99 protein-coding genes and 4 pseudogenes (1 of these 103 running past the window's edge) are annotated in these 115,343 nt (G+C 57.3%); 65 read left to right on the top strand and 38 right to left on the bottom strand.

Going from position 1 to position 115,343, the window contains the following annotated elements:
- Both ACCC96_RS16745 and ACCC96_RS16740 read right to left on the bottom strand, forming a co-directional pair.
- A protein-coding gene (locus ACCC96_RS16745; protein WP_413696365.1) for a hypothetical protein crosses the window boundary here: on the bottom strand, nt 1-478 show its 5' end (the start). It extends 1,013 nt beyond the left edge of the window; 478 of the gene's 1,491 nt are visible here — the first part of the coding sequence; it begins with the start codon at nt 476-478; its stop codon lies beyond the left edge, outside the window.
- 588 nt (nt 479-1,066) lie between these two features.
- Nucleotides 1,067-2,089 (bottom strand): zinc-dependent alcohol dehydrogenase family protein, encoded by a 1,023-nt coding sequence (locus ACCC96_RS16740; protein ID WP_413696364.1) that lies wholly within the window; start codon nt 2,087-2,089, stop codon nt 1,067-1,069.
- 268 nt (nt 2,090-2,357) lie between these two features.
- Between ACCC96_RS16740 and ACCC96_RS16735 the strand changes: the two genes are divergently transcribed.
- The 4 genes from ACCC96_RS16735 (at nt 2,358) to ACCC96_RS16720 (ending at nt 6,684) form a co-directional block, all read left to right on the top strand.
- Nucleotides 2,358-3,272, top strand: coding sequence for a LysR family transcriptional regulator (locus ACCC96_RS16735; RefSeq protein WP_007936649.1), 915 nt, complete (start codon nt 2,358-2,360; stop codon nt 3,270-3,272).
- 192 nt (nt 3,273-3,464) lie between these two features.
- A complete protein-coding gene (locus ACCC96_RS16730) occupies nt 3,465-3,848 on the top strand; it encodes a putative quinol monooxygenase (RefSeq protein WP_413696363.1) in 384 nt (127 codons plus the stop codon).
- A 109-nt stretch (nt 3,849-3,957) separates the two neighbouring features.
- The gene (locus tag ACCC96_RS16725) at nt 3,958-4,431 is read left to right on the top strand and encodes a (2Fe-2S)-binding protein (protein ID WP_064677641.1); all 474 of its coding nucleotides are present in this window, start codon (nt 3,958-3,960) and stop codon (nt 4,429-4,431) included.
- Between the two features lie 12 nt (nt 4,432-4,443).
- Nucleotides 4,444-6,684 carry a molybdopterin cofactor-binding domain-containing protein gene (locus ACCC96_RS16720; RefSeq protein WP_413696362.1) on the top strand — a complete coding sequence of 747 codons (2,241 nt, stop codon included), beginning with the start codon at nt 4,444-4,446 and terminating at the stop codon, nt 6,682-6,684.
- Nucleotides 6,685-6,856: 172 nt separating this feature from the next.
- Here ACCC96_RS16720 and ACCC96_RS16715 read toward each other — a convergent pair whose 3' ends face one another.
- The 7 genes and pseudogenes from ACCC96_RS16715 to ACCC96_RS16685 form a co-directional block, all read right to left on the bottom strand.
- Nucleotides 6,857-7,735 (bottom strand): AraC family transcriptional regulator N-terminal domain-containing protein, encoded by an 879-nt coding sequence (locus ACCC96_RS16715; protein ID WP_413696361.1) that lies wholly within the window; start codon nt 7,733-7,735, stop codon nt 6,857-6,859.
- A gap of 55 nt (nt 7,736-7,790) precedes the next feature.
- A complete protein-coding gene (locus ACCC96_RS16710) occupies nt 7,791-8,759 on the bottom strand; it encodes an XdhC family protein (protein WP_222586898.1) in 969 nt (322 codons plus the stop codon).
- Nucleotides 8,760-9,116: 357 nt separating this feature from the next.
- Nucleotides 9,117-9,461 carry an antibiotic biosynthesis monooxygenase gene (locus tag ACCC96_RS16705; protein ID WP_413696360.1) on the bottom strand — a complete coding sequence of 115 codons (345 nt, stop codon included), beginning with the start codon at nt 9,459-9,461 and terminating at the stop codon, nt 9,117-9,119.
- A 484-nt stretch (nt 9,462-9,945) separates the two neighbouring features.
- Nucleotides 9,946-10,692 (bottom strand): YkgJ family cysteine cluster protein, encoded by a 747-nt coding sequence (locus ACCC96_RS16700; protein WP_413696359.1) that lies wholly within the window; start codon nt 10,690-10,692, stop codon nt 9,946-9,948.
- A 222-nt stretch (nt 10,693-10,914) separates the two neighbouring features.
- A pseudogene (locus ACCC96_RS16695) lies at nt 10,915-11,398 on the bottom strand (heme-degrading domain-containing protein).
- A 44-nt stretch (nt 11,399-11,442) separates the two neighbouring features.
- Nucleotides 11,443-12,576: an NADH-dependent flavin oxidoreductase gene (locus tag ACCC96_RS16690; protein ID WP_413696358.1), complete on the bottom strand. Its 1,134-nt coding sequence runs from the start codon at nt 12,574-12,576 to the stop codon at nt 11,443-11,445.
- Nucleotides 12,577-12,693: 117 nt separating this feature from the next.
- Nucleotides 12,694-13,863 carry an aldo/keto reductase gene (locus tag ACCC96_RS16685; RefSeq protein WP_413696357.1) on the bottom strand — a complete coding sequence of 390 codons (1,170 nt, stop codon included), beginning with the start codon at nt 13,861-13,863 and terminating at the stop codon, nt 12,694-12,696.
- Nucleotides 13,864-14,401: 538 nt separating this feature from the next.
- Between ACCC96_RS16685 and ACCC96_RS16680 the strand changes: the two genes are divergently transcribed.
- Nucleotides 14,402-15,232 carry an SDR family NAD(P)-dependent oxidoreductase gene (locus tag ACCC96_RS16680; RefSeq protein WP_413696356.1) on the top strand — a complete coding sequence of 277 codons (831 nt, stop codon included), beginning with the start codon at nt 14,402-14,404 and terminating at the stop codon, nt 15,230-15,232.
- Between the two features lie 109 nt (nt 15,233-15,341).
- On the opposite strand, the gene ACCC96_RS16675 is transcribed toward ACCC96_RS16680, so the two are convergent.
- Nucleotides 15,342-15,512, bottom strand: a complete 171-nt coding sequence (locus tag ACCC96_RS16675; RefSeq protein ID WP_261398195.1) for a hypothetical protein — start codon at nt 15,510-15,512, stop codon at nt 15,342-15,344.
- Nucleotides 15,513-16,033: 521 nt separating this feature from the next.
- Entirely contained in the window at nt 16,034-17,152 is a 1,119-nt protein-coding gene (locus ACCC96_RS16670; protein WP_019579029.1) for an NADH:flavin oxidoreductase, read from the bottom strand.
- A gap of 102 nt (nt 17,153-17,254) precedes the next feature.
- Between ACCC96_RS16670 and ACCC96_RS16665 the strand changes: the two genes are divergently transcribed.
- Nucleotides 17,255-17,644: a winged helix-turn-helix transcriptional regulator gene (locus tag ACCC96_RS16665; RefSeq protein ID WP_413696355.1), complete on the top strand. Its 390-nt coding sequence runs from the start codon at nt 17,255-17,257 to the stop codon at nt 17,642-17,644.
- Nucleotides 17,645-17,749: 105 nt separating this feature from the next.
- On the opposite strand, the gene ACCC96_RS16660 is transcribed toward ACCC96_RS16665, so the two are convergent.
- The 6 genes from ACCC96_RS16660 to ACCC96_RS16635 all read right to left on the bottom strand — a co-directional run bounded on the left by ACCC96_RS16660 (nt 17,750) and on the right by ACCC96_RS16635 (nt 24,018).
- Complete coding sequence (locus ACCC96_RS16660) at nt 17,750-19,045, bottom strand: OprD family porin (protein WP_413696354.1); 1,296 nt, start codon at nt 19,043-19,045, stop codon at nt 17,750-17,752.
- 286 nt (nt 19,046-19,331) lie between these two features.
- Entirely contained in the window at nt 19,332-20,027 is a 696-nt protein-coding gene (locus ACCC96_RS16655) for a hypothetical protein (RefSeq protein WP_413696353.1), read from the bottom strand.
- A gap of 21 nt (nt 20,028-20,048) precedes the next feature.
- Nucleotides 20,049-20,942, bottom strand: coding sequence for a fumarylacetoacetate hydrolase family protein (locus tag ACCC96_RS16650; RefSeq protein ID WP_111455237.1), 894 nt, complete (start codon nt 20,940-20,942; stop codon nt 20,049-20,051).
- A 3-nt stretch (nt 20,943-20,945) separates the two neighbouring features.
- Nucleotides 20,946-21,746 (bottom strand): 2-keto-4-pentenoate hydratase, encoded by an 801-nt coding sequence (locus ACCC96_RS16645; protein ID WP_413696352.1) that lies wholly within the window; start codon nt 21,744-21,746, stop codon nt 20,946-20,948.
- The gene (locus tag ACCC96_RS16640) at nt 21,743-22,549 is read right to left on the bottom strand and encodes an IclR family transcriptional regulator (protein WP_413696351.1); all 807 of its coding nucleotides are present in this window, start codon (nt 22,547-22,549) and stop codon (nt 21,743-21,745) included. Before ACCC96_RS16640 ends, ACCC96_RS16645 begins: the two co-directional genes overlap by 4 nt.
- Before the next feature lie 290 nt (nt 22,550-22,839).
- Nucleotides 22,840-24,018 (bottom strand): fumarylacetoacetate hydrolase family protein, encoded by a 1,179-nt coding sequence (locus tag ACCC96_RS16635; RefSeq protein ID WP_413696350.1) that lies wholly within the window; start codon nt 24,016-24,018, stop codon nt 22,840-22,842.
- Nucleotides 24,019-24,138: 120 nt separating this feature from the next.
- Here ACCC96_RS16635 and ACCC96_RS16630 point away from each other — a divergent pair, with 120 nt between their 5' ends.
- The 6 genes from ACCC96_RS16630 to ACCC96_RS16605 all read left to right on the top strand — a co-directional run bounded on the left by ACCC96_RS16630 (nt 24,139) and on the right by ACCC96_RS16605 (nt 32,186).
- On the top strand, nt 24,139-25,125 hold the full coding sequence (locus tag ACCC96_RS16630; RefSeq protein ID WP_413696349.1) for a LysR family transcriptional regulator: 987 nt from the start codon (nt 24,139-24,141) through the stop codon (nt 25,123-25,125).
- A gap of 123 nt (nt 25,126-25,248) precedes the next feature.
- Nucleotides 25,249-26,796 (top strand): UxaA family hydrolase, encoded by a 1,548-nt coding sequence (locus ACCC96_RS16625; RefSeq protein WP_413696348.1) that lies wholly within the window; start codon nt 25,249-25,251, stop codon nt 26,794-26,796.
- Between the two features lie 60 nt (nt 26,797-26,856).
- Nucleotides 26,857-28,437 carry an aldehyde dehydrogenase (NADP(+)) gene (locus ACCC96_RS16620; protein ID WP_413696347.1) on the top strand — a complete coding sequence of 527 codons (1,581 nt, stop codon included), beginning with the start codon at nt 26,857-26,859 and terminating at the stop codon, nt 28,435-28,437.
- Between the two features lie 284 nt (nt 28,438-28,721).
- The gene (locus tag ACCC96_RS16615; protein WP_413696346.1) at nt 28,722-30,158 is read left to right on the top strand and encodes an MFS transporter; all 1,437 of its coding nucleotides are present in this window, start codon (nt 28,722-28,724) and stop codon (nt 30,156-30,158) included.
- Nucleotides 30,159-30,329: 171 nt separating this feature from the next.
- On the top strand, nt 30,330-31,160 hold the full coding sequence (locus ACCC96_RS16610; protein ID WP_413696345.1) for a shikimate dehydrogenase family protein: 831 nt from the start codon (nt 30,330-30,332) through the stop codon (nt 31,158-31,160).
- 6 nt (nt 31,161-31,166) lie between these two features.
- The gene (locus tag ACCC96_RS16605) at nt 31,167-32,186 is read left to right on the top strand and encodes a Gfo/Idh/MocA family protein (protein ID WP_413696344.1); all 1,020 of its coding nucleotides are present in this window, start codon (nt 31,167-31,169) and stop codon (nt 32,184-32,186) included.
- 92 nt (nt 32,187-32,278) lie between these two features.
- Here ACCC96_RS16605 and ACCC96_RS16600 read toward each other — a convergent pair whose 3' ends face one another.
- Nucleotides 32,279-33,259: an AraC family transcriptional regulator N-terminal domain-containing protein gene (locus tag ACCC96_RS16600; RefSeq protein ID WP_413696343.1), complete on the bottom strand. Its 981-nt coding sequence runs from the start codon at nt 33,257-33,259 to the stop codon at nt 32,279-32,281.
- 188 nt (nt 33,260-33,447) lie between these two features.
- Between ACCC96_RS16600 and ACCC96_RS16595 the strand changes: the two genes are divergently transcribed.
- From ACCC96_RS16595 to ACCC96_RS16550, 10 genes are all read left to right on the top strand, one after another.
- Nucleotides 33,448-34,632 carry an aldo/keto reductase gene (locus tag ACCC96_RS16595; protein WP_413696342.1) on the top strand — a complete coding sequence of 395 codons (1,185 nt, stop codon included), beginning with the start codon at nt 33,448-33,450 and terminating at the stop codon, nt 34,630-34,632.
- A 244-nt stretch (nt 34,633-34,876) separates the two neighbouring features.
- The gene (locus ACCC96_RS16590; protein WP_413696341.1) at nt 34,877-35,401 is read left to right on the top strand and encodes a hypothetical protein; all 525 of its coding nucleotides are present in this window, start codon (nt 34,877-34,879) and stop codon (nt 35,399-35,401) included.
- Nucleotides 35,402-35,494: 93 nt separating this feature from the next.
- Nucleotides 35,495-36,511 (top strand): AraC family transcriptional regulator, encoded by a 1,017-nt coding sequence (locus ACCC96_RS16585; RefSeq protein WP_413696340.1) that lies wholly within the window; start codon nt 35,495-35,497, stop codon nt 36,509-36,511.
- 170 nt (nt 36,512-36,681) lie between these two features.
- Nucleotides 36,682-38,028: an MFS transporter gene (locus tag ACCC96_RS16580; RefSeq protein ID WP_413696339.1), complete on the top strand. Its 1,347-nt coding sequence runs from the start codon at nt 36,682-36,684 to the stop codon at nt 38,026-38,028.
- A gap of 40 nt (nt 38,029-38,068) precedes the next feature.
- The gene (locus ACCC96_RS16575; RefSeq protein WP_413696338.1) at nt 38,069-38,809 is read left to right on the top strand and encodes a nitroreductase; all 741 of its coding nucleotides are present in this window, start codon (nt 38,069-38,071) and stop codon (nt 38,807-38,809) included.
- Entirely contained in the window at nt 38,806-40,458 is a 1,653-nt protein-coding gene (locus ACCC96_RS16570; RefSeq protein ID WP_413696337.1) for an AMP-binding protein, read from the top strand. The genes ACCC96_RS16575 and ACCC96_RS16570 overlap by 4 nt, the downstream gene beginning before the upstream one ends.
- Before the next feature lie 119 nt (nt 40,459-40,577).
- A complete protein-coding gene (locus tag ACCC96_RS16565) occupies nt 40,578-41,840 on the top strand; it encodes an OprD family porin (RefSeq protein WP_413696336.1) in 1,263 nt (420 codons plus the stop codon).
- 652 nt (nt 41,841-42,492) lie between these two features.
- The gene (gene mexE / locus ACCC96_RS16560) at nt 42,493-43,746 is read left to right on the top strand and encodes a multidrug efflux RND transporter periplasmic adaptor subunit MexE (RefSeq protein ID WP_258668490.1); all 1,254 of its coding nucleotides are present in this window, start codon (nt 42,493-42,495) and stop codon (nt 43,744-43,746) included.
- 15 nt (nt 43,747-43,761) lie between these two features.
- Nucleotides 43,762-46,941, top strand: coding sequence for an efflux RND transporter permease subunit (locus ACCC96_RS16555; protein ID WP_019649903.1), 3,180 nt, complete (start codon nt 43,762-43,764; stop codon nt 46,939-46,941).
- On the top strand, nt 46,938-48,359 hold the full coding sequence (locus ACCC96_RS16550) for an efflux transporter outer membrane subunit (protein ID WP_413696335.1): 1,422 nt from the start codon (nt 46,938-46,940) through the stop codon (nt 48,357-48,359). Before ACCC96_RS16555 ends, ACCC96_RS16550 begins: the two co-directional genes overlap by 4 nt.
- 235 nt (nt 48,360-48,594) lie before the next feature.
- On the opposite strand, the gene ACCC96_RS16545 is transcribed toward ACCC96_RS16550, so the two are convergent.
- From ACCC96_RS16545 to ACCC96_RS16535, 3 genes are read right to left on the bottom strand one after another with little or no spacing between them, the layout of a single operon-like run.
- Nucleotides 48,595-49,560: an HlyD family secretion protein gene (locus tag ACCC96_RS16545; RefSeq protein ID WP_258668492.1), complete on the bottom strand. Its 966-nt coding sequence runs from the start codon at nt 49,558-49,560 to the stop codon at nt 48,595-48,597.
- 4 nt (nt 49,561-49,564) lie between these two features.
- Nucleotides 49,565-49,765 carry a DUF1656 domain-containing protein gene (locus ACCC96_RS16540; protein ID WP_413696334.1) on the bottom strand — a complete coding sequence of 67 codons (201 nt, stop codon included), beginning with the start codon at nt 49,763-49,765 and terminating at the stop codon, nt 49,565-49,567.
- Nucleotides 49,755-51,902, bottom strand: a complete 2,148-nt coding sequence (locus ACCC96_RS16535) for an FUSC family protein (RefSeq protein WP_413696333.1) — start codon at nt 51,900-51,902, stop codon at nt 49,755-49,757. The genes ACCC96_RS16540 and ACCC96_RS16535 overlap by 11 nt, the downstream gene beginning before the upstream one ends.
- Before the next feature lie 199 nt (nt 51,903-52,101).
- On the opposite strand from ACCC96_RS16535, the gene ACCC96_RS16530 reads away from it, so the two are divergent.
- Both ACCC96_RS16530 and ACCC96_RS16525 read left to right on the top strand, forming a co-directional pair.
- On the top strand, nt 52,102-53,001 hold the full coding sequence (locus tag ACCC96_RS16530; RefSeq protein ID WP_413696332.1) for a bestrophin family protein: 900 nt from the start codon (nt 52,102-52,104) through the stop codon (nt 52,999-53,001).
- A 76-nt stretch (nt 53,002-53,077) separates the two neighbouring features.
- Nucleotides 53,078-54,133: a tetratricopeptide repeat protein gene (locus tag ACCC96_RS16525; RefSeq protein ID WP_258668495.1), complete on the top strand. Its 1,056-nt coding sequence runs from the start codon at nt 53,078-53,080 to the stop codon at nt 54,131-54,133.
- A gap of 84 nt (nt 54,134-54,217) precedes the next feature.
- On the opposite strand, the gene ACCC96_RS16520 is transcribed toward ACCC96_RS16525, so the two are convergent.
- The 4 genes from ACCC96_RS16520 to ACCC96_RS16505 form a co-directional block, all read right to left on the bottom strand.
- Complete coding sequence (locus tag ACCC96_RS16520) at nt 54,218-54,595, bottom strand: response regulator (protein WP_018926027.1); 378 nt, start codon at nt 54,593-54,595, stop codon at nt 54,218-54,220.
- Between the two features lie 44 nt (nt 54,596-54,639).
- Entirely contained in the window at nt 54,640-55,854 is a 1,215-nt protein-coding gene (locus ACCC96_RS16515; protein ID WP_413696331.1) for an ATP-binding protein, read from the bottom strand.
- Nucleotides 55,855-55,932: 78 nt separating this feature from the next.
- On the bottom strand, nt 55,933-56,745 hold the full coding sequence (locus tag ACCC96_RS16510; RefSeq protein ID WP_204123700.1) for a CheR family methyltransferase: 813 nt from the start codon (nt 56,743-56,745) through the stop codon (nt 55,933-55,935).
- Complete coding sequence (locus tag ACCC96_RS16505; RefSeq protein ID WP_413696330.1) at nt 56,745-60,236, bottom strand: response regulator; 3,492 nt, start codon at nt 60,234-60,236, stop codon at nt 56,745-56,747. The genes ACCC96_RS16510 and ACCC96_RS16505 overlap by 1 nt, the downstream gene beginning before the upstream one ends.
- Before the next feature lie 258 nt (nt 60,237-60,494).
- Between ACCC96_RS16505 and ACCC96_RS16500 the strand changes: the two genes are divergently transcribed.
- From ACCC96_RS16500 to ACCC96_RS16410, 19 genes are all read left to right on the top strand, one after another.
- Entirely contained in the window at nt 60,495-60,860 is a 366-nt protein-coding gene (locus tag ACCC96_RS16500; protein ID WP_413696329.1) for a response regulator, read from the top strand.
- Nucleotides 60,861-61,147: 287 nt separating this feature from the next.
- Entirely contained in the window at nt 61,148-64,945 is a 3,798-nt protein-coding gene (locus ACCC96_RS16495; RefSeq protein WP_413696328.1) for a hypothetical protein, read from the top strand.
- Between the two features lie 146 nt (nt 64,946-65,091).
- Nucleotides 65,092-66,387 carry a glycosyltransferase gene (locus ACCC96_RS16490; protein WP_413696327.1) on the top strand — a complete coding sequence of 432 codons (1,296 nt, stop codon included), beginning with the start codon at nt 65,092-65,094 and terminating at the stop codon, nt 66,385-66,387.
- 149 nt (nt 66,388-66,536) lie between these two features.
- A complete protein-coding gene (locus tag ACCC96_RS16485; protein WP_258668503.1) occupies nt 66,537-67,403 on the top strand; it encodes a phosphatidylinositol-specific phospholipase C domain-containing protein in 867 nt (288 codons plus the stop codon).
- Between the two features lie 171 nt (nt 67,404-67,574).
- Nucleotides 67,575-68,456, top strand: coding sequence for a phospholipase (locus ACCC96_RS16480; protein ID WP_413696326.1), 882 nt, complete (start codon nt 67,575-67,577; stop codon nt 68,454-68,456).
- A gap of 80 nt (nt 68,457-68,536) precedes the next feature.
- On the top strand, nt 68,537-69,442 hold the full coding sequence (locus tag ACCC96_RS16475; RefSeq protein WP_413696325.1) for an AraC family transcriptional regulator: 906 nt from the start codon (nt 68,537-68,539) through the stop codon (nt 69,440-69,442).
- Nucleotides 69,443-69,670: 228 nt separating this feature from the next.
- Nucleotides 69,671-70,981 (top strand): ABC transporter substrate-binding protein, encoded by a 1,311-nt coding sequence (locus tag ACCC96_RS16470; RefSeq protein WP_413696324.1) that lies wholly within the window; start codon nt 69,671-69,673, stop codon nt 70,979-70,981.
- A 181-nt stretch (nt 70,982-71,162) separates the two neighbouring features.
- Nucleotides 71,163-72,092, top strand: coding sequence for a carbohydrate ABC transporter permease (locus ACCC96_RS16465; RefSeq protein ID WP_019579063.1), 930 nt, complete (start codon nt 71,163-71,165; stop codon nt 72,090-72,092).
- A gap of 10 nt (nt 72,093-72,102) precedes the next feature.
- Nucleotides 72,103-72,933, top strand: a complete 831-nt coding sequence (locus ACCC96_RS16460; RefSeq protein WP_019579064.1) for a carbohydrate ABC transporter permease — start codon at nt 72,103-72,105, stop codon at nt 72,931-72,933.
- A 148-nt stretch (nt 72,934-73,081) separates the two neighbouring features.
- Nucleotides 73,082-74,185 (top strand): ABC transporter ATP-binding protein, encoded by a 1,104-nt coding sequence (locus ACCC96_RS16455; protein WP_258668507.1) that lies wholly within the window; start codon nt 73,082-73,084, stop codon nt 74,183-74,185.
- Nucleotides 74,186-74,201: 16 nt separating this feature from the next.
- Nucleotides 74,202-75,677 (top strand): mannitol dehydrogenase family protein, encoded by a 1,476-nt coding sequence (locus ACCC96_RS16450; protein WP_413696323.1) that lies wholly within the window; start codon nt 74,202-74,204, stop codon nt 75,675-75,677.
- Nucleotides 75,678-75,803: 126 nt separating this feature from the next.
- Nucleotides 75,804-77,300 (top strand): xylulokinase, encoded by a 1,497-nt coding sequence (gene xylB, locus ACCC96_RS16445; protein ID WP_413696322.1) that lies wholly within the window; start codon nt 75,804-75,806, stop codon nt 77,298-77,300.
- Between the two features lie 13 nt (nt 77,301-77,313).
- Entirely contained in the window at nt 77,314-78,252 is a 939-nt protein-coding gene (locus ACCC96_RS16440; protein ID WP_413696321.1) for a carbohydrate kinase family protein, read from the top strand.
- 385 nt (nt 78,253-78,637) lie between these two features.
- Nucleotides 78,638-79,369, top strand: coding sequence for a hypothetical protein (locus ACCC96_RS16435; RefSeq protein WP_018926045.1), 732 nt, complete (start codon nt 78,638-78,640; stop codon nt 79,367-79,369).
- 228 nt (nt 79,370-79,597) lie between these two features.
- Complete coding sequence (locus ACCC96_RS16430) at nt 79,598-81,670, top strand: type VI secretion system tip protein VgrG (protein WP_413696320.1); 2,073 nt, start codon at nt 79,598-79,600, stop codon at nt 81,668-81,670.
- Entirely contained in the window at nt 81,667-82,518 is an 852-nt protein-coding gene (locus tag ACCC96_RS16425; RefSeq protein WP_413696319.1) for a DUF4123 domain-containing protein, read from the top strand. The genes ACCC96_RS16430 and ACCC96_RS16425 overlap by 4 nt, the downstream gene beginning before the upstream one ends.
- Nucleotides 82,487-83,326 carry a hypothetical protein gene (locus tag ACCC96_RS16420; RefSeq protein ID WP_413696318.1) on the top strand — a complete coding sequence of 280 codons (840 nt, stop codon included), beginning with the start codon at nt 82,487-82,489 and terminating at the stop codon, nt 83,324-83,326. The genes ACCC96_RS16425 and ACCC96_RS16420 overlap by 32 nt, the downstream gene beginning before the upstream one ends.
- Before the next feature lies 1 nt (nt 83,327).
- A complete protein-coding gene (locus tag ACCC96_RS16415) occupies nt 83,328-84,122 on the top strand; it encodes a hypothetical protein (RefSeq protein ID WP_258668514.1) in 795 nt (264 codons plus the stop codon).
- Nucleotides 84,123-84,134: 12 nt separating this feature from the next.
- Entirely contained in the window at nt 84,135-86,264 is a 2,130-nt protein-coding gene (locus ACCC96_RS16410; protein ID WP_413696317.1) for a lipase family protein, read from the top strand.
- An 82-nt stretch (nt 86,265-86,346) separates the two neighbouring features.
- Here the strand turns inward: ACCC96_RS16410 and ACCC96_RS16405 are convergent, their stop codons facing one another.
- Nucleotides 86,347-86,643 (bottom strand): hypothetical protein, encoded by a 297-nt coding sequence (locus tag ACCC96_RS16405; protein ID WP_258668517.1) that lies wholly within the window; start codon nt 86,641-86,643, stop codon nt 86,347-86,349.
- A gap of 507 nt (nt 86,644-87,150) precedes the next feature.
- Between ACCC96_RS16405 and ACCC96_RS16400 the strand changes: the two genes are divergently transcribed.
- Together ACCC96_RS16400 and ACCC96_RS16395 are read left to right on the top strand one after the other, a co-directional pair.
- The gene (locus tag ACCC96_RS16400) at nt 87,151-87,420 is read left to right on the top strand and encodes a DUF2790 domain-containing protein (protein WP_413696316.1); all 270 of its coding nucleotides are present in this window, start codon (nt 87,151-87,153) and stop codon (nt 87,418-87,420) included.
- 90 nt (nt 87,421-87,510) lie between these two features.
- Nucleotides 87,511-87,909, top strand: coding sequence for a hypothetical protein (locus tag ACCC96_RS16395; RefSeq protein ID WP_413696315.1), 399 nt, complete (start codon nt 87,511-87,513; stop codon nt 87,907-87,909).
- Here the strand turns inward: ACCC96_RS16395 and ACCC96_RS16390 are convergent.
- Entirely contained in the window at nt 87,906-88,175 is a 270-nt protein-coding gene (locus tag ACCC96_RS16390) for a DUF1652 domain-containing protein (RefSeq protein WP_026286409.1), read from the bottom strand. The genes ACCC96_RS16395 and ACCC96_RS16390 overlap by 4 nt on opposite strands.
- Nucleotides 88,176-88,565: 390 nt before the next feature.
- On the opposite strand from ACCC96_RS16390, the gene eco reads away from it, so the two are divergent.
- The gene (gene eco / locus ACCC96_RS16385) at nt 88,566-89,048 is read left to right on the top strand and encodes a serine protease inhibitor ecotin (RefSeq protein ID WP_413696314.1); all 483 of its coding nucleotides are present in this window, start codon (nt 88,566-88,568) and stop codon (nt 89,046-89,048) included.
- 30 nt (nt 89,049-89,078) lie between these two features.
- Here eco and ilvA read toward each other — a convergent pair.
- Nucleotides 89,079-90,074 (bottom strand): annotated as a pseudogene (gene ilvA / locus ACCC96_RS16380) (threonine ammonia-lyase, biosynthetic); the annotation flags it as partial.
- A 249-nt stretch (nt 90,075-90,323) separates the two neighbouring features.
- Here ilvA and ACCC96_RS16375 point away from each other — a divergent pair.
- Nucleotides 90,324-90,641, top strand: a complete 318-nt coding sequence (locus ACCC96_RS16375) for a DUF2834 domain-containing protein (RefSeq protein WP_086944227.1) — start codon at nt 90,324-90,326, stop codon at nt 90,639-90,641.
- On the opposite strand, the gene ACCC96_RS16370 is transcribed toward ACCC96_RS16375, so the two are convergent.
- On the bottom strand, nt 90,616-92,094 hold the full coding sequence (locus ACCC96_RS16370) for a RimK family protein (RefSeq protein ID WP_413696313.1): 1,479 nt from the start codon (nt 92,092-92,094) through the stop codon (nt 90,616-90,618). The two genes, ACCC96_RS16375 and ACCC96_RS16370, sit on opposite strands and share 26 nt — an antisense overlap.
- Before the next feature lie 200 nt (nt 92,095-92,294).
- Between ACCC96_RS16370 and rimI the strand changes: the two are divergent.
- Nucleotides 92,295-92,741, top strand: a pseudogene (gene rimI, locus ACCC96_RS16365) (ribosomal protein S18-alanine N-acetyltransferase); the annotation flags it as partial.
- Nucleotides 92,742-92,795: 54 nt separating this feature from the next.
- Here the strand turns inward: rimI and ACCC96_RS16360 are convergent.
- Entirely contained in the window at nt 92,796-93,944 is a 1,149-nt protein-coding gene (locus ACCC96_RS16360) for a PQQ-dependent sugar dehydrogenase (protein ID WP_413696312.1), read from the bottom strand.
- A 51-nt stretch (nt 93,945-93,995) separates the two neighbouring features.
- Nucleotides 93,996-94,355 carry a hypothetical protein gene (locus ACCC96_RS16355; RefSeq protein ID WP_413696311.1) on the bottom strand — a complete coding sequence of 120 codons (360 nt, stop codon included), beginning with the start codon at nt 94,353-94,355 and terminating at the stop codon, nt 93,996-93,998.
- Nucleotides 94,356-94,568: 213 nt separating this feature from the next.
- Between ACCC96_RS16355 and ACCC96_RS16350 the strand changes: the two genes are divergently transcribed.
- Complete coding sequence (locus ACCC96_RS16350; protein WP_413696310.1) at nt 94,569-95,429, top strand: Ku protein; 861 nt, start codon at nt 94,569-94,571, stop codon at nt 95,427-95,429.
- Nucleotides 95,430-95,521: 92 nt separating this feature from the next.
- Here ACCC96_RS16350 and lpxO read toward each other — a convergent pair whose 3' ends face one another.
- Complete coding sequence (lpxO, locus tag ACCC96_RS16345) at nt 95,522-96,421, bottom strand: lipid A hydroxylase LpxO (RefSeq protein ID WP_413696379.1); 900 nt, start codon at nt 96,419-96,421, stop codon at nt 95,522-95,524.
- A gap of 233 nt (nt 96,422-96,654) precedes the next feature.
- On the opposite strand from lpxO, the gene ACCC96_RS16340 reads away from it, so the two are divergent.
- On the top strand, nt 96,655-97,332 hold the full coding sequence (locus ACCC96_RS16340) for an SOS response-associated peptidase family protein (RefSeq protein WP_413696309.1): 678 nt from the start codon (nt 96,655-96,657) through the stop codon (nt 97,330-97,332).
- Nucleotides 97,333-97,514: 182 nt separating this feature from the next.
- Complete coding sequence (locus tag ACCC96_RS16335; RefSeq protein WP_019649940.1) at nt 97,515-97,721, top strand: hypothetical protein; 207 nt, start codon at nt 97,515-97,517, stop codon at nt 97,719-97,721.
- A 207-nt stretch (nt 97,722-97,928) separates the two neighbouring features.
- Here the strand turns inward: ACCC96_RS16335 and ACCC96_RS16330 are convergent, their stop codons facing one another.
- Both ACCC96_RS16330 and ACCC96_RS16325 read right to left on the bottom strand, forming a co-directional pair.
- Complete coding sequence (locus tag ACCC96_RS16330; RefSeq protein WP_155943474.1) at nt 97,929-98,141, bottom strand: hypothetical protein; 213 nt, start codon at nt 98,139-98,141, stop codon at nt 97,929-97,931.
- Nucleotides 98,138-98,419 (bottom strand): excalibur calcium-binding domain-containing protein, encoded by a 282-nt coding sequence (locus ACCC96_RS16325; protein WP_019649943.1) that lies wholly within the window; start codon nt 98,417-98,419, stop codon nt 98,138-98,140. The genes ACCC96_RS16330 and ACCC96_RS16325 overlap by 4 nt, the downstream gene beginning before the upstream one ends.
- 348 nt (nt 98,420-98,767) lie before the next feature.
- Here ACCC96_RS16325 and ACCC96_RS16320 point away from each other — a divergent pair.
- The 3 genes and pseudogenes from ACCC96_RS16320 to ACCC96_RS16310 form a co-directional block, all read left to right on the top strand.
- A pseudogene (locus tag ACCC96_RS16320) lies at nt 98,768-99,039 on the top strand (hypothetical protein); the annotation flags it as partial.
- Complete coding sequence (locus ACCC96_RS16315; protein ID WP_026286413.1) at nt 99,023-100,612, top strand: ABC-F family ATPase; 1,590 nt, start codon at nt 99,023-99,025, stop codon at nt 100,610-100,612. The pseudogene ACCC96_RS16320 and the gene ACCC96_RS16315, both read left to right, overlap by 17 nt.
- A 258-nt stretch (nt 100,613-100,870) precedes the next feature.
- Complete coding sequence (locus ACCC96_RS16310) at nt 100,871-102,064, top strand: MFS transporter (protein WP_413696308.1); 1,194 nt, start codon at nt 100,871-100,873, stop codon at nt 102,062-102,064.
- Nucleotide 102,065: 1 nt separating this feature from the next.
- Here the strand turns inward: ACCC96_RS16310 and ACCC96_RS16305 are convergent, their stop codons facing one another.
- Together ACCC96_RS16305 and ACCC96_RS16300 are read right to left on the bottom strand one after the other, a co-directional pair.
- Complete coding sequence (locus ACCC96_RS16305) at nt 102,066-103,103, bottom strand: alpha/beta hydrolase family protein (RefSeq protein ID WP_413696307.1); 1,038 nt, start codon at nt 103,101-103,103, stop codon at nt 102,066-102,068.
- A 172-nt stretch (nt 103,104-103,275) separates the two neighbouring features.
- Nucleotides 103,276-103,887 (bottom strand): FMN-dependent NADH-azoreductase, encoded by a 612-nt coding sequence (locus ACCC96_RS16300; protein ID WP_019649946.1) that lies wholly within the window; start codon nt 103,885-103,887, stop codon nt 103,276-103,278.
- A gap of 130 nt (nt 103,888-104,017) precedes the next feature.
- Here ACCC96_RS16300 and ACCC96_RS16295 point away from each other — a divergent pair, with 130 nt between their 5' ends.
- Together ACCC96_RS16295 and ACCC96_RS16290 are read left to right on the top strand one after the other, a co-directional pair.
- Nucleotides 104,018-104,926 carry a LysR substrate-binding domain-containing protein gene (locus tag ACCC96_RS16295; protein WP_019649947.1) on the top strand — a complete coding sequence of 303 codons (909 nt, stop codon included), beginning with the start codon at nt 104,018-104,020 and terminating at the stop codon, nt 104,924-104,926.
- On the top strand, nt 104,923-105,282 hold the full coding sequence (locus ACCC96_RS16290; RefSeq protein ID WP_028940519.1) for an MmcQ/YjbR family DNA-binding protein: 360 nt from the start codon (nt 104,923-104,925) through the stop codon (nt 105,280-105,282). Before ACCC96_RS16295 ends, ACCC96_RS16290 begins: the two co-directional genes overlap by 4 nt.
- Nucleotides 105,283-105,344: 62 nt before the next feature.
- On the opposite strand, the gene ACCC96_RS16285 is transcribed toward ACCC96_RS16290, so the two are convergent.
- Together ACCC96_RS16285 and ACCC96_RS16280 are read right to left on the bottom strand one after the other, a co-directional pair.
- Complete coding sequence (locus ACCC96_RS16285) at nt 105,345-105,773, bottom strand: DUF1294 domain-containing protein (RefSeq protein ID WP_413696306.1); 429 nt, start codon at nt 105,771-105,773, stop codon at nt 105,345-105,347.
- Nucleotides 105,770-106,600: an undecaprenyl-diphosphate phosphatase gene (locus ACCC96_RS16280; RefSeq protein ID WP_026345916.1), complete on the bottom strand. Its 831-nt coding sequence runs from the start codon at nt 106,598-106,600 to the stop codon at nt 105,770-105,772. The genes ACCC96_RS16285 and ACCC96_RS16280 overlap by 4 nt, the downstream gene beginning before the upstream one ends.
- 295 nt (nt 106,601-106,895) lie before the next feature.
- On the opposite strand from ACCC96_RS16280, the gene ACCC96_RS16275 reads away from it, so the two are divergent.
- The 9 genes from ACCC96_RS16275 to ACCC96_RS16235 all read left to right on the top strand — a co-directional run bounded on the left by ACCC96_RS16275 (nt 106,896) and on the right by ACCC96_RS16235 (nt 115,188).
- Nucleotides 106,896-108,530, top strand: coding sequence for a methyl-accepting chemotaxis protein (locus tag ACCC96_RS16275; protein ID WP_413696305.1), 1,635 nt, complete (start codon nt 106,896-106,898; stop codon nt 108,528-108,530).
- A gap of 225 nt (nt 108,531-108,755) precedes the next feature.
- Nucleotides 108,756-109,319 carry a nicotinamide riboside transporter PnuC gene (pnuC, locus tag ACCC96_RS16270; protein WP_413696304.1) on the top strand — a complete coding sequence of 188 codons (564 nt, stop codon included), beginning with the start codon at nt 108,756-108,758 and terminating at the stop codon, nt 109,317-109,319.
- A complete protein-coding gene (locus tag ACCC96_RS16265; RefSeq protein ID WP_413696378.1) occupies nt 109,316-109,840 on the top strand; it encodes an AAA family ATPase in 525 nt (174 codons plus the stop codon). Before pnuC ends, ACCC96_RS16265 begins: the two co-directional genes overlap by 4 nt.
- A 400-nt stretch (nt 109,841-110,240) precedes the next feature.
- Nucleotides 110,241-110,693 carry a hypothetical protein gene (locus tag ACCC96_RS16260; protein ID WP_019579211.1) on the top strand — a complete coding sequence of 151 codons (453 nt, stop codon included), beginning with the start codon at nt 110,241-110,243 and terminating at the stop codon, nt 110,691-110,693.
- Between the two features lies 1 nt (nt 110,694).
- Nucleotides 110,695-111,285 carry an adhesin gene (locus ACCC96_RS16255; protein WP_413696303.1) on the top strand — a complete coding sequence of 197 codons (591 nt, stop codon included), beginning with the start codon at nt 110,695-110,697 and terminating at the stop codon, nt 111,283-111,285.
- Nucleotides 111,286-111,349: 64 nt separating this feature from the next.
- Nucleotides 111,350-112,297 (top strand): hypothetical protein, encoded by a 948-nt coding sequence (locus tag ACCC96_RS16250; RefSeq protein ID WP_026345917.1) that lies wholly within the window; start codon nt 111,350-111,352, stop codon nt 112,295-112,297.
- 67 nt (nt 112,298-112,364) lie between these two features.
- Nucleotides 112,365-113,045, top strand: a complete 681-nt coding sequence (locus ACCC96_RS16245; protein WP_019649956.1) for a C39 family peptidase — start codon at nt 112,365-112,367, stop codon at nt 113,043-113,045.
- Between the two features lie 45 nt (nt 113,046-113,090).
- Nucleotides 113,091-113,837, top strand: a complete 747-nt coding sequence (locus ACCC96_RS16240; protein ID WP_019579215.1) for a hypothetical protein — start codon at nt 113,091-113,093, stop codon at nt 113,835-113,837.
- Between the two features lie 46 nt (nt 113,838-113,883).
- A complete protein-coding gene (locus tag ACCC96_RS16235; protein WP_019649957.1) occupies nt 113,884-115,188 on the top strand; it encodes a transporter in 1,305 nt (434 codons plus the stop codon).
- Nucleotides 115,189-115,343 lie beyond the last annotated feature (155 nt).

Raw genomic sequence — 115,343 nt, 5'->3', positions numbered from 1 at the left:
CCCGACGGTGCCCGACCATCAGCAGATTGAGCCGATTCGACTCGCGGCCGGCTTCGGAGATTGGCGCCAAGTGATTGAACGGCAGGACCTCACGATTATCGACCATCAACATTTCGACCCGGGGATCGTCGAAGAGAAACAATGCACTGCTGCTGCGATGGATGTTTTCCAGTGCTGTCGAAGCCGTACCATTCAAGCGCAAAGTGGCCACTCGCAGCTGAAACGTCGCCGGTGCCCGTCCGGCGATACTCAGTTGTGCGGCGCGCAGCAGCGCCAGTGTGTAGCAGCTATCGCGGGACCCGGACTGGATCGCCAACACCTTGTAATCGCCGATACGCTCCATACCTCCAGCCGACACCACCAGGCGCTGAATCATCAGTTGCAATGCCGTGCGCTCGGCGCGAGAGAAAAAGCTCAGCAAGCGCTGCAGTACTTGTTGATAAACATAATTCATTGCCTGTTCATGGGTATGGGTCATCATTGTTTACCTGTTACTCATAAGTTCGACGCCACGCAAACAATTACATGCACTGCGCGACGGATTGCCTGTCATGAATGGGGTGGCGGGGTTGTTATCAAATGCTAGCACTTAAGCATTTTGTAATTATTTGAAATGGTTGCATGTCTCGAGAACCCCAAACAGGGAAAGACCGCCGCAACGCCCGGCAGGACGGGCGCTTTTCGGCCCCGAGCGATTTCCTAGGAAATTTCCGACAACATCCCACAGACGTGTAATACAAGAAATAAAGAAAGAAGTTGCCAATAAATGTATGACCGCCGAGCGGCGTCGAATTATTTGTTGAGCATGTATTGCCGATGCGCGTTGAAAAGTTTCAACCTGATACCCAGCCATGACTCTTTCCTTGAGATGAAATAATCATTCAATTATCAGGGCTTACATAATGATTAGAAGATACAGATTGAGAGCAAAAACCAGTTCAGTTGCTGAACCGCCCCACCGTGGGATCGATGGAATGTCTCATTTTGGAGGTTTTGACAGCGGAAAAGTCCGTGCTTGCACGGACCTTTCCAGAGGGGCTTATACAAAGAGGCTCGTACGAAGAGCTCAGGCAGGTTCGACCTCAAGGGCGACCCGTTCGCGGCATGGGCATTCGTCCATGTAGCGGTGCGCTTCGACAAACTGGGAAAACGGGAACACCCGAGTCTTGAGTGGCAGCAGCACACGGTCCGCGGTCAACTGGTTGATGTCGCGCAGGGCACGTTGCAGTGCGGCCTGATCCTGGAGGATGCCCAGCTCCGGCTTGCCGGTGAAGTTGCCGATGCAGTGCACGAAGAACTGAATGTTCTTCTGGAACGCCGCACAGGCCGGGAATGGCGTCTGGTTACCGCCTTGCAGGCCATAGAGCACCAAGCTGCCGCGAGGCGCGAGCACATCGCCGAGCAGCGACATCTGCGGGCCACCCAGGCCATCGAAAACCACATCGACGCCACGGTTGTCGGTAATTTTGTTGATCCGCATCAGCAGATCTTCTTCTTCGGTGACGATGACTTTTTCGGCACCCAGCGACAGCAGGTATTCACGCTCATCCGCGGTTTTGGTCGCAGCGATTACTCGCACACCAAGGGCTTTGCCCAATTGCACGAACGACGGCCCGGCGCAGTGACTGGCGTCGGTCACCAGAGCGAATTGCCCGGGTTTGACGCGCGCCAGATCGGTGTAGCCAAAATAGGCGACCAATAGCGGCGTGTAATGCACGCTGGCTTCGACCGGACTGAGCACGTCCGGGTAGCGGGTCAGCGCCGTGCGCGGCAGAACGATCTGTTCGCCGTAGACCGGATAGTCGTTGGGGCTTTCGGCCGGGAAGCTGGCGACCTTGTCACCGATAGCGAGGTCATCGACTCCCTCGCCGAGCGCCGTGACCACGCCGGCCATTTCATGACCCAGGCCTGAAGGCAGGCGAGCATGGGACGAGGCCAGGTTCTGGCGCCAGAGAATGTCGTACCAGCTGATGCCTATCGCCTCGACACGCACCTGCACTTCGCCCGGCGCAGGCAGAGCGGCCGCATGCTCTTCGCATTTGAGCACCTCGGCTGGACCAAACTTGTGAAAACGGATCGTGCGGGACATCGCAAACCTCGTCAAAGTAACCTCTAATGCCCTGAACTCTATCTGGGCTTTCTACCCAAGACCATCAGTGGCTATTAATAGTCGACATGCCTGTCATTGATTCCGCAGCGACGGCGACATCATCCAATGCCGTAAAAACCGAAGCAGCCTTTCAGGGAAAACTGAATTACCCTGTGCAGAGTACCAGCCTTTCCCCGTAAGATTCACGCCGGCCATTGTTCTCATATGGTCGCTCACGTCAAGTTTGCTGAATCTGCCAGGACCCCAGATGAATCGTAATGACCTGCGTCGTGTCGACCTGAACCTGTTGATCGTTTTCGAAACACTGATGCACGAGCGCAGTGTGACCCGCGCTGCGGAGAAATTGTTCCTCGGCCAGCCAGCCATCAGCGCGGCGCTCTCGCGCCTGCGCGGGCTGTTCGATGACCCGTTGTTCGTGCGCACCGGCCGCAGCATGGAACCTTCCGCCCGAGCGGTGGAAATCTTCGCCCTGCTCTCGCCGGCCCTGGATTCAATTTCCACTGCGGTCAGTCGCGCGGCGGAATTCGATCCGGCCACCAGCACCGCGGTGTTCCGCATCGGCCTGTCGGACGATGTCGAGTTCGCCTTGCTGCCGATGCTGCTCAAGCGGCTGCGCGCCGAGGCACCAGGCATCGTGCTGGTGGTGCGTCGGGCCAACTACATATTGATGCCGAACCTGTTGGCCTCGGGCGAAATTTCCATTGGCGTCAGCTACACCGCCGACCTTCCCGCCAACGCCAAACGCAAAGTACTGCGCCGCAGCATGCCGAAACTGTTGCGTGCCGACACAGTGCCGGGGCCGTTGAGCCTGGATGACTTCTGCGCCCGCCCCCACGCGCTGGTGTCGTTCGCGGGCGACCTGAGCGGCTTTATAGATGAAGAGCTGGAGAAACTGGGGCGCAAACGGCACGTGGTGTTGGCGGTGCCGCAGTTCAACGGGCTGAGCACACTGATCAGCGGCACCGACATCGTGGCCACCGTCCCGGACTACACCGCCGAAGCGTTGACCGCCGCCGGTGGTGTTCGGGCGGAAGATCCACCGTTGCCGGTGCGCAGCTTTGAATTGCACATGGCCTGGCGCGGGTCGCAGGATAATGATCCGGGTGAGCGGTGGTTGAGGTCGCGGATTCAGATGTTCTTCGGCGACCCTGAGAGTCTTTAGGCGTCGCCGGATAGGCTGTTTATCTGATCATTTCTGCCTTTCCACAAACCATGGAGCTCCATTCACTTCCAGTTGATTGCTACATTGGGGGCACATCTGAGGGCATGCTTTGGATGGTTTGAAAAGGATGCCCCCAGGGCTTGCTCAACGTCCCGAGAATGCCACATTAGTAGCTATCTGGAATAAATGCACATGTCGGTCCTGCGTATAGCTGTTGTAGTTGGATGCATTTGGGTAGATTCGGTGTTGGCAGCGGAGCCGACCGAAAAAGTCGTGCGGATTGCACAACTCGTGATAGACCCTGCTCAATTGGCGGCTTACCAAACGGCGGTCAAGGAGGAAATAGCTGACTCTGTTCGCCTTGAGCCAGGCGTGCTCGCGATTTATTCGGTGGCGGAAAAGGACCACCCGAACCGCCTTCACTTCTTCGAAATCTATGCAAACGAAGCGGCCTACAAAAGCCACATCGCATCTGCCCATTTTCAGAAATACGTGAATACGACAAAGTCGATGATCGTGTCCAGAACGCTTATCGAAACCGACCCGGTGCAACTCAGCGCACAGCAAGGTCAATGATTGGGCAATTATTTGCTCGGATTGTGCAATCAGGCCCGCAGGCACAGCTCTATAGTTAGCCGTTATTAAGAGCAAGCTGCTGCTCAACATTCCGGAGAGCTGTCCTATCATGAGCGTCCTCACCATCAATGGCCGTGAATACACGGTTGACGTAGATCCCAGCACCCCCATTCTCTGGACCCTGCGTGACACCTTGGGGATGACCGGCACTAAGTTCGGCTGCGGCGCGGCGCTGTGCGGCGCCTGCACTGTTCACCTGGATGGTCAGGCCATTCGATCCTGTGTGACGCCAATAGCAGCGGCCGAGGGTCGCAAGATCACCACCATCGAAGCGGCGACAAATGGCAGCGACCCGGTCGGTGCTGCCGTGCATGAGGCTTGGGTCAAGCACGACGTGGCGCAATGTGGCTACTGCCAGAGCGGTCAAATCATGAGCGCGACGGCTTTTCTAAAAGTCCAACCCAAAGGCAAGCAACCCACCGCTGCCGAGATCGATTCAGCCATGGCGGGCAATATTTGCCGCTGCGGTACCTACGCCCGTATTCGCGCGGCGGTGGCGGATGCCGCTAAAGTCCTTGCCTGACCGGAGCTCACCATGCTGAACGACATCTTTTCCCAAGAGCTTCCGCGTTCCCTGCAACACCTACTCGAACGCGACCAAGCCGACGGTGCCTTCACACTTCCACGCCGCAGTTTCCTCAAAATCGTCGGGATTGGCGGCCTGGCTCTGGGTGCCTTTCCGCACTTGGCGCTGGCGCAGGAAGCCACTGGCGGTGACGCTGCGCTGCTCAAACCGAGTCAGCAACCCTCTGCATTCGTGCAGATCGACTCCAGCGGACAGGTCACTGTAACGATCAACCGGCTGGAGTTCGGTCAGGGCGTTCAGACCGGACTGCCGATGATTCTCGCTGAGGAACTCGATGCCGACTGGAGTCTCGTGCGTAGCCGCAACGGCAATAACAACACGGCCTACCAGGACCCGGTCTTCGGCATGCACCTCACCGGCGGCTCCAATTCGATCAAAAACAGCTACACCCAGTACCGCGAACTGGGTGCGCGCGCTCGGGCCATGCTGCTCGCGGCAGCGGCCGCACGCTGGAACGTGGAGGTCACGCGCCTTAGCACTCAAGCGGGCATGGTGCTTGGCCCGGCAGGCCTTAAAGCGAGTTACGGGGAACTGGCAGAGGCTGCGATGGCGTTGCCCGTGCCCGACAAGGTCACGCTCAAGGATCCCAGGGATTTCCGCATCATTGGCCAGGCCACTACGCGCATCGATGCCAAGGCCAAGAGCAGTGGCCAGCAGGATTTCGGCATCGACATGCACTTGCCCGGACAGCTCACTGCCGTTGTTGCGCGCCCACCGGTGTTCGGTGCAAAAATCGCCTCCCTGGATGACAGCGCCGCACGCGCAATTAAGGGGGTAAAAGCCGCGTTGCGAGTGCCTCTGGACGGCGGCGCCGAAGGTGTCGCGGTGATTGCCGATGGCTACTGGCAGGCGAAGCTTGGACGCGACGCATTGAAGCTGCAATGGGACCTGGCCACCGTCGAGAAGGTAGACAGCGAACAGCAACTGATCCAGTACCGGGCGTTAGCGGGTCAACCGGGCTTGGTCCACTTTGACGCCGACATGGCACCGCTTGCTACAGCCAAGCATCAATTGGAGGCAGAGTTCGTATTTCCCTACCTGGCTCATGCGCCCATGGAACCGCTGAACTGCACCGTGCAGATTTCCGATAAGGGCGCACAACTGTGGGTTGGCACTCAGTTTCCGGGGGGTGACAGTGCCGCCGCGGCCAAGGTACTGAATCTGAAACCCGAGCACATTCAAATCAACGTGCAAACGGCCGGCGGTGGTTTTGGCCGGCGTGGCGTGCCCACCAGTGATTTCATCGTGCAGGCGTGTGAAGTCGCTAAAGCCGCACGGTCAGTTGGGCTGAATGTTCCCATACGGACTCTCTGGAGCCGCGAAGACGATATCAAGGGCGGCTATTACCGCCCCATGCACCTGCATCGCGCGCGTATAGGCTTTGACGACAGCGGCACGGTGGTGGCGTGGGACCATGTCTTGATCGGGCAATCGATCCTTACCGACACGATGTTTGGAGGCCAGATTAAGAACGGCATTGACCCGACGGCGACAGAAGGCATGCGTGCCCCTTATCCCCTACCGATGCGGCTGACAGTCCACCATCCCAAGCTCAACGTACCCGTGCTGTGGTGGCGCAGCGTGGGCTCTACCCACACGGCCTTTGTGATGGAGACATTGCTCGACGAGATTGCGCGAACGACGAAGCAAGACCCGGTGGCATACCGAATGAAGCTGTTTGGCGAGCAAAGCCCGCGCCATCGCGAAGCGCTGCAATTAGCGGTGGACAAGAGCGGGTATGGCAAACGTCAACTGTCTGCCGGACACGCGTGGGGCGTTGCGGTCCATGAGTGTTTCAGTTCGGTAGTGGCTTATGTGGTGGAAGCCTCAGTGCAGAACGGTCGCCCGGTGCTGCACCACGTGACCGCCGGTGTCCATTGCAACCTGGTCGTCAACCCACGCAGCGTTGAGGCCCAAGTGCAAGGCGCCGCGCTGATGGGCTTGTCGATGTGTTTGCCAGGCAATGCCATCACCCTGAAAGACGGCGTCGTGCAGCAAAGCAACTTTGCAGACTTCAGCGTTCCGCGCATCACCGACATGCCCGAGTTCGCGGTCCATATAGTGCCAAGCGCCGAACCGCCCACCGGCATGGGCGAGCCTGGCTTGCCGGCACTGGCCCCCGCTTTTGCAAACGCCATAGCCAGTCTGACGGGTAAGCCAATACGCGAGCTGCCTTTCAAGCTGGGATAAATCGAGGATGCCAGCCCCCCGTCAACGCCATACAGCGGTTCGAGGTGGGGGCGTTGGCCGGGAGAAATGAGGGAGATTATGCGCCTGCCGGTGGATGCGTGCGTGCGGGCGGGCCGAACGGGACGATGCGAACGTCCTGGTAACCGGCTCGTCTCACACGTCACCGATTCCGTCACATACGAATCCGCTTGATATCGCGCTGAGGTGGCTCTCCGAACAGACGACTGTATTCGCGGCTGAATTGCGATGAGCTTTCATACCCCACCAGCCCGCCCGCACTGCTTGCATCGATATTCTGGCTGAGCATCAACTGTCGAGCTGCTTGTAGCCGTAACTGCTTCTGATACTGCAGCGGGCTCATCCCGGTCACGGCCCGAAAGTGTTGGCGAAACGTGGAAGGACTCATATGCGCTTGTGCCGCCAGATCATCCATGCGCAACGTCTGACGGAAATTAACTTTGAGCCAGGCTAATGTCTTGGCAATTTGCTGACTGGGTGAACCGGCGGCTATGACATGCAGCAACTGCGGGCCATGGGTTCCGTTTAACAGCCGGGCAATGATCTCTTCCTTGATCAGCGGAGCGAGGGTCTCAATCCAGTGGGGCTCTTTGAGCAGGTCCACCAAGCGCCTCAGCGCATCCAGCACCCCCACATCCAAAGGCTGTACGGTCACGGGACGAAACGCGTCATCTCGCATACGCTGCGATAACCGCATGCGCTCGGCGACCTGCGTCACGGTGGTGCTGTCGAGTGCCAGCATCATGCCGAGGAATGGCTTGAGCACGCTGGCTTGAGTGACATGGGAAGTGACCGGGAGATCGACACTGGTCACCATCGACTCGCCGGGCGTATAGGGGAGTACTTCACTGCCGACGATCACCTGCTTGCCGCCTTGCAAGGTCACGCCAATTCCCAGGCCGTAGATACAGTGCATGGGCGCCGTAACGGCTTTACGCCGATGCAGGCTCAGACCGGGAATGTCGGTAATGCGGTCGCCGTCGCCAGGAACCAACTGGCTGACCGATTTAGCGAGACGCGTGATATCAGTCATGACTTGGTCGTGTGACAAATCGGTATTCACATTCAACTCCCCAAAAAAACCAGACTTAGAGATAGTCACGGCTGACGCCGTTACTCACCCGAACAATGTCGGCCATGACCGCAAGTGCGATCTCCGCCGGGGTCTTGCTTCCCAGTTTGAGTCCGATCGGCGCATGGATGCGATCAAGCGCATCGTCGTCCAGCCCGCCGATTCGTCTGACCCTTTCCAAGCGCTTTTCACTGGTGCGCCGGGAGCCCATGGCGCCGATATAAAATGCGGGTGTCCTGACGGCTTCGAGCAAGGTCAGGTCGTCAAGTCGAGGATCATGAGTCAAGGCGACAATAGCCGTCGCTGCATGGCATCCGCCTTGGGAAATATAGCTGGCGGGCATCACCTTCATTAACTTTACTTGTGGCATGGCAAACGTTGAAGTCAGTTCTTCGCGCGGGTCACACACGATCACTTCATAGCCCAGGGAGCATGCAAAACTGGCACAGAACTCGGCCACCGGTGAGAGGCCTGCGACCAGCAGGCGCCGGGCTGCCCCCACGAGAATGCGCACTTGATCAATGTCTACAGCGACAGTGGCGTCGACACTCACACCGACCTCAATGTGTCGACGGCAAGTTCCAAGGGCGATATGGCGAACCAACAGATGCTGCCCCTGCAGCGCGCGCAGCAACACCGCGAAGTGCTCCTGCGCAGCGCAATCGGGTTCGAATTTTTCTACCAGGACATCCAGAACCCCGCCGCAAGGCAACGCCCGCGACGGTGGCAGTCCACTCTCGCCATAACGAACAATCTGGTTGAAGTCGTCAAACTCATGTCGACCAAGCCGTTGCAGAAAGTCGTCTTCCACGCATCCACCCGACAGCGAGCCACAGAACGCACCGGACGATAACGCGACCAACATAGACCCAGGGCCACGCGGCGCAGAGCCAAAGGTTGCCAGGACCGTACACAACCACACTTGATGGCCTTGCTCGATCCACTTGAGGGCTTGCTGAATGACCTGCACGTCAAGATTTTGCATGGTGGGTCTCAAACCGATACTTCAACCGAGGACCAACGCCTTTTAGGCGGACGGAAGATCGACCTCAGTATGGGTCTTCGAATCTGGCGATAATTGCCTGATCAAACGACAATATTGCCTATTTTGATTAAAGACTTGGAGGTAGCGCGCTTGTAACCCTATGTTTCAGCGATATCAACTGCTCAAACTGATGAAGGGCATTGCCACATTCGGCGATGTGCACGAACGACTACCCGCAAATGCCATGCCCGTCAGTATCAGGCACCGCCAGCCAAAGGCGTGATCCTCACGGTTGCGGCACGTGCTCGCTCACCGATCATGGGATCCAGGGACACCCCTGAAAATCATTCGTGTTGCTTACGTCGACAAGCGCCGCGCTTGCACCTGCGCGACGACATTGAAGGAGCTGAAGAGCAGCGCTTTGGCCGACGGTTGGCACGCCATGTGAAACAGATCGAGCTCCAGGCGTTGCGCCCTCTCCAGCGCTTGCTCCCCGTGTTCCCTAGAGGACCAGAGAAGCTGCATGAGCGCGCGATCGCCTTCGTCACTCACCTGCACGCACGCTCTGATGAACCCTGGACATGAGCAGGTAAAGCGTTCGACACGGGTCATCAACGACGCCACCAGATCCGGCATGTGGATGGGGTCAACGGTAAATTCAACGAAGTGACTGTACCCGCAGTTTCGGCTTGACCAGGTCATGAAAGCTCTCCTAAAAAGTTATCGTACGGTCGACGTCCACTTTCAGTGCTTACCGAGGGTGGTCGACTGAGCGCGCATCGGCAAACAACGCAAAGCGCTACGCGGGCGTACACAGCACATCGATGCGTCCAGTTTTCAAGCCAATGTGAATAGGCGGTTGAATACGCAGCGCGGGGGCCCGCAATGCGCGGATCGAGCGCTGCCTGGAATAACCAGCGGGGATTTGCCGGCAAGGTTCGAGCGAAACCAACCAGGTCCAGGTGTCCTTCAATGTGCAGGGAGCTAGAAGAGAGGCCATGTCAGGTCCTTCATCGTTGATCAGCATGGCCTCAGTATGCTGCGCCAACGAGCCGCGCTTCTTGCCCGATCGACGCGATTGATTGCTTGATTCAACGCTTATCAAGCGGCATCAACCCATCAGCCCTAGATATTTCGATATGTTTCAAAACTAAAAGCTGCCCAAATCAATCGGAACGCCAGAAGCCTATAGCGCATGAAAAATGTAGTCAGTTGGCAAATGGTCATCAAACGCCAAGCCCAACTGGTGAAGCCGCTGGCGCAACGTTGGAGCATCGACGCGGACCTTCCAGTTGGAACGAGCAGGCCCCACTTTTCCAGCATCGTAGCGAGCAATCGCCTCGGCGAGCTGCAGGCGATCTGGCAAGTACACCGCCAGCGCATTTCCTTTCCATGCAGCCACGTTCAGCCCCAAGGTTTCACACAGCGCAATTTTTGCCTGCGCATCCTCTCTGTCAGCCTGGCGGGAGCGTTCAATCTGATCAGCAAGAACCGGATCAACGATCCGATCTGTAAACAACACCTCACCCTCCTCCCAGACTTCGGGCGGGCAAATCTTGTTTTCCGGATCAAGCGCAATGAACGGATTGATCTCCGCCGGGTATATACGGCACACCAGCGGTCGCTCTTCGTAGATACCGCAACGACCGTCATCGCCGAGGCTTTGGCATTGCACCAGCGCATTGCCCGCAAACACTGCAACGACCCGCACATGGGAATTACCGCAAGGCACCTCGATTGCGCGTCCTGCGGCGTGGGCAAACTGTTGCAGCCCAGCAGTCCAGATGGATTGCTCAAACGCCTCCAGTATGATCGCGACCTCATGCCCTCTTTCCAGCCACTGCCTTGTCTCGTTCAACGTCAGTGGAACCAACCGCCCCTTGCAGCAGATCCCGCAGCCGTTGCACGCAAACCGGATGCTGTTGTTTTGCATATCGCTACTCGCCTGTATGTTCGACTTTCCACAGAAACACCCGCCACCTGCCTACAGCGCAGGCAGGTCTTGAGGCACCTTGGGAGTATGTGAAATGCAGAGCAGTTGTGTTTGCTCGATCGAGTGGCATCTTTGCTCGATTCAAGCGATCTCAAATACGGGAGATTGAGGAGCGGCGGGAGCTACTCGTCGAGTGGTCTGGGCCTCCACACTGACGTCGATTCAGAACGCTACTTCAGACGGGGCAATTCCACACATTTCAGCGAGCACTTGCACCACTAAAATGTGGTCGTCGCGTTGTGGCAAGCCGGACACCGTCACAACGCCGACACAGCCGCCCCATAGGAAAGCTGCCCCCGTGGCAGGCGTAGTCGCGTGACGGCAAGCCCATCAGCGCCTCCAGAGGCTGCCCCTCCTCTTCACACGACAAGCCCACGCCATAGGAACTTTTACCCATCATCTCGACAACGTTTCTTTTACGCCGCGCCCAATCAGCATTGCTTGCAGCAGTACCCGGCATGGCGTAAAAAAATACGGTTTCACGGGCAAGCCTGATCTCGATGGCCGTGGCCACCGCGGCTTTCTCACAGGTTATCTTGAGACGCTCGCTCAATGCCCAGGCCGAGTTTTTATCGAACGTCTCAAATTGAAGAACGTGTTCCTGCAGCGCAATGCGCAGAATATCTCGCTGCCTATCCGTAGCCATATGCTGATTGCCTTTCTCAGGGCGGGGCTGCGGCCAAATCTACGTTACGGTGCGCCCTGGAGCTTGAACCAACCCGTGGCGGCCTCGATTACATCCCACAGTTTTGGCGGGATCGCGATCTGCGAAACGCGCGCCGGGGTCAGCGCCGTTTGAATCTGATCGTCGTGGCCTTTTTCTGCCAGTTCCACCCAGTCAGGATTTATGACAAGGCCCTGTCCAACCGCGACGAGCAACAGGCCGAGTTCAAGCGCTTCCTCGGCTTGGCGGGGCGTCTTGATCTGCCCGGCGGCAATCACTGGAATGCGTCCGTCGACATGATCCAGAATCACCTTCGCCGTGGTCTGGTCGCCCTGTCCGTCGACAGGCACCGTTTCCAGCACGCTTCCCAGGGAGACGTGGAGATAGTCGATACCGCTTTCGATCAGTCCATCGACAAGCACGCAGGTGTCGTCGATGCGCAATCCATTTTCGTCAGATTCATCTGGCGAAATGCGATAGCCGAACAGGAACGGTCGATCAGCGTGTGCCTTGATGACTCGATGAACCTCCTGAACAACCGCCAATGGAAAACGCAGACGGTTCTCGAGTGAGCCGCCCCACTCGTCATCGCGCTGATTGAACTTTGGAGAAAAGAAGTTCTGGATCAGAAATCCATGGGCGCCATGCAGTTCTATACCATCAAATCCTGCCTCGATGGCACGACGCGTCGCCTCACCAAACGCCTGGATAACGTCGTGGATTTCTTCCTTGGTCATTGCGCGCGGGGTAGCGGAAACGCTGAACGGTCCTGCGTCAATACTCACTGCACTGGCGCTGACAACGTCCGGCACCAACTCCAAAACGGCCTTGTTACCTGCGTGGAACAACTGCAGCACTGCCGTTGCACCACCGCTCTTCGCGGCCTTGGCCAATCGCTTGAGACTGGGAACGAATGTATCGTCGAACGCTGCAAATTCGTCAGTGAATCCAATACCGTTGGCGAGCACGTGCGTGCAACCGGTGATCACCAGACCGACACCGTTTACCCGACGCTGGTAGTAAGCAATTTCCTCGTCGGAGACTGTACCGTCCGCGTTGCCGGCCCACGTTGTCATGGGGGCCATCGCCACACGATTGCGCAACTCGATTCCGTTTTCGAACACAAACGGCTCGAACACCTTACGCGTAACCTGATTCATTTGAGTACCTGATACAAATGGGTTGATCTATGACGCCCTTCTCTACCCCGCGCCAAAACGCGCCGGGTGGAGGAAAATCGCTACTGGACGCCCTCAGCGGCTTTCACATTCTGACGATCACTGGGTGACGTCGACGGCACGCATATGCATTGGGCTCATTCGACCACCGTGCACTTTTAGCTTTGCCAGAGCTGCATTCATTTCCACCAGTTCGGCGGACGTCAGCTTTACGTTGACGGATGCCAGGTTCTCTTGAAGGTGATCGAGCTTGCGCGTGCCTGGAATCGGGACGATCCAGGGCTTCTGCGCGAGTAACCACGCCAGCGATATCTGGGCGGGAGTGGCATGCTTTTCCAGTGCGAACTGCCTGAGCAAAGCAATGATCGGCTCGTTTGCTGACAGGTTCTCAGGCGTGAATCGTTCAAACCCGGAACGTAAATCGGTGTTGGCGTCGAACCGTGTACTGCCATTCAGTGTGCCGGGTAAAAAGCCCATGCCCAGCGGGCCCCAGCACACGAAACCGATACCCAGTTGTTCACAGGTATCAAGTACTCCGTTGTGCTCGACGCTTCTCTCCATGACGGAGTATTCGGTTTGGACCGCAGTCACACGCTGAACGGCATGCGCTCGGCGAATGGTGCTTGCACTTGCCTCCGAGAGACCGAAGTGCAACACCTTGCCCTCTTTTATAAGGTCCTGGACCGTACCCGCAACATCCTCGATCGGTACGTTTGGATCGACTCGGTGTTGATAGTAGAGATCGATACGGTCGGTGCGCAGCCGCTTCAGCGAGCCCTCAAGCACCTTCCGGATATGTTCCGGGCGACTATTGAGTGCGCCGCCGGCATCCATGTCGAAACCGAATTTTGACGCGACAACTACCTCGTTACGAAACGGGGAAAGCGCCTCACCTACCAATTCTTCATTGGTGTACGGCCCATACACTTCAGCCGTATCAAAAAAAGTGACGCCTTGTTCATGGGCCGTGCGGATGACCTTGATGCCCTGCTCTTTCCCTGCAGGCGCCCCATAATTGGCGCTGATGTTCATGCACCCGACACCGAGTTCCGAGACTTCCAGCGAACCAAGCTTGCGCTTGTTTGTAACTCGCGTTCCGCTCACTGAGCCGCCAGCGCCTTTTGCGCTATCCGGTGAGGCTGCCCAGGACAGCGGTGCAACACTCAAACCGGCCCCAACGACCGCCCCGCCAATCAAAACGTTACGGCGGCTGAAGCCTGGATGATCCTGGAATGCGTTTTCTGATGTGCCTCTATTATCCTGCTGCATGATCGGGTCCTATCTGTAAATTGCTGCCATGGGATAGACGTTGGTTAAACCCGTCGATACCCCGGGTGAATCCTGGTTTCAGTATGCGGCGCACCTGCCGGGATCATTTGCCCGTTTTGTCGGCATCACTGCCTATTCCAAGGATTCTTCTGAGCATTTCAGACAGTCAGCGGACCGCGCGGTCGTTTACAGAGGGTGAGTCCGTAGCCTGATCAAGCCGCTGATTGACGAGCAGCATGACTCTACGGCTGCCGGCCGCGCAGTTGGCAAGGTCATCATCGAACGACAGGATGCCCGAGGCCCACCTCGGCACCGATGGCGTGCGTCGACCAGCCGTTTAAATTCGTTGCTTTAGGCAGTATTTCAAACGAAGTCTGCAACCCCTCAGACAACCATAGAGAGAGAATGATGGCTCATACCGGAGGCAAGCAGACGCACGTCCGACTGTCCTCGGCCGTTACAGATGAGGAACATCGCACAGTGTCCTGCTCATTGCCGGAGCGTTGCGCCTTACCTCACGTTCAAAGAGGCACCATCGATGAGCAAGGTATGGTTTATCACAGGTACAACACGCGGTCTGGGCACCGAAATCGCTAAAGCGGCGCTTGCGGCGGGCGATAAGGTCGTGGCTACAGGCAGAGATGCGCAAGCCGTGATTCAGGCTGTAGGTCAACACGATGAATTGCTTGCAGTCGCGCTGGATGTGACTGATGAAAAACAGGCAGCGGCAGCGATCAGGACCGCTGTTGAACGTTTCGGCAAGGTCGACGTTATTGTCAATAATGCCGGCTACGCGGTACTGGGTGCCCTGGAGGAACTCTCCGACGTCGAGGTTCGTGAGCAGTTCGACACGAACGTGTTTGGACTGCTGAACGTGACCCGAGCGGCATTGCCCGTGCTTCGCGCACAGGGACAAGGCCACATGATCAACATTTCCTCTGTGGCTGGCTATCACGGTGGTGTGGGCGCCTCGGCCTATTGTGCGACCAAATATGCGGTCGAGGGCATCACTGAATGCCTGGCACTTGAGGTTGCACCCTTGGGTTTACACGTGACTGTTGTCGAGCCCGGGTATTTCAGAACCGAGTTTCTCAGCACGAACTCGGTACGATTCGCGAAGCAGGTCATTGACGATTACGCAACGAATCCAGCCAGCTCGCGTGAAGCGGTCCTGGCGGTACATGGCAAGCAAGCCAATGATCCGAAGAAGCTGGCGCAGGCCCTGATTATCTTGTCCCACACTGAAAAGCCTCCACTGCGCTTCACCGCTGGCAGCGACGCTATCGGCTATTTTGAAGACGAACTTCAGAAGCGTCATGAGGAACTGGCGGCGTGGCGTGATCTCTCGGTGTCACTCGCTCACGACTGATATCGCACTGTCCAACGCGGGGTTCTGAAAGGCATTCGGTTCGCCATTCAGTTTTTGCCCGCCCCGCGCATCGCCATTTCATGGTGGGTTGTTATCAAGTCATAACCGCTCAAGCCTTGGCAGGCGCCAACTCAGACCGCCGCGCATCGCGAAAGGCAAACATGAACACCAGCACCACACCCAGGGAAAAGAACGCCGGGAACAACCAGATGCTCTGCCACTGGTGACCCGCAGGGGTGGCGTAGTAATCAGAGACATGGCCCGCGACCCAGAAACCGATCAGCAGGCCAGGGTAATCAGGCCCTGGGCCGAGCTTCTTCCCGAGGCCGCGCAGGCCTTCCGTTTCATTGGGGGAAAAAATGGGGGCATCACTAGTTTTTTACAACCTGAAACCACCGCCCTAGAGCCCAGTCAAAATGTTCTTCGGGGACCCCGATAGCCTGTAATGGAATTCCACCAAATTCCATAAAACCATTTAATAACAGAGCGTTATAGGTAAATCGCAGATGCATTCTTCGCCGCAGCCTTGCTGCTCAATCGGTGGATTCCCGCGCCATGAAGAATCTAACGCTACATTACCTAGCGACACTGTGTAGCCTGCGCGTAAATGCCCGGGCCACACTGCAACGCAATCCTGTTTGCGCGGATGTTGAGTGGCCTTGACATGTTCGCTCAATTGAAACAGTCATTGCGCACTCAACAGCAGATTACGATCTCCACCTCGCAGCATCCGAGGCTAGACCTCTGATTCCTTCAGACTAAAACCTTTGTGGCATCACACTCTCCACTCCGCAGTAAGGCTCAAGCCAATTCGGCTAAAGATGCCGGATTGAATCCCTTCAGATCTGCGTAATCTCCATTTTCCACTTTGGCGACCCAATCCTTGTCACTCAGCAGAACACGCCCTACAGCGATCAGATCAAACTCTTCGCGCTCCATGCGTTCGATGAGCCGATCCAGGCTCGCAGGGATTGATCCCTTTCCGGCGAAGGCGTGAGTAACATCATTATCCAGCCCAACCGAACCAACGCTGATGGTTGTGGCTCCAGTGACTTTCTTTGCCCAGCCCGCGCAGTTCAGTCCGGTCTCCCCGTCAATTTCGGGAAACTCAGGTTCCCAGAAGCGTCGCTGCGAGCAATGCAGAACATCAACACCAGCCTCAACCAACGGCAGCAGCCAGTCTTCCATTAATGCAGGGGTGTCGGCGAGGCGCACGCCAAAGTCCTGCTGCTTCCATTGGCTAACGCGCATGATGATAGGGAATTCGGACCCGACCGCATGACGAACGGCAGACACGATCTCAGCGGCAAAACGGGAGCGCTCTTTGATAGTCGGTCCGCCATAACGATCGGTGCGCTGATTGGTGCCGGCCCAGAAGAACTGATCGATCAAATAACCATGAGCCCCATGGATCTCAACGGTGTCGAAACCCAATCGTTTCGCATCCGCCGCTGCCTTGGCGAATGCAGCAACTGTGTCTGCAATATCCTCTTCGCTCATCGCCACACCGCGCGGGTCGTTTGGCGAGTCGAGGCCAGATGGGCTTTCAACTGGCGCATCAGGCTCCCAGCCGCTGACGTCACGCACTGCACCGGTGTGCCAGAGTTGCGGCCCCATCCGGCCACCCGCATTGTGAACAGAATCGATCACGTTCTTCCATCCGGCTAACGCTGCCTCACCGTGGAAAAAAGGAATGTTGGAACCATTACGTGAAGCGGGACGATCAACGACGGTGCCTTCCGACAAGATCAACCCGACCTGACCCTCTGCCCGCCGCCGGTAGTAAGCAGTGCTCCCTTCGCCGGGGATGCCCTGCGGCGAAAATTGCCTCGTCATCGGCGCCATGACAATCCGGTTTTTCAGTTCAAGCGACCGGATGGAAAAGGGACGAAATAAAATGCTGGTATCTAGGTTTGACATTGGATGGACTCCGTTTGCTTTTGGAAGCCATATAAGTATATTTTGTAAACCAAATGTCAATTAGGCACTTAGAGTCGCCTAGGTATACATGAGGAAACTTCGATGCTGGAATTAAAGCCGCAATGTTTTTCGTCGGAGTGCCCAAGCCGGGCGCTGTTCGACCAAATCGCAGACAAGTGGTCGATGATGGTTCTGGCGGTACTTGATGACGGGCCGCATCGCTTTAATGCCATCAGGCGCCGCCTGGAGGGCGTCACTCAGAAGGCACTGACACAGTGCCTGCGACGGTTGGAACGAAATGGTCTCGTCTCGCGCCAAATCATTTCGTTCTCGCCTGTGGCAGTGCAGTATGAGATCACCCCACTTGGTCGAACACTGCAGCAGCCATTTCGCGAATTGCATAAATGGACGCTCGACAAATTGCCTGAAGTTGAAGCGGCCCGGTCGAAGTTTGACGAGGCCGCGGAGGTAAACCTACCAACGCCACATTAAGTGCCTAATTGACGCTGGGTTTATCTGCAACCGCCTGATGAAGTTATTACTGTTCAAGCGATCGCAGAAGTCACGCTGCCAGGTATTGGGCGAGCGAAATACTCGTCACAATAACGATATGGGATAATTAATAAAAATCCGGTTTTCATCAAACTCATTGGTGCTGAAATCCCTGCGAACACTCGAATTGCGCCATCTAACGCTGAGATTTTTCAGCGCGCCGGACTGCACAACGTAGGCCAATTCCGATTCTCGGCCCCATTCCTTGCCATCTGTTATCGAACCTGTGTGGACATTATCACCGCTGATATATCGGTTCATTAATGTCAGTCCCGGGATACCGAGCACAACGAAATTAAAGTCATGGCGTACCTGCCATGAGCGCTCCTGAGCGTTATCAAAACTGGAGTTATAGCTATCGTTGGCCAAAGTTCCGCCACTGGTGCCGTTGACCCGCATCCACGCGCTGTCTCCGGTGAGTTTTTGCAAGCCCACGTAAAAGGTGTTGCCGCCGTATTTGGCCGAGAGCAGGGCGAAGGTGGTTTTGTTGTCGAGGTCGCCAGCCAGGGCTCTGCCATCTTCCTTGCCGTTGAAGAAACCGAGATTAGCCCCCAGGATCCAGTCGCCCACGGGCTGGCTATGGGTGAGGTTGATGTATTGTTGCTGGTAGATATCGGTCAATTCGGCGTACCACAGACCGACCTGGGTGCGCTTGTCGTTGAAGGTGTATTCGCCGCCGCCGAAGTTGAAGCGGTCGGAGGTGAACGCGGCTTTGCCGTTCATGAACATGTCTTCCATGCTCGCGTCGTTGCGTGGGCTGTTGCTGCGAAGTTGGCCACCATAGAGTGTCAGGCCGGCGATCTCGTTGGAGGTCACCTGACCGCCACGAAACGTCTGTGGCAGAGAACGACCATCGTCAGAGCGCAGGATCGGCAACACGGGCATCCATTCACCCACCTTCAATTCAGTCTTCGACAGCTTGGCTTTCAGCGCCACGCCCAGACGCCCAAAGTTTTCGGCGGGGCGGCCGTCATCGTGGATCGGCAACAGTTGGGTACCGCCGGTGCCTTTGCCACCATCAAGCTTTTGAGAATAAAGACCCAATACATCAACACCGAATCCTATCGGCCCAGCGGTATAACCAGAGCGAGCGTCAAGGATGAAGCTCTGTGTCCACTCCTCGGCTTTGTTCTGTGGTGCGGCGCTGTTGGGATAGGCAGGATTGATGAAGTTGCGATTGATATAAGCGTTGCGCAAATTGAGAGTTGCGGTAGCGCCATCGACAAAACCGCTATTTTGATCGGCTTGAACAGCCGCTGACGAACCCGCGCAAACCGCAAGAGTCAGACTGATCAGAGAGTGATGTGCGGGCACGCTGCGGGAAATAATAGGGTAGCGCATGATGTTTTCTCACAATGAGTTATTATTGTTTTTGTTGCGATTTTTAGCTCGCGAATCAACTTAGTCACAGGCAGCCCGAAGAGCTAATTACCGAGAAACTGCGGGAATCCCTTATCTGTCTTGTAACAGTCCGTTATTGAGCAACTTGATAATTGTTTAATATCACCTTAAGCAAAACCCGAGCGTGCGCAGACGCGAGCCTGACTCAATGCCGGTAATGGCACGCTCGTGGGGAATTGCGTAAGAACAACGACTGAAAGTTAAAACGTGCTCGAACGCTCGGCGATCAACCCGCACTCCCCGGCGTTTTGCAACGTGTGTATTCCAATTGATAAAGCGTGGTTTCTGGCCCCATCGATTGCCCCTCCAACAGCCGTTGCAGCTCAGCCACAAAAGACTCGCCGGCGATACGAACGTAGTCGGGCGCACAGCCTTCGATCATCACAATCCAGGCAGGTATTTGGGTCCCTTCGGCGCGGGCCTTTTTCTCTGCGGTTTCAACCCTGCTCACGGCCTCATCAGCCACACACAAATGCACGCCCGTAATACCCTGTTTATCAGCGAGGGGAGGAAGCACGCGTTGGCGCAATGCGTCCGACACTGATTTATGCTGCCCTTCGACGACATCGAAACGGACCGTTAACAAATACGCGCCCTGCCCCACACCGCTGGTGTAAGTGACCTCGCAAATGGATCGCGCGACGTTGCGATATGACTGCACCGACTGCTTTGTCCAAGCCGTCGGACTGTTGAGACGCGATAAATAATCCTGCCCGCCCAACACCTGCACAGTGTCAGCCTCATAGAGGTTGAAATAGGTCGGACCCGCATCCAGAGCGATGTATCGGCGCCCCCGTAAAAAGCCCGGAATTCCGGCCCGCTCAGGCATGTGTTCTCGGTTATGCCACTCATAGAACTCGTCCCGCGCTTCGGGCAAAAGATCATGCCAAATCGCGACTACACCTGTTCCTGCAAAGCTCATAGCGTTTTCCTCTAGCGATAGTCAGTCAACATTGGGATGGCGACCGGCGACCCATGCAGCGCCCATTTCAGCAACGTAAGGAACCACGGTCTGAAATTGCTCACCCAGCCCTTGGCCACCGACACGCATGGTGTCACCCGCCTTGAGAAAAACCGGTGGTTTCTGCCCGAGCCCTACACCTGGTGGAGTACCGGTAATGATGACGTCACCCGGCATTAGCGGCATGAAGCGACTGAGGTACGCGACAATATGTGCAACGCTGAAAATCATCGTACGGGTATTGCCGGTCTGGAGACGTTTGCCGTTCACGTCGAGCCAGAGGTCAATGGCCTGCGGGTCGGCAATTTCGTCACGGGTGACCAGCCAAGGTCCCAGTGGTGCGAAAGAAAAACCGCTTTTCCCCTTGGTCCACTGACCTTCGTACTCCAGCTGATAAGCCCGCTCGGAAACATCATTGGCCAGGCAATAACCGGCGATGTGATCCAAAGCCTGCGACTCATCAATCTGCCAGGCGGGCGTACCGATGACGATGGCCAGTTCGACTTCCCAATCAAGCTTCTGAGCCCCCGTTGGTAAAATGACCGGGTCATTGGGGCCGCTGATGGACGCGGTGTGTTTGTTGAAGACCACCGGCTGGCTCGGGATAGGTGTATCCGTTTCAGCCGCGTGATCGGAGTAGTTCAGGCCGATGCAAATCAGGTTCGGTACGTTGCCTACGCATGGACCAAGACGTGTGCCAGGCGCCACCACTGGCAGCTTTTCAACGTCAACAGCACGCAGTTTTTCAAGCACTGCAGGGCTCAGAGCCGACGCATCGATGTCATCGACAATGCCCGAGAGGTCTCGAACGATTCCTTGCGAATCCAAAACTCCCGGCTGTTCCTGCCCCGGCAAACCAAAACGAACTAAGCGCATTTGTTACTCCTCCAGCGTTGAGAAATGGACAGACAATGAGCCGGCTTCGCCGAACTGAACATGCAGTGGCTGGTTGACGGGCACATCGAGAACACCTGCATAGGACCCGGTGATAATCACCTGCCCTGCTTGCAGCCCTATCCCTTGTGTAGACAGAAAATTGGCCAGCCATACGATCGGCAACAACGGATTCCCGTCCGGATGGCGGCCCTTGATATTCAGAAGCTCAGCCGTTGCATCGCTCAGGGTGATATCCAGTTCAGAGGGCATGCTGGCAGTGTTCGACAGCGTGATTGGCGCCCCAAGTACCAGGCCGTGATTGAATAGACCGTCCGCGAGCAATTGCTCGAACGGCAGAGTGTGTGGATCGGCGTAACGGCAGTCGATCACTTCCAATGCCACGTGCACGTCGCTGATCGCTGCAGCGATCTGTTCAGCGGTATAAGGCTCCACACGTGCCGGCAAATCATGGGCCAGGACGCACGCCAATTCAGGCTCGATGCGCGCCTTTTCGGCGTCGGCGGCCAGTCGGTAACGTTCGCCCTTTACGATGCTGTCGCTGTAAATCGGGGCCACGATCCACTTGCCAGCCGGGGGTAATGCACACTTCCACCCCCCCACGGTTTTTCCAGCCAATGGCCCCACATGCTGCTGAATGGCAAAACCTTGTGCGAGGCTGCTTGGCAGGTTCGGGCCTGGCAAGGATGCCAGCCGAACACCCTCTAGCCGTGCACGGACCAGAGCGGCAGCGGCGACTTCCAACCCTGACCCCGCCTCGGTCCATGCAGGTGCGAGCTGGCTCATACGTTCTCCGTATGCACACTGTTCTGGCGCGGCCAAACCGTACCCAGCTTGTTGGCTGCATCTTCGAGCAGAGCATGCAATTGGTCATAACGTTCAGGCTGCATGCGCAAGACCGGGCCGGCGATACTCATCGTGCCAACCACAGTGCCAGATGGAACCAGCTTGACCGGTACGGCGATCGCCCAGACACCCGCCTCGGCTTCTTCAATGACCAAGCCATACCCGCGCTTGCGCGTCAGCGCCAGCTCGGCCAACAAGCCTTCGATGCTGCTGATCGCTTTCGGCCCCTGCCCCATCCCGGCATCAGTTTTCCCCAGGCCGCTACGCAGCGCATGCTCAATGGCCAGCTCATCCGGCATTGAGGCCAGCCAGGCTTTGCCATTGGCGGTGGCGTAGAGATTGATCGGCTTATCCATGGCTGGCGAATACATAAGCCCTGGCGCAGCGCCTTGGGCCGAAGACAGCCAAGACAAGGTGCCCTCGTTGACCACCGTCAGGCGCACCAACTCTTGGCACTGAACAGCCACTTGCTCAAGGATCGGCTGGACCAACTCAGGCAAACCAATTCCATGCAAATAGCGCTGCCCCAACAGCGCCAGCTTCAGCGTCAAGCGGTATTGCGAGGTGGCTTCATCCTGTTCTGCCCACCCTTGCTCGACTAACTGAGCAAGCACTCGATGAGCAGGCCCCTTTTCCAAGCTCAGCTCGGCTGCGATATCGGACATCCGCATCCAGCGAGCTTCACGTGCCAGCAGCTCAATAGCCTCCAGGCAACGGTCAACAGCACCTTTGACGACTCTCATATTTTTCTCGACTTATCTTTGACAATGAGGTGAATGTGAGCAACATTGTTCGTACTGGAACGACGTTCCAATAGTATGCAGGCGTCACCCGATAAGTCAAACCTGCTTGTACCTGGTTCGCCTTATCGAGACAGGGCTAGCCATGCAACCGGGTCTCCAGAAGGTGGGAGACGCCTGGCGGATATAAAAAACCGGACCCTTCGGATTCGGCTCTTTATCAATAGACGTGCACCCGTGTTTGTTCAATCGTTGCGGGAGAATACCCAATGCAGCTCACCCACCTGCCTTACCTACAGCAGCCCGCGGGCAGCAAGATTGTGCATCATCGCTCGCAAGCCGAAAGTCCAGGGCGCAGCCTCATGGCTGTAGGTGACTGTGTTGCGCAACGTGCCCAGCAACGGGCTCCCAATGCTGACCTCATCACCCTGCTTATGCGTAAAGCCGCTTCCCGGTGCCTCACGATCCTGGGTAGGCGCAAACAAGGTTCCGAGAAAAAGCATGAAGCCATCAGGGTATTGGTGATCACCGCCGACCGTCTGGGCCACGAGATCCAACGGATCACGGCTGATCAACGCCATGGAACTGCTGCCTTCAAGAATGAAGCCGTCGTCGCCCTGAACCTGCAAATCCACGACGCAGTTGCGCACGTCGTCGAGGGTAAACGTTTCATCGAACAGACGAATAAATGGGCCGATCGCACAGGACGCATTGTTGTCCTTGGCCTTGCTCAGCAGCAGTGCGCTGCGGCCTTCGAAATCACGCAAATTGACGTCATTGCCCAAGGTGACGCCATGCACTTGGCCTCGGCTGTTCACCGCCAGCACAATTTCCGGCTCTGGGTTGTTCCATTCAGACTTGTGATGGATGCCGATTTCGCTGCCACTGCCCACGGCGGCCAGAACCGGTGCCTTCGTGAAAATCTCCGCGTCCGGGCCGATACCGACCTCCAGGTATTGCGACCACATGCCTTGCTTGATCAGCACAGCCTTAAGGCGCATCGCTGCTGGCGAGCCCGGCTTGATTGCCCGCAAGTTATCGCCGATGGCTTCATGCACCAAGCGGCGAACACTTTCCGCTTTTGCAGCATCGCCTCGGGCCTGCTCCTCGATTACCCGCTCAATCATGCTGGAAGCGAACGTCACCCCGGCTGCCTTGATGACTTGCAAATCTGCTGGGGGCAACAGCGATGCCTTGTCGGGATCGGCATGGCTGCCAGTGTTTCCAAGCAATTCCTCGACAGTCCCGACGTACCTGCCAGACGCCTGACGAACCGCCAACATCGGCGAGGTGTGTTCCAACAGTTCGCTCATTGTCGAAAAGACTTCAGAAAGATCAAACACACCGTCATCGCGCAGCACCACTGGCGAGGGGCCTGCAACCGCACCCGGGATCCAGGCGCGGCCGATCAGCGTTCCGGCCAGGCCATCCACTGGCAGGGTGTTTTCGCGCGTCAGTTTCAGATTCGACATAGAGCTTCCAGATCAGTCAGCCATCAGAGCCGTAAAAGTAATGGACCTCCCCCGTAAATCCCAATGAAAGAATCTCACCGATCAATGCTGTTTTGTTATCGACAGACAAGGCCTTATCCGATGGAAAACGATCAAATTACTTTTGGCAGTGTTACCCGATGGCTGAAGATCAAACATTTGGTACTGGTCAATAGCCTGGCCAAGACCCGCAATATGCACACGACCGCAGAACAGATGAATGTTACCCAACCGGCCATCAGTAAATTGCTTCGCGATCTGGAAGTACTCCTGGGTTTCCCACTGTTTGAACGTCAAACCCGCAGCCTGGTGCTTACTGAACTAGGAGAGTTCGTAGCCCGTTATGCGCGTATTACCTTGGAAGACACGGAGTCGTTCGTCGACCAGGTCAACAAACTGCGAAAAGGCGGGCATGGTCATTTAAAAGTCGGCACCATTTTCGCCGCGACATCAGTGGTACTGCCTGAAGCCATCGCCAGCATAAAACGGGAGCGCCCTCTCCTTTCTATCGAGGTGATCGAACAAACCAGCAACCACCTGCTGGAAATGCTCGAACAAAAAAAACTCGATTTGATCATTGCACGCTTCACGGATGAGGCTTGTCAGCCTTTCGAATTTACGTCGCTGGGACCTGAACCCTTTTGTCTCGTCGCGAACAGCACACATCCTCTGTGCCAACTTGAAGAGGTCCCCATCGAAGCACTCAGCGAATGGCCATGGGTCATGTATCCCTTTAATACGCCGATCCGACAACGCATGGAGCGCGCTTTCGCGATGTTCAAGATCGCCCCGCCAACCAACACGGTGGAGACAATATCGATGCAAACCTTCCTGCAGTTGCTGCAGTCTGGGCCAATGCTCGCCATGCTCCCCGAGTCCATGGTCCAGTCGCAACTGCAAAATGGGCAGCTTCAAATCCTCAATACGCCCTTCAAAGTCGAATCTCAGGACTACGGGGTTATCACTCGCAAGGATGAACCCCTCTCAGAGCCGACGCGGAGGTTTATTGCGACCTTATTATCGTTCGCCAGACAGCGGCAAACGGCTACAGAGGAGAAGCAAAGCAGCCAACTCAGAAAAAGTCGATGAGGCAAAGTTATCGAGCAATCGAAAGCTCTCATTAGGCAGCCATTTCTATGAATCCTATAGTGCCAGCACAAAAGTGCGGCGCTATTAGCGACCGCGCACCACCCAGCAGCCCATGAGGATGCGATGGAACTGATCATGAAAACCGGCGCAGCAGCTGTGCTGCGTTTGAACCCGCTGGACGATGTGCTTATCGCACGTCGACCGCTACTCGCTGGCGAAATCCTTGAGCAAGAAGGCGTGACTATCCGGCAAGCGATTGTGCCGGGCCATAAAGTTGCCTCCCGACATATCGAAGCCGGTCAACCGGTGAGGCGCTATGGGCAAATCATTGGTTTTGCTGTTGTCGACATTGAAGCAGGCGAGCATATCCATGTGCACAACCTGGCTATGGGGGAATTCACTCGCGATTATGCTTTCAGCGTCGATGCGAAGCCCAACGTCAAGCCGAGTGAAGCCCCATCGTTCATGGGTATCGTACGCCCGGATGGACGCGTCGCGACGCGCAACTACATTGGCATTCTGACTTCAGTGAATTGCTCTGCCACAGTCGCCCGCGCCATCGCAGACCATTTTCGTCGGGACATCAATCCCGCTGCACTGCAAGCGTATCCAAACGTCGACGGTGTTGTTGCTCTGACTCATTCTGCCGGCTGCGCCGTTGATCCTGCGGGCGACGGTTTGAGCATGTTGCGCCGGACATTGGCCGGATATGCGACCCACGCCAACTTTGCGTCCGTGTTGGTGATCGGTTTGGGTTGCGAGACGAACCAAATCGATTCATTACTCATGACGCAAGGACTAACCCGTAGTAATACACTGCGCACATTCAATATCCAGGACAGTGGCGGTACATCCAAGGCCATCGCCAGTGGCATTGACCACGTGAAGGAATTGCTTGGCGAGGCCAATCAGATTCAGCGTGAACCGGTCAGCGCTCGCCATCTGACTGTCGGGCTTCAGTGCGGTGGCTCTGATGGCTATTCCGGTATTACCGCCAACCCTGCACTGGGCAATGCGGTGGATCGCCTGGTCGCCTGCGGCGGTACCGCGATTCTTTCTGAAACCCCTGAAATATACGGTGCCGAACACTTGCTGACACGACGGGCTGTCAGCCGTGAGGTCGGCGAAAAACTGATCGCTCGAATTCATTGGTGGGAACGCTACTGCGAGCGTATGGGGGCCGAATTAAACAATAACCCCTCTGCCGGCAATAAGGCAGGTGGCTTGACCACCATTCTGGAAAAGTCGCTGGGCGCTGTGGCAAAGGCTGGCTCGAGCAACCTGATGGATGTCTACGAATATGCCCAGGCCGTCACTGCCAACGGGCTGGTTTTCATGGACACCCCTGGCTATGACCCCGTCTCCGCAACCGGCCAAGTCGCCGGTGGTGCCAACCTGATTGCGTTTACCACCGGGCGCGGATCGGCCTATGGCTGTGCCCCTGCCCCATCAATCAAGCTGGCGACTAATAGCGCCTTGTGGGCTCGTCAGCGAGAAGACATGGACATCAACTGCGGCGAAATTGCCGAAGACACTTTGACCATCGAGGCGTGCGGTGCAGCAATCTTTGAAACCATCCTGCGCATTGCCTCGGGCGAGCGCAGCATGAGCGAACAACACGGATACGGACAAAATGAGTTCGTGCCTTGGCAGATCGGCGCCGTCACCTGATTTTCAGTCCTGGGAATGCCTTGCCCAGCTATCTCTTGCACATTCAACCTGGAGACAACGATGTCCCTCATCACCGGCCAGAATTTTATCGGCGGTCAGCGCAGCGCCGCCGGCACTATCATCGTCAAGAGTGTGGATGCCAGCACGGGGGAAACCCTACCCTATGCCTTCCACCAGGCGACCGCGCAAGAAATCGAGGACGCGGCTCATGCCGCCTACAATGCTTTTTCCAGCTACCGCATCCTGAGCGCGAGCAAACGGGCTGAGTTTCTCGATGCTATTGCTGAAGAGCTAGAGGCTTTGGACGATGAGTTTATTGCCCTGGTTTGCCGTGAAACAGCATTGCCTGTAGCTCGCATCCAGGGCGAACGCGCACGTACCAGCGGTCAAATGCGCCTGTTTGCAAACGTACTGCGGCGCGGTGATTTCTATGGCGCTCGCATCGACCAAGCGTTACCACTTCGCAAACCGTTACCGCGCCCTGACCTTCGCCAGTACCGCACCGCCATCGGTCCGGTTGCTGTGTTTGGTGCCAGTAATTTCCCGTTGGCTTTCTCCACGGCCGGCGGCGATACCGCCTCCGCGCTCGCGGCGGGTTGTCCGGTGATATTTAAAGCCCACAGCGGCCACATGGCGACTGCAGAACAGGTCGCCAACGCGATTATCCGGGCGGCCGAGCGCAGTGGCATGCCTGCCGGTGTCTTCAACATGATTTATGGCAGTGGCGTAGGTGAAGCCTTGGTAAAACACCCGCTCATCAAGGGCGTTGGTTTTACCGGCTCGCTCAAAGGCGGTCGGGCATTGTGCGACATGGCCGCCGCTCGTCCCGAGCCCATTCCAGTCTTCGCCGAGATGTCGAGCATCAACCCGGTAGTGATCCTTCCCCAGGCCCTCTCGCGTCGGGCCGACAGTATCGCTCACGATCTTGCCGCCTCGGTGGTTCAGGGTTGTGGGCAGTTTTGCACCAATCCCGGACTGGTGGTTGGCATTCGCTCGGATGCATTCAGTGCCTTTCAGAATAGAGTGGCGGCGTTAATAAACGACCAACCGGCACAAACAATGCTCAACGCAGGCACCCTGCGCAGCTATGCGGTTGGATTGCAGAACCTGCACGCGCACCCCGGCATCGTGCACCTGGCTGGCAGCAACCAACAGGGGCACCAGGCCCAGCCACAGTTGTTTAAGGCCGACGTAGAGTTGCTGCTTAACGGCGACAAGGTTCTTCAAGAAGAAATCTTCGGCCCCACATCTATCTTCATCGAGGTCACTGACCAGGCGCAGCTCAACGCCGCCATCAATGCCCTTCACGGACAGTTGACCGCAACCTTGATTGGTGAGCCAGAAGACCTTACGCAATTCGCAGAGTTGACTGCTTTGTTGGAGGTGAAGGTTGGTCGCATCCTTATCAATGGCTACCCAACGGGTGTCGAGGTTTGCGATTCAATGGTGCACGGCGGCCCTTATCCTGCGACTTCCGATAGTCGGGGTACCTCGGTCGGCACCTTGGCCATCGACCGCTTCCTGAGACCCGTCTGCTTCCAAAATTACCCCGATGCATTGCTTCCCGATGTGCTCAAGAACGCGAATCCGTTGAACATTTCGAGGCTCGTCGACGGTCATCTCTCGAGAGATAGTTTGTAGGTTGGCGAGCGTGCAAGGCGGCATGTAGACGGATTGATTAAGGCGCGCGGGCTAGCGCGCCTTAAGGTCACCCTGCTCCTCTTACACCCTATTCGCTCAATTGCACGAGCGGGCTTTAGCGTTCTCGCTCGGCTTGGCGAGGACGCCCTCGACACTTCACAAATGACCTGCGTCCCCTTGATCGACCAAGGAACGACTCCCCTTGACAGGGCGGTAATTTCGGTAACAGAATTACTGATGGAACGTAGTTACAATAACAACAATTGAGAAACCGGAGACACGTTATGAATCAGAGCATACCGATCGACGCTCATTCCAAAGGCCAGTCAAAGAAAGCCGCAGCTAGCGGTTGGATCGGCTCAGCGCTGGAGTATTACGACTTCTTTATCTATGCGACCGCGGCGGCCTTGCTGTTTCCACAGCTCTTTTTTCCATCTGATAACCCAGCGGTCGGCATCATTGCCTCTCTGGCCAGCTTTGGTGTGGGCTATATCGCCCGGCCGATAGGTGCTGTTGTCCTAGGGCATTTGGGTGATCGCCACGGCCGTAAAACGGTTCTGGTTTACTGCATGTTCCTGATGGGCTTCTCGACGATGTGTATCGGACTTCTGCCAACGTACCAGCAGATCGGGATCTGGGCGCCGGTGCTGCTTGTGACGTTGCGCCTGATTCAGGGTTTTGCGGTGGCCGGGGAGATCTCCTGCGCCAGTTCCATGATTCTCGAACACGCCCCGTCCGGTCGCCGTGGTTACTTCGCGAGCTTTACTCTCCAAGGGGTTCAGGCCGGGCAGTTGCTCGCGGCGGCAGTTTTCTTGCCTCTCGCTCATTTCATGCCTGCGGATCAGTTCGCTTCCTGGGGTTGGCGGATTCCGTTCCTGCTCAGCGTCGTCGTCGTAATCATGGGATATATCATTCGCCGCCAGGTCGATGAGACACCCGCATTTGCCGAGCAAAAAAAGCAAGGCGAAGAAGCTACTGTTCTGCCAGTCGTCGAAGTCATCCGGCAGAGCTGGGGTGATCTCTTGCGCGTGATCTGCATGGCACTTGCCGCGGTGATCGCCATTGTCGCCTCGGTATTCGGCGCCACTTATGCGGTCCAACCGGCCTATGGAATCGGTTTCCCTGCAGGCGTCTATTTGTGGATTCCTCTGCTGGGTAACATGTGCGCGGTGATCCTGATCCCCTTGGTTGGTAACCTCTCAGACAAAATCGGCCGTAGGCCCCCACTCATTGTTGGCGTGTTCTGCGCAGGGCTACTCTCGTACGCCTATCTGTACGCTATCAGCATCCATAACCTATGGCTTTCTCTGGTTCTGTCCGTACTCATGTGGGGCGTCGCCTATCAGGGTTACAACGCTATATTTCCAAGCCTCTTTCCCGAATTGTTCCGTACTCGGGTGCGTGTAACTGGCATGGCCATCGGACAGAACATCGGAACCGCAATGACTGCGTTTCTTCCGGCACTTTTCGTCACTGTTGCGCCCCCAGGCTCCGACAACATCCCACTGAAAATCGGTTCTCTAACATTAGGTATCTGTGTTGTCGCTGTGATCGCGGCGCTCACTACACGTGAAACATACCGGATTCGGCTTGAGGATCTTGGCAAGCGCGGCGCGGTGCCTATCGCCAAGGATGAATATGATCGTATGCGGGCCGCAGCGATGTCGGAGGCGCCCAAGACAGGCGCGCCAAAAGACTTGGCTAGCCAAGCGCACTCCTAACGACTCCGGCGATCATGTTGGGGCGACATTAGGTTTTCGCCCCCCCTACAGGTTGGACGAGCAGAGCAGCGTCATAGGTCAGGTGATTACCCATGCCTAATCGCCGACGCTGTAGATTCCCTAAAACCGAGCAAGTCTGCTCCCCCTGCCATCATCAAATATCAGGCAACCATGGCCCCACATATCACAGGAACAACTCGGCTTTATGGATTGGTCGGCCATCCGCTGGCGGCTGCCAAGTCTCCGCAATTATTCAACCGACTCTTTATAGAACAGCAGGCAGACGCGGTTTGTGTTCCATTGGAGGTCAAGGCCGATGACCTGCCCTCGTTCGTGACGGGTGCCAGGGCACTGAACAATCTCGCTGGCATCCTGGTCACCATGCCTCACAAGCAAAGGATGCTGGATGTTGTCGACGAACTTCATCCGACTGCGCGTCAAGTCGGCGCAATCAACGTCATTCGTTGCGAGACAGACGGACGCTGGGTCGGCGCTGTATTCGATGGCCTCGGCTGTGTGCTTGGCATGCAATGGGAAGGCTACTATCCAGCGAACAAAAACGTTCTTTTGGTCGGCGCTGGAGGCGCAGGCAGAGCGATCGCATTTGCCGTCGCGTCGGCGGGCGCCCGATCCCTCACTATCTCCGATGTCGACGAACACCGAGCCGAGGAACTGGCGAAATCAGTTGCTGCCGAAACAGGTTGCATCACGCAGTCCGGCCCACCGGATCCACATGACTATGAAATCGTGATCAATGCCACGCCGCTTGGCATGAGCAAAAATGATCCTATGCCTGTGGACCCCGACCGGCTCCAGCCCGGCACCCTCGTCGTGGATATCATCAACTCGCCGGACTCGACACCGCTTTGCGATGCTGCGCGTAAACGAGGTTGTCGTACCCAGGACGGGGGCCCCATGCACAAAGGTCAGGCGCTGCTTGCACTGCGCTTCCTTGGGTTCGATTACCACCCCGATAACGTAACAGCACCGCGCCAGGAGTGAGTACATATGAAAGTTGCGTTACTGGAAGTCAGCCATTGGCATGTCCCACTGTATCTGAATGCGCTTGAGACCCATGGGGTCCAAGTGGTGGCCGTGTCGGATTCAGAGCACGTGAAGGGCACGGCCATTGCCGAGCGATTCAAATGCCCTTTGTATAGCTCCTCCTATGAATTGCTTGAGCGCGAGGAGGTCGATTTTGCTTTCGTGTTCGGCAGGCATTCGCAAATGCCGTCGCTGGCAGAGGCCGTGATCGCACGAAACATCCCTTTCGCCCTGGAAAAGCCCTGCGGCATCAACATGGCGCAGGTCACACGGCTGCGTGAGCTGGCCGAGCAAGCCAATCTCTACTGTGCTGTGCCGCTGATCTTCCGCATGAGTGAACTGCTTAGTGCTCTGCAAGATGCTGAGGGACACTTGGCCACGGACTTCAACTACATGTCTTTCCGTTTCATCGTAGGTCCGCCCGCTCGTTATGAAACGGCAGGCTCAGGCTGGGCCATCGATCCCGTTTTTTCAGGAGGCGGATCGACGATCAACGTGGCGACGCATTTTATCGATCTCTTCAGACTGCTGACCGGTAAGGAGGTCTCGCGAGTCTCAGCCGTCATGAATTCGCTCACGCATCGGGGTGCCGTCGAAGACTATTCGTTATTGACCCTGCAGACTGAAGATGGAGTGATCGGAGTTGTGGAAACGGGATACAGTTTTCCGAGTACCGCCGACGAACAGCGCGAGTTCTCTTTCACCCTTTCATCTGATCACATGTATGCCAAATCCGGTCCCGACCGAATCGAAATAAGGGATCGACAAAACCTTGCGGCCGGCACTCGAAGCCGCCGACTGCAACTGGACACAGACGTCTATTACCCACTGTTCGTCAAGCAAGTACTTACTGAATGTCGTAACGGCGCCAAGCCAATTGCCTCATTGCGCGACGCCGAGGCCATCATGCAGGTCATGGACGCCGCCTACGCTTCAGCTCGGCAAGGAGGTACGCTTTTGACGCTTACGCCGACGTCTGAATGATTCGAGCCGCCGAGCTGAATCCGACACCTAGACAGCTAACAATTGCGACTTGCGCCGGTCTCTGTCTGGATTGAGGTGATTGGGTCGCTTAATTAGTCGAGCCGTCCACCATTCTCCCGTGCGTGCTTGATGTCTCTCGAGGGTGGGGCTCCGAAACGCCGGGCATATTCGCGACTGAATTGAGCGACACTTTCATAGCCTACCCGCAAGGCGGCCGTGTTCACATCGACCCTATCGGTCAACATCAGGCTGCGCGCGGCTTGCAGCCGTAACGACTTTTGATATTGAACGGGGCTGGTGCCTGTCAGCTTGCGAAAGTTGTGATGCAGAGTAGAGCTGGCCATGCCCGATCGTTCGGCGAGATCGGCCACGTGCAGCGGTTTGTCGTAATGATGTTTCAACCATTCAATGGCTCTCACGATACCCTTGTCTCGGTAACCATCGCGAGTGACGCTGCGCAGCCACTGGCCCGCTCCACTGAGCAGCAGCCGAACGCATATCTCCCGCTTGATAAGGTCCGACATCAAGCCTGCCTCAAGCGGCCGTTCGATCAGCGTGGCGAGTCGGGTGAACGCGTCGAGCATCTCACTCGACGCCGCACCAGATGCGAAGCCTCGTGCTTCAGAAGCCATTTCCTGCCTTGGTGGTTCCAAGGTCTGGATCACCTCATTGAGCATGGCAAGATCGAGCTTCAACACAACTGATAGATAAGGGGTTTGCTCGTTAGCCGCGGTAACGCGAGCCAATGTGGGTATATCCACCGAAGTGACGAAGAACGCCCCCTGCCCGAACTCACAGGCTTGCTCACCAAACGTGATCTCCTTCGCACCCTGAAGAATGATGGCTACGCAAGGCTCATAAATGCAGTATGTGGGCGTACCTAGCTCGGCCATTCGATAAAAGGTCAGGCCTGGAATCGATGTTGTGCAGACCTCGTTCAAACCAATCTGCATGGTGACTTTTTCGATAAGCCGTCTGAGTGCCTGGAGGCGTTCGTTGGGCTGAGCGGGTTCGCTCAAGGTCAGGGAATGCACATGGCCGAAACCGAACTGCGAGAAGGAACCGCTCGTCATCACATGCGCCCCTATTTACGGAATGTTCGAGTTTGCTGAGAGTGCGTGACCAGCACAAGTGCATCGGCAGGATTGTGCAAAAGATACGGCGCATTAGGGTCACCCGACCAACCCTCGTTGTTCTAGTTTCCAATCTGAAGACCGGCTTCGATGAGCCCGTAGACCCTCAGTCGTGAAAGGAAAGTTGGATGGACAGACGAGATTTTCTTACCTATTCGGCGGCGGGTGCTGTTGCAGCCGCTTTGCTGCCGGTATCGAGTGTCGCAAGTTCGCTGGCTACAGCCGCAGCGCCCTCTTCGTTGACCGAGCGCGGAAGCGTGATGCGTACGCAAGGGCAGCTCGTGCGCGCAGACCTGCCCCTCAATTCACCCTCGCATACCATGAGATACATGACGCCTCAACGCTTTGGTATGGGCGGGACGCAGATTGGCAATATCTTTGCGCCGATCAGCGACGAGCAGGCGGCTTTGGTTCTGCAGGCTGCTTGGGGTGCGGGTGTAAGGCTTTACGACACGTCGCCGTTCTACGGGTTTGGCTTGAGTGAATATCGTCTAGGCCGCTTCCTGCACGGCAAAAATCCAGACGACTATGTGGTCTCCACCAAGGTCGGCCGGGTATTGACGGCCGCTGGTGGCCTGCGTGCGGACCATGCCATCTGGAAGTCGCCGGCGCCCTTCAACTATCGATATGACTACACCGCAGCAGGCACGCGTCGCTCCGTGGAAGACAGCCTGCAGCGTCTGGGGTTACCCCGTATCGATATCGTCTTTATCCATGACCTCTCGCCAGATAACACCGAGCTGGAAGGCGGATGGGAAGCGGCGTATCGAATTGCGCGCACAGGGGCGATGGTTGAGCTTGAAAAGATGCGTGATGAAGGGCTCATCAAGGCATGGGGCTTCGGAGTCAATACGCCGAACGCCGTGGTTCAGGCGCTGACCAGTAATGACCCGACGCCCGACATCGTGTTGCTTGCCTGTCAGTATTCCCTCCTCGACCACAGCGATGCGTTGCGCAACACCTTTCCGGCATTGAGAAGCAAGGGCACCAGTGTCGTGGTTGGAACACCCCTGAATGATGGATTTCTGGGAGGGCGCAGCCGATATAACTTCAGCCTGGATCTACCTGCCGGAGCGGTAGAAAAGCGCGCGCGAATCATGGCGGTTGCCAGCCGACATGGCATCGACATTCATACTGCCGCCTTGCAGTTCGCAGCAGCACATCCGCAAGTGTCCGCGATTATTCCGGGGGCGCGTTCGCCGGGGCAGATAGTTTCCAATGTACAAGCGATGAAGGTCGGTATTCCGTCAGCCTTTTGGGAGGAGCTCAAGAGCCAGAGCTTGATCGATGCTCAAGCACCGGTTCCTTCCTGAGGAGGGTCCAGGCCCGTGCTACCTGCTGGATAAGAACACTAGCCTGAGGTCGTAACAAATGAAGATACGAACATGTCTCATGATTTTCGGCGGCCTACTTGCGCTCTCCAGCAGTGGACACTTACTCGCGGACACACTTGCGCTTAGCGTTCCATTGCCTGATCCACTCCCACAGCTAAACGTTCTGACACTCCTTGTAGGTATACACCTGCTCGGTATGTGCTTCGGTCTTGGCGGGGCGACGATGCTGGACCTCTGGATTTTCCGTTGGATGCGCAGGGGTAACCTCCCCGTTGAAATCGGACGCACCTTTCAGTTCATTAGCGACGCGGTCACTACTGGACTATGCCTCCTGTGGCTTTCAGGCCTTGGTTTCTTAGCCCTTTACGCGATGGAGTCGCCGGAAAAGTTGGAAAACCCTAAGCTCTGGGCGAAGGTAATTGTGGTGATCGTCCTGACCTTCAATGGAATAATCATCCATGCGTTTGTGTTGCCAGAAGCACTACGCGACTTGAGTCGCCCCCTGCTCTTTGGAGTCTCCCGCAGCAGAGCTGCCTTATTTCTCGCATCAGGTGCAGTTTCGGGTGTGTCTTGGTACACCGCTTTTGCCTTCGGCATTTTTCGTGAGTTAAACAATAGCGTCACATTCAGCGTGTTGGTCATCATGTGGCTTACGCTGATAGTAGCCGCCTCTCTCGCTGCCATTCTGTTCTGGTTAAACTCTGTAGCAGGCGCAAAAAAACTTCCTTCGCTCAGCCCTCCGACTTAAGAATAAAGAGTCGACCGAGAAGCTGCTCGTCGCGCTGGCGGTGGATGTGCGTTAGCCCTACATTAGGGCCAACCACACCTGCGCGGAACAACCATGACTCCCCTCCAGGACAAAGGCACCACGTCAATCGCCTTGGTGCATGAGGCATTGTATAGCGCCAGGCAAAGGCAGCTGGACCTGACAGTTGCGTTAGCCAATGCCGACATCGACTCACAACTGCTCAACGCCCCAAAAGCCAGGGTCTCAGCGACCTCCTTTGCCCGACTGTGGGTGGAGATAGCCGACCTGCTGGACGATGAATTTTTTGGCATCGACAGCCATCCCATGCGTCGCGGCAGCTTCAAACTGATGTGTCATGCGCTCTTGGACTGCAGCACCTTGGGTCAGGCGTTGCAGCGAATGCTGTCATTCCTGCGGCTTGTACTGGATGACATTCAAGGCGAGTTGCAGGTCAAGGACGATCTGGCATTTATCGTGGTACAGGACCGTGGTGTCCTGCGCCGCCTGTTTGCCTATGGCACCTGGTTTATCCTCGTACACGGGCTGTCATGCTGGCTGGTCAATCAGCGTATTCCACTGCTCAAGCTCAGTTTTCGGGCGTCCAGGCCTGAGGATCAGAGTGACTATCGCATGCGCTTCTGTGAGGACATTGAGTACGACGCGCCCGCGACCGAGATCAGTTTCGACAAAAAATTCCTCAACATGAAAATCGCGCAGTCGCCGGCCACGGTGGGTACCTTCCTCAAGGAATCCCCCGGCAGCCTGCTGGTGAAATACCGTAACGACGACAGCCTTAGCGCGCAGATAAGACGTTACTTGCGTGGATCAAGCCCGGAACAATGGCCCGAACGTGATGACTTGGCCGTCGCACTTCACATGTCCAACTCAACGTTGCAACGCCGCTTGCAGGCAGAGGGCACGCATTATCAAAGCCTCAGGGACGACCTTCGCCGCGACATGGCGATTGACCTGCTGTCACGTGGCGATATGACGGTGACGCATGTGGCGGCCGCCACCGGTTTCCAGGAAACCAGTGCGTTTCATCGGGCCTTCAAGAAATGGACTGGCGTCAGCCCCGGCGCCTACCGACGCGGCCACCTGGAAGAATAAGCCTCCCCCTGTTACGCCCCGCCCCAACTTCGTTCAGTGCACTGCGTTGCACGCATGCCCAAACAGCTCACACAAATTGGTGCCACCCGACATGGGCGGCACGTGATCGCCTTCCTAGAATGTCGCGAAGTGCACTTCACCAACAACAATAAGATTGAAGGAGACACGTCATGCAATCAGTGAACGTCTATACGCTCGCGGGCGAATCAACATTCAACCGGTTTCACCGGCTGATTCTGTTCTGGTGCGTGCTTATCCTGATCATCGATGGTTATGACCTTGCCGTGGTCGGCGCGGCCCTACCCGCCATCATGCAGGACATGGGCATCGACGCAACACGTGCTGGCGTGATGGCTGGGTCGGCCCTGCTGGGAACAATGCTCGGGGCCATTTTCCTCGGCACACTGGCTGACCGCATCGGCCGTCCAAAAATGGTCGCGATCTGTGTTGCGCTGTTCAGCCTGTTTACCGCCGCCGCCGGGCTTACCAGTGATCCCATCAGCTTCAGCATTTCGCGCTTTATCGCAGGCCTCGGCATCGGCGGCGTACTGCCGATAGTCACCGCGCAGATGGGGGAGTTTTCGCCAGCAAAGCTGCGCACCCGCCTGGTCACTCTGGTATTCGCGGGCTACTCCGTGGGCGGCATACTCGTTGCGTTGACGGGTAAACATCTGATCGAGAGCCATGGCTGGCAGTCGGTGTTCTTTGTCGCAGGGCTGCCTGTGCTGCTGATCCCCCTGATATTGAAAACCATGCCGGAGTCCATGGCGTATTTGCTCAAACAAGGCCGCCAGGCTGAACTACGCACCATCGTTCAGAGGATCAGCCCCAATCTCCGACTGAGCGATGACGCGGTATTGGTGGGCAACCCAACCGAGACCAAGGCCGCACTCGACAGCCCGATCAAGGGTCTCTTCAGCGAAGGTCGGGGGTTCAGCACGGTGATGATTTGGGCGGCCTTTATGACCGGGCTTTTCATGGTTTATGCGCTTAATTCCTGGCTGACCAAATTGATGGCGATGTCTGGTCATAGCCTCGGATCGGCCCTGAACTTTGTCATCGTGTTCAACGTGGGCGCGATTGTGGGTGCGATCGGAGGGGGATGGTTGAGCGATAAGCTCAATATCAAGCATGTGTTGATTGTGTTCTACATCGTCGGTGCATTGGCGCTCACCGCGATGGCCTTCACACGCTCAACCGAGCTGTTGTTTGTCGTGGTGTTCATCGTCGGCGCCTCGACGCTGGGTACTCAGTTGATCGCCTACGCCTATGCCGGGGATTTCTATCCCACGCCCATCCGCTCCACCGGTGTGGGGTTCGCGTCAGGGGTTGGTCGGATCGGAGCAATTATCGCGCCGGTGTTGATCGGCTGGCTCGTTTCATTGGCTTTGCCTCTCGAACAAAACTTCATGGTGATCGCGTTGGCGGGCCTGATCGGGGCGCTGGCGGTCACGTTTGTCAATCAGTCTCGGGCAGACTCCAATCAGGTCCGCAAATTACCGGCCCTGTCCCGCTGACTGCTCACCCTGAACGGAGCCCGCTAAAAGGATGCGTATCTTGAATCGCTTGTCACCACCGCCGCTGTCTGCGCAAGAAACCCAGCGCACCGTCGACTGGGCAATCATGTCACGGCGCAGCGTCAGGGCCTTTTTGCCGACAGCCGTGCCCCATGAGGAAGTCGAAGCGATTCTGGATGTCGCACGCTTCAGTGCCTCGGGTGTGAACATGCAACCCTGGCAGGTGCACGTTGTAACCGGTGAAGCGAAAGAGCGTCTGTCGATGACCATCAGCGCCATCGACAACGACCCACGGCTCAGCAGCGACATGCAGGATCCCTACACCTACTACCCAAACGAATGGGTCACGCCTTACATCGATCGCCGGCGCAAGGTGGGTTGGGACCTCTACGGGCTACTTGGGATCGCTAAAGGTGAAAAACAACGCATGCACCAACAGCACGGGCGCAATTACCGGTTCTTCGACGCACCGGTCGGCTTGCTATTTACCGTGGACAAAGTGTTGGAGCAAGGCAGCCTTCTGGACTACGGCATGTTTTTGCAAAACGTCATGTTGGCGGCACGCGGGCGGGGGTTGCACACCTGCCCGCAGGCCGCATTTCTCAAATACCACAACGTCATTTCAGAGATGTTGAGCATTCCCGCCGACCAGATGCTGGTGTGTGGCATGAGCCTTGGCTATGCCGACCCCAAGGCCATTGAAAACACTCTGGTGACAGCTCGGGAACCGGTCAGCGCTTTCGCCATTTTTCATCATAATAATAAGGAGACCTGCCCATGATCAGTGCAGCGTACGCAAGTGGACTTGATCAAACCCCAGCCAACCATGTTCCGTTAACGCCCTTGGGATTTCTGGACCGCGCCGCGTTGGTTCATCCTGAGCGCGTCGCGATTATTCACGGGGAACTGCAGCGTACTTGGGCACAAACACGTGAGCGCTGTTATCGCCTCGCCTCAGCGCTGGTGGGCCGGGGCGTGCAACCAGGGGAGACGGTTTCGATTCTCTCCCCGAATACCCCGGCAATGATCGAAGCCCACTTCGGCATTCCTTTATCCGGCGCCATCCTCAATACCATCAACCATCGCCTGGATGCCGAAGGCATTGCATTTATCCTGCGGCACAGTGAGTGCAGCTTACTGCTGGTGGATTGCGAGTTCATGGCCGTGGCCTGTGCCGCGCTGAAGAAGCTCGAACGTCCCCCGGCAATCGTGATAATCCGAGATCACCTGGCCCCGGCAGTTGGCGAGATTGATGTTATCGACTATGAAGCCCTGCTTGCTGAAGGAGCCCCGAATTTCCAGGGAGTATGGCCCGGCACGGAATGGCAGCCGATAGCCCTCAACTACACATCCGGCACCACCGGCGATCCCAAAGGCGTCGTGGTCAGCCATAGGGGCACCTACCTGATGAGTTTGCTGCAGATGACCAATTGGCCGCTTGCCCAGGCGCCACGGTATTTATGGACGCTGCCCATGTTCCATGCCAACGGTTGGTGCTTCACATGGGCGATCACTGCTGCGGCAGGCACCCATATTTGCCTGCGCAAAGTGACAGCGGACGCTGTCTTCGGCGCCATTGTCGAACATAAAGCCAATCACTTCTGTGCGGCACCGACGGTGATGGCAATGCTTGCGAATACCCCAACACCTTTCAGTCTCCCGCACCCTGTGCGTGTATTGACGGCCGGCTCCCCTCCCCCGGCCTCAGTCTTGGACGCTGTGGTTTCCATGGGTTTCCAGGTGGATCACGTGTACGGCATCACCGAAGTCGCGGGCACTCCGGTCAGTTGCGTCTGGCAGGACGGCTGGGATGAACTCAGCCCCCCCGAAAGAGCCAGGATACGCGTAAGGCAGGGCGCGCGGGCGGCAGCCTTCGAAGGTTTGCTGGTTGCTGATGCGCAAACACTCGAACCAGTTCCTCATGATGGCCAGACTACAGGTGAACTGCTGCTGCGCGGCAATACCGTAATGATGGGGTATCTGAAAAACCAGTCGGCGACGCAAAAAGCGTTTGAAGGCGGCTGGTTCCATACCGGCGACGTAGCAGTGGTTCATCCCAATGGTTACGTGCAGATTACCGACCGCACAAAAGACGTGATCATCTCTGGCGGTGAAAATATTTCATCCGTAGAGATCGAAGACATTCTTCATGGCCACGCATCGGTATTGCATGCCGCCGTGGTGGCACAGCCAGACAACAAATGGGGTGAAGTTCCCTGCGCCTTCATCGAGCTCAGAAGCCAGGTCCAGCCACCCACCGAAGCTGAATTGATCGCGTATTGCCAGGCGCGCCTGGCCCGCTACAAGAGCCCAAGCCGCGTGATATTCATGGAGCTGCCGAAAACCGCCACAGGGAAAATCCAGAAGTTCATCCTGCGACAACAAGCCGGGAGCCGAGAGGCGATCGTACGTCTGGCTTCAACTGGCTGACACCCCACCCTTTTCACTCAACCTCAAGACTGTCTGCATGCGGAGCGCGTACGCGTCGCCCCTCTGAGGAGTCGTGCGCGCCGCAAACACCAAAAACAACAACAAAAGGTGCTTTCGAGATGGCAATAAAACGTACGACGTCGGTGACGATCCTCCTGTTTTCCTCTGCGGCGCCAAACGCCTTTGCAGACTTTGTCGGTGACACACAGACAAGCCTGGAATTGCGCAATTTCTACTACAATCGGGACTTTCGTAACGAAGGGGCCAGCCAATCCAAACGCGACGAGTGGGCTCAGGGCTTTATCTTGAATCTACAGTCCGGATTCACCGAGGGCCCGTTGGGTTTTGGAGTCGACGCACTCGGTTTGCTCGGTGTGAAACTCGACTCCAGCCCTGACCGTACGGGTTCAGGCCTGTTGGCCTACGACTCGCGGCGCAATGTAGAAGATCAATACGGAAAATTCATACCCACCGCAAAAGCGCGCCTGGGCCGCAGTGAGCTGCGCATCGGCGGCCTCAATCCGGTACTCCCGCTGCTGTCGAGCAATAACAGCCGGCTGCTGCCGCAAGTGTTCCGGGGTGGAATGCTTGTGTCAAAAGAGCTGGAACCGGTGACCTTCAGTGCAATCCGTATCAACGCGGTAAAACAACGCAACTCAACCGACTTCGAAAGCCTCACGGCGTTTGGGTACAAGCCGGTAAAGGCCGATCATTTCACCTATCTGGCGGTTGACTACAAGCCGATACCCCAACTTGTACTCAGCTACCATGTGGCTGAGTTGGAAGACCTTTACCGCTCGAATTTCTTTGGCCTCAAGTATGAACACGCGCTGGGCAGCGGTACCGTACTGTCTGACGTTCGCTACTTTTCGGCCGGCGATACAGGCGATCAAGGGGTTGGTGATGTGAATAACCGTACCCTCAGCACGATGTTGTCTTTTCGCCAGAGCGGCCACACCCTGGGCGTTGGCTTTCAGAAGGCCTGGGGCGATACGCCGTTCGCCATGGTCAACGGCGCTGATACCTATCTGTTCGGCGAGTCGCTGGTCAGCACCTTTACGGCGCCTCAGGAACGGGTGTGGATTGCACGTTACGATTTTGATTTTGCCGCCGCAGGATTGCCTGGACTCACCCTTGGTTTGAAGTATGCGAAAGGACAAACGGTAGACCCGACGTTACTGAGCTCGGCTCAGGCCGCCCGCTTACGACTCGAAGGAGAGGACGGTAAGGAATGGGAGCGTGTGACCGATATCACTTACACCATCCAGAGTGGGCCGTTCAAAAATGTGTCAGCGCAATGGCGAAACTCGACCAATCGGTCGACGTACGCCGATAGCGCCAACGAAAACCGCCTGATTTTCCGGTATACATTTAAGTTTTGACGAAGGGAGTCAATCGTTGGTCGGCTGCGCCAGCAGCCGTCCAACCGCACGTTTTTCCATTCATAAAGCTGAACCTGGATGCTGCCTCTCCTCCTCGAGCTTTGCTGCACCAATCTTTGCTACCAGAGCTCACCCAATTCCAATCTGGAGTTACGCTGAAAGCCACCCTTTACCATCTTGGTCTTTTGTCAGAAATCGCCGTTCGCCATTGCTCGCACACACGGTGCGAGTGGGGGAAAAACTGGGGGCATCATTAGTTTTTTATGACCCGAAAACACCATCCTAGAGCCCAGTCAAAATGTTCTTTGGGGATCCGGATAGCCTGGCCTGATCCTGATGTTGTATCGAGGCTGATGGCCTCATCGCGGGCAAGCCCGCCCCCACAGGGATTCGTGGTGTTAATGAGATCTCTTGTAGGAGCGAGGCTTGCCCGCGAACGCCGCGACACGGTTTCAAGCCTGACCTTTGCATTCCCCGCAACACACAATTGTCATCATTTCATTTGATAGCCCGCTAACGAAAGGTGCATGCTAGAGGGCTTGCTTCTGGCTTATATCATTCCGAATGATAGTTACCTTTGCCTCGTTCGATTCGTTTGATACCGCCCCGCCAAGCATTATCCGCCCATCTCAATACATTGGCGGATGCATCCATGGAACAGTCACTCAAACATTTGCGCTTCCCTTTGGCCCTGTTGGCCGTGCTGGTGATGAGCGCCTGCGGCAAGACCCCGGACGCCGCCGCCACCATGCCTGCGGCCAAAGTCAGCGTGGCCAAGGTGCTGGAGCAACCGGTTAACGAGTGGGACGAATTCACCGGGCGCCTGGAAGCGCCGGAAACGGTAGAGATTCGTCCACGGGTCTCCGGCCAGATCGATGACGTAACCTTCACCGAAGGCGCATTGGTCAAAAAAGGCGATCTGTTGTTCCAGATCGACCCGCGTCCGTTCCAGGCTGAGGTCCGCCGCCTCGAGGCCCTGGTGGCGCAAGCTCGCGCCACGGCTACCCGCAGTGAAAACGAAGCCCAGCGCGGTGAGCGCCTGCGCACCAGCAACGCGATTTCCGCCGAACTCGCCGACTCGCGTACCAGTGCCGCTCAAGAGGCTCGCGCCGCCGTCGGCGCACTCCAGGCGCAACTGGACCTGGCCAAACTGAACCTGAGCTTCACCCGCGTGACTTCCCCTATCAGCGGTCGTGTCAGCCGTGCGGAAATCACCGCCGGCAACCTGGTGACCGCCGATACCACCGCACTGACCAGCGTAGTGTCCACCGACAAGGTCTACGCCTACTTCGACGCCGACGAGCGTGTATTCCTCAAATACACCCAGCTCGCCCGCCAGGGTCAACGCGGCGCCACTACCCCGGTTTACATGGGCCTGTCCAATGAAGACGGCAACCCGCACCAGGGCCAGATGAACTTCGTCGACAACCAGGTCAACCCGAAGACCGGCACCATCCGCGGTCGTGCGGTGTTCGACAACAGCGACGGCAGCTACACCCCGGGTCTTTATGCACGCCTGAAACTGGTGGGCAGCGGCACCTACTCCGCGGTGTTGATCAACGACGAAGCGGTCGGTACCGACCTGGGTAAAAAGTTCGTGCTGGTGATGGATGCCGACAACAAAACGGCTTATCGCCCTGTCGAGCTGGGTCCGAAAATCGAAGGTTTGCGCATCGTGCGCAGCGGCCTGAACAAAGACGACACCATCATCGTCAAGGGCTTGCAACGGGTTCGCCCTGGCTCGCCGGTCACCCCTGAAGTGATCCCGATGGCCAGCAAGGAAACCCTCGCGGCTCTCGCTCAACAACGACAAGCGCTGGAAGCCAGCAACCTGCCCCAAGTCGCACCTGCCAAGGTCGTGCCGGGTACGGTTGTGAAACTGGCTGCTGCGACTCCACGCGGTTAAGGGGCAATTACTCCGATGAATTTCTCCCAATTCTTCATTTCACGGCCGATCTTCGCAGCGGTACTGTCGCTGCTGATCCTGATCGCCGGTGCCATCTCGCTGTTCCAGTTGCCGATCAGCGAATACCCGGAAGTGGTGCCACCGACCGTGGTGGTCCGTGCCAACTTCCCCGGCGCCAACCCTAAAGTCATCGGTGAAACCGTGGCCGCTCCTCTGGAGCAAGCCATCACCGGCGTCGAGAACATGCTGTACATGTCCTCGCAATCCACCGCTGACGGCAAGATCACCCTGACCATCACCTTCGCCCTGGGTACCGACCTGGACAACGCGCAGGTGCAGGTACAGAACCGCGTGACGCGTTCCGAACCGAAACTTCCCGAGGAAGTGACGCGCATCGGTATCACCGTCGACAAGGCGTCACCCGACCTGACCATGGTTGTGCACTTGACCTCGCCGGACAAACGCTACGACATGCTCTACCTGTCCAACTACGCCTTGCTCAACATCAAGGATGAGCTGGCGCGTCTGGGCGGTGTCGGTGATGTGCAGCTGTTCGGTATGGGCGACTACTCGTTGCGGGTATGGCTCGATCCGAACAAGACCGCTTCGCGCAACCTGACCGCGACCGATGTGGTCACCGCGATTCGTGAACAGAACCGTCAAGTGGCGGCCGGTGCCCTGGGTGCTCCGCCTGCACCGAATGCCACGGCATTCCAGCTGTCGGTCAACACCCAAGGCCGTCTGGTGTCCGAGGAAGAGTTCGAGAACATCATCATTCGCTCTGGCGAAAATGGTGAAATCACTCGCCTGAAAGACATTGCTCGCGTCGAGCTTGGCTCCAGCCAATACGCCCTGCGCTCCTTGCTGAACAACCAGCCGGCGGTGGCGATCCCGATCTTCCAGCGCCCAGGCTCCAACGCGATCCAGATCTCCAACGACGTTCGGGCGAAAATGGCCGAGCTGAAGAAGAACTTCCCGGAAGGCATGGACTTCAGCATCGTCTATGACCCGACGATCTTCGTACGCGGTTCCATCGAGGCGGTGGTTCACACCCTCTTCGAAGCACTGATCCTGGTTGTGCTGGTGGTGATCCTGTTCCTGCAAACCTGGCGCGCCTCGATCATCCCGTTGGTGGCGGTTCCGGTATCGCTGATCGGTACGTTTGCCGTGATGCACCTGTTCGGCTTCTCGCTGAACGCCCTGTCTCTGTTCGGACTGGTATTGGCCATCGGTATCGTGGTCGACGATGCGATTGTGGTGGTGGAAAACGTCGAGCGAAACATCGGGCTCGGGTTAACCCCCGTGGAAGCCACCAAGCGTGCGATGCGTGAAGTGACCGGTCCGATCATCGCGACGGCGCTGGTGCTGTGTGCGGTGTTCATCCCGGCCGCGTTCATCTCCGGCTTGACCGGTCAGTTCTACAAACAGTTCGCCCTGACGATCGCGATTTCGACCGTGATCTCGGCCTTCAACTCGCTGACCTTGTCGCCAGCACTGGCCGCCGTTTTGCTCAAAAGTCATGACGCGCCGAAGGACCGATTCTCCAAGGTGCTGGACAAGATCTTCGGTGGCTGGTTGTTCCGTCCGTTTAACCGCTTCTTTGACAAGGCCAGCCATGGCTATGTCGGCACCGTGGGCCGGGTTATCCGCAGCAGCGGTATCGCCCTGCTGCTGTACGCAGGCTTGATGGTGCTGACCTTCTTCGGTTTCTCCAACACGCCGACCGGTTTCGTACCTGGCCAGGACAAGCAATACCTGGTGGCGTTCGCACAACTGCCGGATGCCGCGAGCCTGGACCGTACCGAAGACGTGATCAAGCGCATGTCCGACCTGGCCCTGAAACAGCCTGGCGTGGAAAGCGCGGTGGCCTTCCCCGGCCTGTCGATCAACGGTTTCACCAACAGCCCTAACGCCGGCATCGTGTTCGTCACCCTGAAGCCTTTCGACGAGCGTAAAGACCCGAGCATGTCCGCCGGTGCGATTGCCGGTGCGTTGAACGGCCAGTACGCCGGGATTCAGGAAGCCTACATGGCGATCTTCCCGCCGCCACCGGTACAAGGCCTGGGGACCATTGGTGGTTTCCGCCTGCAGATCGAAGACCGGGGCAACCTGGGCTATGACGAGCTGTACAAAGAAACCATGAACATCATTGGCAAAAGCCGCAGCGTGCCGGAACTGGCCGGTCTGTTCACCAGTTACACAGTGAACGTGCCGCAGGTCGATGCAGCTATCGACCGGGAAAAAGCCAAGACTCACGGCGTGGCCGTCAGCGACATCTTCGACACCCTGCAGATTTACCTGGGTTCGCTGTATGCCAACGACTTCAACCGCTTCGGTCGTACCTATCAGGTCAACGTTCAGGCTGAGCAACAGTTCCGCCTCGAATCGGACCAGATCGGTCAGCTGAAAGTACGTAACAACCGTGGCGAGATGATCCCGCTGGCGACCTTCATCAAGGTCAGCGACACCTCGGGGCCAGACCGCGTGATGCACTACAACGGCTTCATCACCGCTGAAATCAACGGTGCGGCAGCCCCAGGCTACAGCTCCGGCCAGGCCGAGAAAGCCATCGAGAAACTGCTCAAGGATGAACTTCCGAACGGCATGACCTACGAGTGGACCGACCTGACCTACCAGCAGATTCTGTCCGGCAACACTGCGCTATTCGTGTTCCCGCTCTGCGTACTGCTGGCGTTCCTGGTGCTCGCTGCTCAATACGAAAGCTGGAGCCTGCCACTGGCGGTGATCCTGATCGTACCGATGACCCTGCTGTCGGCCATTACCGGGGTGATTGCCTCGGGCGGCGACAACAACATCTTTACCCAGATCGGCTTGATCGTACTGGTGGGACTGGCCTGTAAGAACGCGATTCTGATCGTCGAGTTTGCCAAGGATAAGCAGGAAGAAGGTCTCGGCCCGCTGGCAGCGGTACTGGAAGCTTGCCGTCTGCGTCTGCGGCCGATCCTGATGACCTCCTTCGCGTTCATCATGGGTGTTGTGCCACTGGTCTTCTCCAGCGGCGCCGGTGCCGAAATGCGTCATGCCATGGGTGTGGCGGTGTTCTCCGGGATGCTCGGGGTGACCTTCTTCGGTCTGCTGCTGACGCCGGTGTTCTACGTACTGATTCGCAACTTTGTGGAACGCGGTGAAGCGCGCAAAGCGGCCAAAGCCCTGAAACTGGAGGCGCAACAATGAGCCTGAAAGCCTTCCTGCCGAGCCTGCTGGTACTGGCGCTGAGCGCCTGTGCCGTCGGCCCGGACTACAAGACCCCAGCCACCGAGGCGGCCAACATCACGGCCGCCACCGATGGCAGCGCCGGTCAGAAGAACTTTGACCGCGCCCGTTTCGAAGGCATCTGGTGGCAGCAATTCGACGATCCGACCCTCAACCAGTTGGTGAAGCAATCCTTGCAAGGCAACCGTGATTTGCGCGTGGCCTTCGCCCGCTGGAAAGCGGCCCGGGCGATTCGTGATGACGCCAGCAATGACGCCATGCCGACCATCACCAGCCGCGCGAGCAGCGATCTGGGCAAAGGGCAGATTCCGGGTCAGACCACCAAACGGGTCAACAGCGAACGCTATGACCTGGGCCTGGACATGGCCTGGGAACTGGACTTGTTCGGTCGCATCCAGCGCAACCTGGAATCCAGCGACGCTGAGCAGCAAGCGGCCGAAGCCGATCTTTACCAACTGCAAGTCACCATGATTGCCGAACTGGTGGACGCCTATGGCCAACTGCGCGGCGCGCAACTGCGAGAAAAAATCGCGCTGGCCAACCTGAACAATCAGCAGGAGTCACGCAAGATCACCGAAAGCCTGCGTGACGCCGGTGTTGGCGATCAGCTGGACGTGGTTCGTGCCGATGCGCGCCTGGCGTCTGTCGAAGCCAGCGTGCCGCAACTGCAAGCCGAACAGGTTCGTCAGCGCAACCGCATCGCCACCCTGCTGGGTGAACGTCCGGACAAACTGACCGTCGACCTGAGTCCAAAAGACTTGCCGGCGATCGCCAAGGCCTTGCCGATCGGTGATCCGGGCGAACTGCTGCAACGTCGTCCGGACATCCGCAGCGCCGAACGCAAATTGGCGGCTGCCACCGCCCGCATCGGCGTGGCCAAGGCTGATTTGTTCCCTCGGGTGAGCCTCAGCGGTTTTCTTGGCTGGACTGCCGGGCGCGGTTCGCAGATCGGCTCGTCGGCGGCCAATGCCTGGGCACTGGGCCCGAGCATCACCTGGGCGGCGTTCGACCTGGGCAGCGTGCGCGCCCGTTTGCGCGGCGCCGATGCTGAAGCCGAAGGCGCCCTGGCGACCTACGAACAGAAAGTACTGTTGGCATTGGAAGAGTCGGAAAATGCTTTCAGCGATTACGGCAAACGCCAGCAGCGCCTGATTTCGCTGATTCGTCAAAGCGAATCAAGCCGAGCCGCTGCGGACCTCGCCGACATTCGCTACCGCGAAGGCACCGTGGACTTCCTCGTCCTGCTTGATGCCCAGCGTGAGCGTCTGGCAGCCGAAGACACCCAGGCCCAGGCCGAAGTCGATTTGTACCGCGGCATCGTCGCGATCTACAAAGCCCTTGGCGGCGGCTGGCAGCCAGAGACGGTCGCCAGCAAGTAATGCTTTAACGTGCCCCTTTGGTTGGCCGCAACCCAACCAAATTCTTTGCCCCGCGCCTCATTCGGTCGCGGGGCTTTTTTTTGTCGGTCTGTAATTCAACGCATATCCCTGTGTGCGAGCCTTTGTGGCGAGGGGGCTTGCCCCCGTTGGGTCGCGAAGCGGCCCCAATCTACGACTGCTGCGCAGCCGAACGGGGGCAAGCCCCCTCGCCACATAAGCCCGTCCCCATATGGGGTTAGTGGGTTGCCTGATTATCCCGGTTTTCCATGACGGTCACCGTGGCCGTGGTCCCGGCGCGCAGGCGGTTTTTGGCGATATAGTCGGCGTCGATCTGAATCCGTACCGGCACCCGTTGCGCCAGTTTGACCCAGGTGTAACTCGGGTTGATGTTGGCCAGCAGGCGACTGCCGGGGGAGTTTTCACGGTCGGCGATAGCAAAAGCGATGCTTTGTACGGTGCCGCCGAAGGTCTCGCCGCTCATCAACTCGATCCTGACCCGATCGCCCTCCTTGATTCGCGGCAGCTTTGTTTCTTCAAAGTAGCCACTGATATAAAACGAATCGCTGTCCACCAGTGCCAACAATGCGCCCCCCGCAGTGGCGTAGTCCCCCTGGCGAGTCAGCAGATTGGTCACGTAACCGCTGACAGGCGCTACGACTCGTGTGCGCTGCAAGTCCAGTTCGGCCTGGGTCAGAGCGGCGATCGCCAGCTGCACGTTGGCATGTGCCAGGCCCAGATTGGCCTGATTGCGCAAGAGTTCCGCCTGCGCCACAGCGACTTCGGTACTGGATTTTTCCCACTCTTCGCCGGAAATCGCGAAGCGCTGTTTAAGGGTTCGACGGCGCTGCTCTTCGCTTTGACGCTGCCGCAGCAGCGCTTCGCTGGAGACAATCGTCGCTTCGGACTGACCCAGCGTGGCTTTGGCAACTTCCACCGCACGCTTGGCATGCTCCACCGCCAGCGTATAGCGAGCCGGGTCGATCTCCAGCAGCAACTGGCCTTTCTCGACACGCTGGTTGTCTTGAACGCTCAGGCTGACGATCCGCCCCGAGACATCGGCGGACAACGTCACCACATCGGCGCGAACCCGCGCATCGCGAGTCCAGGGCGCGCGGGTGTAATGCTCCCAGGCGAACCAGCCGAGGATGACGGCCAGCACCACCACCGCCAGGGTCGCGAGTCGGGCAAGAATCGTCTTCAAGGCATCAGGCTCCCATCACCAGGATCAACGTTGCGCATACGCAGGCATACAACGCGCCTTCAAACAGCGCCTCATGCCAGACAAAACGCAGTACCCCGAAGCGGCGCAAGATCCAGTCCAACAGCAGAAAAATCGGCAAGGCCAGCAACAGGGCCTGGGCGATTGGCGGCAGATAGACACCGCCCACTTCCAGATCAATGGGCAAGGACCGGCACTCCTTCCACGTTTGTGGGTTGAAAATATTTGCGATGGCGCTCCAGAAACGACACCACGATCAACAACGCCACGCGCATCCTGAATACCGACCACAGGTGTTCATGAACGTCTAGATGCAAGTCGTCCATTTCATCGCCCAAGACATGCAAGCTTCCGAGCAACTGCACAAGGTCAATCCCGGGTCGCCCGGCGATCAATCGCCCTGTCTCTCGGACAGCCGCCAGCAAACGGTTCTTCTGTTGCGTACTTAACAACGTATTGCTTTGCCCCTGCTGCCTGAGCTGGTTCAAAGCCACCCCCAGTGCCATGCACCCAAGGCTGACTTCGAACAGCTCGCGCGAATGCTTGTCGTTGGTAGCCGGCAATAGCCCCAACATCATGGTCAGGCGATCGACCATACGGCTTTCAAACGCAAATTGCTGCTCATCGGTGGCCGGCGTCTTCAACAAAGCGTAGACCTGCTCACAGTTTTCATTGAACAGCCGGCGTATCCGTAAATCGGGCCTGAACGGGAAGATCAAGGCGTAAACACTGAGCGCCAGCGCGGCGGCGCTGATATACGCACCGGCAAATTCAAACCACTGAATGGCATTGTTTTGGCCGATTCCTGCGTTTTGCGGCCCCAGCAACAACATGGTCGTCAGTCCAAGACCAATACCTGTGCCAGTGGTTGGCGGACTGGCCAGCCCCACCGCGACCGCGTACAGCAATGGCGCAAACAACAAGGCGAGTAACTCGAAGTCACTGATCATCGGCATCAGCATGAACAGATAGAACGCCGACACCACCAAGGCCAGACCCAGCCCCCTGGCAAAGCTTTGACTGGCCAGCAACGGCCGCGGAAAAGTCGCCATCAGCGAACAGAGAATCCCCACTACAATCATCCCGCCACGGGCCCCATCCCAAGCAGTCTCGATCCAGATCAGACCGGCCACCAGCAACGCGGTAAATGCCCGGATTGCGTTCATTGCCGCTAACGTGAAATCCAGATGCAACGGATTGTCCTGGCCGCGGAACACACAGCTGGCTTCACGTCCTTCCTGAATCGCGTCGCTCAGTTCCAGAATCTGCCCCAGTTGCTCCAACATCCGTGCCTGCTCCCAGCGCAGTGCCCAGGCCAATGAACGCAGCGTGGCAGGCATCGTCTCGGTGAGTTGTTCGGCCTTGTAGGCCTGGTCATCGAAACGCTGTTGCAGCGCCGAGAAATGATGCCGCGCCTCGGTCGACAATGAGCGCCCTTGCACGGCCAGGTCATCGAGAAACGCCAGTTCTTCGCTGCGCAACCGCTGTATCTCTTCCGGCAGTGCGCCCTCCCAACGTTCGGTGAGCAATTGCCGCTGGTGACGTAAAGCCGTCAACCGCGAAGTCAGCAGCACCAGTTGATTGCCGAGCAACTGCACCAGGCTATTGGCACTGCGCAACCGTGGTGCATCGAAGTACAAATGTCGACGCAGCCCTTCAAGGGCGCTGATCTCGCCCAACAGTTGCATTTGCCGCTTGTGGAAATCGGCCTCGCTTTCCTCGGTTCGAATCACCGCTGCCGCGTGAGTCGCGAGCAGTTTGATCACTTGATCGATCTTGGCGAAATACCCCTTGGCCACCGCCTCCGGTCGCGCCGTCAGAAGGCTGACAACGCACACGCAGGCCACCGCCAGCAATGTTTCTGTCACGCGAGTGACTGCCAGCAGGAACGTACCCTCCTGATCGGGTTGCGCCAGCAGTGCCACCACCACCGCCGTGTAACCGCTCAGGACAAACGCCTGGGAACTGGTGTAGCGCAACAAGGTGCCGCCGGCGGTACACAGCGCCAACCACAAGGCCAGCGTGATGATGAAGGGCAGCGGCGCCTGGGGGAAAATGGCCATGATCAACACCGCGACCGCCGCGCCCAACGTGGTGCCGATGATCTGGCCGAAACTTCGGGCGAGGGCCATGCCGCCCAATGGCTGACTGACAATGATCACCGCCATGATCGACCACTTGGGCTGGTCGAGGTCGAACACAAAGGCCAGATACAGCGTCAGCAACCCGGCCACGATGGTTCTCAGGGCAAACAGCAGCACCTCGCGTCCGGGGTCGAGAATGGCCTTGAAGTATTGAAGCAGCGGTTGCATGGGAGCGCTCATCGAGTGGTCTCCTGCAAGCGTAGTCATCACGACGAATTTCTGTGTCGACAAAACCTGTAGGGCATTTCGCCGATGGTTACGCCCAGCTTGATAGAGCCTGTCGATCACTTCGTCAGCCAAAGCGATTGGACAGGATCCCCCCATGCCCCTAGGCTGAAATCGCTGCGAAAGCGTCACTCTCTCTATAAAGCCCCTGCCCATGATTGTGCGTCCCAAGCCGAATCTGCTCGGCATGTTGTTTTCCCTTAAAGGCTCGATTGCCAAGCGCATTGCCTTGCGCAGTCTGTTGGTGACCCTGCTGGCGTCGGTAATCGTGCTGGTGGAGATCTGGCATCCGGCGTATTTCTCCAAGGTCAACGCCACGCCGTTCACCCTGCTGGGTCTTTCTTTGTCGATCTTCATGAGCTTTCGTAACAACGCCTGCTACGACCGCTGGTGGGAGGGCCGCAAGCATCTGGGGCAGTTGATCATCGAAGTGCGCTCGTTGATTCGCCAGACCCAGGGGCTGATGGCGGCGGCCGAACGTGAACTTATGCTGCGTGAACTCTGCGGGTTCGCCCATGGCTTGATCGCCCGCCTGCGCCTTGAGAGCGAGATGAGCGCCATCAAACCGTGGACGCAGGATGCCGTGGACGCGGGGCACCCGAATATCACTGACGCGCTCTTGCAGCGGATCGGCGTCCGGTGTTCGGCCCTCGCCGAGCGCGGCCAGATCAGCGAATGGCGTTATACCCAACTGGAAACACGACTGGTCAGCCTCAGTCAGGTCCAGGCCAGTTGCGAACGCATCAAAAGCACGCCACTGCCCTTCCCTTACACCCTGCTGCTGCACCGCACCATCTACCTGTTCTGCATCCTGTTGCCGTTCGCCATGGCAGAATCTCTTGGCTGGCTGACACCGGTGATTACCGCCATTGTCAGCTACACCTTTTTCGGCCTCGACGAAATCGGTGACGATCTGGAGGACCCGTTCGGTTTCGATGAGAACGATCTGCCGTGCAATGCGATTTTGCGCACGCTGGAGCGCGAAGTGCTGGCAGCGTTGGGGCAAACCGACTTGCCACCGGTCCTTGAGCCCGATGACTACGTGCTGAACTGAGCCAGGGTTTGACTCACAGCCCGGCCTGACCGAAGCTGGTGACTTTGTAAAAGCCTGTCAGCTCCCGGATCCCTGCATGCCTCAGTCCCGCCGCTATCTGCTCATCAGCCTCTGCGCACTGCTTGCCCTCGCCCTCGCCTGGTTTTTTTTGCGCAGCACGACGCCTGTGGTGCCGGAGGCGATTCGACGCGGCTACAGCGAAGCGCTGACCCAGGCACGCACGGGTCAACCGGGGGCGGCGCGGGTTCTTTACCAGCAATTGGGCCGCCCTGACCTGTCCGACAAGCGCCGCGTCTGGCTGCATGCCGAACTGCCCAACTACCCCAGCCCGCAAGCCTTGAAACTGGCGGATGCGGACCTGCAACATCCATCGGCGGATGTACGCATCGCGGCGATCAAAAGCATCAGCGGTTTAGTGCCCAATGGACAGCGAAGTCTGTTGCTCGGCCCCTTGCTCGATGACAGCGACCCAAGTGTTCGGTTTACGGCGGTCAACGCCTTGCTGGGGCTGTCTCCGGATGAGCTGGGGTTGTATTTCGGCCCCCTGGAGCAAGCCATTGACGCTTGGGAACAGGTCCTCAAGCAGCAGCCGGAAAGCGCCGACACCCAGTACCAACTGGCGCGCCTGCATTTGCACAATGCCGAACTGAAGGACGCGCAGCAGGCATTGGAGCGCACGTTGCAACTGGCGCCCGGCAACTTGCCGGCACTGGTGATGCAGATTGACGTGCTGGATCGACTGGGCCAAAGCGATGCCGCCCAGCAATTGTTGGCGAAGCAGTTAAAGGCCCAGCCCGATTCGGCCTATCTGCAACATGCGTTGGGGCTCTGGTTGCTGCATCACGGGCAAAGTGAGTTCGCGTTGCTCGGGCTGTCCAAAGCCGTGGAGCTTGAACCCGACAATAAGGATTACCGCTACGACCTGGCCACCACGTTGCATGGTGAGCAAGAGCTGGAGGCCGCGCAGAAACAGCTGCAGGAAATCGTCCAGCGCCACCCGGCCGATCGCAAGGCGCGCGTGCTGTTGATCAACTATTGGAAGGAAAGCGGACAGTTGCAGAACGTACAGATCCTGTTGGCGCAGCTCGAGCAGCTCAATCCGGATGATCCGGCGCTGCAGCAAGGGCTTTAATCAAGATCAAAAGATCCTCCGAACGCGGCCCGAGCCTTCGGCAGCCCTACAGGGGGGCCGTACGACACAACCGTCGACGCAGCTTCAGGAGAGCATGTCCTGCATGATCTGTTGCAATACATCCAGATCGAATGGCTTGGCCAGGATCGGTGCCTTGCGGGTGATCGGGCTGTCGGTTTCGCGGATTTCCTGCGGGTAACCGCTGATGAAGATCACCTTGAGTTCCGGTCGCAGCTTCACGGCAGGTTCGGCGATTTGTACGCCAGAAATCCCGCCAGGCAGGCGGAAGTCGGTGATCATCATGTCCAGGTTCGGTTTGCTCGCCAGAATCTCAAAGGCCTGCTCACCGTTTTCGGCTTGCAGCACCCGGTAACCTTCACCCGACAAATAAGCGGACAGCACCATCAAAATCGAAGGATCATCTTCGACGATCAGTACCACGTCTTGTGCATCTTCACTCATGGAAAACCTTTGTTCGGTCAATAGCTGCTGATACGACCATGTGGTCAATCAGAGGTTGCGTTCATCGGGCTGTTTTCCTGCAGCGGCAGACAAACGCGAAACAAGGCGCCTTCGCCAATCCGGCTCTCGACGGTAATGGAGCCACCATGGGCGGCGACAATCTGCTGCGAAATAAACAACCCCAGGCCCAGCCCCGCCACGACGGCCCTGGTGGAAACCCGTTCGAACTGCTGAAAAATGCGCTGCTGATTCTCTTCACCGATCCCGATACCGCGATCCTGAACCTCAACCCGCGCTTGCCCGTGGTGATTGTACACGCGAACGTCGATCGCGCTCTTGGCACCATAGCGCAACGCATTAGTCAGCAGATTGCAAATCACTTGTTCGATACGAAACTCGTCCCAGTCGCCCATCACGGGTTGGTCGGCGATCAAGCTGACTGACGCCTGCGCGGCCTCAGCCTGCGGTGCGAAGTTCTGCAAAAGATTGTGCACCAGTTGCACCAGGTCAAACCGAGTCGGGCGGATCGACAGCTTGCCGGTGCGGATCCGCGACACATCGAGCATGTCTTCGATCAGGCGGATCAAGCTTTTGATCTGCCGTTCGTCGCGCTCGACCATGGCGTGCATTTTGTCCAGGGTGAACGCCGCGGCGTTATCCCGGGCCAGGTGCATTTTGCGCAACTGGGTTTCGAGGATCAGGCCATTGAGCGGTGTACGGACTTCATGCGCAACGATGGACATGAAGTCATCGCGCATGCGCACCGCCTGCTTCAGTTCTTTCTGGGTGTTCTGCAACTGTTCGAGCAGCGCCCCCTGTTCGCGGCGACTTTGCTCCAGGGCTTCGACCTGCTGCTTCATCGCCTTGCTCTGGCGATACAGATCGACGAAGACATTGACCTTGCTCTTGACCGCGTGGACATCCAGCGGCTTGTGCAGAAAGTCCACCGCTCCGCTTTCGTAGCCCTTGAATGCGTAGTTGAGATCACGGCCAGCGGCACTGACGAACACAATCGGGATGCTTTTGGTTTTTTCCGTGCCGCGCATCAACTCGGCCAACTCAAAGCCGTTCATGCCGGGCATCTGCACATCGAGAATGGCCAGCGCGAATTCGTGCTGCAACAACAGCGACAAGGCTTCATCGGCGGACAAGGCCTTGAAGACGATGAGGTCCTGCCGCTTGATCAACGCCTCAAGCGCCAGCAGGTTCTCCGGCAGGTCGTCGACGATCAGCAATTTGGCCTGGATGTTACTTAGCATGGGATTTGTTCCCGCTCGACACGCAGACGGCCGAAGCACCGATCACGATAGCTTCTACACAAGGAATACCTGCACGGTTCATGATTTGCGGTAGATCCTTTCTTGTTTGACCAACGGCTCAAACTGATTGCCATAGGCCGAAAAATCCAGGGTTTCCTTGCTGCCCAGTGCCAGAAAGCCCCGATGACACAAAGATTCGTGAAACAAGCCGAACGTTCGATCCTGAAGCTTTTTGTTAAAGTAAATCAGTACATTACGACACGAAATTAATTGAGTTTCGGAGAATACGCTATCGGTGGCCAAGCTGTGATCGGCGAACGTTACGTTGTCGCACAGGCTCTTGTCGAAAATCGCGTAGTCATAAGCCGCCGTGTAGTAATCGGCGAACGAACGCTGACCACCGGCCTGCTGATAATTGTGAGTGTAGGCTCGAACATTCTGCAGGGAGAAAATCCCCTGCCTGGCTTTATCCAGCGAGCGCGGGTTGATGTCGGTGGCATAGATGATGGTACGCTCCAGCAGGCCTTCTTCGCGCAGCAGGATCGCCATCGAATAGACCTCTTCGCCGGTACTGCAACCGGCAATCCAGACCTTGATCGACGGCCAGGTCTTGAGCAGCGGCACCACTTCCTGACGCAGCGCCAGGAAGTGCGAAGGGTCGCGAAACATTTCGCTGACCGGAATCGTCAGCAATTGCAGCAGCTGCATGAATGCGGTTGGGTCGTGCAGGACCTTCTCTTGCAGCGCCGAGATGGTATTGCACTCGAATTGGCTTAATGCATGGTTGACCCGACGCTTGATCGACGCGCCGGAGTAATCGCGAAAATCGTAGCTGTATTTGAGGTAGATCGCTTCGATCAACAACCTCAGTTCGATTTCGCTGCGCTCCATTAGAGGCGTTCCATCTTCGGTAACCACACACGAATCAGCGAGAACAGGCGATCCAGGTCGATGGGCTTGGCCAGGTAGTCGTTGGAGCCGGCCTGCAAGCAGCGCTCCTGATCGTCCTTCATCGCCTTGGCCGTCACCGCAATGATCGGCAGCTTGCGCCAGCGCAGATCCTTGCGGATTTCCTGGGTGGCTTCGAAACCATCCATTTCCGGCATCATCACGTCCATCAGCACCAGGTCGATGTCCTCGACTTCATTTAATCGCTCAATTGCTTCACGACCGTTACGGCCAATCACCACCACCGCGCCCTTCTGCTCCAGCGCACTGGTCAGGGCGAAGATATTGCGTACATCGTCATCCACCAGCAGCACTTTGCGCCCCTCGAACACCTTGTCGCGGCTGCGGGCGGTCTTGAGCATGGTCTGGCGTTCATGGGATAAGCGGGATTCGACCTTGTGCAGGAAGAGTGTCACTTCATCCAGCAACCGCTCGGGCGAACGCGCGCCCTTGATGATGATCGAGCGCGAATACTTGCGCAGCTCGGCCTCTTCGTCCCGGGTCAGGTTGCGTCCGGTATAGACGATCACCGGTGGAAACGAGCAGATATCCTCGCAGGACATGCGCTTGAGCAAGTCGTTGCCAAGCATGTCCGGCAGTTTCAGGTCGATGATCATGCAGTCGAAAATCGTGGTGCGCAGCAAATCGAGTGCATCCTGCGCCAGGCCGACGGCAGTGATTTCGACGTCCTCGTCGCCGATCAATCGGGCGATGCTGTCGCGCTGCAGATCGTCGTCTTCGACCAGCAATATGCGTTTGACCTTCTGGGTCAGTTTGGCTTCGAGGCGGGCAAACACCTCCTTGAGCTCCTCGCGCGTAGTCGGTTTGACCGCGTAACCGATGGCGCCCATGTGCATGGCGGCCTCGACACGGTCTTCGACCGAGATCACATGCACGGGAATGTGCCGGGTTTCGGCTTGCTCTTTCAGGCGCTGCAACACCGTCAGCCCGGAATGATCCGGCAGGCGCATGTCCAGCAGGATCGCGTCAGGGATGAATTGCCTGGCCAGGTCGTAGCCTTCATCGGCGCCGTAGGCCACCAGGCACTGATAACCCAGTTCATGGGCCAGATCGTAGAGGATGTGCGCAAAGTCCGGCTCATCTTCCACCACCAGGATGCATCGAGTGGCGAACGGCGCCTTGTAGCGATCATCATCGAAACGCGCGATTTCGACCTCGGCAATCAGCGGCACTGGTGCGGTAGCCACGATGGCTTGCGGCATGGTCACCGGCGTGGCTTTCATCGTTTCGACAGGCGTATCGCCCGGTTCGATGTAGTGCTGCGGCAACACCAGGGTGAACACACTGCCCTGCCCCGGCGTGCTGGTCAGGCTGATGGAGCCGCCCAGCAACGTGGCCAGATCACGAGAGATCGACAGGCCCAGGCCGGTACCGCCGTAACGACGGTTAGTGGTGCCGTCGGCCTGACGGAAGGCTTCAAAAATGCTGTCCTGATGATCCGGCGCAATGCCGATCCCGGTATCACGGACGATAAAGGCGATGCCCTCGCCTGGCTGAGCCGCGACGATCAGGCTGACGGTGCCCTTTTCGGTGAATTTCACCGCGTTTGACAACAGGTTCTTGATCACTTGCTCCAGGCGCTGGCGATCGGTGAACAGCATCAGCGGTGCGTCAGCGCGCAATTCGACTTCAAAATCCAGTTGCTTGTCCGCGGCCAACGGCTCGAACATTCCTCGCAGGCCTTCCACCAGGCGCGCGACGCTGGTGTTCTCCGGACGCACCTCAAGCTTGCCGGCCTCAACCTTGGAAATGTCGAGAATGTCGTTGATCAGGTTAAGCAAGTCGTTGCCGGCGGAATAGATCGACTCGGCGAACTTGACCTGCTCGGCGCTGAGGTTTTCCTGCGGGTTTTCCGCCAGCAGTTTCGCCAGAATCAACGAACTGTTCAGCGGCGTGCGCAGCTCGTGGGACATGTTGGCGAGGAATTCGGACTTGTACTTGCTGGCACGCTGCAACTCTTCGGCGCGGGCCTCGAGCTCAAGCTGGGCCTGATTCAGCTGGCTGTTCTTCAGGTCCATGGCGTCGCGTTGCTCGGCCAGGATCTGCGCCTGTTCGGCGAGTTGTTCGTTGGTTTGCTCCAGCTCGATCTGCTGGGTTTCCAGGTGAGCCTGGGACTCCTTGAGAACCCGCGACTGCTCTTCCAGCTCTTCGTTGGCGCTCTTGAGTTCTTCTTGCTGAACCTGCAACTCTTCGTTGAGTTGCTGGGTTTCGGCCAGCACTTCCTGTAAGCGCTGGCGATAACGCGCCGCTTCGATCGAGGTGCCGATGTTGCCGGCAACCAGTTCGAGCAACTCGATGTCACGATCTGTCAGCGGTCGCAGGAAACCGAGTTCGATCACCCCGTTGACGCGATCGTCATCGCTGGTCGGCACCGCCAGTACACTGCGTGGTAAACCTTCGCCCAGGCCGGAGCTGACTTTGAAGTAGTCGCCTGGCACGTCATCAAGACGAATCAGGCGCGCCTGTTGCGCCACCTGGCCGACAATCCCTTCGCCATTGTAAATCTGTTGCTCAAGCGCTTCCTGTTCCCGGGAGAAACCGTAAGACGCGATGCGCTTCAGGCCACCATGCTCCTCGCGCACATAGATCGCCGCGACGGCGCTGCCCAGGTATTGCGCGCAGAACTGCAGAATGTTGCGCCCCAATAGATTGAGCGATAACTGCCCCAGGACTTGTTCGGCCAGTTCGGTCTGGCCGTTGCGCAACCAGGCCTGCTGCTCCAGACGGCGGGCGCTGGCCTGTTGCGCGGCGAGGTTGACGCTGTAGCTGCGGGACAGGTTGAGAAGATCCCGGCGACCAATATAGGCCAGCAATCCGCTGATACCGGCCACGAACAGCAGATAAAGAGCGATGCTCCAGATTGTGGTGCGCCGCACTTCTTCGTTGCGCGTGGCACGCAACTGCTGCTCCATGTCGATCAGGTCTTCGAATTGCTTGCGGATCTCATCGGTCAACCGTTTGCCGCGACCGACCTTGACGACGCTGCGGTAATCACCGCCTGCATGCTGCAAATCGATCAACGATTGCGCGAAATTGGCCCACTCCGTCTGCAAGGCCTGGAGCCGGTGCAGACGGTCGGTCTGCACCGGATTGTCCGCGGTCAGTTCGAGCAAGGTATTGAGGGCGACCGCTATTCTTGGCTTTGCCGTCTCATAGGGCTCGAGAAAATGCTCGTCGCCACTGAGCAGGAAACCGCGCATGCCGGTTTCCAGATCGACGGTCAGTTTTACCGCTTCATTGACATTATTGATCACCCGGTCCGAGTGCTGGACCCACTGGATCACCGACAGCAGATAAGTGATCAGCAAGACAAAGAACACCGCGCTGATGACACCGACACCCAACGGCAGGCTGACGTTGCGGCTCAGGAGTTTACGGAATCGTTGCTCATCAACCGCAGGCGCAGAGGTCATGGGAAGCCTTGTCGAACTGTTGAAAGCCATCGAGTCTGCCCCAAATCGGCCGAGGGGATCCATTTTTCTGACACGTTTTTCGGCAATATCCTGCATTTCACTGCTCCGGCGCAAAGGAGCGGTTATTCTTCGCGGCTCTTGTGCGGCTATTGTTCTTTGTAACGCCTCGGGAACTTGTCGTGATCTGTCACTTACTCATGCAAGAGCCCGGCGATTTCGATCGACGCTATCGCAAATCCAACCTTTGAGAGCCGCACTATGTCCACCAAAACATCCACCATCCTGGTCGTCGAAGACGACGCCATCGTGCGCACGCTGATCGTCGATGTGCTGGAGGAACTGGAATACCGGGTACTTGAGGCCGACGGCTGTGAAGAGGCGCTGGATTTCATCAACGATGAGGACCAGCACATCGACTTGCTGATGACCGATGTGGGGCTGCCAGTCATGGACGGCCGGGAATTGGCGAAGCAGGCGCGCATGCTGCGCCCCGAGCTGCCGATTCTGTTCGCCAGCGGCTATGCCGAAAGCATTGAGGTGCCTGACGACATGCATGTGATCGGCAAGCCATTCTCGATTGATCAACTGCGGGATAAGGTCAAGGGCATACTCTCTGCCAGCTAAACCAGGCATCAACCTAGGCACCGAACTTGAAAAAGTGAGGTGCTATTTGATACAGCATTGGCTCCCTGCCATAAAAATTCCAAACATTCGTTACACCATGAAAACGTTGTTAAGCGCCTTATCCTAGAGGCCGCGTCCGCCTTGCTTTTACTCTAAACCAAACGAACCTTTAGTTATTTTTTCTGGCATGGCGAAATAGCATTTTACAAAACTCAAGTTGTCACTTAACCATAACCAAAAGAGGATGCCGATTCATTTAAACCAACTTTAAATAAACGGATTTATTTATGAGCAGCACGAGCATGCCGGCACATTCCGAGCGTCGTTTGTCTAAACCTTTTCAAGCCACCTATGATATTGAAAAAATCGCAGAAAGTGACAACATTGAAAAACAGAAAGTTATCACAACCCTAAAAAGCAAGATTGCGGAAATGAAAGACGATCCGAAAGTCGACTGGAGCAACTCATTTTTCTCGATCACAAAAGGCTCTTCGTTCGAACAAGCACTACAACCAGGCGCTGTGATGCTGCAAGGTTTGATTGAAACGGAAGCGTTTACTAACTTTCTAATCAGAAGCAAGCTGACAATGCCCGCGGGCACCAATGTATACGTAAGCAGCGATGGCCAAATTGGCGCAACAATCAAAAATACCAAGTACACTTTCACCATCGCGGTAAAGCGAAGCCCAGAGCTTAGCGAAGATTTCAACACCCTCATTGAAATTGCAACAACGATGGGCGGGATGGTTTTTACAACGGAGGACGTCAACGTAAAACAATGGTTGACCTTTCATGAGTATGATGCACCGGAAAATCTGACAGGTATAAAAAACCTGATCAAGCATCTGGAATTTGCCTACCGCCCTTCCCCTGCATTGGGTAACTACTGGGAAGCCATCTCAGGCAGTGAGGACAAGGCTTTGGTGTTGTCGGCGGATGACAGGCAAACAATTCGTACCTTGACCGCTAAGCACATCGGGGGCCGGGGAAAGCTGCTGGTGGACCTGTGTAGTATTGCATTGGGAAGTCGTTCAAAAACAGTAAAGCGATTGAATTGCCGCGAACTCCTACACGTATTGGGTATACACCCCTATTTCAAAAGCTGGTCCGAAAGTTATTTAAAAGCGCTTGACTGGTACGGATCCAAATCAGGTGAATCCGTCTCTGAGTTGAACCTCGAGCAGGTACTCATGACTGCAATTATTCTCGACATTTACCCGGACGCGGGAGGCGACGAGCGTCGAAATCACATCGCGGGTTACAACCTTTATACGCCTGAAAACATAGAGAAATCAGTTCCAGAGGTTTTCACTGAACTGGAACGGCATCTTGAGAATGAGCATGACATTACTTCTGACACCAGTACTCTCGCCGCCTACTTGTTGCTGGCAGGCAGGGCACCCGAATTTCTGGTAAGAAATCTGCCCGAATCATTGCGACTGGGCACCCCCGAATGGATCACGTTCTGTCGGGGTGTTGCCATAGCAGAAGCCAACGCTTGCGGCTCCGTGCTTTCCATGACATTTGCAAACGTCATGCAACTTGAAGCGATTGAGCCAGTCAACAAGGAGCTGGAAATTCTGCACAGCGTGCTGTCAGTCGACCCGATTATTGACTGGGCGCTGCTGAACAACGTGATTACTCTTGAGCAGGTGATCAGTGACTATAAAGGTTCTGGTGATCGTGCCATTGAGGCTTATCAGACGTTTGCGGATGTCTATTCGCAAGCAGTCGCCACGTTGTCGACCCCTCTGCCCAGCCGAAAAGCGATTTCCCGGGAGATACTTGAGCATATCGTGCCGGACTGCTATTTCATCGACGAAAAAATACTGTTCGAGAAACAACGGTCTAGTCACGAGTTCAACAATTTCGAGCCGTTAGCCATGTCCATGGTAGAGCTCAACATGTCCAACCATCTTGGGACACTGAACTGGGATTTGAAAAAAAGCACTAGTCTCTACCAGAGATTTCCGCACCTTGTGCCTAATCTGGTCTCTACGGAGGGGGTTTTCAAACGTCGTTTTGACCAGGCTTATGCGCCATTGGAAAAAGCGATGGCCAGTATTGTCAATCTGGCTTTGTCGGCGTTACCGCCGGCTGACCGGGTTCGTTTGCTGTGCGGTGAAGTCACTTTCTTCACTATCCGCCCCTCGGTTGCCATCATCCAGCCTCCCGATTTGTTTCCTCAGGAAAAACAGAAAGCCAAAGATGAAGCCACGGGGCGCTATGGCGTCGTGATGTGCTCGAAATATGAAGGCCGGTTGTATTGTTATGAACTGTTCACCTTGCACGGTGAATGCAGGGAGAACCCTCAACTGGCAGCACTTGTGCAAAAAGAAGGTCTGCTGGCACAACCTGCGAGACTGGACTTTACCGATCACATCAACAGTTTGAGCAAAGCTGCAAAAATCCATAATTTGCCAACTGATATAGAGAGCTATACCCACGGAGTTCCCCCAGGCAACACGCAGTCAAGTCATGGGGTGATTGAAAAACTGGGGGCATTGAACACATCGGTAAAAACAGGACGCACTATTGAGCCTGGTTATTATGAGAGCTATCAAAGCGAAGAATTCAGTACCCTGACTAATTTCATTTTGAAGCATCGCCCCCTCTGGACGTACGACGAACTGATAGAAGACGCGCGGGGCCGAACAGAACTGGAGCAAAGGTACTCAAAGGAAGAACAACAATTCGAGACATTCATTAATATTATTGTGCCTTTTAAATCCTGCATCGAAGACTTCTTCTCCGATGATCCGGACCGTAACAGGGGCAGCACGCTGTTCTGCGCGCTTGAACTTGCGATGACCGTTTTGCTGGTTGTTGGCGTCGCTGCAAAAGCCGCTAGCGTCGCGGCAAAGGCCGTTTCCACCGCCTCGAAGACCAGAGCGCTAGCCAAGTTGGGCCTAGGGTTTCTCCATTCTGTGTTCAACCCGCTGGACGGTACGCCAGAGCTGATCCTGGGCGTCGGAAAGTATTTAAAGAAAGGTGTATTGGGTATCAGTCGGGCTGGTTTGAACTCTTTGGAAAGTGCAACCCATCAACTTCGAAGACTGTCCGGCAGCGCTGACGCTTATGACTTGATCAAAGCGGCGCAACGAACTGATATCGGACAAGGAATCTGGCGGCCGCTGGGTAGCTCTGGAGATTCTTTCATCGTGTCGGCGGTTCGCATGCAGGATGACTGGTACGCTCTCAACCGGCTGGGGCTGCCGTGGGGAAAGAAACTCAAAAACTTCGACTTGAGTTTCAAGTCCTACGTTCGCAAGAAACTCCTGCCGGATAGCTTCGTCTCCGCCTATGTCAAAAGAAGCTTACCGATCGCCCAGACAAAAATTGACACCGCACTGCATCAACTGATGGAAAACACTGCTGATTTCGACGTAAAAGCAATAATAAAATATTTCTTCGGCAATAGTTCCGCTGAGACTGTTGAGCACCTGACCGAAGCATTACACAGAATGAAAAAAGACCTCAATCACATCTCCCTGAACAACATAGAGATTGTAAAAAAGCCTTCGGACGGCGCGCTGGCTGCAATCTTTCCCGATGCCTTCGCGCGATGGAAAGCGGCGAATTACCCCGCTGACTCGGTTGACAGTCGATTCATGAAGATTTACTCGGACAATATGACTGACTTCTTCCAAAAGGAAAGATTCGACAGAGGGCGGATCGCTGATGGCGTGGTGCATGAGATGTCTCATGGCTCACAACGTACGATTGACCTGATGTATGCCAACCCGGATCCCGCATTTGGTAAGGCAGGCGATGTCGATGTGACTCAGTTGATGAACCTGGCGAAGCATCCGAATGGACTTGACCCGGTCACATTGCGCGATGCCAGTGAAGAGGGGTTCCTTGAGTTTATCAAGCTTAAAAAAGACTTGCCCAAGGTCGTTGCCGAGTCTCCTGCCCTCCTGAACGCCGACTCTTACGCCCTGGCTATTGGCTTGTTGAATCAACGATCTGCCAATTACCCGCGCTTTATCGAAAACCTGGGCCGGATGAGGAGCAAGTTCGAGACAGCAACCGGTAAGCACATCACGGAGGCTGTGATCATTAATCTGTCTACACTCGCCTAGACGCCTGGGGCAGAAAACCGCTGTCAACGGGGTCGCTGACCTCCCGTAGACTCAAGTAAACGGCCGCAAACTCACAGGAATCGCCTCCTGTGGTTTAATTGCGGCCTTTTCTTCGTCCCTCCTCGCCTACACCAAGGAACACTGTCATGAGTCAGCCCAACGCAACCAAAGTTCTGGTCATTGGTTACGTCTGGCCCGAGCCCCGTTCTTCAGCGGCCAGTGGGCACGTCATGCAAATCCTTGAGACATTCTTGCAGCAAGGCTGGGACGTCACCTTCAGTAGCCCGGCCGGCACCGGTGAACATCGGGCTGATCTGACGGCGTTGGGCATTCGTGAAATTCCGATTGAATTGAACAACAGCAGTTTCGACGACTTCGTCAGCGAACTTGCTCCGGACATCGTGCTGTTCGATCAGTTCATGATGGAGGAGCAGTTTGGCTGGCGGGTCGAAAAATACTGTCCCGATGCCCTGCGTGTCCTTGAGACATCGGATCTGCAAAGCTTGCGGCACGCCCGGCATCAGCGCCTCAAGGATCGCTTGAAGGCCAGTGACGACAACAATGATTTCAGCGACTTGTTCGCGCCGGCGTTGCGCGAAGAGTTCGAACTGATGGCTGATACCGATCTCGCCAAACGGGAGATTGCTGCGCTGTACCGTTGCGACTTGAACCTGATGATCTCTGAAGTGGAGATCGAATTGCTGGTCGAGCAGTTCAAGCTGCCGCGCAACTTGTTGCACTGGTGTCCGCTGATGGTCGAATCTGAGAGCGTGCCGCCGACAGCCTTTGACGATCGGGCGCACTTTCTCAGCATCGGCAATTTTCGACATGCGCCGAACTGGGATGCGGTGCTCTGGATGAAAGCAGCCATCTGGCCGTTGATCCGCGAGCAACTGCCCACGGCTCAGTTGCATATCTACGGTGCTTACACGCCCCCCAAAGCTACCGCGCTGCACAACCCGGCCCAGGGTTTTCATGTCATGAACTGGGCAGAAGATGCTTTGCAAGTGATGTCGGCGGCACGCATTTGTCTGGCGCCTCTACGCTTCGGTGCCGGTATCAAAGGCAAGATTGTCGACGCCATGTTATGTGGCACCCCCACGGTGACGACGCCCATCGGCGCCGAAGCCATGCATGGCAATCATCCCTGGCCTGGGGCCGTGGCCCGCACGGCACGGGAAGTGGCTGACTGTGCCGTGCGGCTGTACAAGGATGAAGCGCTTTGGACGCAGGCCCAACTCCACGGGCAGAGGCTGCTGGCCGATCGATATAAAACGTCGGAACATGGCCCGGCGTTGATCAAGAAGTTGTTGTACTGCCAACAGCACTTGCCTCAACTTAGATGCGATAATTTTACCGGTAGCATGCTGCGTCATCACCACCATAAAAGTACGCAATACATGGCGCAATGGATTGAGGCGAAAAACCGAAACCCTGCTTAATTAACGCACAACTAAATACACACATCTTGCATTATCGCGACGATTGATCACCCCTCTATTTCCCTTTATAAATTATTGACCGAAGTGGGTAACAGTCACTCACTTCGGCCAGCCAATAACACCTATCAAACTATGCTAGGAAGCATTAAATGGACAACATTGTTCAAAACAACTATGCACTTAGAAACTGGATGGGCGCCACGCCGGCGATTGATACACTGTCGCTCAATGAGTTGACACTGCCAGGCACCCATAACGCCGGCAGCGACTGGAAAACCTCCTGGCCGCTGATCCCGGGCGCCCATTGGCTGGCCTGTCAGCACGAATCGTTTTACTCGCAACTGTGCCATGGCTCCCGAGTGCTTGACATCCGTTTGACGTATGACGCCAGTGCGCCGGGGCTTGGCAAGTTCTGCATTCATCACAACGGCTACCGTAACGGCCGCACGCTTGGACACCTTGTCAGAGACGTAGAAGCATTTCTGCAAGAAAATTCCAATGAATTCATCATCCTGGACTTTCATGAATTGAGTGGGGATGACTTTGATTACGCTTACTTCAATAAGATGATGGTCCACTTTCTTGGGCGCCGCTTGATTCCCAACCAAGATCGCTCGTTGAGCCTCGGCCAACTCAAACGCCTCAGCGACAGCCAACGCGTTGTGGTTGCTGTGCCTTGGCACTGGGCAATTGACAAGAGCGTGTTCATTCAGCAAATCGAGCACAAATGGTCTGGCAACGGCATCACCAGTGCCGCAGAGTTGGAACAGCACATTATAAAAGTGCTGAAATATCCGCCAGGCACATGGGCACCATGGTCCCTGTCCGCGACCAGTTATAGCGCTCTCGGTGGTCCGGTAGATATTCACGATGAGCTTAATTCGTGGTTTGACCCGAATAAAAGCGACTGGGCAACACGTTGCAACATTATCAACGTCGACTTCATTGAAGAAAGCAACATCGTTTCATATTGCCTGACCGCGAACCTGAGTAAAGCGGCCAAGCAAGCGCGCTAGCTATTTCTTGTGCAAGTATTTCCGTGACTGGCAATGCCGTCGTGCACTTCTATGCTGGGTCATGAAAGCCTTTCTACGCAGGCGAGTAATAGGGGTATGGCACGCAGCCATATCCCACACATGAATTTCGTCGCCGCCATGGAGGAGACGATTCAACGACAAGGAACTGTCATGACCCACAACACAGCCATCACGCTGGATAAACAAACGTGGATGAGCACTGCCCTCGACATCAATCGTATAAAACTGACTGATGTTATCTGGCCCGGCGCCCATAACGCCGGCATGGATAAACAGGCGCCTAATTATGAAGTGGTCGTCGGCAACTGGACGACGTGTCAAAACGGTTCATTTGCATGGCAACTGTCCAATGGCGCACGGGCATTCGATATCCGCTTGGGCTACACCGAGGGTGCTGATCAGTCGATCTTCTATTTCCATCACAATGGCTACCAATCCCATCGAGTCCTCGATGAGCTGATCAGTGCAATATTATCTTTCCTGGATCGCAACCCGGACGAATTTGTGGTTTTCGACTTTCATGAGCTAGGGGACGGCAACAAGCCCTTCGACTATCAGAAACTCAATGAGCTTCTGGTCAGCCAACTCGGACAGCGAGTAATACCGCCTGACAACTCCACAAAAACGATCGGCGAGCTCAAGCGGATCAGTGCTCGCCGCAGGGTGATATTAGCAGCGCCTGTACGGCGGGAACTGGATGAGAATTATTTCTGGCCGCGCATTGCACACAAGTGGATCAACAGGCGGTTTACCGACACCGAGGATTTGAAAACCCATATTTCCAGCACACTCAAAGACGCGCCTTACGAAACATTTTTATGGTCGTTATCGGCCACCAGCTACGCGTTTCTGGGAGGCCCTCAAGACATCAAAAACCACATCAATGACTGGTTCAATCCCACCCGGGACTGGGTGACGCGCTGCAGCATCATCAATACCGACTTTTTCGACGAATCCGAAATCGTTCGTTACTGCTGGAGTGCCACCAGCATGAAAGCGGTATACGGTGATGCCTTGCATGCCCCCGCCTGAGCACAGTTGCGTTGCAAGCTGGCCTTAGGCGTCCCGAAAGAGGCATGATCAAGGGGCGATAACAATAAAAGTGTCCTGACATGAGCCGACCAGCCAGAGTTACCGATCCCTCCTACGAATTGATGGACGACCACAACGGGTTGTCCATCATCTATCGCCAGCACGGATTCCCCTGCCCCCTGGTGCGCTGGCATTTCCACAAGGAATACGAACTGCACCTGATTGTCGCCAGCTCCGGCAAGGTGTTCATCGGTGACTACATCGGTAACTTCTACCCGGAAACACTGTTCCTGACCGGCCCCAACCTGCCCCACAACTGGATCAGCCAGGTGGCCGAAGACGAAGTGGTGCCCGAGCGCGACATGCTGGTCAACTTCACTGACGAGCTGTTCGAAAGCGGCCATCAGGTGTTCGCCGAACTCAAGACAATTGCGCCCTTGCTGGAGCGCGCGCAGTACGGCATCGAGTTTCGCTGCAAGCGCACCATCCGCCAGGCCATGACCTTGATGCAGCGCATCGCCGACACCCAGGGCATGACCCGGCTCGGGCACTTTTTCATTCTGCTGGAGTTGCTGGCGGCGTCCGATGACTACCAGTTGCTTTCCGGTGCCACGACGCCGCAATTGGCCGATGAACACAATATCGACCGTACCAACCGTGCGGTGGATTACATCTTTGCCCATTACGCCCGGGATTTGACGCTGGAAGAAGTCGCCGAGCACTTGGGTCTGACGCCGACCTACTTCAGTCGGGTATTCAAGCAGGCCACCGGGCGCTGTTTCATTGAGTTCGTCAATCGCCTGCGCATCAGCAAATCCTGCGAGTTGCTGGCCGACGGCGACAAACCGGTGACCGATGTGTGTTTCGAATCAGGTTTCAACAATATTTCCAACTTCAACCGGCGTTTCCAGCAGCTCAAGGGTATGACGCCGACGCACTATCGGCGGTTGGTGGTTCAGCGGTTGACCGAGCAAAACCACAGCTGAGACCGAAAAAACCTGTACTCAATTCAACCTCCGCAACGGCTGGATAGCCGTACCTTGCGCCTCCCCATCAAAACATCAGTGCAAAAAAGTATCGGTTTGAGTGCTAGGGATGATTTGTCAGCCCTGCGTTTGAAGGCTGTAATCAGCGCACATTCTTCCCTCCGCAGGAAGACACAAAAACAATAACTGTCCTTCTGTAACCCTCGGGGTGCAGAAAAGGAGTGCATGATGCAACCTTCTGTAAAAGCTCTGCTTGCCCTCACCTGCATGACCCTCAGCAGCGTCAGCCTTGGCGCTCAGACCCTGACCATCGCCACCGTCAACAACAGCGACATGATCCGCATGCAAAAGCTCTCGAAAACCTTCGAGGCCGAGCATCCGGACATCAAACTCAATTGGGTGGTGCTTGAAGAAAACGTCCTGCGTCAACGCCTGACCACCGATATCGCCACCCAGGGCGGGCAGTTCGATGTGTTGACCATCGGCATGTACGAAGCCGCACTCTGGGGTGCCAAGGGTTGGCTGGAACCGATGAAGGACTTGCCGGCCAACTACGCCCTCGACGACGTTTTCCCTTCGGTGCGTGAAGGTCTTTCGGTCAAGGGCTCGCTCTATGCCCTGCCGTTCTACGCTGAAAGCTCCATCACCTATTACCGCACCGACCTGTTCAAGGACGCCGGGCTGACCATGCCGGAGCGCCCGACCTGGGAACAAATCGGCGAATTCGCCAGCAAACTCACCCATAAAGATAAAGAACAGTACGGTATCTGCCTGCGCGGCAAGGCTGGCTGGGGCGAAAACATGGCGCTGATCACCACTGTCGCCAACGCCTATGGCGCGCGCTGGTTCGATGAGAAATGGCAGCCGGAATTTACCGGCGCTGAGTGGAAAAATGCGCTGAATTTCTACGTCGACACCATGAAAAAGTCCGGCCCGCCTGGCGCATCGAGCAACGGCTTCAACGAGAACCTGGCGCTGTTCAACAGCGGCAAGTGCGCCATCTGGGTCGATGCCAGCGTGGCCGGCTCGTTCGTGACCGACAAAACCCAAAGCAAAGTCAGTGACCACGTGGGCTTTACTTACGCACCGCATCAGGTCACCGACAAAGGTTCTGCCTGGCTGTATTCCTGGGCATTGGCCATCCCAACCAGTTCCAAGGCCAAGGAAGCGGCGAAAACCTTCAGCGCCTGGGCCACGTCCAAGGAGTACGGAGCCCTGGTCGCGGAAAAAGACGGCATCGCCAACGTACCGCCAGGCACCCGCGCCTCCACCTACACCGAGGCTTACATGAATGCCGCGCCGTTCGCCAAGGTGACGCTGGAATCGCTGAAAGCCGCAGACCCGAGCCAACCGTCGCAAAAGTCTGTGCCCTACATCGGTATCCAACTGGTAACCATTCCTGAATTCCAGGCCGTGGGCACTCAGGTCGGCAAGCTGTTCTCGGCGGCGCTGATCGGCCAGACCACGGTCGACCAGGCCCTGACCGCCGCCCAGTCAACCACCGAACGTGAGATGAAGCGCGCCGGTTATCCCAAGTAACCCCGCGCACTTGTAGGAGCGAGGCTGTGTGGCGAGGGGGCTTGCCCCCGTTGGGTCGCGAAGCGGCCCCAAAACACTTTGCGACTGCTTCGCAGCCGAACGGGAGCAAGCTCCCTCACCACACAAGCCTCGCTCCTACAGTTGATCTTCATTTGTCTGTTCCCAATTGGTTCTGATCGCCATGAATACTTCAACCACTGTCAAAGCTCACATGGACATCCCGCAACCGGTGCGTAAAAGCCGGTTGACCAACCCTGGCTGGTTTCTGGTCAGCCCCTCGGTGGCGTTGCTGCTGCTGTGGATGATCGTGCCGCTGGGCATGACCGTTTACTTTTCGATGATCCGCTACAACCTGCTCTACCCCGGCGAAAACGAGTTCGTGGGGCTGGAGAACTTCAGCTACTTCCTGAGCGATTCGGGTTTCCTGCCCGGCGCCACCAATACCCTGTTGCTGGTGGGCAGTGTGTTGCTGATCAGCGTGGTGTTCGGCGTGTTGATCAGCGCGTTGCTGGAGGCCAGTGAGTTTCTCGGTCGCGGCATCGTGCGGGTGATGTTGATCTCGCCATTCTTCATCATGCCCACTGTCGGTGCGCTGATCTGGAAGAACCTGATCTTTCACCCGGTCTCGGGGATTCTTGCCTACATCTGGAAGCTGTTCGGCGCCCAACCGGTGGACTGGCTGGCGCACTACCCGCTGCTGTCGATCATCATCATTGTGTCCTGGCAATGGCTGCCCTTCGCGATCCTGATCCTGATGACCGCCATGCAGTCCCTCGACCAGGAACAGAAAGAAGCAGCGCGCCTGGACGGTGCCGGACCGATCGCCATCTTCTGGCACCTGACCTTGCCGCACCTGGCACGGCCGATTGCGGTGGTGGTGATGATCGAAACCATTTTCCTGCTGTCGGTGTTCGCCGAAATCTTCACCACCACCAACGGTGGCCCCGGCTACGCCTCGACCAACCTCGCCTACCTGATCTACAACCAGGCGCTGGTGCAGTTCGACGTTGGCATGGCCTCCGCCGGTGGTTTGATCGCGGTGGTGATTGCCAACATCGCGGCCATCGTGCTGGTGCGCATGATCGGCAAAAACCTGACAGACAAAGCCTGAGGCCTGCGCCATGACTCTTCAACAATCCCGTCGTCTGCAAAGCCTGCTGCTCGGCACCCTGGCCTGGGCCATCGCGATCCTGATTTTCTTCCCGATCTTCTGGATGGTGCTGACCAGTTTCAAGACCGAAATCGACGCGTTCGCCACACCGCCGCAGTTCATCTTCACGCCGACGCTGGAGAACTACCTGCACATCAACGAGCGCAGCGATTACTTCAGCTTCGCCTGGAACTCGGTGGTGATTTCCTTCAGCGCCACGGCATTGTGCCTGCTGATCGCGGTGCCGGCCGCCTACTCCATGGCGTTCTACGAAACCCAGCGCACCAAAGGCACGCTGCTGTGGATGCTCTCCACCAAGATGCTGCCGCCAGTGGGCGTGCTGATGCCGATATACCTGTTGGCCAAGAGTTTTGGCCTGCTGGATACACGAATCGCGCTGATCGTGATCTACACGCTGATCAACCTGCCGATCGTGGTCTGGATGGTTTACACCTACTTCAAAGACATCCCCAAGGACATCCTCGAAGCGGCACGCCTGGACGGCGCCACCCTGTGGCAGGAAATGGTCCGGGTGCTGCTGCCGATCGCCAAGGGCGGCCTGGCTTCCACGGTGTTGCTGTCGCTGATCCTGTGCTGGAACGAGGCGTTCTGGTCGCTGAACCTGACCTCGTCCAAAGCCGCGCCACTGACCGCACTGATCGCCTCTTACTCAAGCCCCGAAGGTTTGTTCTGGGCCAAGTTGTCGGCGGTCTCGACCCTGGCTTGCGCGCCGATCCTGATCTTCGGCTGGATCAGCCAGAAACAGCTGGTCCGCGGCCTGTCGTTTGGCGCCGTGAAATGAATCAGAAGCAAAAGATCGCAGCCTTCGGCAGCTCCTACAAGGACCTCCAGGCCTACGCGATCCCAATGTAGGAGCTGGCGCAGCCTGCGATCTTTTGATCTTGAAGGCTGCAAGCTCAACCCGAATCTCAAAGCGGAGGCCCATCATCATGGCCAACCTGAAAATCAAAAATCTGCAAAAAGGCTTCGAAGGTTTTTCCATCATCAAAGGCATCGACCTGGAAGTGAACGACAAGGAATTCGTGGTGTTCGTCGGCCCGTCGGGTTGCGGCAAGTCCACCCTGCTGCGGCTGATCGCCGGCCTTGAAGAAGTCAGCGGCGGCACCATCGAGCTCGATGGTCGCGACATCACCGAAGTCAGCCCGGCCAAGCGCGACCTGGCGATGGTGTTCCAGACCTACGCCCTGTACCCGCACATGAGCGTGCGCAAAAACATGTCGTTTGCCCTCGACCTGGCCGGTGTAGCGAAAGCCGAAGTCGAGAAGAAGGTCGGTGAAGCAGCGCGCATTCTGGAACTCGGGCCGATGCTCGAACGTAAACCGAAACAGCTGTCCGGCGGTCAGCGTCAGCGCGTAGCGATCGGCCGGGCCATCGTGCGCAACCCGAAAATCTTCCTGTTCGACGAACCGCTGTCCAACCTCGACGCCGCCCTGCGGGTGCAAATGCGCCTGGAACTGTTGCGCCTGCACAAAGAACTGCAAGCCACCATGATCTACGTGACCCACGATCAGGTCGAAGCCATGACCATGGCCGACAAAGTCGTCGTGCTCAACGGCGGCAAGATCGAGCAGGTCGGTTCGCCACTGGACCTGTATCACCAGCCAGCCAACCTGTTTGTCGCAGGTTTTCTCGGCACACCGAAAATGGGCTTCCTCAAAGGCAAAGTCACCCGTGTTGAAAGCCGGGGCTGCGAAGTGCTGCTGGACGCCGGCACCCGCATCACTCTGCCGCTGAGCGCGGCCCACCTGAGCGTCGGCGGCGCGGTGACCCTGGGCATTCGCCCGGAACATCTGGAGCTGGCGCAACCCGGCGATTGCACGCTACAAGTCACCGCCGATGTCAGCGAACGTTTGGGCAGCGACACCTTCTGCCACGTCCTGACCTCGTCCGGTGAAGCGCTGACCATGCGCGTTCGCGGCGATCTGGCGAGCCGTTATGGCGAAACCCTGAGCCTGCACCTGGACGCCGAACACTGCCATTTATTTGATGCCGACGGCGTGGCGCTGACCCGTCCACTGCGCGCCGCAGCCTGATTTCAGAGAGCATGCGATGAAACTGAATAAATCCAACCTCAACCGCCTCGCCCCCGAGGTGGCCCTGCCCGCCTACACCCTGAGCGACACCCGCCAGGGCATCGCGCACATTGGCGTCGGCGGTTTCCACCGCGCCCATCAGGCGTACTACACCGACGCCTTGATGAACACCGGCGAAGCACTGGACTGGGCTATCTGCGGGGTTGGCCTGCGCGCTGAAGACCGTCGAGCCCGGGACGATCTGCAAGAGCAGGATTACCTGTTCACCCTGTTTGAACTCGGCGATACCGACGACACCGAAGTGCGAGTCATCGGCGCGATCCGCGACATGCTGCTGGCCGAAGACGGCGCCGAGGCGCTGATCGATAAACTGGCCAGCCCCGAGATTCGCATCGTCTCGCTGACCATCACCGAGGGCGGTTACTGCATCGACGACAGCAACGGCGAGTTCATGGCGCACCTGCCGCAGATCCAGCACGACCTGACCAATCCGAACGCGCCGAAAACCGTGTTCGGCTTCCTCTGCGCCGCGCTGGCCAAACGGCGTGCAGCCGGCACGCCCGCGTTTACGCTGATGTCTTGCGATAACCTGCCGCACAACGGCGCAGTGACCCGTAAAGCCTTGCTCGCATTCGCTGCCCTGCGCGATACCGACCTGCGCGACTGGATCGAGCGCAACGTCAGCTTCCCCAACGCCATGGTCGACCGCATCACACCGATGACCAGCACCGAGCATCGTCTGCAACTGCACGACACGCACAGCATCGACGACGCCTGGCCGGTGGTCTGCGAACCGTTTGTGCAGTGGGTGCTGGAAGACAAATTCGTCAACGGTCGCCCGGCCTGGGAAAAGGTCGGCGTGCAGTTCACCGATGACGTCACGCCTTACGAAGAGATGAAGATCAAACTGCTCAACGGCAGCCACCTGGCCCTGACCTACCTGGGTTTTTTGAAGGGTTACCGCTTCGTTCACGAAACCATGAACGACCCGCTGTTCGTGCGCTACATGCGCGCCTACATGGACCTGGACGTGACGCCACAACTGGCGCCGGTGCCAGGCATCGATTTGACCGAGTACAAAAACACCCTGGTGGCGCGCTTCTCCAATCAGGCGATTGCCGATCAGCTGGAGCGGGTGTGTTCGGATGGTTCGTCGAAATTTCCGAAATTCACCGTGCCGACCCTCAACCGTTTGATCGCCGATGGCCGCGAGACCAAGCGCGCGGCGCTGGTAGTGGCGGCGTGGGCGCTGTACCTCAAAGGCGTGGATGAGAATGGCCACACCTATTCGATTCCTGATCCGCGGGCGGCGTTCTGTCAGGCGCTGGTGGCTGATGATGCGTTGATCATCCAGCGGCTGCTGGAGGTTGAGGAGATTTTCGGCACGGCGATTCCGCGTTCGCCAAAGTTCGTCGCGGCGTTCGAGTGGTGCTGCAACAGCTTGCGGGAGGTTGGCGTGACGCAGACGCTCGAACGAGTGCTGGCCGTCTGATCGTTCCCACGCTCGGCGTGGGAATGCAGCCCGGGACGCTCCGCGTCCCATCCAGAAGCGGACGCAGAGCGTCCATTGATGCATTCCCACGCAGAACGTGGGAACAATCTTCGGTAGGGTGTTTCCATGGCAAACCAACAACTATTCCTGGGCATCGACTGCGGCACCCAAGGCACCAAAGCCGTTATCCTCGACGCATACAGCGGTCAGGTCCTCGGTCAGGGCGCCGCTGTCCACAGCCTCATCAGCGGCGCCAACGGCCGTCGCGAGCAAGACACCGCCCAGTGGCTGGAAGCCTTTACCCAAGCCACCCGTCGAGCGTTGCTCGCCGCGGATGTCGATGGTCAGGCCATTCACGGCATCGGCGTTTCCGGCCAGCAACATGGCCTGGTGCTGCTCGACGATCACGGCCAGGTACTGCGCCCGGCCAAACTCTGGTGCGATACTGAATCCACCCCGGAGAATGATCGTCTACTGGCTCATCTGGGCGGTGAACAAGGCTCCCTGGAACGCCTCGGCATCGTTATCGCGCCGGGCTACACCGTGTCCAAGCTGCTCTGGACCAAAGAACAACACCCGGAGATTTTCGCCCGGATCGCCCGCATCCTGCTGCCCCATGACTACCTCAACTATTGGCTCACCGGCCGCAGTTGCAGCGAGTACGGCGATGCGTCGGGCACCGGCTATTTCAACGTGCGTACGCGCCAGTGGGACTTGCAACTGCTGCGCGACATCGATCCCACCGGGCGCCTGCAAGCCGCGCTCCCGGAGCTGATCGATGCCCACCAGCCGGTCGGTACGATCCTGCCAGGCATCGCCGAGCATCTGGGCATCAACCCCAAGGCCCTGGTCTCCAGCGGCGGTGGCGACAACATGATGGGCGCGATCGGCACCGGCAACATCAAGCCTGGCGCGATCACCATGAGCCTCGGCTCTTCGGGGACGGTCTACGCCTATGCCGAGCAAGCGCACGTCAGCCCGGACGCCTCGGTGGCGACGTTCTGTTCCTCCAGCGGTGGCTGGTTGCCGCTGATCTGCACCATGAACCTGACCAATGCTACCGGCGCGATTCGCGAGTTGTTCGAACTGGATATCGAGCAGTTCAACGCCTTGGTCGAACACGCACCGATTGGTGCTGAAGGCGTGTGCATGCTGCCGTTCCTCAATGGCGAACGCGTTCCCGCCCTGCCCCATGCCAGCGGCAGCCTGCTGGGGTTGACCATGACCAACCTGACCCGGGCCAACCTGTGCCGCGCCGTGGTGGAAGGCACCACCTTCGGTTTGCGTTACGGGCTGGACCTGCTGCGCCACAATGGCTTACAAAGCCGCAGCATCTGCCTGACCGGCGGCGGTTCGAAGAGCCCGGTGTGGCGGCAAATCGTCGCCGACATCATGAATACGCCAGTGATTTGTACCGAACAGAGCGAGGCCGCGGCGCTTGGCGCAGCGATTCAGGCGGCGTGGTGCAAGTCCTGGGCAAACGGCCACGAAGACAGCCTGGCGGATTTGTGCGAGCGCTGTGTGAAGCTCGACCTAGCCAGTGAAACCTTGCCGATTGCAGAAAATGTACAGGCCTGTCAGCAGGCCTACGAACGCTATCGACAGCATGTCGCAACCCTTTAAAGAGCGAGCAACTATGTATCTGGTGTGTGGTGAAGCACTGTTCGATTTCTTCAGCGAAGACGATGCCAGTGGCCTGGCGTCCAAAGTGAATTTCAAGGCAATTGCTGGCGGCTCGCCGTTCAACGTCGCGGTAGGTTTGCGCCGCTTGGGCGTGGATGCCGCACTATTTGCCGGGCTGTCGACCGACTACCTTGGCCGACGGTTGCAGCAAGTGCTGCAGGATGAAGGCGTGCGCCCGGATTACCTCGTGGACTTTGCCGCGCCGACCACGCTGGCGATGGTGGCGGTCGGTGCCAATGGCTCGCCCCACTACAGCTTTCGCGGCGAAGGCTGCGCTGATCGGCAATTGAAACTGGAGCACCTGCCAGAACTGGGGCCAGAAGTGCGCGGCTTGCACATCGGCTCGTTCTCGCTGGTGGTGCAACCGGTTGCCGATACCTTGCTGGCGCTGGTGCAGCGCGAAAGCGGCAAACGCCTGATCAGCCTCGACCCGAACGTGCGGCTGAATCCCGAGCCGAATATCGAGTTGTGGCGTTCACGGATCGCCACCCTGGTGGAGCTTGCCGACCTGATCAAGGTCAGCGACGAAGATTTGAGTCTGTTGTATCCCGAGCAGGATCCGCAGCGCGTGATCGAAGGCTGGCTGGAACATCGTTGTCAGTTGGTGTTCCTGACCCGTGGCGGTCAGGGGGCGACGGTGTTCAGCCGGGCTCATGGCACATGGTCGGTGCCGGCTTGTTCGGTGAAGATTGCCGACACCGTCGGGGCTGGCGATACCTTCCAGGCGGCGCTGATTACCTGGCTGACCGAACAGCAGCTGGATTCAGTCGACGGTTTGCAACAGCTGAGCAAGGAGCAGATCGATGCCATGCTCAGATTCGCCGTCAGCGCCGCCGCCCTGACCTGCAGCAAGACCGGGCCGGATTTGCCGTATCGGCGGCAGTTGGACTGAAATTCGCGCCCCCATGCCTCTTCTATCGCAGGTCCTGATTTCAGGACCTGCTGGTGGATTTGAATAAAAGACAGCCCGTATAGTTTTCTTCATTGGCTGTTGTATTTTTACGCCAATTATATTTTTTAGATATATTCTTATTGCAAATTAAAAAATATTAACCCAGACAAAAGATAAGCGGCCATTGACAGTTTTATATTTTTATTTCCGAAGTAAATTTATAGCGTTTTACACTTTCAGCTATTCCAAAAACGTAACCGACTACAACCAGGTAGTTACTTGACCGCTACATACCTTCAACTAGTCTCTTTTCCACGCACGGCGCAGGTAAGGACAATTGCCGTGCGGATCCTTATACCACCACAACAGGAAAAGGAACTCCAACATGGAAAGTGTCGCTATCTCAGCTGCCCAAATTAACTGGAACGGCGGACAACGCATTACGCTCACCGCAGGTGATACAGCCACCTGTACTGCGCTTAGCCCAGGCCAGCTGTATGGGATCTTTATCTACAACTCCGCGCAAAATGACAACAACTCGACTGTCTCCGTGAACTGGAGCAACAGCCAGCCGCCCGTACCGATCACGGTACCTGGCACCACGGCCAATGCAGGCCTGGCATCATTGGGTTTTGTCTCGGGCACCGATACTCAAACCGTTTCGGTCTCACTGTCCAGCAACGCCGGTAAATCACAGGTCGAAATCTGGCTGGGAAGTGTCAGCATGCCGACCAACACATCGGGGCTCAGCAACTATCCGCTGCCGGCCGATGGTGAGCAGCATCCGTTCAACAAGTACACCCGCTACTATGCGGTCCCCCCATCGAAATGGATGAACCTGACGATCACCAGCACCATTACACAGTTCCTCTCCTGCCAGTTCCGTGAGGCGCAGGCGACCGTGTTCGTCGTCAATGAAACGTCGAACGGCCTGCTCTCCGGCCAGGTCACCACGATCGGGCCTACTGCAAGTGAAGTTGGGGCCGTCAAGATCTCTTACTCGCAGATTCAGAGCATTTCCAATAATCTGCAAGGCGACGGTACGCAGTGGGTCTGGATGGATGCTGACAGCCAGCAAAACTCTCAGAGCGCGACCATTTCCCTGCAATCGCTTTGAATTTATTGGCTGAGTCATAAACGAAGGCCCCATCTGTGGGGCCTTCTTTTTTATCTGGCGTAGCGGTCAATTGCCTCGAAAAGTGCCTGTATTCATCGTGCAAAACCTCAGCTATAGGGGAAAGCCCTACAAGCGTCAGGCCCTTGACCTACGGCATTTGCGCCTTGAATGTGGCTCTTTAATATTGCACCATCCGCCCCTGCTTTTTCAAAGGACGGAATTCAAGGCATGCTGGACGCAAACGCAATCCATATCTCCCTCACCCTCGAAGGCATTTCCGTCGACCTTCAGGTGCTCAGCTTCATCGGCCGTGAGGCCCTCAACCGGCCGTTCTGTTTCGACATCGAACTGGTCAGCACCCGCCCCGACCTGAAACTCGAAGAGCTGCTGCACAAACCCGGCTGCCTGACCTTCGGCGCCACCGGCCAGGGCAAAATCCATGGCCTGGTGTACCGCATCGAGCAAGGCGATTCCGGCAAGAGCCTGACCCGCTACAGCATCAGCCTGGCGCCGCAACTTGCCTACCTGCGCCACAACCACGACCAACAGATTTTCCAGCACCTCAGCGTGCCGAAGATCATCGCCCAGGTGCTCGAGGCCCGCGGCATTCTGGCCGACGCCTACAGCTTCCAGCTCGGCGCGATCTACCCGGAGCGCGTGTACTGCGTGCAGTACGACGAATCCGACCTGCATTTCATCCAGCGCCTGTGCGAAGAGGAAGGCATCCACTTCCACTTCCAGCACTCGGCCAGCGGCCACAAACTGGTGTTCGGCGATGACCAGACGGTGTTCCGAAAACTGGCGCCGGTGAGCTACCAGCAGGACTCCGGCATGGCCGCCGAGAAGACGGTGATCAAGCGCTTCAACTTGCGCCTGGAAACCCGCACCACCCGCGTCAGCCGTCGCGACTACGACTTCGAAAAACCCCGGCTGCTGCCGGAAAGCGCAGCCAAAAGCGCGTTCGCCCCTGACCTCGAAGACTACGACTACCCTGGCCGTTTCACCGACCGCGCGCGCGGCAAGCAACTGGCAACCCGTGCCCTCGAGCGCCATCGCAGCGACTACCAACTGGCCGAAGGCAAAGGCGACGAACCGACCCTGGTCAGCGGCCATTTCCTGGCCCTCAGCGAACACCCGCGCGCCGAATGGAACGACCTCTGGCTGCTGCTGGAAATCGTCCACGAGGGCAAACAGCCGCAAGTGCTTGGCGAGAACATCACCAGCGACGTCACCGACAGCAAGGACGATTTCCACCAGGGCTACCGCAACCGCTTCCTCGCCACCCCGTGGGACGCCCATTACCGCCCAGCCCTGGAACACCCGAAACCGCAAGTGCTGGGCAGCCAGACCGCCATCGTCACCGGCCCGCCGGGGGAAGAGATCCACTGCGACGAATACGGCCGGGTCAAAGTGCAATTCCACTGGGACCGCGACGGCCAGGCCGACGACAAGACCAGCTGCTGGCTGCGCGTCGCCAGCGGCTGGGCCGGCAATGCCTACGGCGGCATCGCCATCCCGCGAGTCGGCATGGAAGTGCTCGTCACCTTCCTCGAAGGCGACCCCGACCAGCCGCTGATCACCGGCTGCCTGTACCACAAGGAAAACGTCGTCCCCTACGACCTGCCGGCGAACAAGACCCGCAGCACCTTCAAGACCCTCAGCTCCCCGGGCGGCAAGGGCTACAACGAGTTTCGCATCGAAGACAAAAAAGGCGCGGAACAGATCTACCTGCACGCCCAGCGCGACTGGGATGAAAACATCGAGCACGACCAGAAGATCCGCGTCGGCAATGAACGGCATGACACAGTCGAAGCCAACGTGTTCAGCGAGTTCAAGGTGGAAGAGCACCGCCTCACCCATCTGGACCGCAAGACCGAAGCGCGGGCGGATGATCACCTGACCGTGGGCGTGACCCAGCATGTGAAGGTGGGCACCGCGCAGTTTGTCGAGGCCGGTCAGGAGATTCATTACAACGCTGGCGAGAAGGTAGTGGTTGAGGGTGGCATGGAGCTCACGGCCAAGGCTGGCGGGAGTTTTGTGAAGATCGATGCGGGGGGTGTGACGATCAGTGGGGCTGAGGTGAAGGTGAATTCGGGTGGCGCTCCCGGCGCGGGCACGGGGATTCAGATTCTCGACCCCGTCATCCCATGGGCCGCCGCCAAAGACAAGGCCGGTGCCCTGCTCGTCCCGGCCGCCGTGCAAATGGCCATAGCCAAAGCCGCCCGAGCGGCCGGCGACATCCGCTGCCCGATTTGCGAAGCCTGCCGTGAAGGCAAATGTGATTTGGGGGCAACAGCATGAGCGACGCACTGAACAACTGGCTTGGCGAACAAGCAAAACTCAATCGCGTCCTGATCCTGGCCCTCGACAGCCTCGCCGAACCGAACCCCGTCACCTCGCTCTACAGCGCAGGCTTGATGCAGCGCTCGGTGCAACTCTATCGACGCACCCAATACGCCGAGTTCGCCGCCATCAGCCCGTGGCTGACCGAACTGCACAACCCCGGCGCCGATGCCTTCCGCAAACTGCTGGACGACCCACAGCGCAACTGGGGCTGGATCGGCAGCATGGACAAGGCCGACCTCGACGGCCTGACCCAACACTGGCAGGCCCGAATGGTGATTGAGGAAGACGGCGAACGTTCGCTGTTCCGTTTTCAGGACAACCGCGTGATTGCTCGCTGCCTCGCCAACCTGAGCGAAGCCGAACGCCCCTTGCTGCTGGGCCCGATCAGCAGCGTGCTGTATTGGGACGAGGAGCAGTGGAAAAGCGCGGATAACGCCAGGCCCGGCATGTACTCGGTGCCAAACCCGGCACCGTGGATGCGAATTCCAAACTCGCCGGAACGTACGCGCAGTATCTTGCGCGAAAACCTTAAGCGCTGGTTGCTGGTGTACCACATCGAGGCCGCCGCCAAACTCTCCGAAACCCGCAACGTGCGCGAATGGCTGGAAGAACAGATGGACCTGCTTGAGGCCTGGCAATGGAACACGCCGGAACAGCGAGAGTTCATGCTCAGCCTCAGACTTGATCCCAAGTGCGCGGACGATGTGGCTTGGCAGCCGCTGCCGGGGGAGACGCCAGAACAACATTTTGCGCGGTGTCAGCGGGTGTTTGATGCGCAGCTGGGTCAGTCAGAGCGTGGGTGAGGTTGAGGCGTCTAACGCAACCTTTTCGGGACGTTTGCTTTGGTTTTTCGCTGTTGCGGGTGTCATGGCGGTTTCTGGTTGTTCGGTTAGGTCTGCGGACAGCTTTACGCTGGTGACCGAGTTGCCGCCGTGGTTCAGCATTAAAGGTGAGGCGTCTTATGTGCCTAGAACGGGAGAGGCTTGTACGGTCCCTCCTCGAAAGGGCAGGAACCATCCGGGTTTGAAGTTTTTTGAGCAGAAGCTGAGTAACGATGCACAAACGGCGCGTTTCGAAGTTCCGCTGACGAGCAAGGAAGGTGGTTGTCCTTTGGTACTTGATACCTTTGGATATGAGGTTGACGGAAAGTATGGGGCTGCACGGCTCGATTTAGGTAGGGATTACACGGGCATTGCCTTTCAGGATGGAACTGCAGACAGCCACACCTCTCCCTCCCCCATGATATTGCAGAAGCAGTGCGAATGGTTTTTCCGCACGGTTGGGCCTGATCGTTACATCGTTAAAATTCTGAAATGTAAATCGGTGGCAACTCCCGAACAGGCGAACGGCTCAGTGGCAAAAGGTCCCTTGCAACGAGCTCAGTTGGCGGGGAAAACGATAAAAGTGGTTTTCGATGTATCACGCGAGGAAAGACCCGCCGTTGGTGACAACTGGGTGAAGTTCTCCACGGGCTGGAAACGCTGCATGGGCGACAGTCTTGAGGATCCATACGCATTTTGTAATGGCAATAAAACAGATTTCAAACCCTTCAAAATGCCGGATGGACGTGATTGCACCGTCTATCCCAACTGCACTGAACAAGGACAATAAAATGTTTTCTCGAGACTTTTTCACTGGGCTTGTTCGAGCTGCGGCCATCGGCTTGGGGACGCTCGGGGCTACAGGATGCTCCGTTGCACAACAGGATAGCTTCACGCTAATAACTGAACTGCCACCCGGATTCAGCATTAAAGGCGAAGCATCCTATGTGCCTCGTACCGGAGAAAGCTGCAAAGTCCCGCCTCGAAAAGGCAGAAACTATCCTGGCTTAAAATTTTTTGAGCAAAAGCTTAATAATGATGCTCAGACGGCACATTTCGAAGTACCACTAACCAGCAATGAAGGTGGCTGCCCTTTGGTTCTTGACACCTTTGCATATGAGGTTGATGCCAAATATGGTGCTGACTTCCGGAATGTAGGCAGGGCCCACACAGGGGTCTCGTTCCGAGATGGAAATGCAGACAGTCCCGTTCCTCCCTCAGTTTTGGTATTGCAGAAGCAGTGCCAATGGTTCTTTCGCACTGCTGGACCTGACCGTTACATTGTAAAGCTTCTGAAATGTAAATCTGTGGAAACGCCGGATCAGGCAAGTGACTCAGATGTTAAAGCGCCCATGCAACGTGCTCAGTTCGCGGGAAAGACCATAAAAGTAATTTTCGCTATTTCAAGCGAGGAGAGCCCGGCCGTAGGTGATAACTGGGTGAAGTTCCCTGCTGGCTGGAAACGCTGCATGGGTGACAGCCTTGAAGACCCCTACGCGTTCTGCGGAGACAATAAAACAAATTTTAAACCTTTTAAAATGCCAGATGGACGTGACTGCACCGTCTATCCGACTTGCACCGAATAAGGAAATTCACACATGCCGGTAAAAAAACCAGTACAACCGCTACTGACTGACACTAAACAAGCCTGCCCACTCAGGGGCACTTGGGTTAGCTTTCAACTTGTGGATGAGTCAGGGAATGGTAAACCCTATGCAGGTTTAGCTTACAAACTTGTAGATAGTGCCGAACAATCTCATGAAGGAATTTTAGATTCTGAAGGCTTTGCCAAAGTTTGTGACACTTACGAAGGGCCCGTGGTCCTCACCGTTGATAGTGCCTATAAAGGAGACGAGAAGGACTACAAATGGTTAATGACACGACTGAACTATCCACTAAAAATCAGCGAATTGCAGGTACGGGCCGAAAAAACCCGTTTCCTGCGAAAGGACGGTCTGCGAGTTGAAAATAACCCTGCAAAAGCAAAAGCAGACCAGTTCTTTCATGTCGAAGTGAGAGATCTGGTTGAGAAATTCGCTCATCTTCCTCCCCTTTCAAAAAGCGCGCATCCGCCAAACTACAACCTCCTTAACGTAATGGGTGACCTCGGATTTGGTCCGGAAAAACCAGAATTACGGGGCGTTGTTCTTCTTCCAGACAAACACACGGTCCTTGAAGTTCGTCCGCTACGGGCTTTCCGTCCCATGCTATCGAAAGACAATAATTTCAGCGCCTTGAATTTGTATCAACTATCTTTGTTTGCCAGTTTGAGTTACAGCAACTTCGGCCAAGAACCAGCCGAACAGCCTACCGACACAGTATCATTCCCGTTGGACCCGAGCGTCGGGTATATGTTTGGCAATAGCCTTGCCAGTTTCAGGGAATCCTGGAAAGTCAATAAAGACCAAACAACTGCTTATTACCCGCTTTATGAAGATATACCTTATTCGAAGCGTTTCGAGATCCTGCCATTCGACCCCACGCTGTACAAGCAAAACAAACCTGAATTGGGTCCAAATCAAGAGTCCCCTGCCACATGGCACTTCTTCGATGATGGCAAAGCCGAAGGTGGCACCGATACCCAGGCGTTCATAACCCACCATGATGAAATTATTCTAATCTCGGTCCGAGGGACTTTAGAGGGCGCGGACTTCTTGCGAGACACCGATGCAGAGCAAGTTCCTATCACGGGTGGCGTAGGCAAAGCTCACCAAGGCTTTTATGATGCCTATAGAGCTATGAGTACTTTTGTTCTGACCTATCTTGAGAGTTTCCACGTAGACCAAAAGGTCATTGTTTGTGGTCATAGCCTCGGTGGAGCCATTGCAACATTACTTGCAGAAGCGCTTCGACGCGACACCAAAAAATTCAACGTCCTTCTCTACACCTACGGCTCCCCACGAGCCGGCGACGCAGACTTCGTCAACGGCGCGGCAGAGTTGGCCCATCACCGCATGGTCAACAACAACGACCCGATCCCAAGTGTTCCCGCGCCCTGGATGAACACTCGTAAAAGTATCTGGGTGCCCGGCGTAATCATCAGTTTTGTCACCGCCCCTTTAGGCGCACTTATTTTCGCCATAGGCCTGTCGCGAGCTGGCGGCGCGCCATACGGGCACCACGGTAATTTGCACCACTTCATGCCCGTCCACTTTAAAGGACGTGAGCAATCCGCTGTTCTCTGGGATCCAGGTTGCGACTCCATCGAAGAGGCCGCCTGCACCAAGGCATTGAAAAAGGTCGGGGACCTGCCCGACCGTGCCGCTTTTGTGAAGCAACTGTTCCACATGAGCGATCACTTCATGGTGCCCTCCTACATTCCGTACGCCTGGGCAACATTGCGCCGCTGGCAGCAAACCCAGGAAAGCGGAACCACGGTGGTGACCAAGACTGAGTACGATCAGGTCTACTACCAACTGCAAGAAATGCAGGACCGTTTGAAGACGAAGGAAGCTGAACTGAACAACTCCTTCCAATACGACCGTCAGGCAAGCCAGCGAGAAGCGAGTTTACTGAGAGCGGAAATAGGTCGATTGAATACCGCCCGGCAACGGCTGCACGCCTTGAGCTTCCTTAAACTGACGCCCGAAGACATTTACGGTTCTGCCACCCAGGCGCCGGAACATAAAATCAACGTCGATCGCTGGATGGCGAAAAAAGAAAATACTGTCGAGGTCCAGCTCGCGATGATTCCTCAAGCGGGAAGCAGTGAACTGAGGACGGCTTAGTTTTCAGGACAGCAATGAATTAGTGTGTCCCGCAAACAAGCCAGCGACCATAAGGGACTGGCTTGTTTGTCATGCTGTGGTGTCAGGCAGGCGCTTTCCAGCCCATCATCCGCTGCTGCGCAACCTGCAGCAGGTCGTAACCATCCTGAGTCAGCAGATAAAGCGCATGGGTAATGTGCGGGATGTCTTGAACGTCACCGTGCTTGAAGCACAGGCAGTGGAGCGTTTCAAGTAACTGGCTGGAGGCTCGGATGCGCTGGAGGGCGGATTCGAGGATGTCTTGGGGATTGGCTTCTGTGTCGATCACCAAGGGATTTGAGTCGGTAAGGCCACTTTTGATTGAACGGTAACGATCGGGAAACGGATTTATCGTTGGCATAGTAATTACTCGAGTATTAGTTAGTAATCGCCAGCACCGTGACCAAACGATGGGAGGCGGCTGTGTACAGGCTTGGTCAACCGCTAACACTCAAAACGGCTCGCCCGAAAGCGTCCTGCACACAGCCACCATTGCAACGCACTACGAGACGTAGAAGTCCGCAGAGCGAATGATGGCACATATATGTGCAGTGTTAGTCAGGTGACCAAACCTGTTCGCTGATTTTGCGGCGATGCCAAACAGTAAACGCTCGCAGCCGGCCGGCGAAAGACGACAAAGCAACCACGCCTGTAGGAACACGCCGAAGCTCCCGCAGTTTTTTGCCTACATGAAACCTCTGACAGAAACCTCCTCACGACAGGCGGCATCCAGCCCGGTTAACCATCGCTTAACCCCATGGTCCAAAACTTTACTGGACCGCACTCCCTCAGCACCCTCTGACGCCCAGTGCGGCAAGTTCGACGCTCTTGCATCGAACTGGCTTCCCCTCTGCACTGGAGACCCATCATGAACATGCGAACACTGCTGATGACCACCGCCCTCGCCTGCACCGCACTCGCCGGTTTTGCTCAGGCCAACGATACGTCGTCCTCCCAGGCCGTGCCTTATCACTACGGTATGCCTCTGAATGTGGGCAAGGTCATTTCCATGACCGAACCGTCGACGCTGGACTGCGAAGTAGTCACGGCGGACATGAAGTACATCGATAGCACCTCGGGCAAGCCTGTGGAAATTACCTATCGAAAACTTTCTGACGCGTGCAGTTATCAGAGCTGACAGACGATTCTGATTCGGCACTTGGCGGTAGGCCTGCGGGGATTCTGACGCTATGCTTTGGCGTCCCCTCTACCGCCGAAAGGATTCGCCATGCCGTTCTCGTTTCGCACACTGTCGACGTTCACCGCCGCGCTTTGCTTTCTGCTGGCGCTGCTGTGGGGTTTGATGCCGCAATGGTTGCTGGCGATCTGGAGTATCGAGTATTCGCCCGCAGCGGGTTTTGTGGCCAGGCGCAGTGCGGTGCTGTTCGGTGCGCTTGGGGTGATGTTTTATCTCGTGCGGCAGGCACCGCCCTCGACGGCGAGAAGTGCGATATGCAACGGGTTTATCGTTGGCTGTTTCGGTTTGGCAACACTGGGCTTCGGCGAATGGCTCAATGGTCATGCCGGGCCGGGTATTTTGCTGGCGATCCTGGTTGAATCAGCGCTGGGTCTGGGGTTTATCCAGACCCGGCGCGTGTCGCTCGAATTGGGTGAAACAGTCGGCTAATGAGCTTTCGACTTAGTGCTGGGCAAATGGCTATGGGTCTTGTGCTCAAGGTCGGTGCGTAACTCGGCGATCAGATGATTAATCTCCCGACACCCATTGAGGCGATGGGCGTCTATGCCGGTAACGCACAAGTCGAGATGGTCAGTCTCGTTGTCCGAATACACCTTGACGGTCATCGACAGATCCGGCGATAGCGTGCATTGGCAGCGTTTCGGAAGAAAACTGCTTTCAACGATATTGCGTAATTCCAAGGCAGAAAGAAACATGGCCACCCTCTCGGTATTGTGAGATTGCCAATCGAAAATCAATTGTCGGTCGGAGCTCAGATCGCCCGTTCTTTTCTTCCTTGCGGGCTTCATCGTTCCAACGTCCGACCGTTTTTTTGTTTCAGCGCTGACTCAACGGGACCGTGGTCAGCTCAAGACAGCTTCAGCATAAAACATGCCCGGAATTTCGCCCTGCGGCTCGTCGGCCAATCAAGGGTTTAACAAAGAAGGCAACACATCACGTCATGCAAAATGCAAGAAAGGACTGTTTTCGATACCTGCATTTTGCAACCCATCTCTGATGGCGGGTTTGCATTGACCGAGGACGGCAGTGAGAATGTGGCCATCCGTTCAGTATCTGCTGACCCCACACACACGCAAGGAGGCATTATGGGTGCTTTGCCCTTTAACACGACCGTCGGGCTGATAATTGCCGTTCTGTCGTCCGTAGCCCAGGCCGCGACACTCGAAGGCGTCGCGCCGTATCCCAAACCGGAGAGCGGCTTTACCCGCCAGGTCATTCATCTCGCCCCGCAAAAACAGGAAGACGCCTACCAGGTCGAAATTCTGGCCGGCAAGACCCTGACCGTCGACTGCAACCGTCAGCGTCTGGGCGGCATGCTTGAGGAAAAGAACCTCGAAGGCTGGGGTTACCCGTTCTACCGGCTGGAAAAAGTCACCGGCCCGATGAGCACCCTGATGGCCTGTCCTGACGGCAAGCGCAAGCAGGACTTCGTGCCGGTGGTCGGTGACGGTTTCAAGCTGCGCTACAACAGCAAATTGCCGATCGTGCTCTACGTGCCCAATGATGTTGAAGTGCGCTACCGGATCTGGTCGGCGTCGAGCCGCGTCGAGAACGCCGTTCAGGAATAACTGGTCCATCCCTCACGCCGGGGCGCCGCTCAATGCGGCGCACTCGGCCACATGACGCAAGCTGTCGAAGTTGATATTCGCGCCGGAATCGATGGCCACCAGGGTCTGCCCTCGGGCGCCGGTCTGCGCCACGTACTGCTTGATGCCCGCCACGGCCAGGGCGCCGGAAGGTTCGGTGATCGAGCGGGTATCGTCGTAGATATTCTTGATCGCGGCACAGAGTTCGTCGTTACTGACGGTCAGCACTTCATCGACGCAAAACCGGCAGACCTCGAAACCATGCGCGCCGATCTGGGCGACGGCCACACCATCGGCGAAGGTGCCGACGGTTGGCAGCACAACCCGTTCGCCGGCCTGTAAGGCCGCCCGCAAACAGGCGGAATGTTCCGACTCGACGCCGATAATGCGCACTTCCGGGCGCAGGTATTTGACGTACGCGGCGATACCGGCGATCAAGCCACCACCGCCCACCGGCACAAAGATCACATCCAGCGGCCCTTGGTGCTGACGAAGGATCTCCATGCCGACGGTGCCCTGCCCGGCGATCACGTCCGGGTCGTCGAAGGGCGAGACAAAGGTGCGGCCGGTTTGCTGTGCCAGGTCCAGCGCATAGGCCAGGGCAAACGGAAAACTTTCGCCGTGCAGCACCGCATCGGCACCCCGGCTGCGCACACCCAACACCTTTAATTCCGGCGTCGTGCAGGGCATGACGATAGTGGCGGCAATCCCCAACTCGCGAGCCGCCAACGCTACGCCTTGGGCATGATTGCCTGCCGATGCGGTGATCACGCCCCGAGCCTTCTGTTCATCGCTCAGGTTCACCAGCTTGTTGTAAGCACCACGGATCTTGAAGGAAAAAGTCGGTTGCAAGTCTTCGCGCTTGAGCAGGATCTGATTACCCAACGCCTCGGACAAGGCCGGTGCCGCTTGCAGCGGCGTGCGCACGGCGAGTTCGTAGACCGGCGCGGCGAGGATCTTTTTCACGTAATGCTCAAGCAAACTCTGCTGGGCGGGGGTGCTGTTCATGGTCGTCTCCTGACGTTGATCGGAGCCCAAGAGACAGAAACTAAAAACCCGCCTCTAGGGCGGGTTGGGTGCTGCAGTCGTGAGCTAGCCCGCCAAATAAGGAATGGCGGTAATAATGCTTGGCTGGCAGCGCAATACGGTGGAAGTCATGGCTGGAAATTAGCCGGACGCTGATGGCAAGTCAATGGCCAATTTTCAACGGGCGCTGTAGGCTGGCGATTCTGCTCATTCGTCCCAAGGAAGGAAACCATGAAGTCTGTCGCCCTGCCCCTCGTTGCCCTGATCGCCTTCGCCGGCTACACCGTTTCGGTGATGCTGCAAGCCGAACAGTCGTTGCTCGACTTCGGGATCAGCCTGATGTCACGGCCCGATACCGCGCAGGTGGTCATTGATTTGTACCTGTTGGCAACGCTTGCCGGTATCTGGATGTACCGGGATGCGCGCAAGCGCGGGCAGTCAGGGTTGTCGGTGGTTCCTTATTTGTTGGTGACGGCGATTTTCGTGTCTGTGGGGCCGTTGTTGTATCTGGTGGTACGGGGACTCACCAAGCCTGACCACGGCGTTTGAGCTCCAGCCGCCGGACGAACTCTTCCAGCACCAGCGTGTACAGATCGTCCTGCAGGTACGCGTCTTCGATGCCGGCGTCGATGTTCGGGTTGTCGTTGACTTCGATCACGACCACTTTGTCGCCGGACTGTTTGAGGTCGACGCCATAGAGTCCGTCGCCAATGAGATTCGCGGTTTTCACCGCCAGCTCAACCACCGCTCGCGGCGCTTCGTGAACCGCCAGGGTGCGGCATTCGCCGTTGATGTCCTGGCCTTTGGCCTTGTGGTTGTAGATCTGCCAATGGCCCTTGGACATAAAGTACTGGCAGGCAAAAATTGGTTTGCGGTTGAGCACACCAATGCGCCAGTCGTACTCGGTGTAGAAGAATTCCTGAGCCAGTAGCAACACCGAGTGTTCGAACAGTTCGGCGGTGGCCTTGAGCAAGGCTTGCTGGCTTTCGACCTTGATGACGCCCCTTGAGAAACAGCCGTCGGGGATTTTCAACACCAAAGGAAACCCCAGACGCTCGCCTACCCGCTCAAAGTCTTCCGGTCGCTCCTTGTAGAGGATTTCAGTGGCCGGCATGCCCAGTTGATGGCTCTTGAGCAAGTCAGTCAGGTAAACCTTATTGGTACAGCGCAGGATCGACGCCGGATCGTCCATCACCACCAGGCCTTCACTCTCGGCTTTTTTCGCGAAACGGTAGGTGTGGTTGTCGACGCTTGTCGTCTCGCGTATCAGCAGCCCGTCGTATTCGGCGATTCGGGCGTAGTCCTTGCGTTCGATCAGTTCAACATCGATGCCCAGCGTCTTTCCGACCCTGACAAAATTGTCCAGAGCCTTGGAGTTGGAGGGCGGCAATGCTTCTTGCGGGTCGTGCAGAATGGCCAAGTCATAACGGGCCAAGCGCCGAGAGCGTGGCAGGCGCCAGATCTTGCGACTGAAACTATCTAGCGCGTTTGCAAACTGATCTTCCTGATCTTCACGCAACTTATGCAGGGTGCCGAACTTTACACCTTCGATGTGCCAACCGTTAGTTCGACGAAATTCAACTAACAATATCGGACAAGGAAAAACCTCGAATAACTGTCGAGCCAATTCCTGTAATGGCTCGATTGAGGTCTGGCCGAAGTACAGGGTCAAGGTGAAACCTTCGGTATCGCTGTAAACATGATGACTTAAGGCTTTTTCCAGGGTTTTATCCAGATCGTCCAAGGCCAGGCCATACAGGGACTTTCGGGTCAGCTCGCTGATGGTCCGCACCGACGGAATCACCTTGTGCCCCCGCGCTTCGGCCAACAGCGAGCAGTAATAACCGTGCCCGAGGTACTTGTAACTGCGGCACAGGTTGATCACCTGAACCCGTTCGCCCTGCTCGTTGTTACGGGTCTGTTCGAGGTATTCCTGGGCGGTGACGATGTCTTCACTGGGAAAGTATGAGGCCCAGTCTTCCTTGCGTTCGACGATTATCATCAACGGACTGGAAGTTCTGATCGAGGCATTTAAATAGTTTGCAGAAGTTATTGCCGTCGGCAACGTTTGTTCGGATACTTCGCGCCAATGACCTTGTACCGCTGACATAGTGATTGATCCGTTGGAGAACAAGACCTTTCCTATTAAGCACGAACTTTTTCGAAAGTCCCGTTTCGTTACGCAACTTTTACGGCGGTCATATGAATCCTGTTTTTCGCCTGGCGGTCATTGAAGACGTTCCAGCGCTGCTGGCACTCGAACAGCAATGCTTCACCACCGACCGGCTCAACCGGCGCAGTTTTCGATGGATGATCAGCCGGGCTCATGGGCAACTGCTGGTAGCCCAACGCGGCGAGCGATTGGTGGGGTATGCGCTGGTGTTGTTTCACCGGGGTACGTCACGGGCACGTCTGTACTCGATTGCGATCGCCGTTGATGCTCGCGGCAGTGGGCTGGGCAAGCAATTGCTCGAACGCGCCGAAGCCTGCGCCCTTGAGCACGATTGCGCCTACCTGCGACTTGAAGTGCGCATCGACAACCCGATGGCAATCGCTCTGTACGAACGCAACGGTTATCGGCGATTCGGGCTGATTCATGACTATTACCAGGACCATGCCGACGCGCTGCGACTGGAGAAACACGTTCTGTAGCAGCTGCCGAACACAGGCTACGCCAGCTGCTAAAAGGTTGTGCGAGTCTGTTTACTTCAACCCAACCTTATACAAGGCACCATCGTCTTCATCGGTCAGCACATACAGGTATCCATCCGGCCCCTGCCGCACATCACGAATCCGTTTGTTCAGCTCACCCAACAACCGCTCTTCGTGAACAACCTTGTCGCCGTCGAACTGCAGGCGGATCAGCTCCTGGCCCACCAGCGCGCCGATAAACACGCTGTGCTGCCAGGCCTTGAAGCGATCGCCATCGTAGAACGCCATGCCGCTGAGGCCGGGGGATTTTTCCCAGACATGCTGTGGGCCCACGGTACCCTCGACGATTTTGCCCTTGGCTTCCGGGATCGGCAGGCCGGAATAGTTGATGCCGTGGGTTGCTATCGGCCAGCCATAGTTCTTGCCACGCTCGATGATGTTGACTTCGTCACCGCCCCGGGGGCCGTGCTCATTTTCCCAGAGCGTGCCGCTCCAGGGGTTGAGCGCCGCGCCTTGCGGGTTGCGATGGCCGTAGGACCAGATTTCCGGGCGAACGCCTTTTTGCCCGACGAAGGGGTTGTCCTTCGGCACCTTGCCGTCCGGATAGATCCGCACGACCTTGCCTTGCAGCTTGTCGAGGTCCTGCGCCGTGGGTCGATCGTTGTTCTCGCCCAGAGTGATGAACAGATAACCGTCGCGGTCGAACACCAGACGGGAGCCGAAGTGATTGCCAACCGAAAGCTTGGGCTCCTGGCGGAAGATCACATTGAAATCCTTGAGGGCCGTCAGGTCTTCCGACAACCGTCCGCGACCGACCGCCGTACCCGCCTTGCCGCCCTCACCGCCGCCTTCGGCATAAGACAGATAGACCATTCGGTCTTGCTTGAAGTCGGGCGACAACACCACATCGAGCAACCCGCCCTGCCCCTTGGCCCAGACCTGAGGCACACCGCTGAGCGGACTCGAAAGTTTGCCATCGACACTGACCACCCGCAGGTTGCCCGGCCGTTCGGTCACCAGCATCCCTTGGCGACCGGGCAGAAACGCCAGCGCCCAGGGATGCTCCAGACCTTTAACGATCGGCGTGACCTCGAGGATGCCCTCCTCACTTTTCAGCTCTTGGGCGGGTGCGGCAAACACGGGCGCGGTGGTGATCATTACGCCGGCAAATAGCGTGGTCAGGAGGGTCTTACGCAACATGCACGATTCCTTTTGTCGTCAAAATGGCTGGCAAGACCTCTGTCCTGCCGTTCAACGGTTGCTGGTGTCTGCGTCCCGATGAGGTGGATTGGGTATGAATGTCGGTGGGCTGGCGGGAGCCTGGCGATCCTGCGGGTAACGGTTGCCGATACCGCCGTTCTCCAGGGTCGGTGGTCGCGGCACAGGCGCCGTACTCGGCCCGCGGATCACCGGGATGCCGGGGCGCGTGCCTTGCATGCTGTTGGGATTGGCCCGGCGGATCGGGTTGTTGTAAGGATTGTTATTGGTGCTGCCCGGCAGGTTCTGGGCCAGCAGCAAGGGCGAAGCTGGCGGCGCGGCGTCGGCCAGGGCCAGGCTGCTCAGCACGCCACTCAATGCCAGTGCGATGACGCCGAACACACATCGGTTCATGGAGACCTCTCTAAAAGCGCGTGCAACGCTTCATGGATGAATAGAGCCACGCTACGCCCAGGGTTCGGATTTGTTAACTAAAACCTCCTTCAGAAGATGTAACACCAGTTGACTGCACCGTCGATCACCCCGCAAAAGCGGGTCGCAGCCGACTGAAACTTTCCCCCAGGCAACAGGTCACCTGAACATCAATGGGCTGACGAGAACACGACGATGGCACGGGCAATCTGGAAAGGCGCAATCAGTTTCGGTCTGGTGCACATCCCCGTGGCGCTGGTCTCGGCGACGTCTTCCCACGGGATCGATTTCAACTGGCTCGACAGTCGCAGCATGGAGCCGGTGGGCTATAAACGCGTCAACAAGGTCACCGGCAAGGAGGTCACCCAGGCGCACATCGTCAAAGGGGTCGAGTACGAAAAGGGTCGTTACGTGGTGCTCAGCGAAGAAGACATTCGCTCGGCCCATCCACTGTCGACCCAAACCATCGACATTTTTGCCTTTGTCGACAGCAAGCAGATCCCCCTGCAAAACATCGACACACCCTATTACTTGGCGCCGGACAAACGCGGTGGCAAGGTCTATGCGCTGTTACGCGAAACCCTCGGCAAAACCGGCAAGGTCGCCCTCGCCCGCGTGGTGTTGCATACCCGGCAGCACTTGGCGGCCGTCATGCCGCTGGAATCTGCCCTGGTTCTGGTGATGCTGCGCTGGCCAGCCGAAGTACACAGCCTGGATCAATTGGAGTTGGGCAGTGAAGTGACCAAGCCGGACCTGACCAAGGGCGAGCTGGAGATGGCCAAACGATTGGTGGAGGACATGAGCGCCGACTGGACGCCCGAGGAGTACCGCGACAGCTTCGAAGACAGGATCATGGCGCTGGTTGAGCAGAAGGCGAATGAAGGCAAGATCGAAATCGTCGAAACCGCTACGGGTGAGGAGGAACGCAGGACCGCGGATGTCATCGATCTGACTGAACTGCTCAAGCGCAGTCTCGGTGCCAGGAGTGCCGGTAAAACGGCAGCAAAAGTCAAAACGAGCACAGATAAAAAAGCCACGAAGCATTCTCGTGGCTAATTGGTTACTGGAGTGCCCATAGGCTATGCAGTAAAAATACTGGCCTCATCGCGAGCAGGCTCGCGATGACTTAATGCGCCACAACGCAAGACTCAGATCAGCACAAAAATCGCCAGCAACCCGCCAAAAATCGCCCACTTCTCCAGGTAATAGCGAGCGCGGTTACGCTTTTTGAGCGCTTTGCCGCGCAAGCGAACCGTGTAGATTTTGGCAAACAAACGGTTGATAGCACCGGTCTTGTCACCTGCATCGTTCGGTGCCCCCGCCGCCGCCATCACTGTGCGGCTGAACCAGCGGTTGAACGCCGCCGCCCAGCGATACTTCATCGGCCGTTCGACGTCGCAGAACAGGATGATGCGGTTCTGCTGGGTGGTGTTTTCAGCGTAATGAATGAACGTTTCATCGAACATCACCGCTTCGCCGTCACGCCAATGGTAGCTCTCACCGTCGACGTTGATATAGCAACCGGCATCGTTCGGCGTTTCCAGCCCCAGGTGATAACGGTACGAGCCGGCATACGGATCGCGGTGGCGGACCAGTTTGGAACCCGGTGGCAGTTCGGCAAACATCGCTGCCTTGATCGAGCCAATGCTTTGCACCAGTTCAGTAGTACGCGGGCAGAGCTTCGCGGCCGACGGGTGACTGTCGCCATACCACTTGAGATAGAAACGCTTCCAGCCACTTTTGAAAAACGAGTTGAAACCGACGTCGTCGTACTGATTCGAGCGCTTGATCTCCCCGGCCTTGAGCAGGTTCTGGCCTTCGGCGCGAATCTCTTCCCAATGAGCCTGCAATGGGCTCAAGTCAGGAAAGTCCGCGGGATTGAGATAAGGCCGATTGGGGATTTTCGAGAACATATAAAGGAAGCAATTGATCGGCGCCAGAAACGTCGAGTGGTCGCTTAGTTGGCGGCCTGGTTTGTGGCGCACTTTACCGCGCAAGTGGACATACGCGATGGAGATGACATAGATAGCGGCAATAATGAGTTTCACGGAAATCGTCACACGTCTGAAATGAACAAAGTGCGTCCCGATGGCGCGTTCTTGAGCCATGCCGACAATCGACATGGGGGCGAAAGATGTCATTTTAGCCATACTTTGTAACCAATAGTTAACCTTCAACTGTGAAAATGTGTCTACTCATGCCGCCAAAACGCCACGCGGCTTTAACGCCCTATTAGTTCAACGGATCGTCTAAGCTCAGATGTAAGCATGAGGGCTCAGCCATGTGCGGACGACTTTCGCAGTACCGGGGCATTCACGACTTCGTCAAGGCGCTGAGCATGCCCAACGCCTTGGTCAACAATGCCGGCGATCAGCCATTCGAGCTCTACAACGCCGCGCCGACGACTCAGCTCGCCCTCTTCCACCAGGAAGGCGACGTGCTGCACGCCGACAGGGTTCGCTGGGGCTGGCGGCCGCATTGGTCCGAAGAACACCCTATGCCGATCAATGCCCGGGTCGAGAAAGTCAGTCACGGCCCATTCTTCAAAGCCATATGGCCGCACCGGGCGATCGTTGCCATCGATAACTGGTTTGAATGGGTTTACGAGGGCGGCCCGAAGAAGCAGCCCTACCTCATCCGCCGCAAGGATCGCGCACCGATCCTGTGCGCGGCGATCGGTCAATACCCAAGGTACGAACATCAGCCGGACGAACATGACGGTTTCGTGATCATCACCGCCGACAGCAAGGGCGGCATGGTGGATATTCATGATCGGCAGCCGGTGACGCTGAATGCCGAGCTGGCCCGGGAATGGCTGGACCCGGCCACGCCGAAAGAGCGAGCCGAGCAGATAGTACTGTCGCAGGGCGAACCGGCCGAGACATTCGAGTGGTTCAAGGTTGATCAAGCCGTGGGCAATATGCACAACGATGGCCCTGGCCTGATCGAACCTATCTGAACATCGCGCGACACCATTCGTCGCATGGAAAGCGTGGCGCAGAATACGCGTCAAAGTCTGGCTTAGGGTTTGCACATGCCGGCGATAGCGGCCCCAGAACGACGTAATTCTGACGCGGCGGCATTCACATTAACGTTTAAGGACTCCAGCGATCCGCTTGGTCAGTCACCGGGAGATGTAACGTGTCAACTCTCAACGAAATCGCAGCGAACCACGCGAGAATGGCTAAGGCAAAGGCAGAAGAGTCGACCGGGCTGAGTGAGCGACACCTTCAAGTAGTGGGAAGTATCGAAATCCCGTGCATTGATGAGCAACAGCACATTCCACTGCACCTGATCACTGGCGTACAGGACAACCACCTCGGACAAGCAGCGGGCTACTTGCTCTGAGTCTCGACCCGAACGATCGCCAGTTTGTAGCACGGCAGCCCCATAGGAGCTGCCAAAGGCTGCGATCTTTTCTCGATGGACTCGTCTGTAGCGCCGGAGTAAGTACTTTGAGCGGTCACAAGCGTCAGTAAAAAGAGCATGCCCGCAGCGTATTTGTTTCTCACTTCCATGTTCCTTGGGAGCGTGGGCTGATGGACAGGGGTGCCGTCAGGCTCGTTTATTCCCTTTTGCCCAACCAACTACCATTAGGCCCAGGCCGGGAATCCACAGGCCAGGCGCGGTGATAGCAAGACCGCAGATAGCCATCGGCAGCCCAGTCAAAAACATCGGGTTTCTAAACGCCTTTTCCATGGCACCTTCTCCTTCAAGAATTTCCCGCATTAAACCATCTAGCCTGCCGGTGAGCGGCAAAAAAGTCATTGGCACCACTGCGACTCGCAGGGCACGCCATCGTTGTCGCCATCCATTTTCATTCCCGGACAATTTTGCAGAAAGTTTTTGGCCTCTGCACACGAGGTCATCTGCGAGCAATATTTGCGTCCGTCGCATTTGAATGGCGCCGAAACAGGCTTCGGCGCAGTTGTGACTGCAGGGGGTACTTTCGGATGCGGTAGCTTGGCCTCAACCCAGGGTTGTAACTCAGGGGAGAGCTTCCAGGCTAACAAACCCATGATAAGCACGACCAAAATCAGTTTCATTTGATTCATCCGTGACTAGAGGACGCTTATATTCTAGTCGCTGAGAACGAATCACTTGGTAAGGGCAACCAATGCCTCAATGCTCTGGAGGGGGACTGCCGCCACACGCGGCATGTAGAGACGAATCTGAATAGGTGCCCACCCTGACCAAGTGCTGGCCATTCAGCAATCCTTCTGAAACACACCTGGCCGGGCAAGCGCTGCCGACTTTACCCAGAGCAGCGCCCGGTGTCCCGAACACAACGCTGAACAAAAATAACATTGGCGTTCAATCCAGGATTTCCCCTGCGTTTTGCCTCCCACCAGGATGAACCACCCACTCGGACAGACCCAAGCAGCGGGGCCAACCTGAAGAAGCTCGCGACACGTTATCGTGCGCCGTACAACTGCCGTCACACTTATGCGACAATATGCAGAATGTCTGGCATGAATCCCGCCTTTATTGCCCAACAGCTTGGACAAGCGTCCAGATGCTGCTCTCGACTTATGCGCGCCGGTTGAAGTCTAGCGGTGACTGGGGAGAGATGGAGAAACTCCAAAACGCCCCAGGTATGGCCCAAGCGCCAAAATGCGCAGCTCGCAACCCATTGATAGGTAAAGTAATTGATCTCCACAGCTAACATCACGATGCAGTTCGGCGCCAAGCCGCTATTCGAAAACGTTTCGGTCAAATTCGGCGCGGGCAACCGCTACGGCCTGATCGGCGCCAACGGTTGCGGCAAGTCGACCTTCATGAAAATCCTCGGTGGCGATCTCGAGCCGTCCGGCGGCCAGGTCATGCTTGAGCCGAACGTGCGTCTGGGTAAGTTGCGTCAAGACCAGTTCGCCTACGAAGAATTCACCGTGATCGACACCGTGATCATGGGTCACGAAGAGCTGTGGAAGGTCAAGGCCGAGCGCGATCGCATCTATTCGCTGCCGGAAATGACCGAAGAAGACGGCATGGCCGTGGCCGAGCTGGAAACCGAATTCGCCGAAATGGACGGCTACACCGCCGAGTCCCGTGCCGGCGAGCTGTTGCTGGGCCTGGGTATCGGCATCGAGCAGCACTTCGGCCCGATGAGCGAAGTGTCGCCGGGCTGGAAACTGCGCGTGTTGCTGGCGCAGGCGCTGTTCTCCGATCCTGAAGTGCTGTTGCTCGACGAACCGACCAACCACCTGGACATCAACACCATCCGCTGGCTGGAAAACGTGCTGACCCAGCGCTCCAGCCTGATGATCATCATCTCCCACGACCGTCACTTCCTGAACAGCGTGTGCACCCACATGGCTGACCTGGATTACGGCGAGCTGCGCCTGTTCCCGGGCAACTACGACGAGTACATGACCGTGGCGACCCAGTCCCGCGAGCAGCTGCTGTCGGACAACGCCAAGAAGAAAGCGCAGATCTCGGAACTGCAATCGTTCGTCAGCCGCTTCTCGGCCAACGCCTCGAAAGCCAAGCAGGCGACTTCCCGCGCCAAGCAGATCGACAAGATCCAGCTGGCCGAGGTCAAACCTTCGAGCCGTGTCAGCCCGTTCATTCGTTTCGAGCAGACCAAAAAGCTGCACCGTCAGGCGGTCATCGTCGAGCGCATGGCCAAAGGCTTCGACGGCAAGACCCTGTTCAAGGACTTCAGCTTCACCGTTGAAGCCGGCGAGCGCGTGGCGATCATCGGCCCGAACGGTATCGGTAAAACCACCCTGCTGCGCACCCTGGTCAACGAACTGACCCCGGACGCCGGCACCGTGAAATGGACCGACGCCGCCGAGCTGGGCTACTACGCCCAGGACCACGCGCACGACTTCGAAGACGACTGCAACCTGTTCGACTGGATGGGCCAATGGACCCAGGGCGGCGAGCAACTGGTTCGCGGCACCCTCGGCCGCATGCTGTTCTCCAACGACGAGATCCTCAAGTCGGTCAAGGTCATCTCCGGTGGTGAGCAAGGTCGCATGCTGTTCGGCAAGCTGATCCTGCAAAAGCCGAACGTGCTGGTAATGGACGAGCCGACCAACCACTTGGACATGGAATCCATCGAGGCGCTGAACCTGGCCCTGGAGAACTACCCGGGCACGCTGATTTTCGTCAGCCACGACCGTGAGTTCGTATCGTCCCTGGCCACCCGCATCATCGAGTTGAGCGCCGATGGCGTGATCGACTTCAGCGGCACCTACGACGACTACCTGCGTAGTCAGGGTGTGTTGATGTAAGGCGGCCTCTGGCTGCAAGTGGAAAGCCCCGTCCTGGTGACGGGGCTTTTTGTTTTCAGGATCAAACGATTCAAGATCAAAAGATCGCAGCCTGCGGCAGCTCCTACGGGAACTGGAGGCGCCCGCTACATCGCGGTTAAACACGGCCGATGTAGGAGCTGCCGAAGGCTGCGATCTTTTGATCGTTAGCCTGCTTCCTTTTATTTCACGCCCGCGCCATGATGCAGTTCTCCTACCGCCGCCCGCGAACGAGCTCTCATGTCTGTGCAGCAACTGCCCCCGCAAAGCTCCATGGCGATCACCCTGCAGATCGTATCCATCGTTTTCTATACCTTTATTGCCTTCCTCTGCATCGGCCTGCCGATTGCCGTGTTGCCGGGGTATGTCCATGAACAGTTGGGGTTCAGCGCCATCATTGCGGGGCTGACCATCGGTTCGCAATACCTGGCCACCCTGCTCAGCCGCCCGATGGCCGGGCGCTTGTCGGACAGCGTCGGCACCAAACGGGCGATTGTTTACGGGTTGTCGGGGATTGCGTTGAGCGGTGTGCTGACGCTGCTATCGACCCTGCTGCAAAGTTTGCCGCTGTTGAGCCTGATCATCCTGATCGCTGGCCGGTTGTTGCTGGGGATCGCCCAAGGGTTGATCGGAGTCGGCACCATCAGTTGGTGCATGGGCCAGGTCGGTGTCGAGCACACGGCACGTTCGATTTCCTGGAACGGGATCGCCTCATACGGCGCCATTGCCATTGGCGCACCGTTGGGCGTGGTGATGGTCGCTGAATTGGGCTTCGCCAGCCTCGGGATCGTGCTGTCGTTACTGGCCCTGTTGGCGCTGCTGTTGATCCGCAACAAACCCTCGGTGCCAGTGATTCGCGGCGAGCGCCTGCCGTTCTGGGCGGTGTTCGGGCGCATTGCCCCCTTCGGCGCGAGCCTGAGCCTGGCGTCCATCGGATACGGCACGCTCACCACTTTTATTACCCTGTATTACGCCAGTCGTAGCTGGACGGGTGCGGCTTACTGCCTGACGGTGTTCGGGGTGTGTTTTATTCTGTCGCGGCTGTTGTTCATTTCCAGCATCAGCCGTTTCGGCGGTTTCACCTCGGCCATTGTCTGCATGAGCATTGAAACCGTGGGGCTGGTCCTGTTGTGGCTGGCGCCCTCGACCGTTTACGCCTTGATCGGCGCAGGCCTGACCGGGTTCGGCCTGTCGCTGGTTTATCCGGCGCTGGGGGTGGAAGCGATCAAGCAGGTGCCCAATTCCAGTCGCGGGGCGGGTTTGAGTGCTTACGCGGTGTTTTTCGATCTGGCGCTGGCGATTGCCGGGCCGTTGATGGGCGCGGTGGCGTTGAACCTGGGGTATGCATGGATTTTCTTCAGTGCGGCGTTGTTGTCCGCGACCGGGCTCGGTTTGACCTTGTTACTGAAACACCGCGCCATCCGCCAGGATTGATTTATTGATCCGCGGTTTGCATGCCGGCCCGGCTTGGTTTGCCAAGGGCATGGGAGAAGAAACGTCCGGCTTCGGAGATCAGGTTGCGGTGGATGTCCTTGCGGTCGACGCCGTCGGCGTCGGTGCACAGCGCCGGCATGGTGGCGATCTGTTCTTCGTTGCACGGTGCCAGGAACACGAAGTGCCCTGCCCCGGCCAGCAATTTGAAATCCGGAGCGGTCGGCAGTTTGCGCGCCAGGGCTGCGGCGTTTTTGTCGAACGCCACCAGTTTGTCGCCATCGCCGCTGTATAGCAGCACCGGCACATGCACGTCGGCCAGGGTCTGGCGGCCGAATTTCAGACTCAGCGGTGCCATCAACAACAAGGCATGCACTCGCGGGTCTGGCACTGGCTGCAAGTCATCGCGGTCGACGATCAGCTCGCCTTGAGTGTTGCAGGCGTCGTGGTCGTCCGGGCGCTCCTGGCAATAACGGCGCAGACGGTCCAGGTCCGGAGTGGCGCCGGACAGTATCAACGCGGTCTCACCGCCCGCCGAATAGCCGATCACCCCAACCTGATCAGCATTGACGAAGGGCGCAAGCATACGGTCGCCCAAGGTCGCGGTAATGGCTTCGGAAATCTGGATCGGCCGCCCGTAAAGATTGCTCAAGGTGCCGAGGCGGCTGTGGTCTTTGGAGTTGTCGCCGGGATGGATCACCGCCACCACCACAAACCCCTTGCGTGCCAGCGAGGTGGCCAGATCGTGCAAGGCTAGCGGGGTTCCGGTGTTGCCGTGAGACAGCATCAACATCGGGAAGCGTCCGATGGCGACTTTGGTGTCTTCACCGGCTTCGACCGTGTAGCCCTCGAGCTTGCTGGAGTGCTCCCTCTCACTGGACGGGTAAAAGGCGATGGCGCGCATCGGCTGCAAGTCCAGCGGGTCGAGGAATGTCATCTCATGGAAACCGACGCTCCAGTGAGGAAACAGCACAGGCGCGGCGTGCACTGAATTCAGGCTGCCGAACAGGCAAATCAGTAGCGTTGCACAAAGACGCACCATGGAATGCCCCCACCTTGTTACCTGACCGCAGATATTAACCCTCGACTGCATAACCTGGGCCAGAAACTGATCACCGGCAGAAATAAAAAAACTCTGTACCTGGCCATCAAGATGACCAGAATACAGAGTTTCAGGGGTATTGCGTGCGCTGTTTGACGTCTTTACGCAAGCCTTACGCGGCGGCGAACAATTGCTCGCTGATTTGCGCCTGAGCGTCGCTCATGGCTTTGGTGCGCACTTCATCACCGTAGGCCAGGCCATGGGCACGGACGAACTCGATGTCGGTGATACCGAGGAAGCCGAACATCACCTTCAAGTACTCTTCGTGAGCAGTGCCGGTCGGTTGGCCAGCGTGCAAACCGCCAGCCGTCGAAACGATCACCACTTTCTTGCCGCCGCACAGGCCTTCAGGGCCGGCTTCGGTGTAGCGGAAAGTCTGGCCGGCTACGGCGATGCGGTCGATCCAGGCCTTGAGTTGGGTCGGGATGGTGAAGTTGTACATCGGCGCTGCAATCACGACGGCATCGGCGGCGAGGAATTCGGCCAGGGCCTGCGCACCCAAATCGGCTTCATGCTGTTGCGCGGCGTTGCGCAGCTCAGCGGCGGTGCCAGCGGCGACCAGCGTGGCGGCGGAAAAATGGCTGATGGCATCGGCGGCCAGGTCGCGGTAAGTCACCACAACGCCAGGCTCGGCGGCTTGCCAGGCTTTGACGACTTCACCGCTCAACTGACGGGAAGCCGAGTTGTCACCCAGAATGCTCGAATCGATATGCAGTAATTTCATGTGGGATCTCCAAGGTGAGGATCGCCACCCGGCGACCTGATGGAAACAATCCTACCTACGAAACCAATAGCTGATTAGCCGGCAATAATGCGATAGTTCGTCCCACTGATAGAACAGTAGGATTTAAATCATGCAAGACCTCAACGACCTCTACTATTTCGCCAAGGTGGTCGACGCCGGCGGCTTCGCGGCGGCCGGGCGTTTGCTGGGGATTCCCAAGTCCCGGTTGTCGCGACGCATCGCCGAACTGGAAGAACGCCTGGGCGCGCGTCTGTTGCAACGCACCACCCGCCAACTCAACCTGACCGCTGTGGGCGAGCGCTACTTGCGACACTGTCAGGCGATGCTGCTCGAAGCCGAGATGGCCGACGAAGCGGTGGCCAGCATGTCCAGCGAACCCCGCGGCCGACTGCGGGTTTCCTGCCCGGTGGGGTTGGCCCACGACATGTTCCCGTCGGTGATCAGCAAGTTCCTTGAGAAATTCCCGCAGGTTCAGCTGGAGATGCTGCTGCTCAATCGCCGGGTTGACCTGGTGACCGAAGGCGTCGATGTCGCCTTGAGAGTGCGGGAACTGGGTGATGAAGACCCACTGCTGGTCACCCGCCGCTTACGTCAGGCGCAGACTGTCATGGTCGCCAGCCCGGCGTTTCTTCGCGAGCGGCAGATCAAGACCCCGGACGACTTGAAAAACGTGCCGATATTGGGCGCACTGGAAGCCGATCGGCTGGTGCATCTGCGGATGCTCGACCAGCAGGGCAAGGCCTGTGAAATGACATTCGAAGCCCGATTGGGCATCGACGATTTTCTCGTGCGCAAGGCGTGTACCCTGTCCGGGCTGGGTTTCACCGTGTTACCGATGATGTATTGCGAGCAGGAACTTGAAAACGGCTCGCTGGTGCAACTGCTGCCTGACTGGTCATTGCCGGGCGGCTGGCTGCAAGCGGTCTACCCTCATCGGCGCGGGGTAATGCCGGCAGTACGCGCCTGGATCGACCATTTGATCGAATCATTCAATGCCTGTGGGGACCGACTGTTATGAAGGCAAGACCAATGAGCGAAGAGGATGTCGCGCAATTCTGCCTGGCGCTGCCCGGCGCGCGGGAGGATTACAAGTGGGGTGGCGTGAGGGTGTTTTCGATTGCCGGGAGCAAGATGTTCGCCTTGCAGAACCTGCGGGGCCAGTCCCTGGCCTTCAAGGTCGACAAGGACCTGTTCCTGGGCCATTGCGACCGACCGGGCATTCACCCGGCGCCGTATCTGGCCCGGGCGCAGTGGATCATCATGGACACGCCCTACCCGCTGGGCACCGAAGAGCTGCAAGGCTTGCTGCAACGTTCCCACCAACTGGTGGTGAGCAAGTTGCCCAAGCGCACACAGGTTGGCTTGCTGCTTTAAAACAGCTTTAAAACAGCTTTAAAACAGCTTTAAAACAGCTTTAAAACAGCTTTAAAACAGCTTTAAAACAGCGCGAACAGCTGGGCACCCAAAAACAACTGGTCGATCCAGAACACCTGATGCATCAGCACGATGAGCCAGAACACCAGTTGAAACGAAACCTTGCGGGTCTTGTGCCGAAACACTTGCTGGGCCAGCAAGGCCCCCGGCCAACCGCCCGCCAGTTCCACCGCGTGCAACACGTTCTCCGGCGTGCGCCAGCTGTCGGCGCGGGCCTTGTGCTTGTCGCTCCAGTACAGCAAAAACGCCAGCACGCTGACGATGCCGTAGGCGGCCAGGGGAATCACCGACACCCCGCGCAGCCACAGCGACACCGAGCCAAACAATGGCACTGCGCACAGCGCAACGAACACCAGCAATTTCAACCGCAGGTTTTGAATCACTCCCCCGGACTTGCGCCCGGGGTTGTTGCGTGCGGTGGTGTCGCTCATGGCTTGGCCGCGGTCCAGTCGACCCAACCGAACTGCCAGGTCGCCAGGATCACCAGGCCGAACACAATGCGATACCAGGCGAATGCCGCGTAGCTGTGGCTGGCGATGAACTTGAGCAGGCCCCGGACGGCAATCATTGCAAAGATAAACGCGGTGACAAAGCCGATGGCGAACACCGGGAAATCAGCCGGCACAAACAGGTGGCGGTATTTATAGCCCGAGTACACTGCCGCGCCGACCATGGTTGGCATGGCGAGGAAAAACGAAAACTCAGTGGCCGTCTTGCGCGACAACCCGAACAGCAAACCGCCGATGATCGTCGAGCCGGAACGCGAGGTCCCCGGGATCATCGCCAGGCACTGGGCGAAACCGACTTTCAGGGCTTCTTTCCAGGTGATGTCATCGACGCTTTCGGCATGCACGACATGCTGCCGGCGTTCGGCCCACAACATAATGATGCCGCCCACGACCAACGCAGTGGCCACGGTGATCGGGTTGAACAGGTACTTGTGGATCAGGTCGGCAAAAATCACCCCCAATACCACCGCCGGCAGGAAGGCGATCAACAGGTTCGCGGTAAAACGTCGAGCGCTAGGTTGCGTCGGCAAACCGATGATCACGTCGAGGATCTTGCGACGGAACTCCCAGACCACCGCCAGGATCGCGCCGAGCTGAATGATGATGTTGAAGGCCATCGCTCGTTCGCCGCCGAAATTGAGCAGGTCCGCCACAATGATCTGGTGCCCGGTACTGGAAATGGGCAAGAACTCGGTCAGCCCTTCTATAACGCCTAAAATCAATGCCTGAAAGGCTGTCCAAAGATCCATCATTCCCCCAAGAAGCCATGCCCCCAGGCATGCCCCGTTAATAATTTGTAGAGCGTTATTCGCGATCAGCGTGCGCTGAAACCCCGCGCGCACAAGATCCACACAAAACCGTAAAAATTCCGTGAAAAATCGACTTGGACTCAGGTTTTTCCGCGCGGGGCCGAAATCCTATCAGACAAGCCTCATTTACGCTGCCGCGTAATAAGACCTGAGTCGGATAGGCCCCGATCGGCAAAGTGTGGTTCGATGCTGGCGATCGTTTATGACAAGAACAAGAAAACGGAGTAACAGCGTTATGAACAGCTTGCGCAGTGTGTCGATCAGCCGACGCTTGTGGCTTATCTTGATCGTGGCCGTGGTGATGCTGTTGACGTTGGGCGCGTTGATGCTCAAGCAGATTCACGACGATCTCTATCAGGCCAAGGCCCAGAAGACCCAGCATGTGGTGCAGACCGCCAGTGGCATCCTGACCTACTACCACGACCTGGAAACCGCCGGCACCCTCACCCGCGCCGCCGCGCAACAGCAGGCACTGACCGCCGTGCGGGGTTTGCGCTACGACCAGAATGACTATTTCTGGATCAACGACCTGACGCCGGTCATGGTCATGCACCCGACCAACCCAAAACTCGAAGGCCAGAACCTCTCGACAATCCGCGACCCGGACGGTTTTGCACTGTTCAACGAAATGGCCGCCATCGCCAAGGCCAAGGGCGCCGGCATGGTCAACTATCGCTGGCCGAAACCGGGCGCCAGTGCGCCGGTGGAAAAAACCTCCTACGTCAAACTGTTCGAGCCCTGGGGTTGGGTGATCGGTTCGGGTGTGTACATCGATGACATGCAGGCCGAGTTTAATGCGCAGGTCTGGAAGGCGTCTTTCGTCGGCCTGGCGATTGCCCTGATCATGGCGCTGCTGGTGATCATGATTGCCCGCAGCATCGTGCGCCCGTTGCAGGAAACCGTGAATGCCATGGCCAATATTGCCAGTGGTGAAAGCGACCTGACCCGCAGCCTCGATACCCACGGCCAGGACGAAGTCACGCAACTGGCCCGGCACTTCAATGCCTTTACCGCCAAGCTGCGCCTGGTGATCAGTCAGTTGCAAGTGTCCGCCGGCGCGCTGGGCCAGTCTTCCAGCGAACTGGGCAACGACGCCGCGCAAGCCCAGCAACGCAGCCAGCAGCAGTCCCAGCAAATGGAACTGGTGGCGACCGCGATCAACGAAGTGACCTACGGCGTGCAGGATGTGGCGAAAAACGCCGAGCACGCGGCCAGTGAAATGCGCGATGCCGAATCTCAGGCGCAGCAGGGGCAGATCAATATCGATGGCAGCCTGCAGCAGATCGACAAGCTGTCTTCGACCATCGATCAAGCGGTGGAAGTGATTCGTACGCTGGCCGACGAAAGCACGCAAATCGGCAGTGTCCTGGAAGTGATCCGCTCCATCGCCGAGCAAACCAACCTGCTGGCCCTCAACGCCGCCATCGAAGCCGCCCGGGCCGGTGAGCAAGGTCGAGGGTTCGCGGTGGTCGCCGATGAAGTGCGCCTGCTGGCCCAGCGCACCCAGAAGTCGACGGCAGAAATCCAGTCGATGATCGAACGCCTGCAAAGCCATTCCGAGGCGGCGGTCAAGGTGATTGGCGACAGCAGCCGTGCCTCGCAACTGACCATCGAGCAGGCCGGTCTGGCCGGCGCCAGCCTGAATGCCATCGGCCAGGCCTTGCGCAACCTCAACGGTTTGAACGCCTCGATTGCCAGCGCAACCTTGCAGCAGGCGCATGTGGTGGAAGACATCAATCAGAACGTCACCCAGGCCGCCGGGTTGTCCCACAGCACGGCATTGGCGGCCGAGCAGTCGAGCGTGGCCAGCGTTCACCTCAAGGAATTGAGCGAACAGTTGAACGGGTTGCTCAAGCAGTTTCGGGTCTGATCACTTGTAGCAGCTGGCGCAGCCTGCGTTCGGCTGCGCAGCAGTCGTGAAATCAGGCGACGCCGGTTCCAGATAGACCGTGTGCGCAGAATTTACGACGGCTTCGCCGCCGAACGCAGCCTCGCAGGCTCGGCAGCTGCTACACCGGACCGCGCAAGTCGGTTCTACTTGGCCGCGCCTGCCGCTACAATCCTCCCCCCTTTTCGTCTTCCCCAAGGAACCTCCATGTCCGGGCTTGAACTGTTTGCCGCCGCCCTCGGTGTGATTGCCGTCTGGCTGACGGTCAAACAGAACCCCTGGTGCTGGCCGATCGGTCTGGTCATGGTGCTGCTGTATAGCTGGATCTTTTTCGAGGTGAAGCTGTATTCGGACATGCTGCTGCAAGTGATCTACGCCGCGTTGCAGCTCTACGGCTGGTGGCAGTGGACCCGCGCGGGCGCGACGCATGACGGGCGGCACGTCAGCGTCCTCGATGGCAAATCCGTCGCGCAGGGCTTAACCGTGGGCGCGGTCGGCAGTCTGCTGCTGGGGGCTGCGATGGCTCACTGGACCGATGCCGCCCAGCCTTGGCTCGACGCCGCGTTGACCGGCTTCAGCCTGGTCGCACAGTTATGGATGGCGCAAAAGCGCTTGCAATGCTGGCCGCTGTGGATCGCGCTGGACGTCATCTTCGTCGGCCTGTTCATCTACAAAGAGCTGTACCTGACCGCCGCCCTCTATGGGGTTTTCGCCCTGCTGGCGGTGCAAGGCTGGCGGACGTGGCGCGCCGACCCGGCGTTGCGCACATGAAAGTGCTGGTGCTCACGGGGCCAGAATCGAGTGGCAAGAGTTGGCTGGCCGCCGAACTGCAACGGCAATTCGGCGGCGTTTTGGTAGGCGAATACGTGCGTCGGTTCATTGAACAGGAGGCACGGGACACCTGCCTGGCGGATATCCCCGAGATCGCCCGCGGCCAGTTGCAATGGGAAGATGATGCCCGCGCCCTTGCGCCACCGTTGCTGATTCTCGACACGCACTTGCTGAGCAACATGCTTTGGAGCCAGACCCTGTTCAGCGATTGCCCGGCCTGGCTCGAACAAGCGCTGCTGGCCCGGCATTACGACTTGCACTTGCTGTTGTCGCCTGAACTCGTCGACTGGACCGACGATGGCCAGCGCTGTCAGCCGCAGCTGGATCAACGCCGGGACTTTTTCAACGCGGCTCAGGCGTGGCTGGAGCAGAATCGGCAACCTGTTCAAGTGATCCAGGGTGACTGGGCAGAACGCCGAGCCCAAGCGTTGCAGGCCGTCACTCTGTTGATTGGGCGCTGACCTGTATCCGGCCGAACGCAGCCTCGCAAGCTCGACAGCTGCTACGGCCACCAACGCCCCAGCCCCCCAGCATTTGTTGCGATTATTTTTCAAATGCGTCCATTTGTGAAACATACCTTTGCACTCGAACAGCCCGTTTCAGCGCTATTCATCATTGCGTCATGATCTGTGTTAAAGCGCTGATACATCACAACGCAAGCTATGGATCCAGAGCGTTGCGCCTCCTTTTCCCCGTTATAGCCCCCGCTTTTGTCTCAGGCCTGAAACAGCTCGATCAAGGATCCATTTACCTTGATCGATAACCCCTTGAATCAAAACAACAATCAAAAACCGGCACGACTTTCGCTCTCTCCTTCACAACGCTGATTAGGGCCAGCGCACAACAGAAGGAATCGCAGTCGTGGGGACTTTTCGTAAAGGCTTTACGCGCTTGATGCTGCTCGGATGTGCCGCCGTCTCGGTACTCAGTTTTGATGTTCAGGCTGAAGGCAATGGCGTGATCGTACTCACTCGTGATGTACAGCCCCACACCGTCGGCAGGCCGCCGTTCCAGAAAGACCCCTACCCGACCACTGTCAACGCCAACCCTTCGGATCGTGTCACCTCGACACTCAACAGCACCGAACTGAGCGATGGTGAGTTCGCCAGCGTGGCCAGCGGTTCGTCCATCAGCAACAGCATCAACCAGAACGGCAACATACCCGGCAGCCTCAATGTCGTGACCAATCCCAATGGCATGCCCGGCATGAGCGCCGGTCACGGCGGCGGTAGCGGTGGCGCGATTTCGGGAACGATCAACCATGCCATGAGTTCCGGCCTCGCGCCGTTGGGCAGACTGGCGGGAGGTCAATGACATGAGCCGCTCCCTGATCCTTCTCGCCCTGGTCATCGGTGCCAGTGTGAGCCCAGGCGCCATGGCCGACTCCAGCGTTCCGGTGGTCAACACCGCCAACATCCTGGATTCCGGCGCCCGGTACAACGGCAACTTCAACGTCAACCAGGCCTCCGGCGATCAACAGCAACAGGCCAACACTCGCGCTATCGCCATCGGCACCGATGCCTCGGCGACCACTCGCGTCATCCAGAAACTCGACACGCCCGTCAACCCGTCGATGAACGCGACGGCCACCATCGGCGGCAACTCTTTCAGTCAAGGCAACGGTGCACTGGGTGTCAATCAGGGCGCCGGGGCCAACAACCAGATGGCCAACGCAATGCGCATCAGCATCAGTGCTGCGCCGCAAAGCGTCGACGATAGCGCCCTTTCTCAACAGAACGTGGCGTTGTTACCAAGCTCAGGGGCAACTGACGCTTCAAAAGGCAGTCGCCAGGTCGTGACAAGCGACCAGGCCTTCACCGGCAGCCGAGGAGTGATTCAGGTGAACCAGAGTGCCGGGGTGGGGAACCGAATGGCTAACACCCTGAGCATACGGGTCGCTGACTGACCCGAACGCAGTGCGATTAGAAAGTAACCAACACTTAACCAACTAATAAGCACGGAGAAACACCATGAAACCCACAATGGCTCTCAAGCCTCTCGTGTTCGCCCTGGCTGCCGTCATGGCGATGGCTGCACAAGCCAACGATAACGACCATGGTCACGGCCACCATCATCACGGCCCCAAAGGCCCCACCTGGGAACAGCAACTGTCAATCGACTCAGCCGCCAGCGCCTATGTAGGGGATACACAGGACAGCAGCGGCAACTCGGTACTCAACCAGGGCACCGAAAACACTGCCAATGCCGACAACTCACTCAACGGTTCCAATGGCAACATGGGCGCCAACGTGGCTGGCGGTGACGGCAACCAACAAGACAACGCCGCCGCGCTGGCTACCGCCGATGAAAGTTTCATCTTCGGTTCTGCCGAGGCAACCTCCACCGCGTATCAGTACAACACCAATAACTACGTCAAAAACCGCTCTACCCAAAATAACGCCACGCTCGACAATGCTGGCAACAACGGCTCCGGCAACATTGGCATAAACGTGACTGCCGGCAACTTCAACCAACAGAAAAACAACCTGGCGATTGCCGTGTCCGGCGGACGCGTAGCGACAGCCTCGGCTGACGCTTATCAATCCACCACCGGTCTGGATGTAAAAAACAAAGCTGACCGGACCCACATCACCACCACCCTCACCGACACCACCACGTCCTCTGGCACCTTCAAGGCCCATGGCACCGGGACTATCGAGGACGATGGTTGGGATCACAGACGCCACGATGACGACAAGTTCAAGTTCACCGCCGTGGGCACCTTCGATCTGTCTAGCGTAACCACTCATCAAGTGTTGACACCAGACGGCTGGAAAAACCCTGTGATGAACAACGCCAGCATGAGCGGCTCGATGAACGGCTTCTCCGGCAACGGCGGCGCCAACGTGTCGGCGGGTGCGGGCAACCAACAAAGCAACTCGCTGTCCATCGCTGCCGGCTGCAGAGCCTGCATGTAATCGCGATCGAAATGAAAGCCCCGGCAACGGGGCTTTCTTTCCACGGTTCACCAAAGGCGTATCGATCATGCGTACGACAGCCTTTTTCGCCCTGCTGTGCCTGTGTGGCCTGACTCAGGCGGCACAGATGCCGGTGGCCGCCTTGCCGGGCGGCATGCTGGTTTACAAGCAGGTGCAAAGCGTGCGTGAGCGCAAGTTCAGCGACATCGTCGAACAAAAAACCGACTTCAGCTGCGGCGCTGCCGCACTGGCCACGGTGCTACGCCAGGCTTACTGGCTCGATGTCGATGAGGAACACATCATCAAAGGCATGCTGGTCAATGCTGATCAGAACCTTGTCCGTACTCAAGGTTTCTCCATGCTGGACATGAAGCGCTACATCGAAGCAATCGGCATGCGCGCGCGTGGCTACCGGATACCGCCCGAGAAACTCGAAGCGGTGACCATTCCGGTGGTGGTGCTGATGGAAATTCGCGGCTACAAGCATTTCGTGGTGATGCAGCGGGCGGACAATAACTGGGTCTATATCGGCGACCCGGTGCTTGGGCACAAACGCTATTCCCATGATGACTTTGTCAAAGGCTGGAACGGCATCGTCTTCGCTATCGTGGGTCCCGGTTACGACAAAACCAATGCATTGCGCAGCCCTCCGGAACCGCTGACGGCCAAGAACAAACTGGACACTTTCAACCCGGTCAAAGATGCCGAATTGATGGACTTTGGCTTCATTCAGAGCGACTTCTTCTAATCGCCCACTGATGATAGAGAGGGCCGGATGCCCCGGGAGCAGCAAATGAAAACCTCATACTGGCTGGCCGCCGCTTGCCTGGCAGCAAGCGCATCGGGCTATGCCAATGCAGGATTCAAACCCATCGAACTCAAGGACCATGAGCTCGCCGAGCTACGCGGTCGTTATGTCATGCCAGGGCGGATCATCAGCTTCGGCATTGTCATGAGCAGTACCTGGCGCAATGCCAGTGGGGACCTGATTGGCGCAACGACGTTGATGCAGATCCAGGCCTCTACCGTAAAGCCGCAGTTTTACGTGTCGACCATTAAAGAGTCCGGTAACGGCAGTGCGCCGCCATCGGGCACCGGGAATGTAATCGGTGGTGCAGGACTGACCACCACACAGGGAGTCACCCAAACTGTGCGCGCCGCTGGTGACGGCAATACCGCCTACAACAATGTCGCCATCAACGTCCAGGAGGCCAACCAGGCGCCGGCGCCGAGTCCCGTCCAAGGGCAGGTGCTGACGAGCGGGCAAACCATTACCGACAGCAATGCCGCCGGTAACGTCGCAGTGGCGGCCACAGGTGGTGGCGTACAAATGGCCATCCAGGCCAACAACAACCAAGGCACGGCCATGCAACAGGCGGCTCAGGGGGGGCTGGTGCAGAACACCCGGCTTCTGGGCAACAGCAACAGGGTCAATAACCTGACGCAACTTAATGTAGTGCTTAACAACAATGGCCGAAATGCCGGAGCAGTCAACTGCAATCTGAATCAACTCAAGGCACTACGCAGCCTGGGATATTGAACTACGCTGATGTTCGATCATTGGGCTTCATGGGGGATGGCTAATCATGTATCGGTCAGTACCACTGCGCGCGATCGTTTGTCTGAGTACTTTGTTCCCGTCGGCGCTGCTGCAAGCAGCGTCCGATGCGGACGTGGAGGCTTTGAAGCAACAACTCATGGAGCTCAAGCAACGATACGAAGTACAACAAAAGGCCTTGGCAGTACTCGAACAACGAGTCCGCCAGGTGGAGGATCAACCGGCGGCGCCGCCGCCTAAACGCCTGGCCAAGTCGCCAGCCGACATGAAAGGCAACCCGCAAGTGGCCACAAGGACGGGAGCGGCCGCGGCTTCAGGAGGCGCCGCAGGCAGCGGCAGTTCCTATGGACAATCACTGGCCGATGACTCTCAACCGGCAAAGAGTGTTTCCAACCTGTATGACGAGGCCAGCGGATTCTTCGGCGGCGGCAAGTTCAGCCTCGAAACCGGGCTGACCTATTCGCGTTACGACACCCGCCAGCTGATCCTCAACGGCTTCCTCGCACTGGACTCGATCTTTCTGGGCAACATCAACCTGGACCGAATCAAGGCCGACACCTGGACGCTGGACCTCACCGGACGCTACAACTTCGACAATCGCTGGCAATTCGACCTGAACGTACCGGTGGTGTACCGCGAATCAACGTATCAGTCCGGCGGTGCCAACAACGGTGCCGCGGGGGTGACCAGCGAAGAAACCGTCACCCGGGATCCGACGCTGGGCGACATCAACTTCGGGATCGCCTACAAATTCATGGACGAATCGGTGAACACCCCGGATGCGGTGTTCACCTTCCGGGTCAAGGCACCGACCGGCAAGGACCCGTTCGGGATCAAACTGCGCCAGAGCGACGCCAATACCAACCTGTTCGTGCCTGACACCCTGCCGACCGGCAACGGCGTCTGGTCGATCAGCCCCGGTATCTCGCTGGTCAAGACCTACGATCCGGCGGTTCTGTTCGGTAGCCTGTCCTACACCCACAACTTCGAAGAATCCTTCGACGACATCAGCGCCACCGTCAATCAGAAAGTCCCGGGCAAGGTGCGGATCGGCGACAGCTTCCAGATTGGCGCGGGGATCGCGTTTGCGCTGAACGAAAAGATGAGTATGTCGTTCTCGGTGTCTGACCTGGTGCAACGCAAAAGCAAGCTCAAACAGGATGGCGGGGATTGGGAGTCGGTGGTGTCCAGCGACGCCAACGCCGGTTACTTCAATGTCGGCATGACCATCGCAGCCTCCGACAACCTGACCATCGTTCCCAACCTGTCCATCGGCATGACAGACGATGCGCCGGACTTTTCCTTCAGCCTGAAATTCCCGTACTACTTCTGATCGCTTCACCCCAATGGAAAAGGCCCGCTGCGATGGATGTGGCAGCGGGCCGTTTGGTTTTACCGCCCCAGCGGATCTGGTGGTGTGTGTTATAAAAAAAAGACACAGCCGACGAGCGATCTATTGTAGATATAGGTGGTGGGCGGATAATTTAA

The sequence above is a fragment of the Pseudomonas sp. Pseusp11 genome (genome assembly GCF_047304405.1).
Taxonomy (GTDB): domain Bacteria; phylum Pseudomonadota; class Gammaproteobacteria; order Pseudomonadales; family Pseudomonadaceae; genus Aquipseudomonas.
Note: the sequence above shows the minus strand (reverse complement) of the source record. Positions and strands in the feature narration are given on the sequence as shown.

Coding starts and splice junctions, on each gene's coding strand:
- ACCC96_RS16740 (WP_413696364.1), bottom strand. CDS start 2,089: ATGTCCCGCACGATCCGTTTTCACAAGTTTGGTCCAGCCGAGGTGCTC.
- ACCC96_RS16735 (WP_007936649.1), top strand. CDS start 2,358: ATGAATCGTAATGACCTGCGTCGTGTCGACCTGAACCTGTTGATCGTT.
- ACCC96_RS16730 (WP_413696363.1), top strand. CDS start 3,465: ATGTCGGTCCTGCGTATAGCTGTTGTAGTTGGATGCATTTGGGTAGAT.
- ACCC96_RS16725 (WP_064677641.1), top strand. CDS start 3,958: ATGAGCGTCCTCACCATCAATGGCCGTGAATACACGGTTGACGTAGAT.
- ACCC96_RS16720 (WP_413696362.1), top strand. CDS start 4,444: ATGCTGAACGACATCTTTTCCCAAGAGCTTCCGCGTTCCCTGCAACAC.
- ACCC96_RS16715 (WP_413696361.1), bottom strand. CDS start 7,735: ATGACTGATATCACGCGTCTCGCTAAATCGGTCAGCCAGTTGGTTCCT.
- ACCC96_RS16710 (WP_222586898.1), bottom strand. CDS start 8,759: ATGCAAAATCTTGACGTGCAGGTCATTCAGCAAGCCCTCAAGTGGATC.
- ACCC96_RS16705 (WP_413696360.1), bottom strand. CDS start 9,461: ATGACCTGGTCAAGCCGAAACTGCGGGTACAGTCACTTCGTTGAATTT.
- ACCC96_RS16700 (WP_413696359.1), bottom strand. CDS start 10,692: ATGCAAAACAACAGCATCCGGTTTGCGTGCAACGGCTGCGGGATCTGC.
- ACCC96_RS16690 (WP_413696358.1), bottom strand. CDS start 12,576: ATGAATCAGGTTACGCGTAAGGTGTTCGAGCCGTTTGTGTTCGAAAAC.
- ACCC96_RS16685 (WP_413696357.1), bottom strand. CDS start 13,863: ATGCAGCAGGATAATAGAGGCACATCAGAAAACGCATTCCAGGATCAT.
- ACCC96_RS16680 (WP_413696356.1), top strand. CDS start 14,402: ATGAGCAAGGTATGGTTTATCACAGGTACAACACGCGGTCTGGGCACC.
- ACCC96_RS16670 (WP_019579029.1), bottom strand. CDS start 17,152: ATGTCAAACCTAGATACCAGCATTTTATTTCGTCCCTTTTCCATCCGG.
- ACCC96_RS16665 (WP_413696355.1), top strand. CDS start 17,255: ATGCTGGAATTAAAGCCGCAATGTTTTTCGTCGGAGTGCCCAAGCCGG.
- ACCC96_RS16660 (WP_413696354.1), bottom strand. CDS start 19,045: ATGCGCTACCCTATTATTTCCCGCAGCGTGCCCGCACATCACTCTCTG.
- ACCC96_RS16655 (WP_413696353.1), bottom strand. CDS start 20,027: ATGAGCTTTGCAGGAACAGGTGTAGTCGCGATTTGGCATGATCTTTTG.
- ACCC96_RS16650 (WP_111455237.1), bottom strand. CDS start 20,942: ATGCGCTTAGTTCGTTTTGGTTTGCCGGGGCAGGAACAGCCGGGAGTT.
- ACCC96_RS16645 (WP_413696352.1), bottom strand. CDS start 21,746: ATGAGCCAGCTCGCACCTGCATGGACCGAGGCGGGGTCAGGGTTGGAA.
- ACCC96_RS16640 (WP_413696351.1), bottom strand. CDS start 22,549: ATGAGAGTCGTCAAAGGTGCTGTTGACCGTTGCCTGGAGGCTATTGAG.
- ACCC96_RS16635 (WP_413696350.1), bottom strand. CDS start 24,018: ATGTCGAATCTGAAACTGACGCGCGAAAACACCCTGCCAGTGGATGGC.
- ACCC96_RS16630 (WP_413696349.1), top strand. CDS start 24,139: ATGGAAAACGATCAAATTACTTTTGGCAGTGTTACCCGATGGCTGAAG.
- ACCC96_RS16625 (WP_413696348.1), top strand. CDS start 25,249: ATGGAACTGATCATGAAAACCGGCGCAGCAGCTGTGCTGCGTTTGAAC.
- ACCC96_RS16620 (WP_413696347.1), top strand. CDS start 26,857: ATGTCCCTCATCACCGGCCAGAATTTTATCGGCGGTCAGCGCAGCGCC.
- ACCC96_RS16615 (WP_413696346.1), top strand. CDS start 28,722: ATGAATCAGAGCATACCGATCGACGCTCATTCCAAAGGCCAGTCAAAG.
- ACCC96_RS16610 (WP_413696345.1), top strand. CDS start 30,330: ATGGCCCCACATATCACAGGAACAACTCGGCTTTATGGATTGGTCGGC.
- ACCC96_RS16605 (WP_413696344.1), top strand. CDS start 31,167: ATGAAAGTTGCGTTACTGGAAGTCAGCCATTGGCATGTCCCACTGTAT.
- ACCC96_RS16600 (WP_413696343.1), bottom strand. CDS start 33,259: ATGACGAGCGGTTCCTTCTCGCAGTTCGGTTTCGGCCATGTGCATTCC.
- ACCC96_RS16595 (WP_413696342.1), top strand. CDS start 33,448: ATGGACAGACGAGATTTTCTTACCTATTCGGCGGCGGGTGCTGTTGCA.
- ACCC96_RS16590 (WP_413696341.1), top strand. CDS start 34,877: ATGCTGGACCTCTGGATTTTCCGTTGGATGCGCAGGGGTAACCTCCCC.
- ACCC96_RS16585 (WP_413696340.1), top strand. CDS start 35,495: ATGACTCCCCTCCAGGACAAAGGCACCACGTCAATCGCCTTGGTGCAT.
- ACCC96_RS16580 (WP_413696339.1), top strand. CDS start 36,682: ATGCAATCAGTGAACGTCTATACGCTCGCGGGCGAATCAACATTCAAC.
- ACCC96_RS16570 (WP_413696337.1), top strand. CDS start 38,806: ATGATCAGTGCAGCGTACGCAAGTGGACTTGATCAAACCCCAGCCAAC.
- ACCC96_RS16565 (WP_413696336.1), top strand. CDS start 40,578: ATGGCAATAAAACGTACGACGTCGGTGACGATCCTCCTGTTTTCCTCT.
- mexE (WP_258668490.1), top strand. CDS start 42,493: ATGGAACAGTCACTCAAACATTTGCGCTTCCCTTTGGCCCTGTTGGCC.
- ACCC96_RS16555 (WP_019649903.1), top strand. CDS start 43,762: ATGAATTTCTCCCAATTCTTCATTTCACGGCCGATCTTCGCAGCGGTA.
- ACCC96_RS16550 (WP_413696335.1), top strand. CDS start 46,938: ATGAGCCTGAAAGCCTTCCTGCCGAGCCTGCTGGTACTGGCGCTGAGC.
- ACCC96_RS16535 (WP_413696333.1), bottom strand. CDS start 51,902: ATGAGCGCTCCCATGCAACCGCTGCTTCAATACTTCAAGGCCATTCTC.
- ACCC96_RS16530 (WP_413696332.1), top strand. CDS start 52,102: ATGATTGTGCGTCCCAAGCCGAATCTGCTCGGCATGTTGTTTTCCCTT.
- ACCC96_RS16525 (WP_258668495.1), top strand. CDS start 53,078: ATGCCTCAGTCCCGCCGCTATCTGCTCATCAGCCTCTGCGCACTGCTT.
- ACCC96_RS16520 (WP_018926027.1), bottom strand. CDS start 54,595: ATGAGTGAAGATGCACAAGACGTGGTACTGATCGTCGAAGATGATCCT.
- ACCC96_RS16515 (WP_413696331.1), bottom strand. CDS start 55,854: ATGCTAAGTAACATCCAGGCCAAATTGCTGATCGTCGACGACCTGCCG.
- ACCC96_RS16510 (WP_204123700.1), bottom strand. CDS start 56,745: ATGGAGCGCAGCGAAATCGAACTGAGGTTGTTGATCGAAGCGATCTAC.
- ACCC96_RS16505 (WP_413696330.1), bottom strand. CDS start 60,236: ATGACCTCTGCGCCTGCGGTTGATGAGCAACGATTCCGTAAACTCCTG.
- ACCC96_RS16500 (WP_413696329.1), top strand. CDS start 60,495: ATGTCCACCAAAACATCCACCATCCTGGTCGTCGAAGACGACGCCATC.
- ACCC96_RS16495 (WP_413696328.1), top strand. CDS start 61,148: ATGAGCAGCACGAGCATGCCGGCACATTCCGAGCGTCGTTTGTCTAAA.
- ACCC96_RS16490 (WP_413696327.1), top strand. CDS start 65,092: ATGAGTCAGCCCAACGCAACCAAAGTTCTGGTCATTGGTTACGTCTGG.
- ACCC96_RS16485 (WP_258668503.1), top strand. CDS start 66,537: ATGGACAACATTGTTCAAAACAACTATGCACTTAGAAACTGGATGGGC.
- ACCC96_RS16480 (WP_413696326.1), top strand. CDS start 67,575: ATGACCCACAACACAGCCATCACGCTGGATAAACAAACGTGGATGAGC.
- ACCC96_RS16475 (WP_413696325.1), top strand. CDS start 68,537: ATGAGCCGACCAGCCAGAGTTACCGATCCCTCCTACGAATTGATGGAC.
- ACCC96_RS16470 (WP_413696324.1), top strand. CDS start 69,671: ATGCAACCTTCTGTAAAAGCTCTGCTTGCCCTCACCTGCATGACCCTC.
- ACCC96_RS16465 (WP_019579063.1), top strand. CDS start 71,163: ATGAATACTTCAACCACTGTCAAAGCTCACATGGACATCCCGCAACCG.
- ACCC96_RS16460 (WP_019579064.1), top strand. CDS start 72,103: ATGACTCTTCAACAATCCCGTCGTCTGCAAAGCCTGCTGCTCGGCACC.
- ACCC96_RS16455 (WP_258668507.1), top strand. CDS start 73,082: ATGGCCAACCTGAAAATCAAAAATCTGCAAAAAGGCTTCGAAGGTTTT.
- ACCC96_RS16450 (WP_413696323.1), top strand. CDS start 74,202: ATGAAACTGAATAAATCCAACCTCAACCGCCTCGCCCCCGAGGTGGCC.
- xylB (WP_413696322.1), top strand. CDS start 75,804: ATGGCAAACCAACAACTATTCCTGGGCATCGACTGCGGCACCCAAGGC.
- ACCC96_RS16440 (WP_413696321.1), top strand. CDS start 77,314: ATGTATCTGGTGTGTGGTGAAGCACTGTTCGATTTCTTCAGCGAAGAC.
- ACCC96_RS16435 (WP_018926045.1), top strand. CDS start 78,638: ATGGAAAGTGTCGCTATCTCAGCTGCCCAAATTAACTGGAACGGCGGA.
- ACCC96_RS16430 (WP_413696320.1), top strand. CDS start 79,598: ATGCTGGACGCAAACGCAATCCATATCTCCCTCACCCTCGAAGGCATT.
- ACCC96_RS16425 (WP_413696319.1), top strand. CDS start 81,667: ATGAGCGACGCACTGAACAACTGGCTTGGCGAACAAGCAAAACTCAAT.
- ACCC96_RS16420 (WP_413696318.1), top strand. CDS start 82,487: ATGCGCAGCTGGGTCAGTCAGAGCGTGGGTGAGGTTGAGGCGTCTAAC.
- ACCC96_RS16415 (WP_258668514.1), top strand. CDS start 83,328: ATGTTTTCTCGAGACTTTTTCACTGGGCTTGTTCGAGCTGCGGCCATC.
- ACCC96_RS16410 (WP_413696317.1), top strand. CDS start 84,135: ATGCCGGTAAAAAAACCAGTACAACCGCTACTGACTGACACTAAACAA.
- ACCC96_RS16405 (WP_258668517.1), bottom strand. CDS start 86,643: ATGCCAACGATAAATCCGTTTCCCGATCGTTACCGTTCAATCAAAAGT.
- ACCC96_RS16400 (WP_413696316.1), top strand. CDS start 87,151: ATGAACATGCGAACACTGCTGATGACCACCGCCCTCGCCTGCACCGCA.
- ACCC96_RS16395 (WP_413696315.1), top strand. CDS start 87,511: ATGCCGTTCTCGTTTCGCACACTGTCGACGTTCACCGCCGCGCTTTGC.
- ACCC96_RS16390 (WP_026286409.1), bottom strand. CDS start 88,175: ATGTTTCTTTCTGCCTTGGAATTACGCAATATCGTTGAAAGCAGTTTT.
- eco (WP_413696314.1), top strand. CDS start 88,566: ATGGGTGCTTTGCCCTTTAACACGACCGTCGGGCTGATAATTGCCGTT.
- ACCC96_RS16375 (WP_086944227.1), top strand. CDS start 90,324: ATGAAGTCTGTCGCCCTGCCCCTCGTTGCCCTGATCGCCTTCGCCGGC.
- ACCC96_RS16370 (WP_413696313.1), bottom strand. CDS start 92,094: ATGATAATCGTCGAACGCAAGGAAGACTGGGCCTCATACTTTCCCAGT.
- ACCC96_RS16360 (WP_413696312.1), bottom strand. CDS start 93,944: ATGTTGCGTAAGACCCTCCTGACCACGCTATTTGCCGGCGTAATGATC.
- ACCC96_RS16355 (WP_413696311.1), bottom strand. CDS start 94,355: ATGAACCGATGTGTGTTCGGCGTCATCGCACTGGCATTGAGTGGCGTG.
- ACCC96_RS16350 (WP_413696310.1), top strand. CDS start 94,569: ATGGCACGGGCAATCTGGAAAGGCGCAATCAGTTTCGGTCTGGTGCAC.
- ACCC96_RS16340 (WP_413696309.1), top strand. CDS start 96,655: ATGTGCGGACGACTTTCGCAGTACCGGGGCATTCACGACTTCGTCAAG.
- ACCC96_RS16330 (WP_155943474.1), bottom strand. CDS start 98,141: ATGACTTTTTTGCCGCTCACCGGCAGGCTAGATGGTTTAATGCGGGAA.
- ACCC96_RS16325 (WP_019649943.1), bottom strand. CDS start 98,419: ATGAAACTGATTTTGGTCGTGCTTATCATGGGTTTGTTAGCCTGGAAG.
- ACCC96_RS16310 (WP_413696308.1), top strand. CDS start 100,871: ATGTCTGTGCAGCAACTGCCCCCGCAAAGCTCCATGGCGATCACCCTG.
- ACCC96_RS16305 (WP_413696307.1), bottom strand. CDS start 103,103: ATGGTGCGTCTTTGTGCAACGCTACTGATTTGCCTGTTCGGCAGCCTG.
- ACCC96_RS16300 (WP_019649946.1), bottom strand. CDS start 103,887: ATGAAATTACTGCATATCGATTCGAGCATTCTGGGTGACAACTCGGCT.
- ACCC96_RS16295 (WP_019649947.1), top strand. CDS start 104,018: ATGCAAGACCTCAACGACCTCTACTATTTCGCCAAGGTGGTCGACGCC.
- ACCC96_RS16290 (WP_028940519.1), top strand. CDS start 104,923: ATGAAGGCAAGACCAATGAGCGAAGAGGATGTCGCGCAATTCTGCCTG.
- ACCC96_RS16285 (WP_413696306.1), bottom strand. CDS start 105,773: ATGAGCGACACCACCGCACGCAACAACCCCGGGCGCAAGTCCGGGGGA.
- ACCC96_RS16280 (WP_026345916.1), bottom strand. CDS start 106,600: ATGGATCTTTGGACAGCCTTTCAGGCATTGATTTTAGGCGTTATAGAA.
- ACCC96_RS16275 (WP_413696305.1), top strand. CDS start 106,896: ATGAACAGCTTGCGCAGTGTGTCGATCAGCCGACGCTTGTGGCTTATC.
- pnuC (WP_413696304.1), top strand. CDS start 108,756: ATGTCCGGGCTTGAACTGTTTGCCGCCGCCCTCGGTGTGATTGCCGTC.
- ACCC96_RS16265 (WP_413696378.1), top strand. CDS start 109,316: ATGAAAGTGCTGGTGCTCACGGGGCCAGAATCGAGTGGCAAGAGTTGG.
- ACCC96_RS16255 (WP_413696303.1), top strand. CDS start 110,695: ATGAGCCGCTCCCTGATCCTTCTCGCCCTGGTCATCGGTGCCAGTGTG.
- ACCC96_RS16250 (WP_026345917.1), top strand. CDS start 111,350: ATGAAACCCACAATGGCTCTCAAGCCTCTCGTGTTCGCCCTGGCTGCC.
- ACCC96_RS16245 (WP_019649956.1), top strand. CDS start 112,365: ATGCGTACGACAGCCTTTTTCGCCCTGCTGTGCCTGTGTGGCCTGACT.
- ACCC96_RS16240 (WP_019579215.1), top strand. CDS start 113,091: ATGAAAACCTCATACTGGCTGGCCGCCGCTTGCCTGGCAGCAAGCGCA.
- ACCC96_RS16235 (WP_019649957.1), top strand. CDS start 113,884: ATGTATCGGTCAGTACCACTGCGCGCGATCGTTTGTCTGAGTACTTTG.